Origin of the sequence: Stutzerimonas stutzeri, assembly GCF_051028275.1 — a bacterium.
Classification (GTDB): Bacteria; Pseudomonadota; Gammaproteobacteria; order Pseudomonadales; family Pseudomonadaceae; genus Stutzerimonas; species Stutzerimonas stutzeri_AS.
The window spans coordinates 862,535-975,825 of record NZ_CP069269.1 but is presented as its reverse complement, the minus strand read 5'-3'; the positions used below and the strand labels follow the sequence as shown (position 1 = coordinate 975,825).

The window sequence follows — 113,291 nt, the reverse complement described above, 5'->3', positions numbered from 1 at the left end:
CGCCTTGGCCTGCTCGCGGCCTTCGGCATCGGGCGCGACGAAGGCTGCCAGAGTGATCAGGCCGGCTTCGTTAAACTGACGAGCCACATGCGCGGCACGGCGCCAGTTCTCGGTACGCCCTGCGCGATCTTGCGGTAGGCCCTTGTTGAGGTCGTGGCGCAGGTTCTGGCCATCCAGCACGTAAACAGCCCGGCCCATGTCGAAGAGCTTGCGCTCGACTGCGTATGCCAATGTGCTTTTGCCAGCACCTGACAGGCCCGTGAAGAGCACCGTAGCGGGCTGCTGACCGAAACGGCTGGCGCGTTCTTCAGTAGAGACATGAGCCAGCGCACCGTGATGCCCGGTCGAACCATGGGCGACCGGGTCGGCGATGATCATGCCCGCGCCGACGGTACCGTTGGTGAGGCGGTCGATAATGATGAACGAGCCGGTCGCCGGGTTCGTCGCATAACCATCTAGCGCAATCGGCGCGTCGAGACTGACCTTGACTCGCCCAATCTCGTTGAGTTGCAAGCTGCTCGCCGGGCCGTGCTCCAGGGTATTCACATCGACCCGATGGGTGATGCTGGCAATGGAGCCTGGCACATAGCTCGTGGCGCGTTTGATATCGTATTTCTTACCCGGCAGCATCGGTTCTTCAGCCATCCATACAAGCATGGCGTCGAACGCATCGGCAATACGCGGCTGGTTGTCGGCATGGACCAGCATGTCGCCGCGGGACACGTCGATCTCGTCTTCCAGCGTTAAGGTGATCGCCTCGCCTGGCGTAGCCTGCTCCAACTCACCGTCATAGGTGACGATAGACTTGACGGTGCTGCGCTTACCGGACGGTAACACCAGCACCTCATCGCCCTTGCGCACAATGCCGCTGGCCAGAGTGCCAGCGAAGCCGCGGAAATTGAGGTTCGGGCGATTGACGTACTGCACTGGGAAACGCAGGTCATCGAAGTTGCGGTCGCCAGCGATCTCGACGCTTTCAAGAATCTCCATGAGCGACTGGCCTTCGTACCACGGTGCACGCTCTGAGCGATTGACCACATTGTCGCCCTTGAGCGCGGACATCGGCACAAAGTGCAGCGACGTCGGCTGGAGCTCGATGCGCTCGGCGAACGCCAAGTAATCGGCCTTGATGCGCTCGAAGACCTGCTGATCGAAGTCCATCAGGTCCATCTTGTTGATGGCGACAACGATGTGCTTGATGCCCAGCAAGGAGGTGATGAAGCTGTGACGCTTGGTCTGGGTCTGCACGCCATAGCGGGCATCGACCAGAATGATCGCCAGGTCACAAGTGGAGGCGCCGGTGGCCATGTTGCGCGTGTACTGCTCATGACCGGGGGTGTCGGCAATGATGAACTTGCGTTTGGCGGTGGAGAAATAGCGGTAGGCGACATCGATGGTGATGCCCTGCTCGCGCTCGGCCTGCAAGCCGTCGACCAGCAACGCCAGATCGACGTCATCGCCCGTGGTGCCGGATTTCTTAGAGTCGCGGGTAATGGCTTCGAGGTGATCTTCATAGATCATCTTCGAGTCGTGCAGCAAACGCCCAATCAGGGTGCTCTTGCCGTCGTCGACGTTGCCGCAGGTCAGAAAGCGCAGCAGTTCTTTGCGTTCGTGCTGGGCCAGGTACGCGAGGATATCCTCGCTGATCAAATCGGACTGATGGGACATGGTGCGGAATCCTTAGAAGTAGCCCTGACGTTTCTTTTCTTCCATCGAACCTGCGCCGTCGTGATCGATGACACGACCCTGGCGTTCGGACGTACGCGTCAGGAGCATTTCCTGGATGATCTCCGGAAGGCTCGAGGCCGTGGATTCCACCGCGCCGGTCAACGGGTAGCAACCGAGGGTACGGAAACGGACCATGCGCTTCTCGATGCGTGCCTTTTCGTCATCGGTGAGATGCTCGAGGATGCGCTCGTCGTCGATCATGATCAGGGTGCCGTTCTTCTCGATAACCTCGCGTTCGGCGGCGAAGTACAGCGGCACGATCGGGATCTGTTCCAGATAGATGTATTGCCAAATGTCCAGCTCGGTCCAGTTCGACAGCGGGAAGACACGAATGGACTCGCCTTTCTTCACGTTGCCGTTGTACACGTTCCAGAGCTCCGGTCGCTGGTTCTTGGGGTCCCAACGATGCTTGCTATCCCGGAAGGAGTAGACGCGCTCTTTGGCGCGGGATTTCTCTTCGTCCCGCCGGGCACCCCCGAATGCAGCGTCAAAGCCGTGCTTATCGAGCGCTTGCTTGAGACCCTCGGTCTTCATGATGTCGGTGTGCTTGGCGCTGCCATGGGTGAACGGATTGATGTTCTGCGCCACGCCGTCGGGGTTGATGTGCGTGATCAGGTCCAGGTCCATTTCACTGACCATCTTCTCGCGGAAGCGGTACATCTCCTGAAACTTCCAGCGCGTGTCGACGTGCATCACAGGGAAAGGCAGGCGGCCAGGGAAAAACGCCTTGCGCGCCAGGTGCAGCATCACGGCAGAATCCTTGCCGATGGAATAGAGCATCACCGGGTTGTCGAACTCGGCGGCCACCTCACGAATGATGTGGATGCTTTCCGCCTCCAGCTGTTTCAGATGCGTCAGTTTGTCGACCATGGCTACTCACGATTTTTGCAGATGGAAGGCCGGCACGGCCTGGAGAGCGGCAACTTTAGCACGGCATTAAATTCTAATCAGGCCGCTGCTTAGACCTAAATGCTATAGCTTTATATCAGCCGAAACCCTGCATCGTCTGCGCCGGATAACGCTGCGTTCGGTGCCAAGACCGCGTCAGGCGGGATTCGGACAATCTATAAAAAGATGTTCGATGTCATAGCGCTTCGCCAGATATTCGCCCAGTGCTTTTACGCCATAGCGTTCAGTGGCGTGATGGCCCGCGGCAAAAAAGCTCAGCTGATTTTCCCGAGCAATATGGGCGGTCGGTTCGGATATTTCACCGGTCAGATAGGCATCGACACCCGCATCCACTGCCTTTTCGATATAGCCCTGAGCACCGCCGGTGCACCACGCGATGCGCCTGATTAATCCAGGGCCTTCGACCATCACGGGCTCCCGGCCTAGCGCGCTTTGCACCCGGAGCATGAAGTCTGCAGGCGAGAGTGGCGTATCGAGCGAACCGACAAGGCCAACCGACCGCGGATTGCCCGGATCCAACGGCCCCTCAACCGTCAGCCCTAGCATATGGGCCAGCTGCACGTTGTTACCCACCTCCGGATGCACGTCGAGTGGCAGATGGTAGGCCAGAAGACTGATGTCGTTGCAAAGTAACGTTTTCAGCCGTCGTTGCTTCATACCCACTAACCGGGAATCTTCGTTTTTCCAGAAATAGCCGTGGTGCACCAGTACGACATCCGCCTTCGCTTCAACTGCCAGATCGAGTAACGCCTGGCTGGCCGTTACTCCACTAACGATCCGTTGTACCTGCGAGCGCCCTTGTACCTGCAGCCCGTTGGGGCAGTAGTCTTGAAAACCAGTGGTGTTCAAGTAGCGATCGGTCTCCTCGACCAGAGTGGTCAGCGCAACGGCCATAAAGTGTCCTCTCAGAGATCATGCGTATCAAAACGACTTGCAGCGGATGTCAGCAGAACAGTATGCCTAGCGAAAGAGGCTACGCATCTAGGCGGTGTTCTGCAGTTTCGCCAGGGTAAGGCTGCATTTCGCGGCCAGCTTCGTATAATGCCGTCACCTTAAGAGGCGCTCTTGCCCTCCGCAACCTGTCCGGACCTCCAATCGCGATGATCAATGCCCTGCGTTTTCTTGGCTGGCCGTTGCTGGTTGGCCTGTTGCTGGCCCTACTGATCATTCAGCGCTATCCGCATCTGGTAGGTCTAAGTGACGAGCCAGAATATAGCCTGCAGCAAGCCCCCCTGATCGCCCTACCGCAGCAAGGCCCCTACTCTTATGCCAACGCCGTCAGCAGCGCGGCGCCCGCAGTAGCCAACCTCTATACCACCAAGGTGATAGACAGCTCCAGCCAGCCCCCCATGCTCAAGGACGATCCGCTGTTCCGGCGGTTCTATGGCGACAACCTGCCTCGTCAACGTCGGATGGAGTCGAGCCTGGGCTCAGCGGTGATCATGAGTCCGGAAGGCTACCTACTGACCAATAACCACGTGACCGCGAACGCCGAACAGATTGTCGTGGCATTGCGAGATGGCCGAGAAACGCTTGCACGGGTGATCGGCAGCGATCCTGAGACTGACCTGGCAGTGCTCAAGATCGATCTGGCCGACCTGCCTGCCATTACCATTGGCCGCTCGGATGGGATCCGCATCGGCGACGTTACACTGGCAATTGGAAATCCGTTCGGGGTGGGTCAGACCGTCACGATGGGCATCATCAGTGCAACCGGCCGCAACCAGCTGGGCCTTAACACCTACGAGGACTTCATCCAGACTGACGCGGCGATCAACCGTGGCAACTCTGGCGGCGCACTGGTTGACACAGCAGGTCACCTCATTGGCATCAATACGGCAATCATTTCCGAATCCGGCGGCTCACAGGGCATTGGTTTCGCCATCCCCGTGAAGCTTGCGCTGGATGTGATGAGATCAATCATCGAGCACGGTCAGGTCATTCGCGGCTGGCTCGGTGTGGAGGTGCAATCCCTCACACCGGAATTGGCCGAGTCTTTTGGCCAGGCGGGCCGGCCAGGTATCGTTGTTGCTGGCGTGTACCGCGACGGCCCAGCTGAGCGCGCCGGCCTGCTGCCCGGCGACCTGATTCTCAGCATTGATGGTGAACCCGCGAGCGATGGTCGCAATTCGATGAATCAAATTGCCCGCGTGCGTCCAGGAGACAAGATAGACATTGATATCCTGCGCAACGGCAAACCGATGACAATGACCGCTGAAATCGGAATGCGATCGCTGGTGGAAAAGCCTCCGCAGTAGAGGCGAAGGGCCTGGCGATAGGACGTTGAGCGACGTTCGCGTACTGCTCCCGCATATGCACTCGCTACAACGCCCGCCTCGACCCTGTCCACAGTGGTGATCGTAAACCGCATACGACTGTGCCGCACGCGGTCTGGCCGGGGCTCACCCAATACGCTTCAGCGCATCGAGCAAGGCCTGGTTCTGCTCCGGCGCGCCAATGGTGATGCGCAGGAACTGATCAATGCGCGGCAGTTTAAAGTGCCGAACAATGACGCCTTGCTCGCGCAGCCCAGCAGCCACGCCGGCAGCGTCACGCTGCGGATGGCGGGCAAAGATGAAGTTGGCTGCGGAGGGCAGCACCTCGAACCCCAGATCCTCAAGCGCGACCGTCAGGCCGTTGCGGCTAGCGATCACCTGCTCGCAGCACTGACTGAAATAGGCACGATCCTCGAACGCAGCTGCGGCGCCAGCGATAGCGATACGGTCCAGCGGGTAGGAGTTGAAACTGTTCTTGATACGCTCCAGCGCCTCGATCAGATCGGGATGCCCTACAGCGAGACCGACACGCAGGCCAGCCAACGAACGCGACTTGGACAACGTCTGGGTGACAAGCAGGTTCGGGTAGCGATCGACCAGGGCAACCGCTGATACGCCGCCAAAATCGATGTAGGCCTCGTCGACTACTACGACCGAATCAGGGTTCGCGCTCAACAGCCGCTCAATCGCGTCTAGCGCCAGCAAGCAGCCGGTCGGCGCGTTGGGATTGGGGAAGATGATCCCGCCATTGGGCTTGGCGTAATCGGCCACATCTATCTGGAAGCGGTCGTCCAACGCAACGGATTCATAAGTAATGCCGTAGAGGCCGCAATAGACGGGATAAAAGCTGTACGTCACATCCGGGAAGAGCAACGGTTTCCCGTGCTGGAAAAGCCCGTGAAAGATGTGCGCCAGCACCTCGTCCGAGCCATTGCCGACGAACACCTGCTCGGGACGAACCGCGTAATAGGCAGCAACTGCCTGCTTGAGGCGCTCGCCGTTCGGGTCTGGATACAACCGCAGGTTGTCATTCAGTTCAGCCTGCATCGCCGCGATCGCTTTGGGCGATGGGCCATAGGGGTTCTCATTGGTATTGAGCTTGACTAGATTGGTCAGCTTCGGCTGCTCGCCCGGCACATAGGGCACCAGCTCTTTGACGAAGGGGCTCCAGAATTTGCTCATTCGCCCTTCTCTCCTCAGGCAATAATCGATTTGCCGCCAGGTGGAATCGGCAAGGCGTTTCTACCGGTCGGGTTGGCATGGCTAGCAAGCGAAGCCTCAACCACTCCGCTTGGCCGCCATATGCAGCTACGGCTTGATTCGGTATTCGGCGCTGCGTGCGTGCGCCGTGAGCGACTCGCCGCGCGCCAGCACAGATGCAACTTTACCCAACGTGGACGCGCCGTCCGCCGAACAGTTGATAATCGACGACCGCTTCTGGAAATCGTACACACCCAATGGTGACGAAAACCGTGCGGTTCCTGACGTGGGCAATACGTGATTCGGGCCAGCGCAATAATCGCCCAGCGCCTCTGCGGTGTAGCGCCCCATGAAGATGGCGCCGGCGTGGCGAATCTGCGGTAGCCAATGATCCGGATCTTCGACAGACAGCTCGAGGTGTTCGGGTGCGATGCGATTGGCAACATCGATGGCCTGCTGCATATCAGCAACCTGGATCAACGCCCCGCGCCCCTGCAGCGAAGCACGAGCGATTTCGCTGCGCTCCAGGCTCGGCAGCAAGCGACCAATGCTCTCAGCTACCTGCTCAAGAAACTTCGCGTCCGGGCTGACGAGAATCGATTGGGCGTCCTCGTCATGCTCAGCCTGAGAGAACAGGTCCATGGCGATCCAATCCGGATCGGTTTGGCCGTCGCATACGACGAGGATTTCGGAGGGACCAGCAATCATGTCGATGCCGACCTTGCCGAATACGTGTCGCTTGGCCGTCGCAACATAGATATTGCCCGGCCCCACGATCTTGTCGACGGGCGGCACACTTTCAGTGCCGTAGGCCAGCGCAGCGACCGCCTGGGCGCCACCGATGGTGAAAACCTGGTCGACGCCGGCTATGCAGGCCGCGGCCAAAACGAGCTCATTGACCTCACCACGCGGAGTGGGCACAACCATGACAACTTCCGGTACGCCCGCAACCTTTGCCGGGATAGCGTTCATCAGCACAGACGACGGATACGATGCCTTGCCGCCCGGTACATAAAGCCCCGCGCGATCGAGCGGTGTGACTTTCTGGCCAAGCACGGTGCCGTCAGCTTCGGTGTAGGTCCAGGAGTCTTGCTTCTGCTTTTCATGGTAGGTGCGGACGCGTTCAGCCGCAGCCTCCAACGCTTGACGCTGAGCCGGACTGATTCGTGTAAGCGCCAACTCAAGCCGCTCACGCGGCAGAATCAGATCATCCATTGAAGCGACGTTCAGGCCGTCGAAGCGCTGAGTCAGCTCCACCAGCGCAGCATCACCGCGCTCACGCACAGCCCGGATGATCTCCAGCACGCGCTCGTTAACCCCATCGTCGGACACGCTTTCCCAGCTCAGCAGATGGTCCAGATGTCGGGCGAAATCGGGATCAGCGGCATTGAGTCGGCGAATGTCGATGGGAGCAGTCATAACGGGCCTCATGAAGAAATGAGTACAGCGGTGATCAGGCGCCCTAGACTAACAAGCCGACCGCGCGGGCACCTGGATATTTAGGCTATGACACGGATAGGCAGGCGGGCCGCGATGCGACCGGCAGCGTTGCTCAACCTTGATGTTCAATGGCGCTCTGGAGCGCCTCGATCAGTGCCTGGATGCGCGCATGCTGCATCTTCATAGAAGCTTTATTGACGACCAGCCGGGAGCTGATCATGGCAATCAGCTCCTGAGGTTCAAGACCGTTGGCACGCAAGGTATTACCGGTGTCGACGACATCGATGATCTTGTCCGCCAGCCCCACCAGCGGGGCGAGCTCCATCGAGCCGTAGAGTTTGATGATGTCGACCTGTCTGCCTTGTTCGGCGTAATAGCGTTTGGCGACGTTGACGAACTTGGTCGCGACCCGCAGTCGCCCCTTAGGTTCTGCCGCCCCGACCTTACCAGCCGTCATCAGCTTGCAATTGGCGATCTTCAGGTCCAACGGCTCGTACAGCCCTTGTCCGCCGTACTCCATCAACACATCTTTACCCGCCACGCCGAGATCCGCCGCTCCGTGCTCCACGTACGTCGGGACGTCGGTGGCTCGCACGATCAGCAAACGCACATCGTCTTGTGAAGTCGGGATGATCAGCTTGCGGCTTTTGTCGGGATTTTCGGTCGGCACGATACCGGCGGCTGCTAGCAACGGCAGCGTATCGTCGAGGATGCGTCCTTTGGAAAGGGCGATGGTGAGCATTGCGTTAATCCTTGGGTTCCGCTCTACGGCCGCCTGCGTCTAGTGCCTGCTGGCGACACACGACGGCTCGAACTGTTTTGATCGCCAGCACGCTGGCCCCTGCAAACAGCGATATCGCCTCAACCCGGTACGCGGCGAATCTTAGCGCCCAGCAGTTGCAGCTTTTCCTCGATGCATTCGTATCCGCGGTCGATGTGATAGATACGGTCGATCAGCGTGTCGCCTTCTGCAACCAGACCAGCGATCACCAGGCTCGCCGACGCGCGCAGATCGGTGGCCATGACAGGTGCGCCTTTGAGCTTCGGTACGCCGGTCACGATAGCGGTATTGCCTTCGACCAGAATCTGCGAACCCATGCGATTCATTTCGTAAACATGCATGAAACGATTTTCGAAAACCGTCTCGATGACCGTCCCGGTGCCCTCGGCTACAGCGTTCATGGATATGAACTGTGCCTGCATGTCGGTGGGGAACGCCGGGTATGGTGCGGTACGGATATTCACGGCTTTCGGCCGGTTACCCTTCATGTCGAGTTCGATCCAGTTGCTACCGGTATCGATATGGGCTCCCGCCTCCTCAAGCTTGTGCAGTACGGCTTCAAGCAGCGTGGCGTCGGTGTCCTTGAGACGAACGCGCCCCCCTGTTGCAGCAGCGGCGACGAGGTAGGTGCCGGTTTCGATACGGTCGGGCATCACACTGAAGCGCCCACCGCCGAGGCGTTTGACCCCATCAATCACAATGGTGTCAGTGCCTGCACCGGAGATCTGCGCACCCATGGCGTTGAGGAAGTTGGCCAGATCGACCACTTCAGGCTCGCGTGCGGCATTTTCCAGAACCGAACGACCGTTGGCCAATGCCGCAGCCATCATGATGTTCTCTGTACCGGTAACACTGACAATGTCGAAGAAGAAATGCGCACCACGCAGGCCACCAGCTGGCGCCTTGGCCTTAATGTAGCCACCTTCGACATCGATCTGCGCGCCCATCGCCTCCAGGCCGCGTATGTGCAGGTCTACCGGACGTGAGCCAATGGCACACCCGCCAGGCAATGCCACCTCGGCTTCGCCGAAGCGAGCCACCATCGGACCCAGCACAAGAATCGAGGCCCGCATGGTTTTGACCAATTCATAGGGCGCAACCAGTGTCTGGATGCTACTGGCATCTACTTCGACACTGAGTTTTTCATCAATGACTGGCTGCACACCCATACGACCGAACAGTTCGATCATGGTGGTGATGTCATGCAGGTGCGGCAGGTTGCAGACGGTGACCGGGGTATCGGCCAGCAAGGTAGCAGCGAGGATCGGCAAGGCCGAGTTTTTGGCGCCGGAGATGCGAATCTCGCCGTTGAGGCGGGCACCGCCGGTGATGATCAATTTATCCATGGTTGTTCCCGTAACCGGCAGGCTCGAAGCACTGGCGAAGAGAAGCTGTGCGGAACTTCAGCAGCTGCGCACGAGCGGAGAATGTCTGTTTCGATCAGCGATCAGCCGCGAGCAAGCCAGTCGGCACGACTGAAGAATTTCATCGTAACGGCGTGAATGCTGCCGTCGGCAATCCACGGGTTCAGATGAGCATAAATCTGCTGCTGGCGTTTGACCGGACTCAAGCCCGCCAATTCGTCGCTGATTACATTCAGCTGGAAGTTACAGCCCTCGCCTTCCACTTCCACCTGAGCGCCTGAAAGTTTCTCTTCCAGAAAATTCTTAACTTCTACGGCCTGCATGTTCAACCTCGATCGGCGCCAGACGCGCACGGTCGGCCATCATACAAAAAAGCCTGGAAACTGCGAACCCCGAACAGATGCCGACTGACGAATCCACCTTTAGTCGAGCGTTTCGGCATCGGCTCCCCGCCACTGTGGATGCCGGCTGGGGGGCGCCGCAGCCGGGAATCGGGACGATGCAAAGCGCACAACCAGGATAGCGAACGCCAGCAGCAGAATCGCCCCAGAAATATAAACGACCCCCATATCCGGCCGGTGATGATGAGAGACGTCGGAGATCAGTAGTCGCGTCAGTGCAGTTATCGCCACATAGATCAAAAAGCGCACCGGCATATGGTTGGTTTTGAAATAGATGCCAACCATGGCACCGAGCTCGAGGTAGATGAACAGCAGCAAGATATCATCGACGCTAATGCTGCCCTTTTCGACCATCCCCAGGAACGCGTCCAGCCCAGCCCAGGCCGTCACTGCACCGATCGCAAACAACGACAGGTAGTGAAACGTCTCTACAAACAGGTTTCCCAGTGATTCGGCGGCCAAGTGGACCTTGGCACGTGTCGACTCCGCCCAGCGCAGCAACATCAGACAGCTCCTTCTGCTTCATCTGCCAGCACGAGCACGTCCAGCAAACCGGACACGCGGGCAAGCTCGCGCATCTCGGCCGGTAGTCCCGTGATAACGACGTCATCCCCCTGTTTTTGCGCATCGCGAGAAAATGCCAACAGCAGTGACAAACCGACACTGCTGGACTTTTCCACCGAGGAGCAATCGACCCGCACACACTCGCCCTTATTTTGCTGGATCAGTGCCTGTCCTTGCTTCCGCAGAGCCGGGCCGGACTCGTAATCAAGCACGCCGGCCAAGCGAAGCTCACCGCCAGCGCCCCGCTCAACCCGCCCTTTAGTCATCGCCTGTCGCCTGTTGGCCCGCTCCGGTGTCCTTGGCCCGAGCCACCACTTCGGCCCAGCCGTTGATGGTTTTATCAAGGTCGCCGTTGTTTTTCTGCATGGCATCGGCGAACTGGTCGCGAAACAACTTGCCGATGTTGATGCCATTGATAATCACGTTACGCACCATCCAGTCGCCGTCATGATTGACCATGGTGTAGGACACAGGATAGATCTCGCCCTGGCGACCCGTTACCTCCATGCCAACGCTGGTGCGCTTGGGGTCCTGCTTGCCACTGGCAGGCAACACTCTGATCTGTTGATTGTTGTATTCAAGCAACGCATTGCCATAGAACTGCATCAGGCTGCGCTTGAAGTTTTCCTGGAAGCGGGACATCTGCTCGGGCGAGGCATTGCGTGAATATTTCACGGTCATGATGCTTCGCGAAATTCCCTCGGCATCCACCACCGGGCCAAGGATAGAGTTCAGTGACTCGTAAAAGGCGCTCGGATCCTGTCGATACTGCTCTTTATTTGCCTTGAGATCGGCAAGCAGTTCGTCCGTGGTCTGCTGGATCACTTCGTGAGCGCTAGGCGCTGCCTGAACTAACAAGGGAAAGGCAGCCAGCAGAACCAGCAAGCCGTGACGCAGGACAGTCATCATGGGGTTGTACCTCACTCTTTATTGACCGAATTGAGTAGAAACTTGCCTATCAGATCTTCCAGCACCAATGACGACTGGGTATCGCGGATGGTGTCACCATCACCCAGCGTTTCCTCTTCGCCACCGACGCTGATACCAACGTATTTCTCACCGAGCAGGCCAGCCGTCAGAATCGAAGCGGTAGAGTCGATGGGCAGGATATCGACATCCTTCTGCACTTCGAGCGTCACTCGGCCCGTGTAGCTCTCGCGATCCAGATCGATCGCCGTCACCTTACCAATGGTCACGCCCGCCATCGTGACCTTGGATCGGACACTGAGACCGGCGATATTGTCGAAGTAAGCGTAAAGCTTGTAGGTGTCGGCGCTGTTCACACTCAGTCCGCTAACCCGCAACGACAGCAGCAGCAAGGCCAGAACGCCCGCGAGCAGGAACAAACCAACACCAATCTCCAGGGTGCGGATACGCATCAAAAATCTCCAAACATCAACGCGGTCAAAATGAAGTCGAGGCCGAGCACCGCCAGCGAGGCGTAGACAACGGTCCGGGTAGTGGCACGACTGATCCCTTCGGACGTCGGTTCGCAATCGTAGCCCTGGAATACCGCGATCCAGGTCACCACGACGGCAAACACCATACTTTTGATGACGCCGTTCAACACATCGGAAGTGAAGGTGACGCTGTTCTGCATGTTGGCCCAGAACGAACCTTCATAAACGCCAAGCCAGTCCACAGCAACCATCGCGCCGCCCCAGATACCGACAACGTTGAAAATCACTGTAAGCAATGGCAGGGATATGAAGCCGGCCCAAAGCCGCGGCGCCACGATATACTTCAACGGATCGACGCCAATCACTTCAAGACTGGACAGTTGTTCGGTCGATTTCATGTTGCCGATTTCGGCTGCCAACGCCGAACCGGCGCGACCTGCGAACAATAGCGCCGTCACAACCGGACCCAACTCTCGCAACAGCGTCAGGGCAACCATCTGCCCGACGGCCTCTTCGGAACCATAGCTGCTGAGGATGCTGTAGCCCTGAAGGGCAAGCACCATGCCGATGAATGCTCCTGATACCAGGACGATTGCAAGGGACAACACGCCAACCGAATACAACTGCCTGATCAGCAGGGACAAACGGCCGTCCAGACCGCTGGGGCCAAATAAAGCGTGAAACAGGAACAAGGTCGCGCGCCCCTGAGCCGCGAGCACATTCATTCCCGATTCGCCAATACGGCGGACACGCTCGACCATAGAACGCTTACGCATCGGGGCCTCGCAGCAAATCTTCGGCATAAGCCGGGGCTGGATAATGGAAAGGCACTGGACCGTCCGCGGCCCCTTTCATGAATTGGCGAATCCGCAGGTTGGTCGACTCGTGAAGCTCAGCCGGCGTCCCCTGCCCCAGCACCTGACCATCACCCACTACGTAGATGTAGTCAGCAATACTCGCCGTTTCGGCCAGATCATGGGACACCACGATACTGGTGATGCCCAACGCATCCGTGAGCAGCCTGATCAGCTGCACCAGAACGCCCATGGCGATCGGGTCTTGGCCAGCAAAAGGTTCGTCATACATCAATATCTGCGGGTCCAATGCGATCGCCCGAGCCAGTGCCACCCGACGCTTCATCCCGCCGGACAGCTCCTCCGGCATCAGCTCGACCGCACCGCGAAGCCCTACCGCCTGCAGCTTCATCAGCACGATGTCCCGGATCATCTCTTCGGGCAGCTTGGTATGCACGCGCAAGGGAAAGGCGACGTTTTCGAACACGTCCAGGTCCGTGAACAACGCGCCACTCTGGAACAGCACCCCCATCTGCTTGCGCATGTCAAACAGCTCGCGCCGCGACAGGGTTGGAAGGTTGGTCCCGGCAACCCAGACTTCGCCTTGAGTTGGCTTGAGCTGGGCGGCCATTAAACGCAGCAGCGTGGTCTTGCCGCAGCCGGAAGGGCCCATGATGGCCGTCACCTTGCCGCGGGGAATGACAATGTCGACATTATTGAAAATGCTCCGCTCACCGCGCTTGAAGGTGACTCCCTTCAGCTCGACGGCGTTGGCGTTGGCGGCGCTCATCGGATCTCCTCGGATACAGCCTGCGGAATCAGACGCCCTCCGTGCTTTCGGAGATACTTCGCAGAGCCGTTTTGGCGCCGCGAACTATAGCACCGCGCCACGAGCGCCCCAAGCCAGTCTCTGTGTCCGTACATGAGCGAGCGCATGTTCGTTCAGCTTGAGTTCAGTTTTGGGCGCAACGATCAGCGAGGAGCCTTTTTAGTGAGCGGCAATCGGTTTGCAGCTATAATCCCGCGTTTTTGGTCCAGGCGATGAATACATGAGCCAGAGCAGCCAGCTGATCGAGACTGCCCAGCGCACCATCCGCATGGAAATCGAAGCAGTCGAGCAGCTCAGGACACGCATCGATGACCATTTCGTAAAAGCCTGTGAGCTCATCCTTGAGTGCAAGGGTCGAGTTGTCGTCGTCGGCATGGGCAAATCCGGACATATCGGCAACAAGATCGCAGCCACGCTTGCGAGCACCGGTACTACGGCTTTCTTTGTCCACCCTGCCGAAGCCAGCCATGGCGACATGGGCATGATCACACGTGACGATGTCGTTCTGGCTCTGTCCAACTCTGGCAGCACCAGCGAAATCGTGACATTGCTCCCGTTGATCAAGCGTCTCGGCATCACCCTCATCAGCATGACAGGTAACCCCGAGTCAGTCCTTGCCAAGGCGGCGTCAGTCAATATCGACGCAAGCGTCGCCATCGAGGCCTGCCCTTTGAACCTGGCGCCAACGTCGTCGACAACCGTCAGTCTGGTTCTGGGTGATGCGCTGGCAATTGCCCTACTGGAAGCTCGCGGCTTTACCGCTGAGGACTTTGCCTTCTCGCATCCAGGCGGCGCACTGGGCAGGCGTCTGCTACTGAAAGTCGAGCACGTGATGCACGCCGGCGATCGCCTGCCACTGGTTACCCGTGGCACATCGCTGCGCGAGGCACTGCTGGAGATGACCCAGAAGGGTCTTGGCATGACTGCAGTGATCGAGGAAGACGGCAGCTTGGCAGGAATCTTCACTGACGGTGATTTGCGCCGCACGCTGGACAAAGGCGTCGACGTGCGCCAGGCCAGCATTGATCAGGTCATGACGCCCCACGGCAAGACCGCCTGCGCAGACATGCTTGCCGCCGAGGCGTTGAAGATCATGGAAGACAACAAGATCAACGCCCTGGTGGTTGTGGATGAGCAAGACCGCCCCATAGGCGCGTTGAACATGCACGATCTGTTGCGTGCAGGAGTTATGTAAATGAACGACCTACTGCGTCGCGCGCGCAATATCCGCCTGGCAATCTTCGATGTGGACGGCGTGCTCACGGACGGAAAACTGTACTTCCTGGTCGACGGCACCGAGTTCAAGACCTTCAATACGCTGGACGGACACGGCATCAAGATGCTGATCAATTCTGGCGTACGCACCGCAATCATCAGCGGTCGAAAAACACCAGTGGTTGAGCGTCGGGCGCAAAATCTGGGTATTCAGCATCTGTATCAAGGCCGGGAAGACAAGCTTGCGGTGCTCGATGAGCTGCTCGGCGAGCTGGGGCTCGACTGCTCCGAAGTGGCCTATCTAGGCGATGATCTGCCCGACCTGCCCGTCATTCGCCGCGTCGGGCTGGGCATGGCAGTTGCCAGTGCCGACTCCTTCGTTCGCCAGCATGCCCACGGGGTCACCAGCGCCCGGGGTGGTGAAGGTGCGGCACGCGAATTCTGTGAATTGATTCTGCGCGCTCAAGGCAACCTCGATGCCGCGCAGGCTGCCTATCTTTAGAGGTTCCGATGCTCAGCAGAATCCGCTTTCCCGCAACGCTCCTGTTAGTCGCCCTGCTGCTGATCGCGATCGGCTACTGGAACATCCGCCCGGAAAGCTTCATGCAGGAAACGCCGGAAACCCCAGGCGAACAATCGCCGATCGATTTTTATGTGGTCAACTCCCGTACCGTGCAGTACCAGCCCGACGGCAAGCGCAGCTACGAGTTATCGGCGGAAAAGGTAGAGCACATCAAGGCCAGCGACGTCAGCCTGCTGACCCGCCCCGACCTGCGATCCTATAGAGGGACCGAGCTGCCATGGCATGTGACCAGCGAGCGCGGCGAAGTCGGCCCGCAAGGCGAAGAAGTCGAGCTGATCGATAACGTTAAAATTGAACGCAACGACGCCAAAGGGCGCCCAACGATCATCACCACCAGCAGGATGACAGTACTGCCGGATAAGGAATATGCCGAGACGCGCCAACCCGTTAGAATCGTCGCCGCAAATGGCGTGACGACCGCTACGGGCATGAAAGCGTATCTAGACGAAGGCAGGATGCTCCTGCTATCCAACGTAAGAGGCCAGCATGAGCTGCGTTAAGACCCTTCCCCTCCTGATTGGCTTGAGCATTTTCCTGCTTGGCTCGAACGCCCATGCGCTGCCAGAAGACCGCAATCAGCCCATACGGATCCAAGCCGACACTGCGGAACTGGACGACAGACAAGGCGTTGCCGTGTATCGGGGCGACGTGGTCATCACCCAAGGCACCATGAAGATCACGGGCGATACTGTAACCATTACGCAGAACGAGAACGGTGACGTCGAGGTTTTCACCTCCATCGGCAAGCCTGCGTACTACGAACAGAAACCGGCCGCAGACAAGGAAATTGTCAAAGCTTACGGTTTGACGATTCAGTACTTCGCTGCAAACGAACGCATCGTTCTGATCGACCAGGCAAAGGTCGTTCAAGAGGGCAACACCTTCGAGGGTGAGAAGATCGTCTATGACACCCAGCGACAGATCGTCAACGCTGGCCGCGCCACCAATACTGATGTCACTACACCGCGCCCTCGCGTAGACATGGTCATACAGCCGCGCAACAAGGAACAGTCGGCAACGGAGCAGGCCGAGTAATGGCGATTCTCAAAGCCCAGCATCTAGCGAAGAGCTACAAGAGCCGCCAGGTTGTTCGTGACGTAAGCTTATCCATTGAGAGCGGGCAAATAGTGGGGTTGCTGGGGCCTAACGGCGCCGGCAAAACCACCTGCTTTTACATGATTGTGGGATTGGTCAAAGCCGATCAGGGCCGGGTGCTGATCGACGATCAGGATGTAACCCACCTTCCGATGCATGGCCGCGCCCGAGCCGGCATTGGTTATCTGCCCCAAGAAGCCTCTATCTTTCGCAAGCTCACTGTTGCCGACAATATCATGGCGATCCTTCAAACACGCAGGGATCTTGATCGCAGCGGTCGGCAACAGGCTCTGGAAGGGCTGCTACAGGAGTTTCACATTCACCACATCCGCGACAGTCTCGGCATGAGTCTTTCCGGTGGCGAACGACGGCGTGTCGAGATTGCCCGCGCATTGGCTACGGCTCCCAAGTTCATTCTTCTCGATGAGCCCTTTGCTGGCGTCGATCCAATTTCGGTCGGCGACATCAAGCAGATCATCCACCACTTGAAAGCCAAAGGCATCGGCGTACTTATTACCGATCACAACGTCCGCGAAACGTTGGATATCTGCGAAACCGCCTATATCGTCAACGACGGACAGCTGATAGCCGAAGGCGATGCAGAGACGATCCTGGCCAACCAGCTGGTTAAGGAAGTCTATCTGGGGCACGAATTCCGACTTTGAAAAGTTTTCGGCCCCTGAGAGCTCCAAAGGGCTAGGCAAAGGCTTCGTTAGCAGGCATATAATTTGCTTACACAGGCGCTCGGCGTCAGCGAAATCGGAACAGGCGCGGTTGCGCCGGCAAACAAGGTTCGAAGTCCTCTGCCATGAAACCATCGCTAGTCCTGAAGATGGGCCAGCAGCTGACGATGACACCGCAGCTGCAACAAGCCATACGACTGCTCCAGTTGTCCACGCTCGACCTCCAACAGGAGATCCAGGAAGCGCTGGACTCCAACCCAATGCTCGAGCGGGAAGAAGACGGAGATGACTTCGACACCTCCGATCCGATGGCCGAGTCGGTCGAAAAGAAAACCGAAAGCGCCGCTACCGAGCAGACCGAACCAGACAACCACTACGAGGAGCCCACCCATACTGTCGAGAACCTTGAAGACAGCGATTGGGGTGACCGCATACCCGATGAGCTGCCCGTGGACACCGCCTGGGAAGACATCTATCAAACCAGCGCAAGCAGCTTGCCCAGCAATGATGACGATGAGTGGGACTTCACGACCCGCACATCATCAGGAGAAAGTCTGCAAAGCCATCTGCTCTGGCAGCTGAATCTTGCTCCAATGAGCGATACCGACCGCCTGATCGCGGTCACACTGATCGACTGCATTAATCCGCAAGGGTATCTGGACGAAACACTTGAAGAAGTCCTCGACTCGTTCGACCCGGAACTGGACATCGAACTCGACGAGATTGAAGTGGTGCTTCGTCGCATCCAGCAGTTCGAACCGGCGGGTGTTGGGGCCCGCAACCTTCGCGAGTGTCTACTCCTACAGCTTCGCCAACTACCCGAACGCACGCCATGGCTGAGCGAAGCCCTGCGGTTGGTAAGCGACCATCTGGATATTCTCGGCTCGCGCGATTACAGCCTGCTCATGCGCCGGATGAAGCTCAAGGAAGACGAGCTTCGCCAGGTAATCGACCTCATCCAGACACTTAATCCGCGACCCGGCTCGCAGATCGAAGCGGGCGAGCCGGAGTATGTCGTTCCCGACGTGATAGTACGCAAGCACAACGGCCGTTGGCTGGTTGAGCTCAATCAGGAAGCGATGCCGCGCCTGCGGGTAAACGCGCAATACGCAGGCTTCGTCAAACGTGCTGACTCCAGTGCGGATAACACCTTCATGCGCAACCAGCTTCAAGAGGCTCGCTGGTTCATCAAAAGCCTGCTCAGCCGCAACGAAACACTGATGAAGGTGGCTACACAGATCGTCGAGCACCAGCGCGGCTTCTTCGAGCACGGCGACGAGGCTATGAAGCCACTGGTCCTGCATGACATTGCCGAGGCAGTAGGCATGCACGAATCAACCATCTCTCGTGTCACCACGCAGAAGTTCATGCACACGCCGCGTGGCATCTACGAGCTCAAATATTTCTTCTCGAGCCATGTCAGTACAGCCGAAGGCGGCGAGTGCTCGTCAACCGCCATTCGCGCGATCATCAAAAAACTGGTGGCCGCGGAAAACCAGAAAAAGCCGTTGAGCGACAGCAAGATCGCTGGTTTACTGGAAGAACAAGGCATTCAGGTTGCACGCCGCACCGTCGCCAAGTATCGCGAATCGCTTGGGATCGCACCGTCCAGCGAGCGCAAGCGGTTGATGTAACGCCAGGCGACCCAGTGGACTTGTTCCGGCGACGGGTGTTCGGCCCGTTACCTCGCACGTGGCAAAAGGAGATGCAGTATGCAAATCAACATCACTGGCCTTCACCTCGAGATCACTGAACCCCTGCGTGACTATGTGGAAGAGAAGTTCGAGCGGCTAGAACGCCATTTCGACCGCATCATTGCCGTTCAGGTGGTCCTTCAGGTTGAAAAGCTCAAGCAAAAAGCTGAAGCCACACTCCACGTAGCGGGGCGCGAAGTTGTCGCCAATGCCGAGCATGGCGACATGTATGCCGCGATTGATCTGCTTGCAGACAAGCTCGACCGGCAGCTCATCAAACACAAAGAAAAACAGCTCGAACTCACTCAGGGCGCCCTGGCACGCTGACCCATTATGATCCGAATCGAAAATATCCTAACCCCCGGACGCGCCCTCGTGGGCGTTCCGGGCGGCAGCAAGAAGCGCGTCCTGGAACAGATCGCGAGAATACTTGGCCGGGATCTCCCAGACCTGGACGCTCAGGCCATTTTTGAAAGCTTTATCGCTCGCGAGAAGCTTGGTTCTACCGGCTTCGGTAATGGTATTGCGATCCCGCACTGCCGAATGCCTGGCTGTACATCACCGCTGAGTGCGGTTCTGCGGCTCGATGCGCCCGTTGACTTCGATGCGATCGATGGCGCACCCGTTGACCTGCTGTTCGTACTGCTTGTACCCGAAGCGGCCACGGATGAACATCTGGAGCTGCTACGCCAGATTGCAAGCATGCTGGACCGGGACGAGGTTCGCGAACGACTGCGTCAGGCCACTTCCGGGCAGGAGCTATACCAGGCAGTGGTCGATATACAAAGCGGCCGATAGGGCGCAACGCCAACCCAGCGCCCTACGCCGACGGAGGAACAGACGTGCCCTGCATCTTCACATACCTCCTCTATAAGGAGCACGCGCTACGAGCCCGGCATGCTTCGACCCTTTACGGCGCAGCGCGATGCGCCTGATCATCGTTAGCGGCCGCTCTGGCTCCGGCAAGAGTACAGCTCTGGATGTCCTCGAGGACAACGGCTTCTATTGCATCGATAATCTGCCCGCCGGGCTTCTTCCAGAGTTGGCGGAGCGAGCCCTCCTGCACACAGAGCTGCTTCAACCTCAGGTAGCCGTTTCCATCGATGCGCGCAATCTGCCCAGTCAGCTCCAGCGCTTCCCTGAGCTGCTCAAGGACGTCCGTGCGCGCTACATTCAATGCGATGTTATCTATCTCGACGCTGCGGACGAAACACTCCTAAAACGCTTCTCTGAAACACGTCGGCGACATCCGCTAACCAATCAGAACCGTTCGTTGGCAGAAGCCATCCGTGACGAGGAGCTGCTTTTAGCGCCCATCATCGATAACGCTGACCTGAAGATCGACACCACGCACCTGAATCTTTATCAGCTGCGGGACACACTCAAGCTGCGCCTGCTGAACAAGCCGGAGCCAGGCACGGCTTTTCTCTTTGAGTCCTTTGGCTTTAAAAGGGGGATGCCTGTAGATGCAGATCTGGTATTTGATGTTCGCTGTCTACCCAACCCGTACTGGAAAGCGGATCTGCGCGACTTTTCCGGGCTGGATCAGCCCGTTATCGACTATCTTGCTGGCCAGGCGGATGTCGAAGAAATGTATCAGGATATCCTTGCCTATCTAAGCAAGTGGTTGCCACGCTTCGCCGCCAGCAACCGTGCCTATGTCACGGTCGCTGTTGGTTGTACTGGCGGCCATCATCGCTCGGTCTACCTAGCCGAGCGGCTCGGTCAGGCGCTGCGTGCCCCTTTGAAAAACGTCCAGGTACGCCACCGCGACCTGGCTTAGGACCATCAATGCCTTCGTGTGAAATCACCATCATCAACAAGCTGGGGTTACATGCCCGTGCGGCTGCCAAATTCGTCGGTGTTGCGAACCGGTTTCCCTGTGATGTCAGGGTCGGGCGCAGCATAGCAAGTCTGGTAGACGGTAAAAGCATCATGGCTGTCATGATGCTTGCCGCGAGCAAGGACACGAACCTGCACGTGCACACTGAGGGGGAACAGGAGCAGGAGGCACTTGAAGCCCTTATCGCCTTGATCGAAGATTATTTCGAGGAAGGCGAATAAGCAGTCCCAGCCCGCGTTAGCGTTGCGCCAGGTACGGCACCATCAAGAATAGAGCTGCGCCGTCTATCTCAATATCTAAGCCTGGTACTTTTACTGACCCGCAACCTTCATCCGCTCGATCAGTACTGAACCGGTATGAACGCTGCTTCGAGTTTCCAGATCGTTCCCCACGGCAACAATCTGGCTAAACATGTCGCGCAGGTTGCCCGCAATGGTGACTTCCTGGACTGGAAACTGGATTTCACCGTTTTCGACCCAAAAGCCACCAGCCCCGCGAGAGTAGTCGCCGGTAACAAGGTTCAGGCCCTGCCCCATCAGTTCGGTGACCAACAATCCACGGCCCATACGACGGATCAGTGCAGCTTGATCCTCATTTCCGTGGGTGACGAAAAGGTTGTGAACACCCCCGGCGTTGGCAGTGCTGGGCATGCCTAACTTGCGCCCTGAGTAGGTACTGAGCACGTAGGAAACCAGTTTGCCTTTTTCAACGAACGGCTTGGCGTAGGTCGCGAGCCCGTCACTGTCGTAGCCTGAACTGGCGAGCCCTCGGGGCAGATGCGGGCGCTCATCGAGACCGAGCCACTCGGGAAACAGCGTCTGGCCCAGCGCACCCTCCAGGTAGGAGGATTTGCGGTATAGATTGCCGCCTGAGATCGCAGAGAGAAAATGCCCGAATAGCCCGGTGGCCAGCTCTGATGAAAACAGTACCGGCACGTCGCACGTTGGAATGGGACGCGCGCCCAGGCGCCGAACGGCACGCTCAGCGGCGCGTCGCCCTATCGATTCGGCAGAAGCCAGGTTGGCCGCAACACGCGAAACGTCGTAGTGATAGTCTCGCTGCATCTGTCCGTCGGCCTCGGCAATCATGACACTGCTAAGGCTGTGGCGCGTGCTGCAATAAGCCCCTATAAAACCATTGCTGTTGCCATACCCCCGGCAGCCCCGGTGGGTGCTCAGGCTGGTGCCGTCAGCATTGCGAATACGTTGGTCGGCAGCGAACGCCGCAGCCTCGCAGCTGAGTGCAAGCTCGATAGCTTCATCCGGAGAGATACCCCAGGGATGGTACAGATCGAGGTCGGGCACGTTCCTCGCCATCAGGGATGGATCGGCGAGGCCGGCAAACTCGTCTTCCGAGGCATGCTTGGCAATCGCAAGCGCAGCCGCTACGGTCTCGCGAACCGCTTCTTCACCGCTGCCAGTGGTACTCGCCGAACCTTTGCGCTGGCCGACATAGAGTGTGATGCCAAAGCCCTGGTCGCGGTTGAATTCGACCGTTTCCACTTCACGTTGCCGAACCGTCGTCGACAGCCCCTGCTCCATCGAGACGGAGACTTCACACGCACTGGCACCCTGGCGGCTTGCCTCCTCCAAGATCATTTCGACCTTCTCACGCAAGCCTGGCAGTGCGTGTGGACCGATCCCCTCGACTTCACTCATAAGTTCTCCAACAACTGATGCGATCAAGATGCTGCTAACGGCGCTCGGCTGAGCTGCGTCGAAAGCCTGCTGTTATCATGGCGACATTCTCTAATGGACCAGCCCCATGTCTGATATCTCCGATCTCGACGGTTTCGAGGAAAAAAGCAAAACCCAGGTCAAGCGTGAGCTGCATGCTCTCCAGGACCTGGGCGAACGTCTCACCACCCTCAAACCCGATGTGCAAGATCGCTTGCCGCTCACCGATGCGCTGCGTAAGGCGCTGGCCGACGCGCCAAAACACACCGCCCATATCGCTCGCAAACGACACTTGCAGTACATCGGCAAGCTGATGCGTGACCAGGATACCGACGCCATCCTGGCCTTGGTCGATCAACTCGATGCGTCTACCCGTCAATATAACGAACGCTTTCATGCGCTAGAACGCTGGCGCGATCGTCTGATCTCCGGCAATGACGAAACCCTGGAGGCCTTCATCGTTGAGTATCCCGAAACTGACCGGCAGCATTTGCGCGGTCTGATCCGTCATGCCCAACACGAAGCGGCACGGAACAAGCCGCCAGCGGCCAGTCGCAAGATTTTCAAATACATCCGCCAGCTGGACGAAACCCAGCGCGGGTTGCGTTAACAGCAGCAGATTGCCAAAACCAGCAAGCGCTGGGACTGAAGCAGAACGTTCCGTCTGCTCCGGCTTTCAGCGCGACGGTTGCGATCCGCTGCTGACTCAAGCGCCCGTGCCTCCTACAGTGATCCCGTCTATTTTCAAGGTCGGCTGGCCTACGCCGACCGGTACAGACTGACCGTCCTTCCCGCAGGTCCCGACACCGCTATCCAGAGCCAGATCGGTGCCGACCATCGAAACTCGGTTCATCACTTCCGGTCCGTTTCCGATCAGGGTTGCCCCCTTCACGGGCGCAGTGATCTGGCCGTCTTCGATCAGATAGGCCTCACTGGTGCTAAACACGAATTTGCCACTCGTGATGTCCACCTGCCCGCCTCCGAGGCTTGCGCAATAGATGCCCTTCTTCACCGAACGGATGATTTCCTCCGGATCGCTTTCCCCCGCCAGCATATAGGTATTGGTCATCCGCGGCATCGGCAGGTGCGCATAGGATTCACGACGGCCATTGCCTGTCGGTGCGACGCCCATCAATCGAGCGTTCAGCTTGTCCTGGATGTAGCCTTTAAGGATGCCGTTCTCGATCAGGGTGGTGCACTGGGTTGGCGTCCCCTCGTCGTCGACGCTAAGCGAGCCACGACGATTAGCCAGCGTGCCGTCATCGACGATGGTGCACAGCTTGGAGGCGACCTGCTGGCCAATCCGCCCGCTGTAGGCCGAACTGCCCTTGCGATTGAAGTCGCCTTCAAGTCCGTGGCCGACTGCTTCGTGCAGCAGAACGCCAGACCATCCGGGCCCTAACACAACCGGCAGCGTCCCGGCCGGTGCAGCGACAGCCTCCAGATTAACCAGCGCCTGTCGTAGGGCTTCTCGGGCATACCCCATGGCCCGATCTTCGCTCAGGAAATAATCGTAACCGGTGCGTCCGCCACCACCGTGCCCACCGCGCTCCCGACGGCCATTCTGCTCGACAATGACGCTGACGTTGAAGCGCACCAAGGGGCGTATGTCAGCCGCCATGCCACCATCCAGAGCAGCGACCAGAATGTGCTCCCATACGCCTGCCAGGCTCACCGTGACTTGTTTGATCCGAGGATCCAATGCCCGCGTCGCGACATCGATACGTTTGAGCAGATCGACTTTCTCTGCCCGACCGAGCCCGTCCATGGGATTGTCCCGACCGTAAAGGGAAGCGAACACAGGCTTCGCCAACACCTGAACCCTGCCCTTCTGGCCCCCGCGAGCAATCGAGCGGGCAGCTTCGGCGGCCTGCCGAAGGGCATCGGGGGTAATCGCGTTGCTATAGGCAAAACCGGTCTTTTCACCCGACAGCGCGCGAACGCCCACGCCCTGTTCAAGATGAAAAGCACCCTCCTTGACGATGCCGTCTTCCAGAACCCAGGACTCGGTTACCTGATCCTGGAAATACAGATCTGCCGCGTCGATGCCCGGGCCCGCCAAGTCGCCGAGCAACTCTGGCAGGTCGTCTAGACCCAGCCCGCCTGGGGTCAGCAAACGCTCGGTGACAGGTAACAACAATTCGCTCATAACTACTCCAAAGTGCCCGAGACGAGACGGGGCGCAGGAAATCGACGGTGACTCAGCACCGGCATGCGTTGGCGTGTCGCCGCCTGGTCTGCTGTGCTTCGATCGGCTACCAGGACCGCTTCGCCAGTGGGTTGCTCTCGCAGCACACGTCCCCAGTAATCCACAATAGACGAATGACCGTAGGTCAACCGTCCGCCAGCATGCTGTCCGCCTTGTGCTGCCGCTAGCATATAGCACTGAGTCTCGATGGCCCGAGCACGAATCAAAATCTCCCAGTGCGCCTGCCCGGTCGCAGCCGTGAAAGCCGACGGGACACTGATCAGCTCCGCCCCGGCCAGACGCAGCGCCGAATACAATTCGGCGAAGCGCAAGTCGTAACAAACGGTCATGCCCAACCGTCCCACCGGCGTATCGACAACCACCAACCCATCGCCAGGCGCGCAGTCGTCAGACTCCCTATAGCGACCGCGCGCGTCGTCGATGTCCGCATCGAAAAGATGCAACTTGTCATAGCGCGCAACCCGGCTACCCTGATCATCGAAAAGCAAGGAGCAGGCCCTGACCTTGGCCTGCGGCTGGTCATCTGGCGGCAAGGGCAGCGTACCGGCGACAATCCATAACTTGAGGTCGATCGCAGCCTGTTTCAACCAAGGGAGTATCGGTCCGACGCCCTCGGCTTCAGCTCGGCCGATAGAGGAAAGATCGGTTCGACCCAGGGCTGCGAAGTTTTCCGGCAGCACTGCAAGCCGTGCGCCCGCCTCGGCGGCTTGCTCCAGGAGCTGCCTGGCGCTGACGAGATTTGCCTGAATCTCGCATTGGCTGACCATCTGGATAACCGCTAGGGTCATATTCGGCCTCTAGGCGTAGCGACCTGCAGTAGTCGGAACGAGGGTTAATTTGGATCTTCGAAGGGCTTGTCGAAGCTGATTTCAGGCGCTCGCCAGGGCCCCTCGACGTTGTATTGAACAGTCGCAAATCGCGCAACCCTGTCGCCTAACAGTTTGTCGGCGACGAACAGCGCGCCACCAATGGCTGGCGCACCCACGATAAGCGCAGCCAGCGGAAGATTGTTGCTCAGCGGAAGCGTTACCAAAAGCTTGGCGTCGATCCGATCATCGACCAGGTCCAGCTGACCGTCCAGCTCCAGATTGCTGGACGGTCCCGCGACCGTCAGCGGTTCAGTGGTGACGTAGACGCCATTGGTCGCTTGCAACTTGGCCTTGATGCGGTCGTAGCTCAGCCCTTTGCTGAACAGGTCCGAAAAATCCAGCCTTAGCCGCCTTCCAATTGAATCGAAATTCAGCAGACCGAACACTCGCAGCGCCTGTGCACCGCCATCCACCTCGCGGAGCTGACCTTTACGAAGCCGAGCATCGAGCCCGCCCGAGAACCGATTCAAGGCGAAGAATGCCGGTGAGCCCGGCCAGTCACCATCCACATCCAGCCGAAAGCTTTCACTCGTGGTGGACGGCGCGTAACCCCAGGCCTGCAATACATCCGCGAGATTGTCGCCCTGTAGTCGACCCTTGTACCACGTGCGCACGCCGTCCCAGCCACCGGCACCGCCGAATTTGAGCCCCTTGAGATTCAGATCGAGATCCAGAAAGGCGACCCCATAATCGGCCGGTCTGATCTTCAACGTCCCAGCTCCGAGTAATTCTTCTCCTCGTAGCAACTGGGCGACCGAAACATCCACTGCGGGCAACCCATGTGGATCGACATCAGCCAGAAGGTCTTCAGGCGTGACTGATGCCTCGCCTGGCTCTGCCCTTGGAAAGCGTAGGCGTGACAGGTCGACCGCAATCGGCTTGCCAGCGTCGTCCGGCACGCTAACCGTTCCTGCCACTGTCTCACTCTGTAGCCCCAGCAGCCAACCTGTGGGCTGCCACTTCAGGTCAATGTGAAGCTCGTCGATTTGTGTCCCGAAGCCTGTAAAGGCGCTTATATCCAGCTGAGCACGACGCAGCAGAGTGCCGTTGCCCGTTGCTGCCGGTGCCCCACGGTACTGATTAACAAACGCCTGCCACTGACCTAGATCTAACTGGGGCACGCTGCCGCGCACGTACAACCCCTGATCGTTGCGCAAATTTGCCGAGGCGCCGCCCAGCACCAGTTCGCCGCCGCCCTCTGCCCAGTTGCCACTGGGCGCGGTGAATGCCAGGGCAGCCAACCCGTCGTAACGGAGCGTGTAGCGTTGCCGCTCGCCACCCAGCGTCATCCGCAGTGTCGTGTCGCGCCGTTGCTCGGCGGTTTTGCCAAAGGGCAAGGGGAGCGCCAACTCGGTACCCAACAAAGAAGAGTCGAACTGCAGACGAGCGTCAGTGCTACTTACAGAGAGCGTCATCTTGAGGGGCAACTCGCCCGAGGCGGGAACGGGCTGAGTGATTTTCTGCCACTTGAGCAAAGAGGCAACCCCGACAGTGCCGGTTGCCTCGATCCGCGTGGCTGGCATTCCCGGCTCGCCGGTCGCGAATGCCCGGCCTTTCAGCACGCTGTCCAACGTGCGGCCTTTGAAAGCAGTAGCGCTAAAGCCCCGCTCACTGTCGTAGCGAAAATTGCCACCTAACGAGCTGATCTGCAGATCCGCCTGCCTGATGAAAAGCGCCGCGTCAGATGTTGAAAATTCGGCATCGACATGTGGAGATTGACCTTTGGTCAGTGGAATGGCCAGCCGCAGCCTTCCGCTCAGCGGTCCCTCTCCTCGCCAGCCAGCAAACAATGCGCCTGTGCCAATCGGCGCCACCTGCATCACCGTCAGCGCATCGCGGAGATGACCCTCTACCTGCCCGTCGATGCTTAGCTGCGGCGCCTGGCCGCCTGATTGGCGGGCAACCGCAGCCGTGGCGTCGTGCACCCTGCTGTCGAGCAAGCGGGCCTCGGCGAGGCGGACCTGCACACCCGTGTTTTCGATGAGCACCTCTCCGCTGCCGTCACGTAGCATCGGCCAGCCGGGCTGGAACGCAAGCTCAGCCTCTTTCACCTTGAAGTACAGGCTCAGGCTTCGTGCGGTTTCGGCTGCGTCGCCGGCAAGGGCGCCCTGATATTGGAAATAGCCCTGCTCGACAGTGCCCCCACGAATGGCTGTGGTTAGCCATTCGGTCAATGCGGGACTCAACGCTGGCGAGCGGGTCGGCAGGTATTTTTCGGTAAAGCGAGCGTCCCCGTCAGACAAGCCGACACGCAGGTCCATGTAGTCCTCCGCTGCCGGATCTCGCATCAGGCGGATAAGGAAGTCACCAGCGATATGGCCCTCTTCGCCTTCTACCTGCAGGTACGGCGCTGACAGAGTGAATGCCTGATCGTTGAGCGACCAATGGAGACGTCCACGTGCACGGTGATAGTCCCAGGGGCGGGGGAAGAGCTGGGCCAGGTGAAGTGAGAAATCATCGTTATCAAAACGCAGTTCCCCCCCGCCTAGATTGCCCTTTATCGCACCACTGACATTGCGCACGGCTGGTATCCATCGATGCGCGTCAATGGATACTGCGTCCAGGTTGCTGGAAAACGCCAACTTGTCGTCGCCAGGCACAGCAGGCCGGTAGTCCACGCTCAGGTTGCGCAGCGTTCCGCTGGGCGCGAGACCAAGCACATATCCACTGGCCAGCTCGGGCAATGGCAGCAGCGCCTTGACCAATTCAGCCACCGGGGCGACAGCGATGCGATCAGCCTGCAAGTGCCAGCTACCTTCTGCCATGTTCTGATTAACGACCAGCGTCGATTCCCGCCAACGGTCATCATCGAAGGTAAAGGCCAGCCCATCGAATTGAAGTCGGTAGCCCTCGCTTGCCCGATCAAGGTAAGCGTTCACCACCACATCCTTGACCGTTATCGGGTCTTCGGTCTGCTGGCCCAACTGCACCGAGGGCGCGTTCAGCCGAGCAACCGCTCTAAACAATCCGTGCTGGCGCCAGTCGAGCCACACCTCGCCGCCTGCCTGGAGCTGCGCGAGATTCCAGCTTCCGCTCAAACTCGAAGGCAACCACGCCGCCCAGTCACTTTGCGGCAGGCTCAGATACAGCTCAGCCTCACTGGCCAACCAGTCGTTGGGCATCACCTGCGCTTCGGCATGCAATTTCAGCGGCTGCCCATCTGGGAGCAACAGCCGACCATCGAGCCCCAGGCGCTGCCCCGTACTTCGCAGTTCGAAATTAGCGTAGGTCAATGTCAGGGGCGCTTCTTCGCGGGCCTCAACGGTGATCTGGCTGTCGAGCAGCCGAAGGCGTCCGATACGCTGCAATTGCGTGATCAGCTTCGACATGTCCGCTGGCGACTGGTCGTCACGTTCGGGCAGCCCATCGACACGCCATTCGCCTTCGGCAGTCTGCACCAGCCCAAGCTGAAGCCCCGAAAGCTCAATGCTGTCCAGTTTCAACTGTCGCGCCAGAAGGCTGCCAGATACATCAGGGACCAGCGCTAAACGATCCAGGCGAACAGCCCCGTCGCCTTCACCGAGAATCACGTTGTGGGCTACTAGCTGCGGAGAGAGCCCTTCCCAACGCCCTTCAAGCTGGCCGAGCGCGACCGGCATATTGAGCATGTCGCGTGCCTTGCCTTGAACTTCTTGGCGGTACTCAGCTGCCAGCGGCACCAGCTGGCGACCAAGGCTCACATAGAGCGCGAGGCCTATCAGGCCCATCGCACCCAGCCAGAGACTTCGGCGCAATGCGGCCAGTACGAATGCCAGGAGTCGACTCATAGGGAGAAGCTCCGTAGCCCCGGGCCGGGGCGGCGGGACGGGTATCTAGTCAGAGCAACACCACATCGTACTGCTCCTGGGAATACATGGTTTCTACCTGGAACTTGATCGATCGTCCGATAAAGCTTTCGAGGTCGGCAACGTTTCCGGACTCTTCGTCCAACAGGCGGTCGATGACCTTCTGGTTCGCCAATACGCGATAGCCTTCGGCCTGGTACGCCCGCGCCTCACGAAGAATTTCACGGAAGATTTCGTAGCAGACGGTTTCAGGCGTTTTCAGTTTGCCGCGACCCTGGCAACACATGCACGGCTCGCATAGCACCTGCTCAAGGCTTTCACGGGTGCGCTTGCGCGTCATCTGTACGAGGCCGAGTTCGGTGATACCGATGATGTTGGTCTTGGCGTGGTCACGTTCGAGTTGTTTCTCCAGCGTGCGCAAGACCTGGCGCCGGTGCTCTTCGTCCTCCATGTCGATGAAGTCGATGATGATGATGCCGCCGATATTGCGCAGCCGCAGCTGGCGAGCAATGGCCGTGGCTGACTCGAGGTTGGTCTTGAAGATGGTTTCCTCGAGTGTCCGGTGACCGACGAATGCGCCGGTGTTGACGTCGATGGTGGTCATCGCCTCGGCGGGGTCGATGATCAGGTAACCACCCGATTTCAGCATGACCTTGCGATCGAGGGCTTTCTGGATCTCATCCTCAACGCTGTAAAGATCAAAAATTGGACGTTCGCCTGGGTAATGCTCAAGCTGCTCACTCAGCTCAGGCATCAACTCGCCGACGAACTGGCTGACCTTCTGGAAGTTCTCCCGTGAGTCGATACGGATCTTTTCGATACGCGGATTAACCAGATCCCGCAGGGTACGCATGGCCAGCGACAGGTCTTCATAAATGACCGACGGCGCACCTGCAGTTTTGATCTGGCCATCGATCTGTTCCCATAGGCGGCGCAGGTAGCGGATGTCCATGAGGATTTCATCACTGCCAGCCCCTTCGGCCGCAGTGCGGAGAATGAATCCGCCGGCTTCCTTGATACCTTCAGCTGCGATGCACTCAGCCACCACTTGTTTGAGCCTATCGCGCTCGCCTTCATCCTCGATCCGCAGGGAAATCCCCACATGGCTGGTCCTTGGCATGTACACAAGGTAGCGCGAGGGTATCGAAAGCTGAGTCGTCAGCCGGGCCCCCTTTGTGCCGATCGGGTCTTTGGTGACTTGCACGACCAGCGCCTGCCCGTCATGCACCAATGCGCTGATGGGCTCGACGGCATTGCCCTCGCGGCTGGATATCTCAGAGGCGTGAATGAAGGCGGCACGCTCAAGCCCGATATCGACAAACGCTGCCTGCATGCCGGGAAGTACCCTTACTACCTTGCCTTTGTAAATGTTGCCGACGATCCCCCGGCGCTGGGTGCGTTCGACATGCACTTCCTGCAGGACCCCGTTCTCCACCACCGCCACCCGTGACTCCATAGGCGTGATGTTCATCAATATCTCTTCGCTCATTATTGTTCTCGGCCGATGGTGGTAGGTAAGCAGCCGAAGCTGATGAATTGGCCCGATTCTAACGGCATAAGCCGCCGATCCCCAGGCTCTATACCGAGCCTTTACACCAGTAACGGAGCCCATACGCGTCGAGTAGCTGCGCTGTCTCGCACAACGGCAGCCCGACCACCGCGGAATAGCTGCCTTCAAGCGCGCTGACGAAGACCGCACCCCAGCCCTGAATAGCGTAACTGCCGGCTTTGTCCTGCGGTTCGCCGCTGTCCCAGTAGGCCTCCGCCTCATCGACGCTGATCGAGCGAAAACGCACCCGGCTGACGACCAGACGTACCTGGCAACCGGAGGTGCTGGCCAGAGCAACGGCCGTCATCACCTGGTGCTCGCGCCCGGATAGCGCCTGCAACGTTGCCACCGCATCATTTTTGCCGGTTGGTTTGCCAAGAATGTGTTGATCCAGCACGACGGTGGTGTCCGCGCCCATTACGCAAGCCGAGGCATCGTCCACGACGGACAGGCCCGCCAAAGCCTTCTCGCGCGCCAATCGTTGCACATAGGCGCCAGGCGCCTCCGCGACGCCGGGCGTTTCGTCGATGGTAACGGCAAGAAGAGAGAACGGAACACCGATTTGAGTCAGTAGTTCGCGACGTCGTGGCGACGCGGAGGCGAGATACAGCCTGGACATGCCGGCTCCTTAGAGGGTCGAGCGCAGCAGATTTACACATTCGGACAATGATCGAAAGCTGCCCGGCGTTACCCGCCGAACGCTCAATAAACGTTAAAGCGCCGCCTCGCCCATTCCAGCCCAACAAAAACCCAAGGCCAGAAGAGTGCGCTGACCGGTACAGGGACGAGAAACAACAGCGTTGGTGGACGGTTGCCGGTCAGCGTATTGAGCCACAACTGCACCAGCTGCCCGATCCCCAGAATGACCAACAACACCAGACTTTGCTGGAGCAACGGAAACATACGCAGGCGCTGCTGCAAACTTAGCACTAGAAAAGTAATCAAGAGCAGCGGCAGCCCATTCTGCCCAAGCAAGGTACCGGACAGCACATCGAGCATCAGCCCAAAGAAGAAAGCCGCCGCCATTCCGCCGCGATGAGGCAAGACGATTGCCCAGTAGGCAATAAACATCCCAAGCCAGAGCGGACGTGCCAGCCCGAAGCTCTGCGGCATCGGCGCTACGCTGAGCAGCAGCGCCACCAACAGCGACAACCAGATTACCCAGCCATTATTGGAACGGCCATGCATCATGGCCTTTCCTCAGGTTGCGGCGATTGAGCAGCGGGCTCCGCGGGCGCTGGCGGCTCGGCGAGGGTACTGCCGCCGGCTGCCGCATCCTCCGCCCCCTCGCGGTCGGCGGACTCTTGTGCCTGGGCAGCAGCAGTGGCTCGCTCTTCCGGTGTTCGTGAGTCGCTGAACACCAGCAGCAGGTAACGACTGCGGTTGAGCATGGCGGTTGGAATGGCCCGGACGATCAAGAAAGGCTGACCGGAGCCCCGTATTACCTCGGTAACCTGGGCAACCGGATAGCCACTGGGGAAACGCTGCCCCAAGCCGGAACTGACCAACAGATCACCTTCCTTGATGTCAGCCGTCTCGGCGACGTGTCGCAACTCCAGATAGTCGGGGCTGCCCGTACCGACCGCGATGGCGCGTAATCCGTTGCGATTGACCTGCACAGGGATGCTGTGGGTCACATCGGTCAATAGCAGCACACGTGCCGCGTACGGCATGACTTCGACGACCTGACCCATCAAGCCGCTGGCATCGAGCACCGGCTGACCAAGGAACACGCCGTCTCGCTCGCCCTTATCGATCAGGATACGGTGGGTGAAGGGGTTCGGGTCCAGTCCGATCAACTCACTGACGATGACCTTGTCATCAACCAGCGCCGCTGAGTTGAGCAACTCCCGCAGCCGCACGTTCTGCTCGGTGAGCATCGCCAGCTTCTGCAGACGCCGCTGCATGAGCAGCGCTTCAGCCTTCAGCTTCTCGTTCTCGGCCGCCAGACTTGTACTGCTGCTGATCTGTTCGGTGGCGCGTTGCCAGGTTCGCACCGGCAGATCAGCCAGCCAGTAGAACGGCGTCAGCACTAGCCCCATCTGGCTACGCAGAGGCTTCAGCGTATCGAAACGCGAATCGACCACCATCAGCGCGACGCAAAGCACAGCGAGCACCAGCAGGCGCACACCGAGCAAAGGTCCTTTGGCGAATAGTGGTTTGATTGAAAGATCCTCGCCGCTGCAGGCTTCAAACTAAACGCGACAAGCCGAGAGCAGCGGCCTGCTATCGGCTTGTCGCTTGGAGCTTACCGCTTCTGGCTCACTCAGTGGACAGCAGGTCCATGGCATGACGGTCCATCATTTCCAGCGCACGACCGCCACCACGGGCTACGCAGGTCAGCGGCTCTTCGGCGACGATGACCGGCAAGCCGGTTTCCTGCGCAAGGAGCTTGTCCAGGTCACGCAGCAGCGCGCCGCCGCCAGTCAGCACCAGCCCACGCTCGGCGATATCGGAAGCGAGCTCTGGTGGAGACTGCTCCAGAGCGCTTTTGACTGCCTGGACGATCGTGGCAAGCGACTCTTGCAGCGCTTCCAGGACTTCGTTGGAATTAAGAGTGAAACTGCGCGGTACGCCTTCGGCCAGGTTGCGGCCACGGACATCGACTTCACGGATGTCGTTGCTTGGAAATGCGGTACCGATTTCCTGCTTGATGCGCTCGGCAGTGGACTCGCCAATCAGGCTGCCGTAGTTGCGGCGCACGTAGGTCACGATGGACTCGTCAAACCGGTCACCACCAACGCGGACGGATTCGGCGTAAACCACGCCATTCAACGAGATCAGAGCGATTTCGGTGGTCCCACCACCAATATCCACGACCATGGAACCGCGTGCTTCATCCACTGGCAGACCGGCGCCAATGGCGGCTGCCATGGGCTCTTCGATCAGGAACACTTCGCGTGCGCCCGCACCCAGGGCGGACTCGCGAATCGCACGACGCTCTACCTGAGTGGATTTGCAGGGAACGCAGATCAACACCCGAGGACTGGGCTGAAGAAAGCTGTTTTCGTGAACTTTGTTGATGAAGTACTGCAGCATTTTTTCGCAAACGCTGAAGTCGGCGATAACACCATCTTTCATTGGACGGATGGCGTTGATGTTACCGGGGGTGCGACCAAGCATGCGTTTGGCGTCGGTGCCCACGGCGACAACGCTTTTCTGGTTGCCATGGGTACGGATGGCGACGACCGAGGGCTCGTTCAGGACGATGCCGCGATCGCGCACATAAATAAGGGTATTGGCAGTGCCCAGATCGATCGACAAATCGCTGGAAAACATGCCACGCAGTTTTTTGAACATGGGAAAAGGGCCCTGGGGCAAACGCGTGGGGAAAAAAGTGCCGCAAACTCTAACAATGGTGCGAAGTTAGGGCAAGGCGAGAGTCCCGGGTTATAGGGCCATACGTGAGCCATTGCGCGAATTGCACGCTTGCCCGGGAAAAACCCGCAACCCGCAGCCGTGCTACCGAGAAGCCCCCCAGGCATGTAAGATTGATGGCTTTTCCGGGCTCGAATGCCCACCGCTGCGGCTCGTATATGCCGTTACTCGTCGAGCTTTGCCGACGAAAGGCGTTTCGACCCGCTTCCCGCTGGAGAATCCCGATGGCGCTTGAACGCTCCGAGGTGGAAAAGATCGCTCATTTGGCCCGCTTGGGTCTGAATGAAGACGATCTGCCCCGCACCACCGAGACCCTTAACAACATCCTCGGCCTGATTGATCGCATGCAAGCCGTGGACACCGCAGGCATTGAGCCCCTGGCCCATCCATTGGAGACCAGCCAGCGCCTGCGTGCCGACACCGTCACCGAAACCAACCAGCGCGACACTTACCAGGCCATCGCACCGGCCGTGGAAGACGGCTTGTATCTGGTACCGAGGGTGATCGAGTAATGAAGGACGCTGACATGCATCAACTGACCCTCGCCGAGGTTGCCCGCGCTCTGGATAGCAAGCAATTCTCCGCAGAAGAGCTGACCCGCTCGCTACTGATTCGAATCCAGCAGCTCGATCCACAGCTAAACAGTTTCATTACCGTCACCGAAGAGCAAGCCGTTGCACAGGCCAAAGCCGCCGATGCGCGCCGCGCCAAGGGCGAACGTGGTGCGCTGCTCGGTGCGCCAATCGGTCACAAGGATCTGTTCTGCACCCAGGGCATTCGCACAAGCTGCGGCTCGAAGATGCTCGACAGCTTCCAAGCGCCGTACGATGCCACCGTCGTCGAACGGCTCTCTGCCGCTGGCGCAGTCTCGCTGGGCAAGCTGAACATGGATGAATTCGCCATGGGTTCGGCCAACGAGTCGAGCTACTACGGCGCCGTTAAGAACCCCTGGGACACCAGCCGCGTACCGGGCGGCTCATCGGGTGGTTCGGCCGCCGCCGTTGCGGCACGTCTGCTGCCTGCAGCGACGGGTAGCGACACTGGCGGCTCGATCCGCCAGCCGGCTGCGCTGACCAATCTCACTGGCCTCAAGCCCACCTACGGCCGTGTTTCACGGTGGGGCATGATCGCCTACGCTTCCAGCCTCGACCAGGGCGGCCCCATTGCCCGCACCGCGGAAGACTGTGCGTTGATGCTCGGCGCCATGGCCGGCTTCGATCCGAAGGATTCAACCAGCGTCGACCATCCGCTCGATGACTACCTGGCTGCGCTCGACAAGCCACTGGCTGGCCTGCGCGTCGGCCTGCCAAAGGAGTACTTTGGCGACGGACTTGACACCAAGATCGCCGACGCTGTGATGGTAGCCGTCGAAGAGCTGAAAAAACTCGGCGCCACGGTAAAGGAGATCAGCCTGCCGAATATGCAGCATGCGATCCCTTCCTACTATGTGATTGCTCCCGCCGAGGCCAGCTCCAACCTGTCGCGCTTCGACGGTGTGCGCTTTGGCTATCGCTGCGAAAACCCGGTCGATCTGACCGACCTCTACAAGCGTTCCCGCGCAGAGGGATTCGGTGATGAAGTCCGTCGCCGCATCATGGTCGGCACCTATGCGTTGTCCGCTGGTTACTACGACGCTTACTACCTGAAAGCGCAAAGGATTCGCCGGCTGATCAAGAACGATTTCGTCAGCGCCTTTGACGAAGTCGACGTGATCCTCGGCCCGACCACACCGAATCTGGCGTGGAAGCTTGGCGAGAAGAACAATGACCCGGTTTCGGCCTATCTCGAAGACATCTACACCATCACCGCCAACCTGGCCGGCATTCCGGGCATCTCCATGCCAGCCGGTTTCATTGACGGCCTACCAGTAGGGGTACAGTTGCTGGCACCGTATTTCCAAGAAGGTCGCCTGCTCAACGTTGCTCACCAGTACCAGCAGGTCACCGAGTGGCACACACAAGCACCGAGCGGATTCTGAGGACGAACACATGCAATGGGAAACCGTGATCGGGCTGGAAATCCACGCACAGCTCGCCACCCAATCGAAGATTTTCTCCGGCAGCGCCACCACCTTTGGTGCCGAGCCCAACACCCAGGCCAGCCTGGTCGACCTAGGCATGCCCGGCACCCTGCCGGTGCTCAACGCCGAAGCGGTGCGCATGGCCTGCAAGTTCGGCCTGGCGATTGATGCCGAGATCGCTGGGAAGAATGTCTTCGCGCGCAAGAACTACTTCTACCCGGACCTCCCCAAGGGCTACCAGACCAGCCAGATGGACCACCCCATCGTTGGCAAGGGCCACCTGGACATCACCCTGGAAGACGGCACTACGCGCCGCATCGGCATCACCCGCGCGCACCTGGAAGAGGACGCCGGCAAGAGCCTGCACGAAGACTTCCAGGGCATGAGTGGGATTGACCTCAACCGCGCCGGCACGCCGCTGCTGGAGATCGTCTCCGAACCGGACATTCGCTCGGCGAAGGAAGCGGTCGCCTATGTAAAAGCCATCCATGCGTTGGTGCGCTACCTCGGCATCTGTGACGGCAACATGGCCGAAGGTTCGCTGCGTTGCGACTGCAACGTCTCGGTGCGCCCGAAGGGTCAAGCCGAGTTCGGCACGCGCGCCGAGATCAAGAACGTCAACTCCTTCCGTTTCATCGAAAAGGCGATCAACCACGAAGTGCAGCGCCAGATCGAGCTGATCGAGGACGGCGGCAAGGTGGTGCAGGAAACCCGCCTGTACGACCCGAACAAGGACGAGACGCGTTCCATGCGCAGCAAGGAGGAAGCCAACGACTACCGTTACTTCCCCTGCCCCGACCTGCTGCCGGTCGTGATCGAGCAGAGCTTTCTCGACGAGGTGCGTGCCAGCCTGCCGGAACTGCCGGTGCAGAAGCGCGAGCGTTTCGAGCGCGAGTTCGGCCTGTCCGCCTATGACGCCAATGTCCTGGCCGCAAGCCGTGAGATGGCCGATTACTTCGAAGCGGTGCAGCAGGTCTGCGGTGACGCCAAGCTGGCCGCTAACTGGGTGATGGGCGACCTCTCCAGTCTCCTCAACAAGGACAACCTGGAAATCGACCAGTCACCGGTATCGGCCGAGCAGCTGGGCGGCATGATCCTGCGCATCAAGGACAACACCATCAGTGGCAAGATCGCCAAGATGGTCTTCGAGGCCATGACCGCTGGCGAAGGCGGCGCCGACGAAATCATCGAGAAGAAGGGGCTCAAGCAAGTCACTGATTCCGGTGCGATCGAGAAGATGCTGGACGAAGTACTGGCCGCCAATGCCGAGCAAGTCGAGCAATATCGGGCCAGCGACGAAGCCAAGCGCGGCAAGATGTTCGGCTTCTTTGTCGGCCAGGCCATGAAAGCATCCAAGGGCAAGGCCAACCCCGCCCAGGTCAACCAGCTGCTCAAGAGCAAGTTGGAAAGCTGACCAGCCGAGGCGGGCCGCAAGCCCGCCTCGGTCCGCACGCCCGCGTTGAACGGCTCAACCGGTTGACGCTCAAAACCTCTTGAAGCCGGCTTGCAACCTTGCCGCCGGCTGATACCTGAATCAATTCAGGAAGGAGGTGGGCTCATGCAAGCCAGAATGCTGGTTATACCTATTACGCTGACGCTGACCCTCGGCTGTGCGGAGCAGGATAGCGAAGCCGCGGACCAAAGCACCTTTACCCAACAAGGCAAGGCGTCTTACTACGCCCGCAGTTTTCACGGAGAAGAGACCGCTAACGGGGAGACCTTCAACCAGAACGCGCTCGTCGCAGCCCATAAGACGTTGCCGTTCGGCACCGAGGTGCAGGTAACCAACCTGGACAATGGCAAGCAAGTCACTGTCCGTATCAACGACCGCGGCCCGTTCAAACCCGGCCGCATTATCGACTTGTCGCGGGTGGCCGCCGGCAAGATCGATCTGCTTGAAGAGGGCCTGGCCCCGGTCGAGATCGAAACGATAGATTGACCGGGCACCGCCCGGCTGAAATGGAGCAGCAATGACACTGATGACGTTCGCCTATCTGATAGCAGGCCTGGTGTTGCTGGTGGCGGGTGCCGAAGCGCTGGTCCGTGGCGCCTCGAAGCTGGCCGCACGGTTCGGTATTTCGCCATTGATCATCGGCCTTACGGTCGTTGCTTTTGGCACTAGCGCGCCCGAGACAGCCGTCAGCATCCAGGCCTCGCTCAATGGCAGCGGCGATATCGCCGTAGGCAACGTAATCGGTAGCAACATTGCCAACATACTGCTGATCCTCGGTCTTTCGGCGCTCGTCGCACCGCTGGTGGTGTCGCGCCAGCTGGTCCGGTTGGATGTTCCGGTGATGATCGGCGCCGGGCTACTGACCTTTGCCCTGGCCTGGAACGGCAATATCAGCCGCCTCGACGGAATCGTCCTGCTGGTGATGCTGGTGCTTTACACCGCGTTCCTGGTAGTGGCCAGCAAGAACGAGAAGAAGCGAGCACAAGACGACGAGTTCGCCGATGCGTACGGCTTGGAGGGCGCTGACAAACCCTTCGGCTGGGTCATCCAGCTGCTGCTGGTGGCGATCGGGTTAGGCCTACTGATCTTTGGCTCGAACCTGCTGATCGAAGGCGCTGTTTCGCTAGCGCGTGCTTTGGGCCTGTCGGAACTGGTGATTGGGCTGACCGTGATCGCCGTGGGTACCTCGATGCCAGAGCTGGCCACATCCCTGCTTGCGGTGTACCGCGGCGAGCGCGATATTGCGGTAGGCAACGTCGTGGGCAGCTGCATCTTCAATCTGTTGCTGGTGCTTGGTGCCGGCGCGGTGGTGTCTTCCGAGGGGCTTTCGATTTCGCCCAACGCCCTGTCCTTCGATATCCCCGTGATGCTCGCGGTCTTTGCGGCCTGCCTGCCTATCTTCTTCTCCGGCTATCGCATCAACCGCTGGGAAGGACTGCTGTTTTTCGGCTACTACATCGCTTACACGCTCTACCTGGTGATGTTCTCCACCGGCCTGCCCGCTATCAGCTTGCTTCGCCATGCAATGGCTTGGTACGTATTGCCCTTGACGGCCATCACACTTTTGGTGATCTTCCTGCGCGCCTGGAAACACCAGCGCTGAGTGACCTTTCCGCCACTTCTGGAGCTACTTTCGTGTCCGCGATGACCTTTGTTTATCTGATAGCCGGCTTGGTACTTCTCGTTGCAGGTGCTGAGGTGCTGGTACGTGGCGCCGCCAAGCTGGCCGCTCAGTTCGGTATTCCGCCGTTGATCATCGGCCTCACCGTGGTGGCCTTTGGCACCAGCGCACCGGAAACCGCGGTGAGCGTACAGGCCGCTCTTAATGGCAGCGGTGACATTGCCATCGGCAACGTGCTCGGCAGCAATATCGCCAACGTTCTGCTGATCCTTGGCGTAACGTCGCTGGTCGCTCCGTTGATCGTCTCTCGCCAATTGATCAGACTCGACGTACCCATCATGATCGGGGCCAGTCTGATTACCTACGCCCTGGCATGGGATGGCTCACTCAGTCGGATTGACGGAGCACTGCTGTTCTTGGCGGTAGTCGGTTACACACTGTTCCTGATTGTCAGCAGCCGCCGCGCTAACGCAACGGCCACGGCTGACGACGAGTTTGCCAAGGAGTTCGGCCTCGACGAAACGCCCAAACCCTATGCCTCTTTGATCAATGCCGGCCTGGTCGTTGCCGGCCTCGTTCTGCTGGTGACGGGCTCGAACTTTCTGGTGGAAGGTGCGGTGTCCCTGGCGCGCGCGCTGGGCCTCTCGGAATTGGTCATCGGTTTGACGGTGATCGCCGTGGGTACGTCGCTGCCTGAGCTGGCCACCTCGATTCTGGCTGCCATACGCGGCGAAAGGGATATCGCGGTCGGCAACATTGTCGGCAGCAACATCTTCAACTTGCTATGCGTGCTGGGGCTGGCCTCGCTGGTATCACCCGAAGCGATCACTGTGGCTGCTAACGCACTGGCTTTCGACTTCCCGGTCATGATCGCTGTCGCCCTGGCCTGTCTGCCGATCTTCTTTACCGGTTACACCATCAATCGCTGGGAAGGACTGCTGTTCCTGGCGTATTACGTGGCCTATACGGTCTATCTTGTGCTCGTCAGCACTGGCCGCCCAGCGGCGGAGGTGTTCGGCGATGCCATGATCGGCTATGTGCTGCCGCTGACGGCCGTGACGCTGGTGGTGATTGCCGGTCGAGCCTGGAAATCCCAGCGCGCATGACGCTTGCGGCCGGCTGGTCAGATCCAGCCGGCCCAGCCCAGCAGAAACAACCCGATATTGATCGTCAGCGCCGCGCCTAGCGTGGTAATGACGATGATCGTTGCGGCCAGTTGATGATTGGAATTGACCGCACGGGCCATGACGAAGCTGGACGACGCCGTCGGGCAACCGAAGTAAAGAAACAGGATTGCCAGCTCGGCGCCGCGAAAGCCGCACAACCAGGCACCCAGCGTTGCCAATGCGGGAAACCAGACCATCTTCATCAAACTCGAGCTCATCGCGACGCTGCTGCTCTCACGCAAGACTGAGATCGAAAGCGTGCCGCCAATGCAGATCAGCGCCAGCGGCAAGGTCAACTGAGCAAAGTACTGCCCAGACGTCATCAGCGATTCGGGCAACGCGATCTGCCAGTAGGCGAAGGGGATCGCTGCGGTCACGCCGATGATCAACGGGTTGCGAATGATGCTGCGAATGATCGCCCCGGCATCGGCTTGGCCATCAGGGCTGTAGATCGCAAGTACGATTGCGGAGAGGCTGTTGTACAAAAGAATCACAAGCCCCGCTAGCACACCGCCCAGTGAAAGTCCGTAATCTCCATAGAGGCTCGTCGCCAAGGCCAGCCCCACAACACCGTTGTTGCCGCGAAATGCGCCCTGAACGTAAACGCCGCGGTCGGCGGTTGGACAGCGCCAAAGGGCCCAGGCCCACGCCAGCAGAAATCCCCCCACCGTGGCGGCGATGTAATAAACGAGCAGTGTCGGCTGCAACGCAGCGTTCAGGTCAGCCTTGATGACCGAGAGAAACAGCAGCGTCGGCATCGTCGCCCTGAACACCAGTGTCGATGCGGTGTGGATGAATGCGCCGTCGATCAAGCGCAGGCGCATCAAGGCGACACCGATGAACAGCATGACGAATACCGGAGCGGTGACGCTCAGGGTCTGCAGAACCATGGGCAGCATGGCGAGGCTCGAAAAGAAATCAGAAAGTCAAAATACGATAATCGGTTCTCTGTCGGATCGATTGGAGATCGATCTGACAGAGAACGAGTGGCAACGACCAGAGCCGTTGCTGGCCCAGGTGGGCAGCCATCAGCGGCGGACGGGGCGCTTCTGTAGTTTGCGTTGAAGGGTGCGGCGGTGCATACCGAGCGCGCGGGCGGTAGCGGAAATGTTGCCGTCATGCTCGGCAAGCACGCGTTGGATATGCTCCCACTGCAGGCGATCCACCGACATCGGGTTTTCCGGCACCAGCGTGTCGAGATCGGCATGATTGGAGAGCAATGCCGCCAGTACATCGTCCGCATCGGCAGGCTTGCACAGGTAATTGCAGGCGCCCCGCTTGATGGCCTCGACAGCCGTGGCGATGCTCGAATAGCCCGTGAGGATCAGCACCTTCATCTCAGGATCCAGTTCGAGCAGCTTGGGCAACAGCACCAGACCGGAATCGCCTTCCATCTTGAGGTCCAGCACGGCGTAGTCCGGCAGATCCTGTTTCGCCATCTCCAGGCCTTCTTCGGCCGACCCGGCGATGCTGACATGCAGACCGCGGCGGCTCATGGCACGTGCCATGACGCGAGTAAAGGTCGGGTCATCGTCCACCAGCAGCAGATGAGGCTGTTCTTCGCCTTCGTGCGGCAACTCTTCGGTCATGTTTGCATTCCTCGCATGATGATCGCGTCTGGTCAGGTCCGTACCGAGCCATGCGGCAGGCGCAGCTCGGTCAGGGTGCCACCCTCTTCGTGATTGTAAAGCTTCACCGTACCACCGGCGCGAGTGACGCTCGCCTGGCTCAGGAAAAGCCCCAGGCCAAATCCCTTACCCTTGGTCGTGATAAAGGGCCTGCCGATCTGTTCGGCGATGGCCAGCGGCACGCCCGCACCGTGGTCGCGAATGGTCAGGGTGATCCACTGTGCGTCCCAATCCAGGCGGATATCGAGGTTGTCCGGGCTGGCGTCGGTGGCGTTATTCAAGAGATTGAGCAGAGACTGGCCCAGATCGGCCGGTGGCATGATCCGTGGCGGGCTGCCCTTGCCCAGGCATTGAAACCGATAGGTCGCCTCCGGGCGCATCAGGTGCCAGCGCTGCAGAACCGACTCGACCCACTCCCGTACGGTCTGCTCGAGAATCGACTGGCGACGGTCCGCTTCGGCCGCACGGACCAACTGGCGCAGACTGTCCTTGCAAAGCTGAACCTGCGACTGCAGCAGGGCCAGATCTTCTCCGAGCTGTTCGGACTCCTTGTACTCCTGGCGTAACTCCTTGAGCAGCACACTCATGGTCGCGAGTGGCGTACCTAACTCATGGGCGGCGCCCGCGGCCTGTGTCGCTACCGCCAGCAACTGCTGGTCGCGCATGCTCTCTTCACGGCGCTGCGCCTGGTATTGCTCTTGGCGTCGCAGTTGTTCTGCCATCCGCGCGACGAAAAACGTGATCAGTGCTGCGGCCAGGGCGAAACTCAGCCACATGCCATACACCAACATCGTGGTGCGATCGACAGGCGACACGATGACCGGGTCGTACCACACCAGCATCAAGGTATAACCGGCCAGAGCCAGACCTGACAGCACCATGGTATAGAGCCACGGCAACGTCGCAGCGGCGATGGTCAAGGGCACGAGATAGTAGGAAACGAACGGGTTGGTCGAGCCGCCCGAGTAGTACAGCAAGGCACTATGGATCAGAAGGTCGGCACCGAGATGTACTGCGTATTCCTGTTCGGTCACCGGCCAGGGTCCACGCAGCCGCAGCGCTGTACCGAGGCAGATGAACGCCGATACGACCAGCGTGATGCCCAGGTGCAACCAGGGCAGCTCGACCAGTTGGGTTGCATAGGCAAGCCCCACCGCGCCCGACTGAGCCGCAAGCACCAGGATGCGAATGAGCGTGAGCAGACGAAGATTTTGACGACTGGCAGACAGCAGCTGAACGGATGCTTGCATGGGGTCTCCAAAGGAGCGGCGAGTATAACCAAGCCGCCCGATTCACTGCTTGTCTGCGGCAACGCGACGCATGGATCACAGCGCGGTAATCTTCAAACAGCTAAAGTCTCTGCACCGCACCGCTGGTGCGAACAATCTGGAGCCTTCATGTACAACACCATCCCTCGCAGCCTTGCGCTGCTGGTCTGCTTCGCTTGCCTTCCCGCTGTTGCTGGGGAGCAACACTACAATCAGATTGCCCTGCGCGCCGAGGCCAATAGCGAAGTGGCCCGTGACCGCATGCACGTCACCCTCTATACCGAGTCGCAGCACAAGGAGCCTGCCCAGTTGGCAGCCCATACCACCCAGACCATCAACAAGGCGTTGAAGCAAGCGCGCCAGGTCAAAGGCGTGAGTGTCAGCCAGGGCAGCCGCAGCAGCTATCCGGTTTACGAAGAGAAAGGCCAGCAAATCACAGCATGGCGCGAGCGCGCCGAACTGCGGCTGGAAAGCGGAGATTTCGCTGCGCTGTCAAAGCTGACCGCTGAGCTGATGCAGGACCTCAAGATGGGCGGCATGTATTTCAGCGTGTCCGACTCGATCCGCCAGCAGAACGAAGATGCGTTGCTCAAGGACGCGGTAGCGGCATTCCGTGCTCGTGCGCAACTGGCCACCGAAGCCCTGGGCGGTAGCGACTACAAGATCGTCAGCCTCAACCTGAACAGCGGTGGCAACTTCCAGCCCGAAATGTTGCGCAGCGTGTCGATGAAAAGCATGGACGCCATGCCAACCCCGGATGTGGAAGCCGGTACCCGACAGATCAGCATCAGCGCCGATGGCGTGATCGAAGTTCAGATGCCCTGACAAGACCAGCCGCGACAGACCACGAGGTCCAGCGGCGGGTAGATCCTGCAACCCGATCCGATCAGCTTGATGCTCGAAGCTCGAGTTAGGCAAGTGGGAGACACAAAAACGCCGCGAATTTCGCGGCGTTTTTCGTAGCAGCTCGGCTTAGAGGTAGTACGCCTTCAACGGCGGGAAGCCGTTGAACTCCACAGCACTGTAGCTGGTGGTGTAGGCGCCGGTGGAGAACCAGTAGAGACGGTCGCCGCTCGAGAGGTTCAGCGGCAAGCCGTACTTGTAGTGCTCGTACATGATGTCAGCGCTGTCGCAGGTCGGGCCGGCGATGACCACTTCTTCCATCTCGCCCTTCTTTTCGGTCCAGATCGGGAACTTGATGGACTCATCCATGGTTTCGATCAGGCCACTGAACTTGCCGACGTCGGTGAAGACCCAGCGCTCGACCGCAGTGCGCGACTTGCGCGACACCAGCACCACTTCCGAAACCAGCACGCCGGCGTTGGCAATCAGAGAGCGGCCCGGCTCGAGGATAATCTCCGGCAAGTCGTCACCGAAGTCGTCCTTGAGGAAGCGAATGATCTCGTCGGCGTAGGTGGTCAGGTCGTTGGTTTTGGCGATGTAGTTCGCCGGGAAGCCACCGCCCATGTTGATCATTTTGAGGACGATGCCGTCCTCTTCCCTGAGACGCTCGAAGATCACCTTGACCTTGGCAATGGCGGCGTCCCATACGTCGATGTCGCGCTGCTGCGAACCGACGTGGAAGGACACGCCATAAGGGTCAAGACCCAGCTGCTTGGCGAGGATCAGCAAATCCAACGCCATGTCGGTCTGGCAGCCGAACTTGCGCGACAGCGGCCAGTCGGCGGTGTTGGAGCCTTCGGTGAGAATCCGCACGTAAACCTTGGAACCGGGCGCAGCCTTGGCAATGTTGCGCAAGTCGGCTTCCGAGTCGGTGGCGAACATGCGCACACCCTTCTCGAAGAAGTAGCGGATGTCCTTGGCTTTCTTGATGGTGTTGCCGTAGCTGATGCGCTCCGGGCCGACACCGCTGGCCATCACCTTGTCCAGCTCGTAGATGGAGGCGATGTCGAAGTTCGAGCCCTTGTCACGCAACAGCTCGGTGATTTCGGTGGCCGGGTTGGCTTTTACCGCGTAGTAGATCTTGGCGAACGGAAAGTTGCTGACCAGCTGATCGTACGAATCGCTGATGATCTTGGTATCGATCACAACGAATGGCGTTTCGCGCTCATCAGCGAAAGCCTTCATCTTCTGGAAGGTTTCGCGCGGATAGTAGTCTTCGATCTTGATCGACATGCAAGGCTCCAGTTGGCGGAACGGAAGAGTGAGCAGGGGTTGGCATGAGGCCGCGAACGTCTGACAGTTTCCCCATTTTGGTTCGCCTACTTCCCAAGGCATGTCGCCGAGCATCACCGGCCCCGGTAAACCCTCGAGCTATGCTCGTCGGGTTCGAAAACCGGCAACCTCTCGTCGTCAGTACTTGAGCCGGATGGATCGTTTCCAGCATGGACGTTCGGGCGCGAACTTTAGAACCACAGCTGTTCGAGATCAACGAAAAATCCGTTCTCACTTCCTTTTTTGAATATCGTGGCAAACCTTCTCTATTTAAACGGACCGAGATGACGCGGTGATGTTCCTCAACCGACGCGGCACGCGTCGCCTGACAGGGAGCTATCGTCCCCTGCTGCTTGACCGAACGAGGATGCGCGTATCGTCTCAGCGAGCACCGACACCCACTTGATCGGCGATGGACCCTGTGTCACCTGCCGAGTCGATCACCCCTACGCTCGGCACCCGTAGCCACCCACGCCGAAACGATACGGCACGATAGAACACGAGCGAACCAACGGTCAGCGAAACGAACGGTGGTGACCAGGCGAACGCCATCGAACCCCAGTCATTGCGCTATAATCGCCGGCTTTTTCCGACACGCTTTCTATACCGGGACCGCCATGACCTCTCAGGCCGCCGAAGTCGCGAAGCGCCGCACCTTCGCAATCATTTCCCACCCCGACGCGGGCAAGACCACCATCACCGAGAAGTTGCTGCTGATGGGCAAGGCCATCGCCGTGGCCGGCACTGTGAAGTCGCGTAAATCCGACCGTCACGCGACCTCCGACTGGATGGAAATGGAAAAGCAGCGCGGCATTTCCATTACCACCTCGGTCATGCAGTTCCCCTACCGCGAGCACATGATCAACCTGCTCGACACCCCCGGCCACGAAGATTTCTCGGAAGACACCTACCGCACCCTGACCGCGGTGGACTCGGCGCTGATGGTCCTTGACGGCGGTAAGGGCGTCGAGCCGCGTACCATTGCCTTGATGGACGTCTGCCGGCTGCGCGACACGCCCATCGTCAGTTTCATCAACAAGCTCGACCGCGACATCCGCGACCCCATCGAGCTGCTCGACGAGATCGAGGCGGTGCTGAAGATCAAGGCCGCGCCAATCACCTGGCCGATCGGCTGCTACCGCGATTTCAAAGGCGTATATCACCTCAAGGACGACTACATCATCGTCTACACGCCGGGCCACGGGCATGAGCGCACCGACGTCAAAATCATCCAGAAGCTCGATTCAGACGAGGCACGCAAGCACATCGGCGACGAGTATGACCGCTTCGTCGAACAGCTAGAGCTGGTGCAGGGTGCCTGCCACGAGTTCGATCAGGACGAATTCATCAAGGGCCAGCTGACGCCTGTGTTCTTCGGCACCGCGCTGGGCAACTTCGGTGTGGACCACGTGCTCGATGCAGTGGTTGACTGGGCGCCGCGCCCGCTGCCGCGTGAAGCCAACGAGCGCGTGGTCGAGCCGGTCGAGGACAAGTTCACCGGCTTCGTCTTCAAGATCCAGGCGAACATGGACCCGAAGCACCGCGACCGCATCGCCTTTATGCGCATCTGCTCGGGCAGGTACGAAAAGGGCATGAAGCTGCGCCATGCGCGCATCGGCAAGGACATCCGCATCGCAGACGCCCTGACCTTCTTCTCCAGCGAACGTGAGCAACTGGAGGAAGCCTGGGCCGGCGACATCATCGGCCTGCACAACCACGGCACCATCCAGATCGGCGACACCTTCACCGAAGGCGAGAACCTGGGCTTCACCGGCATCCCGCACTTCGCCCCGGAACTGTTCCGCCGCGTACGCCTGAAGGACCCGCTCAAATCCAAGCAGCTGCGTCAGGGCCTGCAGGAACTGGCAGAAGAAGGCGCCACACAGGTGTTCTTCCCCGAGCGCAACAACGACATCATCCTCGGCGCAGTCGGCGTGCTGCAGTTCGACGTCGTTGCCAGTCGCCTGAAGGAGGAATACAAGGTCGAGTGTGCCTACGAGGCGATCAACGTATGGTCGGCGCGCTGGATCGAGTGCGACAACGAAAAGAAACTCAAGGAATTCTCCGACAAGGCTTACGAGAACCTGGCGGTCGACGGAGGTGGTCACCTCACCTACCTGGCCCCTACGCGGGTGAACCTGAGCCTGATGGAAGAGCGCTGGCCCGAGGTGAAGTTCAGGGCGACGCGGGAGCATCATTAATAGAGATATTTTGGCCAGGGCCGATTCGTCCAGGATCTTGGGTGGCCAGCAAGCCCATGAGCGCCAGCAAGTAGGCTCCTGCAAAATGAGGCCGCGCTGGCTTTTGTAGGAGCCAGCTTGCTGGCGATCCGGCCCCGCTACGCGGGGAAGAACAGAAAGTCTGTTAATCCACACGGAGGTGGATATGCCGAGCCAGTTCAGCCACCTCGGCCATGCATTGCGTCGCGGCAGACACTCACAACCGGGTCAGGTCTACCTGATAACAGCTGTTACAGAGCGACGTGAACCCGTCTTCGCCGATCTGTCACTGACCCGGACGCTAGTGCTGGAAATGCGCGGCTTACACGATGAAGGACACGTCAACTCGCTGGCATGGGTCGTCATGCCGGATCATCTGCACTGGCTCATTGGACTAGGCTCAGCTCCGTTGCCGAAGGTAATTCAGCGTTTGAAGTCCCGCAGTGCGATAGCCATTAATCGTATTACAGGCCGAACAGGCACAAGGATCTGGCAGCGAGGCTTCCATGATCGTGCGTTGCGCCAGGAAGACGACCTGCTCGCTACGGCTCGGTATATCGTTGCCAACCCGTTGCGGGCGGGCCTGGTGAACCGGATTGGCGACTATCCGTGGTGGGATGCCGTTTGGTTGTAAGGCGCAGCTTTGTACAGGCCATGATCGCCAGCAAGCTGGCTCCTACGAAAAGCTGAGGCGACAGCGCTGACATTGTAGGAGTCAGCTTGCTGGCGATCCTCAACGTCCCTTACAGCCGAGACGTCAAGGATGATTAGCCTATGAAGCGGCTACCTACCGCCCCAAACTCACCCCGATCACCAACGGATCATGATCCGATGCCCGATAGGGCTCTGCGCTGTACAGCAAGCTCTGCTGGCGTGGCGTTTTGAACTCCAGGTTGTAGTCCAGCACGCGCGGCTCGTCGGCGTTGATGTGCCATTCGGTGGCGCCCTTCACCTGCGGGGTCAGGCTGGCGCTGGCGAGGCCATGATCGAGGTAGCCGGACTGCCCGGAGAACACGTAGGAGTACGCATCAGGCCCTACGAAGCGCGCCAGCAGGTCGGTGTAACCCGCCGCGCGGATCACATTGATCGGGTCTTCCTTCGCATAAGCGTTGAGGTCGCCGATGATCAAGCGGTCCGGATCATACGATTGGGTTGGGTCACGACCCAGCCAATCGACCAGTGCCTGAGCGGCACGCACGCGGGTCAGGTTGCAATTGCCCTGGCCGTCGCCCATATCCTTGTCGCCGATGTCGTCGCAGCTCGACCCCTTGGACTTGAGATGGTTGACCGCTACGGTCAGCCGCTCGCCGGTGCGGCGCTCGCGGAAAGTCTGGGCCAGTGCAGGGCGGTTGCGGGTGTCGTTGAAACGCGGGTCGACCGAACCGTCCAGCACAGCGGCGTTCTTGTGCGGGCTCACCATGTCCTTACGGTAAATCAATCCTACGGCAATCTCGTCGGTGCCCAACCGGCTGCGGCGTGGGTCGATGAAAGCGTAACGATCGCCATCGGGCGATGCAGCGTTCAAACCGGCCACAAGATCGGCGATGGCGCTGTTCTCGTCGTAACCGTCATTTTCGATTTCCATCAGGCCGATGATGTGCGCGTCGGCACCCAGGATCGCGGCGATGATCTTGTCGCGCTGGCGGTTGAATTCCGCCAGTGAGTCAGCGCCGCGGGAGGTTGGAAAACCGGCACCGCGCCCGTCGCCATTGAAGTAATTGAGCACATTGAAACTGGCGATCCGCAGACGCCCGTCGACGGCTTGCGGTTGAGCTGGCCTTGGGTTCTTGGCGATGAATTGCGGTTGCTGTGTCGGCTGAACCCGATAACTGCCGGCTTGATAGTGAAGCACCCCGCGCACATCGCTGACTTCGTAGCCGACCCGCAGGGTACGGTAGGCGTCGAGCTCAGGTGATGGATAGCGGACAGGGTCAGGGTTCTGACCGCTGCGTCCGTCATCCAGCACGATTCGATTGAGGTCGTTCTGCGCCTGCAGCCGCTGAGCCGGCTCGCCAGGCGATACCTTGTTCGTCGGAATCCACAGTCGTCCGCCGGATGAGAGCACCACCTCGCCGTAGCGGCCGAGGTTGTATACCTCGCTGACAGTGAGCGTCTGGGCGAGGCGGACCTGCATGCCCTCGTAACGCTCAAGCGCATCCTGCGAGGCGAGCGGAAGGCTGATCTGTGCCACACTGGGCAGCGGCTGCGACTTGGCCAGCACGGTGATCTGCGGCGTGGTCAGTTCGGTGAGTCCGTTGTATTCGGCGACCAGCCCGCGTACCTGCACACGGTCGCCCACCTGCACGTCCACCCCGTTGCCCTTCCCATAAACATAAAGGCCTTCGGATGTCAGCGGGTCATTGTCGGTTTCGCTATCAGGCGCCTGGATGAAGAAGCCGCCCAACTCGCCTTCAGCTTGGAAGTCCGCCACGACGATGCCTTCAACGGTGACCGACTGATTCACCAGCGGGCTGCTGTCCCCGGAACCCTGCACCTCGGCAATGGCTCGCCGACCTGCGTCACCACCACCGGGTTCGCCTTCACCGTACTCGCCGAGGTACGCAAAGGTGTTGACAGCGTAGCCTTGCCACTCCGACGCAGGCTCGTAGGCGTCGCCTGGGTTGCGATCCCCAATCGATACCGACGCCTTGCGCGTCAGGGTGCGATCAGCCGTTTGCGTCTGTCCCGATCCCCAAGCGCTGCCAGGATCGACACCGACCTGGCCGATGCTGTCCAGAATTTCACCGGAAGGCCCGCGCAACACGATGGCGTCATCGCCGTTGTACCAGCCGCCGCTGCCGCGCTGGTTCGCCGTGGCCTGCAACGCCGGATCGCCGCTTTCATGCGCCAGCACGTGCACGCCACCCGGCGCGACCTCGCCTTCCAGGCTTATGCTGCGGCCGCTGCTGGTCGATCCATTGAAATAGAAGTCGACCCGGTACCCCTCCAAGGAGAGAGCAGTCTCGCCTGAGTTGTAGAACTCCAGCGCCTTGTTATTGCCGCTGCCCTCCACATACTCGGAAATCAGCAGGTCGGCCGAAGCCATCGAGTGCGCGCCCAGCGTGGCGATTGCCAACAGGGCGGCAGACAGAGGATGAGGCATGAAACGGTGGTTGCGGCGCATGGGGGTGTCGCTCCGTAGGCTCAGGCATGTTGGGGTTCGAGGGTTTTGGAAAAGACCGAGGCGCCGTCGATGTCTCGCAGGGTGACGCTCAAGGTGTCATTGCGCGAATCGATCTCAACCTCGCCGAAGAATTGAAAGCCGGCGTAGGGCGATGCGTTGGCAATGGGCGGTGCCTTCTGGAACACCAGCTCTGGACCAAAGGTGGCATCCAGCTGATTGGGCCCGAAACTGCCTGCGTTGAGCGGCCCGGCAACAAACTCCCAGAACGGATCGAAATCCTGGAACGACGCACGGTTGGGGTGATAGTGATGCGCTGCGCAGTAATGCACGTCGGCTGTCAGCCAGACGGTATTACGAACGCGGTAACGACGCAGATAACCCAGCAGATCGGCTATCTCAAGTTCGCGCCCCAGGGCCGGGCCATCCTGGCCGTTGGCAATCGCCTCCCAGCGCGCCCTACCTGTTGCATCCTTGCCATCCGGCACGTGCAGACCGATGGGCATGTCGGCCGCAATGACCTTCCAGGTCGCGCGCGAGCGGCGCAATTCACGCTTGAGCCAAGCCAACTGCTCGGCGCCCAAGAATGCAGTCTCGCCACTCTGCTCCGGCTGCAGGTTATGGGTGTTGGGGCCGCGGTAGCTGCGCATATCCAGCACGAACACATCCAGCTGTGGACCATAGGCGATCTTGCGGTAGACACGGCCCGACGCATCCCGCCCAGCCAAGCGCATCGGTGCGTATTCGAGGAATGCCTGCCGACCGCGACGGGCCAGTAGCTCGATATCCCTGACCTGGTAACGCTCGTCCAGCTCCTTGCCGGGCGACCAGTTGTTGGTCACCTCGTGATCGTCCCATTGCCAGATCTGTGGCACTTCGGCGTTGAACTGCCGCAGATTGTGGTCCAGCAGGTTATACCGGTAGTTGCCGCGGAATTCGTCCAGCGTCTCAGCCACCTTGGTCTTGGCCTCGGTGACTACGTTGCGCCAGAGGCGACCGTCTTCGGCCGTCACTTCGGCCTGGATCGGGCCATCAGCGTAGATGGCATCGCCGCTCTGAATGAAGAAGTCGGGATGTCGCTGACGCATCGCTTCGTAGATGCGCATGCCGCCGAAGTCGGGGTTGATACCCCAGCCCTGCCCGCAGGTATCGCCGCCCCAGACAAAACGGATGTCCCGTGCGCGCCGCGGTGCGGTGCGCAGGTGGCCCATCCAGGGTTGGCTGCGCACATGGTCCCGTGCGTCTTCGAAATAAGCGCGGTAGAAGATTGACTGATCCGAGGGCAGACCTCGCAAGTCGAGCCGCGCGGTGAAGTCGAGACGCTCGTCCGTGACCGGCGAAATCATCCGTCGAGCGTTGCCGAAACCGCTATTGGTATCCCATTCGACGACCAACCGTGCCGGTCGATCGCAACGGCTCCAAACCACCGCACGGTTGGCCAGCACGTCGCCGGACTGAACACCATCGGTAATCCAGGGCCGAGCAGTGGGTGCGGCAATGATGGCCGGCGATACGCCCAGCGCCGGCAGCGCGAGGCCGGCGCCGATCCCCTGGACAAGGCGGCGACGTGTGGAGTCCAGTTCAGGTTTGGTCGATTCAGTCATGGTCGTTCCCTTCAACTGTGGCTGGAAGAAGGGTTTAAGCGACACGCTTGACGGAACCATGACACCCCGACGAGCGGTCGTCAAAAAGTTGCCTGACTCCACTGGTGTGAAGGTGAATCTCGAGATTTCCGGCGCCGCTGACAGTGGCGCCGGGATAGTTCAGGTGGTCTTGAGGCCCGCGCTACTGATCTTCATCGAGCGTCCAGGCGATGACGGAATCTCCGATTTCCGTTCCGAACGAGCCGTGTCCGCCTGCCACTTGGACCACGTACTGCTTGCCGGTCTGCTCCGAGACGTAGGTCATTGGCGTAGCCTGCCCGCCGGCAGGCAACCGCCCTTTCCACAGCTCTTCACCGGTCTGCAGGTCATAGGCACGCAGGTAGTAATCCAGCGTGCCACTCATGAAGGCCACACCGCCGGCGGTGACAATCGGGCCGCCCAAGGCTGGCGTACCCACTGGGAAGGGAATGCCCAGCGGCGCGCTGTCGCGGCTGGTGCCGTTTTTGTGCATCCAGACTTTGTTCATGGTGCGCAGGTCGACTGCGGTCACATAACCCCAAGGCGGGCTCTGGCACGGCAAACCCAGAACCGATAACAAAGGCTTCAGGCTCACCATGTACGGCGCGCCCAGGTTGGGCTGCAAGCCTGTCTCACCGCCCCCGGTGCGTTCATTGGGGTCGACCTCGCTGCGCTTGTGCATCTTCGACACGAAGGCCAGATAGTTCGGCGCACCGAACAGCAACTGGCGGTTGGGGTCCACCGCGATCGACGGCCAGTTAAAGGTGCCGACATTACCCGGATAGATCAGCGAGCCCTTTTCGGAGGGCGGCGTGAAGTCGCCCTCATAGCGCAACTTGCGGAACTGAATCCGACACATCATCTGGTCCAGCGGCGTACCGCCCCACATGTCGCGCTCGTGCAGCGGCGCTTGCGGCGCATAGGTCAGCGCCGAGACCGGCTGAGTAGGGGCGGTGTAGTCACCATAATCAGTGCCTTGTGGAACAGGCACTTCTGTTACCGGCACGATGGGCTCGCCCGTACGGCGATCGAGCACATAGAGATCGCCACGTTTGGTGGCCTGGATGATGGCCGGCACCTTGCCCTCGGGACGGTCGAGGTCGACCAGTGTCGGCTGGGAAGGCAGGTCGCGGTCCCAGAGGTCGTGATGCACGGTCTGGAACTCCCAGCGCACCTTGCCGGTTGCCAGGTCCAGCGCGACCAACGTGTCGGTAAAACGCTCAGCCTGTGCCGTGCGATCGATAGCCCACTGATCCGGCGTCTGATTGCCGGACGGGATATAGACCAGGCCCAGCGCCTCGTCAGCCGTGGCCACCGTCCAGGCGTTCGGTGTGCTGCGCACATAGGTTTCACCTGGCGGCAGCGGCTCGGTGGCGTCCGGATTGCCGGGATCGAAATTCCAGACAAGGCGACCACTCTTCACATCGTAAGCGCGAATCACCCCGCCGGGGGAATCAACCGAACCGTTATCCGTAATGGCACCGCCGATGATCACCAGCTTTTCAGTGACCACTGGCGGAGAAGTTGGCAGGTAGACGCCTAACGCACCCTCACCCAGGCGCAGCTTCAGGTCGACGACACCGGCGTTGCCGAAGTCCTCGCAGGGCTCACCGTCTTCCACGTCGAGTGCAATCAGCGTGGCGTCGTTGGTAGGCAGGAACAACCGACGTTCGCAACGGGCCGCAGCCTGGTTCGGCTGGCCCCCCGTCGTACCGGAAGATGGGTAGCGCGTGCCGTCGTGATAGGCCAAGCCGCGGCAGGTCATGTGCTGGTAATAACCCGCATCGCGGTTGATGTTCGGGTCATAGCGCCAGCGCTCTTCGCCGGTATCGGCATCCAGCGCAATGGCGATGCTGTGGGGCGTACAGATGAACAGGCTGTTACCGACCTTGAGCGGTGTGACCTCGTATGTGAATTCGCCAGGATCGTTCGGTCCCGGCAGATCACCCGTGTGGTACTCCCAGGCTTTGCTGAGCTTGCCTACGTTCTCAGGGGTGATCTGACTGGCGGTGGAATAGCGATCGCCTTGTTCCGAACCGCCGTAGGACGGCCACTCGCTGTTCGAACGTCCAGCTTGCCCCTGCGGATCAAAACCCTGCATCTGCGCATCGCTGAACGAACCATCGATGGAGTGATAATCCTGCGTCAGCGAGTAGCCCGCCATCAGCGCCCCGGCCAGCAGACCGAGGCCGAGCAATCCACTCGCTCCGTCGCGCCAGGCCAGTCGGCTACCCACGTAGCGGTTGACGAAGGGTAGGATCAGCCAAAGGCCAAGGATGCACCAGAGATCGATCCGCGGCGCCAGCTGCCACCAGTCGAAACGGACCTCGTAAATCGTCCAGGCCAGTGTCGCCAGCAGCAGCACGGCGTACAGCCAGATCGCCGCACGCCGACGCGCGAACAGCAGCCCGGCCACCCCCAGCAGACCGATGCCAGCCAGCAGGTAATACCAGGACCCGCCGAGAACGGCCAAATAACCGCCTCCACCGGTCATCAGCACGCCCAGCACCAGGACGACCATGGCGGTCAGAGTGATCCGCAGGGGCCGCGGCCCGTATTCGTTGCTCATGTAGCACGCTCCAGCCGGTTGGCGCTGAACCAAACAGAAAGCCGCTGAAACGTTCTGATACAAAGTTCAGCGACTTCTAGATGGATGCGGCGGCGAGAGCTTAGTTCAGCACTGTTTTGGCAAATCAGCTCGTCGCGCCAACGGCAAGCGGCTGCGCTTCGGGCTGTTTGATAATTGCGTAGATCGTGCCCGTCACCAGGCTGCCCGCGAGAATGGCGAACAGGTATAACAGCGCATGGTTAATGGCGTTGGGGATCAGCAACACGAACAGTCCACCGTGGGGTGCCAGCAGCTTCGCGCCGACCGCCATGGACAACGCGCCGGTCAGAGCCCCGCCGGCGATGCTGGCGGGGATGACCCGCAGCGGGTCCTTGGCCGCAAAAGGGATCGCGCCTTCGGAGATGAAGCAGCAGCCCAGCACCAGCGCCGCCTTACCAGCTTCGCGTTCGGTCTGGGCAAACTTGCGTCGGGCGATCAACGTGGCGATGCCCATGCCGATGGGCGGCACCATACCGGCGGCCATCGTGGCGGCCATCGGCGCGTAGCTTTGCGAGGCGAGCAGCCCAACCGAAAAGGCGTACGCCGCTTTGTTGACCGGCCCACCGAGATCGACGCACATCATGGTGCCGAGCAGCAGCCCGAGCAGGACGGCGTTGGAGGTGCCCATGGTGTCGAGGAACTCGGTGAGCCCGGCAAGCATCTTCGCCACCGGTGTGCCGACGACATAGATCATCACCAGCCCGGTCACCAGACTCGCCAATAGCGGGATGATCAGGATCGGCTTGAGCGATTCGATGCTCGCGGGGAGCGGAATCCAGCGGCTCACCGCCTTGGCCGCGTAACCGGCGACGAAACCGGCAATAATTCCGCCAATGAAGCCCGCGCCGAGGGTGCCTGCCAGCAGGCCACCGATCATGCCGGGCGCAAGGCCAGGCCGGTCGGCAATGGAATAGGCGATGTAGCCGGCCAGGAGCGGCACCATCAATTGAAACGCCGTTTCGCCACCGATCTTCATGAGCGCCGCGGCCAGCGTGCCCTCCTCCTTGAAGGCCTCGATACCAAAGACGAACGACAGCGCGATCAGCAAGCCGCCGGCCACCACCATCGGCAGCATGTAGGACACGCCAGTCAGCAGGTGCTTGTAGACACCGGTCTTTTCGCCCTTCTGCTCCCCAGCACCGGCACTGGCCGGAGCGCCACCGCTGAGCACCGCGCCGTCCTCCAGCGCGCGGTCAAGCGTCGCCTCGGGCTGTTTCAGCGCAACGCCCGTGCCGCAGCGATACACCCGTTTGCCGGCGAAGCGGGCCACGTCGACCTCGATATCGGCGGCGAGCAGCACCACATCGGCCTCTTCGATGTCCTGGGGTTCGAGCACGTTGCGTGCGCCAACCGAACCACGCGTCTCCACCTGCAGGTCGTAGCCCTTGCGGATGGCGGCCTGCTGCAGCGCTTCGGCCGCCATGAAGGTGTGCGCGACCCCCGTCGGGCAGGCGGTGATCGCGACCAGCTTGGGTTTGCCGCTGGCGGGAGCGGCGTCAGCCTCATTGCTTTGTTGCAGCTCAGTTGCCGTCTCGGCGGCACTGCGCAGAAATCCTTCCGGATCGAGCAGGGCTTCGGAGGGCGTCGACTGAGCGACGCGCTTGCCAACGAAGCGCTGCAGCGACAGCGGGCCGGTTTTCACCACCACGACCAGGTCCGCGTTGGCGATCTGAGCCGGGGTGAGCGGCGAGCCGATGGCCTTGGGGTCGTGGACCTCCACGGCGGTTGACCAGCCCAGGCGATGGGCGGCCGCCTCGAGCAGGCGTGACGTGAGCACGCTGGTGACCATTCCGTTGGGGCAGGCCGTGATGATGAGAAGATTCATTCCTTCACCTCTTATTGGAATTGGACGGCGTGTTTACTGACTCAGCGGCTGGAGCCGGATGGCGGCCTCCAGCTGTGCAAGTCCATCCGTGTCGGTGATGCCAAAGCCGACCTGGCCAACCGCCTGCGCGGCGATTGCGGTGGCATGCGTAAGGGTGCGTTCGGCAGGCCAGCCTTCGAGCAGGCCGTGGAGCATCCCGGCCAGCAGCGAATCGCCCGCACCAACGGTGCTGACGACCCGTACCCGCGGAGGCTGGGCATGCCAGGCAGCATCCGGCGAAAACCAGCTGACCCCCTCGGCTCCCTGAGAAATCACCACCTGCTCGATGCCTTCGCTCTGGAGCCTCCGGGCCTCGGTGGCCAGCGCTTGCGGTGCAGAAAAGTCGATTCCGCGCGCCTCGGCCAGCTCTTCTTCGTTGGGTTTGATCAGCCAGGGGATTGCGGACAGGCCTTCACGCAGCGCGGCGCCGCTGGTATCCAATGCAACGCGCGCACCGAGGCGCTTGAGCCGCTGCAAAAGCTCGACGAACCACTGCACCTCGATACCGCGCGGCAGGCTGCCGGCCACCACCACCAGATCATGGCCCGGCACCAGCCGTTCGAGCCGCGCCATCAACTCCTCGCGCTGCGCGTCGTTGACCTGAAGGCCGGGGCCGTTGATATCGGTGACCTGCCCGTCGGCTTCGGCGAGCTTGAGGTTGCTGCGGGTCTCACCCCTCACGCGAACGAACTCGTCGGTAAAGCCCCGTGCGGCGAACAGCTGCTCGAAGGCCTGCGGATTGCCCTCGCCAAGAAAGCCTGTAACGGTCAGCCTGTGGCCAAGATCGGCCAACACCTGAGCGACGTTCAGGCCTTTGCCGGCAGCATGCACCTGCAGGCTGTCGCTGCGATTGACCTCACCCAGGCGCAGCGACGGCAGCTGTACGGTCAGGTCCAGCGCCGGGTTCAGGGTAATGGTCAGGATGCGGGCCATCAGCAGTGCTCCCCGACGAAAGCGCGAACTTCATGGGCACCTGGCAGCATCAGTGCCTGTTGTGCCAATCGCTGGCAGGCGGCGAAATCCAGCTCACGCACGCGCGCTTTTACTAGCGCAATACTGCGGGCCGAGACGCTCAACTCGTCGACCCCCAGTCCCACCAGCATGGGCACCGCCAACGCATCGGCCGCCAGCTCACCGCACACACCGACCCACTTGCCGTTTGCATGCGCGGCCTGAACGGTCATGTCGATCAGCCGGAGCACCGCTGGATGCAAGCCGTCCGCTTGCCCGGACAAGCTCGGATGGCCGCGGTCGATGGCGAGGGTGTACTGCGTAAGGTCGTTGGTGCCGATGCTGAAGAAGTCAACTTCCTGCGCCAGCACCGGTGCGATCAGCGCGGCAGAGGGTATTTCGATCATGATGCCGACTTGCAGGTCAGCCACCGGCAGCTCTACACGCAGGCGTTCGACCATGGCCTTGGCGGTGCGCCATTCCTCGATGTTGCCAACCATGGGAAACATGATCCGAAGCGGGCGGCCACCGGACGAGGCGAGCAAAGCGCGCAGCTGCATTTCGAGAATGTCCGGCCGTTGCAGGCTCAGCCGAATGCCGCGTACGCCGAGAAAGGGATTCTCCTCGGCCGGCATCGGCCAGTACGGCAACGGCTTGTCACCGCCGACATCCAGGGTGCGCACCACCAGCGGACGGCCTTCGAGGGCATCCAGCACGCGACGGTACTCAGCTTCCTGAGTCGCCTGATCCGGCGCCTGGGAATGGTTCATGAACACCAGTTCGGTGCGTAGCAGGCCGATGCCTTCGGCGCCCATCGCCACGGCTTCCGGGGTTTCGTCGGACGCGCCGATGTTGGCGGCGATTTCCACTGGATGGCCGTCACGGGTGACTGCCGGCTCCAGCCGACGCTCATCAGCCAGGCGCTTGCGTTCTTCGCGGGTAGCGCGCTCGCTTCGGGCCTGATCGAGCTGTGCATCTGTCGGCGAAACCAGCAGCTCGCCGCGTTCGCCGTCGAGCAACAACAGCGTGTTGGGTGCCAGCCCGAGCACACCCGGCCCGGCGCCGACAATCGCTGGAATGCCCAACGCCCGTGCGATGATCGCACTGTGCGAGGTCGCACCGCCGCCCGCCGTAAGGATGCCCGCAACCCGCTGGGCATTGAGCGTCGCGACGTCCGAAGGCGCCACCTCATCCATCACCAGGATGTAGGGCTCGTCTGGCGCCTGCTCGGCCTCGACGCCTGTCAGACAGGCCAGCACCCGGCGGCCGACATCACGCAAGTCAGCCGCCCGCTCGGCCAGCAGCTTGTCATGCAGCGCTTCCTGCTGCTGCGCCGCGCTTTCGATTTCATCGACCCAGGCTGCCTCAGCGCTGAGCCCTTTTTGCAGGCGGCCCCGCACCTCCTCGCGAAGCGCCGGATCGCGCAGCATGGCTTGGTGCGTAGTGAAGATGTCGCGAATGCTGGCGACCTGGCTCTCCCCGATCAGCGTGCCGATCTCGCCGTGAACCTTGTCCAGCGCAGCGTCCAGCCGCTGCAGTTCGGCAGCGGGCGACCCACCGCGCTTGGGATAGTCGATTACCTGCGGTTTTCGCACCAGCACTGGCCCAATGGCGATGCCCGGCGATGCGGCGATACCGTTTACCTGTTCACCGGCGTGCAGTACGGCCTGCTCGATGGCCGACTCAGCAGGCCCGTCCGCGATGACTAAGGGTTCACTCGCCTCGCCCGGCGCCGGCAGCGGCTCAACTTCTTCGCCCAGGCCATCTTCAACCGCGCGCACCAGCGCAGGCAGCGCATCGCCAGCAATCGCCGGCTCGGCCATGAACTCCAGCAGCTGTCCGCGCTGCGCGCCCATCGCCAGCAGCTTGCTCAGGCTCTTGGCCGACACGCCGGCGCTCTCGCTGCCGGCCGGGCGCACGCGAATCTCTCCGTCGAATGCCTGGGCAATTTCGGTCAAGGTCTTGGCTGGCCGCGCATGCAGACCATGGGCATTGGCCAGCGGCACCTGAGCGCTCGGCCAATCAGCCGGCACCTCACCGCCGAGTGCTTCGAGCACCGTGCGGCTCGAAGTCGCCTCGCTCAATTCCTGCCCGCGCCCTTCGATCAGCAGGTTGCACAGCCGCTCAAGCATGGCCTGATGCGCTTCGCCGAGGCTCGCCAGTACGAACAGGCCTTTGAGTGGCTGATCATGATGCTGAAGATCAGAAGCCGGCGTGACGAATGCCAGCCCTGGACGCTGCACCGACTGTTCACTGCTCAGCCACCACAAGCCGTCGCCCAGCGGCAGCGCTTGATTCAGCGGCAAGCTGGCGTTAAAGCCAGGCTCAACGCATTTCGCACGCTTCAGCAGCTTGACGCCCTGCCACGCCAGCTCATCGAAGTCATCGGCGGCGGCACCCAGCCCGACCAGTTCGCCATCAAGTGCCAGCGCCTGCGGGGCGCCCTGCAACAGATCGATGATTGCTTCGGGGCTGTCGGCCTTCTGCAGCGCCTCACTGAGGTCGCCTTCACCCAGCGCCCGGGTCAAAAGCTGCAGCAACCGCAGGTGCTCATCCGAACGCGCGGCAATGCCGATGGCGAGGTAGACCTGCTGCCCGTTGCCCCAGTCCACGCCGGCTGGAAAGTGCAGCAGTCGCACACCTGTGGTGAAAACCTGATCGCGCGTGTCCGGCGTGCCATGGGGGATGGCGATGCCCTGCCCGAGAAAGGTCGAGCCCTGGGCTTCTCGCGCGCGCAAGCCGTCGAGGTAACCGGGCGCCACCAGCCCGTCGGCAACCAGCACCTCGCCCAGCAGCGCCAGTGCGGCCTGTTTGTCGGCTGCCGTCTGCTGCATGTGGATGTGCTGTGCATTCAACTCAAGCATGGATAACTCCTTGCGGGCTCGCGCTTGTTTTTAGGACGACCGTTATGCCGGCAGAGACGCCGGCATCGCCCGAATCCTGGGCTGGCCCTTATGACCGGGCACTTGCTGAAACGTTTCACCAAAGGTTGGCACATTACGCACTATTGGGTAATTCTAGAAGCCCGAGTTCAAACCACCCGTCTCAGGACTGCTCGTTGAAACTGACCGACATCGCCCGCCTCGCCAACGTTTCGGTGACTACCGCCAGCTATGTGCTCAATGGCAAAGCCGCACAGCGCCGCATCAGCCCAGCCACGGTCGAGCGGGTGATGGCAGTGGCCGAACAACAGGGTTTTCAGCTCGATCAGCAGGCTGCCGGTCTGCGTCGGGGGCAGTCGCGAACCCTGGGCTTCATCGTTCCTGACCTGGAAAACCCCAGCTATGCGCGCCTGGCCAAGCTACTCGAACAGCGTGCGCGCTCTCGTGGCTATCAGTTGCTGATCGCGGGCTCCGATGACGAGCCGGACACAGAGCGCCAGGTCATTCAGGTGCTGCGCTCGCGCCGCTGCGATGCGCTGATTGTCGCCAGCTGCCTACCTCAGGACGATGACAGCTATCGCAGACTGCTCGCCGCTGGCACGCCGGTGATTGCCCTCGACCGAGCATTGGATGCCGAGCACTTCTGCTCGGTGGTCAGCGACGACCATGAAGCGGCGGCGCAGCTGACCCGCTCGCTGGATGCTCCGACGGACGCGCACATGGCGTTGATCAGTGCACGACCGGCACTGCGCATCAGCCAGCAACGCGAGGAGGGCTTCCGGCAGGCGCTTTGTGCGCATAGGGGCAGGGTCAGCATCCTGCAGGCCGAGCAATTCAGCCGCGCCTGCGGCCGCGAGCAAATGCTCGCCCTGCTCGACAACGGTCCGCTACCCGATGCCTTGATTACCACGGCCTACGTGCTGCTTGAAGGCGTCTTCGATGCGCTGCGCGAGCGCGGCCTGCTCTGGCCGGAACAGCTTCGACTGGCCACGTTTGGCGATGCGCAGTTGCTCGACTTTTTGCCGATTCGGGTCAACGCGATTTCCCAGCAGCACGGACGGATCGCCGACTGTGCGCTGGAGCAGGCCATTGGCGCTATCGAGCAAGGCGACTATCGCCCCGGCGTGATTGCCATCGAGCGCGAACTGATGATTCGACGCCTCTGATCGATCCGCCCCTTGCGGGCATCGTTTGGCTGACGGAAGCTGGCGATCGAAGCCGCACGTCGACCAGATGCAGCCGTAGCCTGGAGAAGCTGATCCGCAAGCAAGCTCGCCCCTACGAGACCCTGCCGCGCAGGGCGCGAGCGAGCCCTGTTGCACCCGCCTCCGGCACACGCCCAACACAACGAGCCCGCGTTTCAATGAACATCGAACAGATCACCCAACGCCTACACGCCATCCGCGACCAGAACGACTGGCAACGCTTCCACAGCCCGAAAAACCTCGCGATGGCAGCCAGTGTTGAAATGGCCGAGCTGGTGGAAATTTTCCAGTGGCAAACCGAGGCCGAGTCGCGCCGCCTGCCTGCCGACAAGCTCGAACATGCGGGCCAGGAAGTCGGCGACATCCTGATGTACCTGCTTCTAATGTGCAGCGAGCTGGGCATCGACATGGAGCAGGCGCTACTGGCGAAGCTCGCCGACAACGAGCGGCGGTTCGCCCGATGAGCGATCGCCATTTCGACGCGATGGCGACGCGCTTCGCCAATAAGATCTACGGCGGCGCCAAGGGTGCGATCCGGCTCGCCGTTCTGCAGGCCGATCTCACCGAGATACTGCCAAGGCGCCCGCTGCGGGTGCTGGACATCGGCGCGGGCCTCGGTCACATGAGCCTGTGGCTGGCGCAGCAGGGCCATCAGGTGACGCTCGCCGAACCCGCCGAACCCATGCTCGACGGCGCTCGCAAACAGTTCGCCGACGCAGGCCAAAACGCGACCTTCATCCAGGCCCCCTGGCAGGATGTGGAGAACCATGTCGACGGGCGTTTCGATCTGGTCGTTTGCCATGCGGTGCTGGAATGGCTGGCCGAACCGCACGCGATCCTGCCGGTGCTGCATCGCCTGGTCGCAGAGGACGGCTGGCTGTCGCTGGCGTTTTACAACCGCGACGCGCTGATCTACCGCAACCTGCTCAAAGGCAGCTTCAAGAAGCTGCGCAGGGGGACCTACGCTGGGGAGCGCCAGAGCCTGACACCGCAGCAGCCACTCGACCCCCGGGAGCTGGCCGCGCAACTCGCGCCGCACTGGCGGGTCGAATCAACCAGTGGCGTGCGTGTATTCCATGACTACATGCCCGCCGAATTCCAGGCCCGCACCGAGCCTGCCGATCTGATCGAGATGGAACTGGCCTACCGCCGCCATCCCCAATTCGCCGGCCTTGGGCGTTACCTGCACTGGCTGTGTCGGCCACGCTGAGCTGACCGGGAGGTACCGATGTCGATCCGCCCTGCACTGCCGCTTCTCTTCCCACTGCTCGGTTTAAGCCTCGCGGCGTGCCAGAGCAGTAACCCCTACACCAACGAGTCTGCGCCGATCCCACCGGCGCCGCCCATCGAGCAGATCCAGTCGCCGACCTACCCGGCGGCGCCGCAAGATTTTTCCAGCTACCAGAACTGGAGCTGGCGTAAACCACCGGCCGGAACGGCTTCACTCGGGTCCGACGAACTGCAGGACATGATTTCCGGCGCGCTCGACCAGCGCGGCTTGCGCCCCGCTCCCGCTGGAAGTAAGGGGGACGTGCAAATCAGCGCCAGCGCGCAGATGGAGACGCGCGTGCGGCAGGTCTACGATGATTATGGCCCCAGGATCGGTGTCGGCGCCGGTCGCTATGGCGGCTATGGTCCGGGCTTCAATTCCGGTTACGGCTTCGGCGGCAGCGCCCCGGTGGTGCGCAACTACGAAGAGGAAGTGGTTACGGTACGCATCGAGATGATCGACAGCGCCTCCGGTCAGACCGTCTGGAGCAATCGCGCCGAAGCCCGCAGCGGCGGTAGCCAGGCCGAGCGCAAGGACGCCGTGCGAGACGCCGTGAACCGTGCGCTTGCCGATTATCCGCCGCGCTGACAGTGCGTACTCAAACGCTAGGAGATTCGAGATGTTCCGCTCATTGCTGATGCTTCCCCTGCTCCTGATGCTGGCTGCCTGCCAGAGCACACAGGTGCAACGAGACTTCGATCCGCAGCGCGATTTTTCAGCCTACCGGACCTGGAGCTGGAAAGAACCGGCGCTGCAGTACCGCCCGGATGATCCGCGTATAAAGAGCGACCTGACCGAGCAACGCATCCGCAGTGCCGTCAGCGAGCAGCTGGATCAGCGCGGCTTGCGCCAGGCACAGCCCGACGCCCAACCGGATCTGCGGGTGCAGGCCTGGTTTCTCGTCGACGAGCGCAGCCAGCAGTTCACTACTTCGTCCATCAGCGGCTGGGGCGGACCGTGGCACGGCTTCTGGGGCGGCCCTATGATCACCGACACCCGTACCTTCCACTATCAGGTGGGCACCTTGCAGTTGGACATGTACGACGCTGACGACGGCAAGCTGGTCTGGCGCGGCAGCGCCGAACAGGTTCTGCGCGACGACCCGGGAAGCCCTCAAGAGCGGGCCGGAATGTTCCGCGAGACCGTCAACAAGGTGTTATCGCAGTACCCGCCGCGCTAGCATTGCCGGCTCGTTCCCATTCAACCCGCCCTTCTGGCGGGTTTTTGTTTTACTTTCAGGAGACTTCGCATGCCTGCCGTAGCCTGGTGGCTTCTCGTTTTGCCGTTTATTGCCGGAGCTTTTCTGCCGTTACAGGCCGGTATCAACGGACAGGTAGCGAAGCATTTCGGTAGCGTCATGAGCGCGGCGATGCTGTCGTTTGCTGTGGGTACCGTGGCGCTGATCTGTGTGGTGTTGTTCCAGCGAGACATGCCCGGCATCCAGGCACTGCGAGGGCTGAACGGGTATCACTGGTGCGCCGGCCTGCTGGGCATGTTCTTCATCGCAACCGCCGCCTTCGCCGGCCCACGCATCGGAGCGCTGCTGTTCATGGCGTTGGTACTGGCCGGCCAGCTGGGCATGGCGATGGTGCTGGATCATTTCGGCTGGGTGGGCTTTCGTCAGTCTTCGATCAGCCTCGGCAAGCTAGGCGGTTTGGTGTTGATTTTCGCGGGCGTCTGGATGATCCGCCGTGGCTGAGCACGGCGGTGAGCACGGCAGGATTGCTAGTTGCGCTTGAAGGCGTAGAACAGGTTGGGCTCACTGACCAGATAGAGGTCGCCGCTATCGTCGAACGTCATGCCCTCACCTTGCGGCACACTGCTCTTGAGCCCAGCGAAACCACTCCAGAGTGAGCGGAAGCTGACCAGCTCGCCCTCTCCGTCGAGCTCGAGCATCATCTTTGCTTCGTCGCTGAGCAACACCAGGTGGCCGGTGCGTTCGTCGTAGTGAACGGAAGACAGATCGCTGGCCATGTTCTTGTCTTCGATCCACGCCTCGCGGTCGATGATATGGAGGTTCAACTGACCGTTGAAGCTGGCCTTGATGCCCTGGATTTCATAAAGCTTTCGTGGAGAATGCTCCTTCACCACAAACAGCCGGTCGCCGGCACGGTCATAGCCCAGCCCCTCGAACCCCGAGTTATCAGAAGCGCCCGTCGCCAGTGATACCGCTGCATAGTCCTCACGCAACAGCTCACCGGGTTGTGTTGGGACGGGCAGAATCACGATCGACTGGCTGCGCTCCTCGGCAACCGCCAGCAGGTTGTCGCCCAGGTAAGTGACAGCCTCGACATCGACGAACCCCGTCAGCGGATAACGGGCGATGAACTCGCCGTTGAGGTCCAGCGCGATGAGCTCTTCCGGGTTATTCACCACAGCCCAAAGGTGGTTGCGCTGCTCGTCGAAGGTCAAGCCGGACAGGTTATCCGAAACAGTCGCCACGGGCTTTGCCTCGACACGCACCTGATACTCCGGCAACCAGAGACTGCGCGTCTGGACACTGCTCTCCTGCCAAGCCGATTGCATCGAATAGAACAATCGCTCATGGAGGTGAAAGGTCGCAGCCGTGTGCAACAGACCGGCAGCCAGCATTCCCAGCGCCCATACCTGCGGGCGGACCTGGGGCAACCAACGCGGGCGAACACGGATATCGATTGGCATCGTCATTTTCTCGTAGGAACGCTAGCGCGATAGCCTGATCGCAAAGGGTTGCAATTGCATGACGGTACTAGCGAGCGTCACGATCAGCCTGCAAATGACCGCTCAACAGGGTTGCGGTTCAACCGCAACGCCGGGAACTGCCAGACGGTTTGACAGCCCAATGGACCAGGAAACGGTTGCGCTTGCGGCCGCGAATCGAATGACAGGAGTGCAGCATGCAGGTGGAAAGCTTTTTCGAATGGTTGGGCCAGGCGCTCGGTACGATCATCCGCTACATCGTCGATGCGCTCAGCGGCTTCTTTGGGCTATTCGCCGATGCCGGGGCCAACTTCCTCGAAGGGCTTTCGCGGACCCTCGGCATGGACCGCTCACTCATCAGCCTCGTTGCCCTCGCCATTGGCCTGATGCTGCTGGTCGGCGCATTTCGCGCCTTCTTTCGCCGCTCGTTCATCGCTGGGGTCATCTACCTGTTCCTTGGGCTCTGGCTGTTGAGCTGGCTGATTCATTGAGCGAGCCATAACGGCCTGCTCCAACTTCCAGGTCGAGCAAGACACCCATCCATCGTTGAGCTGCGCTCAGGACAGAGGCGACGTATCATGCCCGGCTGTTCTGGAGCCCTTCATGTCACGGTTACTGACCGCCTGGCGGCACGCTCCCACCCATAAACGGGTCTGGGCACTTGCCGCGCCAATGATTCTGTCGAACCTCTCCGTGCCACTGGTGGCATTGGTTGACAGCGCCGTAATCGGCCATCTCCCGCATGCACATCAGCTGGCGGCGGTGGCGGTGGGCGGTAGCCTTTACAGCCTGCTCGTCTGGGTGATGGGCTTCCTGCGCATGGGCACGACTGGCTTCGCTGCTCAAGCCGCCGGGCGTGAAGACGGCGGTGCGCTGCGTCAGGTGCTACTGCAGGGCTTGGCGCTGGCGCTGGGCTTCGCTCTGCTGCTAAGCCTGATCGCGTTGCCACTTAAAGGCTATGCGCTCCAACTGATGCAGCCTTCGGCAGAGATGGACAACCTGACCCAGGCGTATTTTCACACCCGCCTGTTCGGCCTGCCGGCTGCGCTGGCAAGCCTGGCATTGATCGGCTGGTTTCTTGGCACCCAGAACGCTCGCGCGCCGCTGGCGATCCTGCTAACAACGAACCTGATCAACGTCGCGCTGGACCTCTGGTTTGTCATCGGTCTGGAGTGGGGCGTGGCCGGTGCCGCGCGCGCCTCGGTGATTGCCGAATGGAGCGGTGTGCTGGTCGGTCTGGCGCTGACCCGAGGCGCGCTGTTGCGCTACGCCGGACGCCTAGACCGGCACGCGCTGCGCCTGTGGGCCAGCTGGCGGCCGCTCATGTCGGTTAACCGCGACATCTTCCTGCGCTCGTTGGCGCTGCAACTGGTGTTCTTTCTGGTCACCGTACAGGGGACGCGGCTGGGCGATGCCACCGTGGCGGCCAATGCGCTGTTGCTGAACGGCTTGATGCTCACCGCTCACGCACTGGACGGTCTGGCCCATGCAGTCGAAGCGCTGAGTGGACATGCGATCGGTGCGCAAAGCCGCACCGAGCTGCGGCGGATCCTCACGGTTGCCGGTGGCTGGTCGTTACTGGCGAGCCTGGCCTTCGGGCTGTTCTTCCTGCTCGGCGGCGAGCTGTTCATCAGCCTGCAAACGGACATCACATCGGTTCGCGAAACGGCCACCACCTACTTGCCCTATCTCGCCGCCCTGCCCCTGGTCGCCGTCTGGAGTTATCTGCTGGACGGCCTGTTCATCGGCGCAACACGGGCACGGGAAATGCGAAACGCCATGCTGCTTGCCGTCCTGATTTCGCTACCATTGGGCTGGCTGCTGCGTGGGCTGGGTAATCATGGATTATGGTTGGCCTTCCTCGCCTTCATGCTTTTGCGTGGCCTATGCCTAGGCACCATCGCCAGACGCCTGCAACGCCAGCAGCAATGGTTCGGCTCCGGTCACACGGCACCGGCTGCAGTGACCACGCCGCAACAACCCTAACCAAAGGACCCTGAGAAATGGCCTACGCCGTCGCCGCCTACCTGCACTTCGTGGCGATCTTCCTGCTGTTTTCATTGCTTGTGCTTGAGCACCAGCTGTTCCGCCTGCCACTGAACTTCAAGCGTGCACGCAGCCTGTTTCGCGTCGATCTGGCCTTCGGCATCGCGGCCGGGCTGGTGCTGGTGACGGGTGCCGCACGGGCGATGCGCTACGGCAAGGGGTTGGACTATTACCTGAGCAACAGCTTTTTCCACGCCAAGGTCGGCCTGTTTGTGGCCGTTGCGCTGCTGTCGATCTACCCCACCGTCACCTTTCTCAAATGGCGCCCGGCGCTGAAGGCCGGTCAGGTCCCGTCGATCAGTCCTGTAGCCGCACGCTGGGTAAAAACGGTGATTCGCATCGAGCTGTTAGCGCTACTACTGATTCCTTTATTGGCTGCGCTCATGGCGCGCGGGCTTGGCGTAAACCCCCACTAGGCCTGCCAAACGCCTAGCTGCCAGATGAATGCAGGTGCTGACCATCCGTCGCCGCCCCCGCCACACCCGCAACCTGTCCAAAGCCCTTGTTTCTCCAAAACCATTCATCACCTCCGCTGTCGACTACGGACTGCAGTTCACACGTCCACAAGCCCGCACCATCAGTCGGAGCCGATGATGACCAATGACCTGAACATAACGCCCCTTCCTTTTGATCCCGCGTTCGAGCAAGTACCAGACGATGAGGCCGAAACCATTGCCGGCCTGATTCAGGCGATGCGTGAAATTGCCGAGACGACATTCGCCGATGGTGGCCACGCCATTCGCAGCGTGCACGCCAAAAGCCACGGCCTGTTGCTAGGTGAAATAGAAGTGCTGCCAGACCTGCCACCCGAACTGGCCCAGGGCGCTTTTGCCAAGCCACGGAAGATGCCGGTGGTGATGCGTTACTCGACCAACCCCGGCGACATTCTCGACGACAAGGTTTCGACCCCACGCGGATTAGCGCTCAAGCTTATCGGTGTCGAAGGCGAGCGGCTGACCAACAGCGAAGGGGACGTCACCCAGGATTTCGTCATGGTCAACTCGCCGGCCTTCATGGCACCCACGCCCAAGGACTTTCTCAAGTCATTGAAGCTGATCGCCAAAACCACTGACAAGGCGCCCCGCGCCAAGCAGGCGCTGTCTGCCGCTTTGCGCGGTGCCGAGAGCCTGGTGGAAAAAGCCGGCGGCGAGAGCGCGACGCTCAAAGGGATGGGCGGCCATCCGACCACGCACCTGCTCGGGGAAACCTATTACAGCGTGGTCCCGGTGCTCTACGGTCGCTATTTCGCCAAGCTCTCGGTGGTGCCCGTATCGCCGGAATTGAAGGCGTTCACCGACCAGAACGTTGAGCTGAAAGACAAGCCGAACGGCCTGCGTGAGGCTATCAACGAGCACTTCGCGCAGCACGGCGGCACCTGGGAGATGCGCGTTCAGCTGGCCACTGACATCGAGAAGATGCCCATCGAGGACGCCAGCGTGGCCTGGCCGGAAGACGCCAGCCCTTACGTCACCGTTGCGCGGATCGAGGTGAAGCCGCAGTCAGCCTGGAGCGATGCCCGCGCGGCAGTCGTGGATGATCAGATGGCGTTCAGCCCCTGGCATGGCCTCGCTGCGCACCGCCCACTCGGCGGCATCATGCGCTCGCGCAAGCCGGCGTATGAAATGTCGTCGGTGTTCCGAGCGCGTCACAACGGCTGCCCGATGCATGAGCCGAAAACACTGGATCAGCTGCCGAGCTGACCCACTGAGCGGCAGGCAACAAACGCGCCGACAGGCTTGCCGGGGCGTACTCACATCAGCGCCAGATATCGTTGTTGATCTTGGCTTTCAGCTCCGGATAGTCCGCGGCCTTGAACCTCGGAACCCCTCCCGCCTTGATTTGGCCCATGTAATCCTTGGTCAGCTTCACGACCGTCCCGGAGAGCAAGGTGATGGCGATCAGGTTGATTGTCGCCATCAGGCCCATTGAGGCATCTGCGGCATTGAATACCGTAGTGACCGCCTCATAAGCCCCCCAGATCACCATGCCCAACGCGGCCAGCCGCAGCAGGGTCAGCCCCAGCTTGTTGCCCCCGCCCAGGAAGATCAGTGCATTCTCCGCGTAGGAGTAGTTGGCCACGATCGAGGTGAAGGCGAAAAACAGGATGGCGATGGCGATGAAGTAAGTCCCGAACACCCCAATGTGGCTTTCCATCGCCTGCTGGGTGAGCTGAGTGCCAGTCACACCCGAACCGGGTTCCAGTACGCCCGACAGCAGAATCATCACCGCAGTCGCCGTACAGACGACAATGGTGTCAATGAACACGCCCATTGCCTGCACCAGCCCCTGCGACGAGGGGTGATGCGGCATCGGAGTTGCCGTTGCCGCCACATTGGGCGCAGAGCCCATACCCGCCTCGTTGGAGAACAGGCCGCGCTTGATGCCGTTGAGCATCGCCGCCGTCACCGAGCCGGCGACACCGCCCGCCGCTTCCTCAAGGCCGAAGGCGCTGCGAACGATGGTCATCAACACGTCTGGCACCTCAGTGATGCTTATCGCCAGCACGATAAATGCCATCAGCACATAGAGGCCTGCCATCAGCGGCACCACCAGTTCGGCGAAGCGTGCGATGGAGCGTAGCCCGCCAAAGATCACCAGCCCGGCGAGAAAAGCGATGGCGATGCCAACCCACAGTTTCGGAATTCCAAACGCGCCCTGCATCGCATCAGCGATCGAGTTGGCCTGCACCGCGTTGAACACCAGCCCGAACGAGATGATCAGCGCCACGGAGAACACACCGCCAGCCCAGGGTGCCTTCAGACCTCTGGCAATGTAGAACGCCGGGCCGCCACGGTACTGGCCCTCGCCGTCTCGCACCTTGTACAACTGTGCAAGCGAACTCTCAGCATAGGCCGTGGCCATGCCCACCAGTGCCACCATCCACATCCAGAAGATCGCCCCGGCGCCGCCCAGGTAGAGCGCAACCGCGACCCCGGCCAGATTCCCAGTGCCGACCCGCGACGCGAGGCTGGTACACAACGCCTGGAACGGCGAGATACCAGACGCATCGCTCTTCCGCGCACCCCGGATCGCTCTGACCATCTCCCCGAAATGCACAAACTGCAGGAAGCCCAGGCGGATGGTGAAGAACACACCAACTGCGAGCAGCCCGTAGATAAGGATATAGCCCCAGAAAATGGTGTTGAGGAAATCGACAATGGGTGTCATGGAGGCGCCTTTTTGTGGAAAACGTAAGGTACGGCTTACTCTAGTCTCTGCGCTGGGCGGCATCAGGCGGAGCGCTTCGAGCAGCCTGCACGAAAGGTCGGAACCGACTCGGCCGTGAGGGTTCAATCGGAACGGGGGCTCACAGTGATGACGAATTGAGCGCATCGATACCCATCAGCACGCTTCTCAACCGTCAGCCCTTCTGAAACCAATTGGCACAGGGCAGACCGAACCCTCACCCATCGAACCCTTCTAAGCAGACATCGACTTCAAGGAGGTTTCCATGACCAAGGCATTGCTCACCACCCTAGGCTTAGCGCTCTGCGCACCCGTTGCGTTTGCCCAGACACCCAAGCCCGACGTGATCACTCACCTCAACGGGCTGGATATCGAGGTCAGCGCCATGGGCGTGCCGACTTCCACCACTGAGGCGGGCGGTGAGTTGGTGGGGATCCGCGCGGTGAAGGTCATGAACAAGACGGGCGACACCGTAACCTGCGAATTCCACGTACCAGACGATGCGCGTGCTGATACGTCCGCGCCGCCCGTTTTCACCGTCAGCCCCAACACCCAGCGGGTTGAGCGGGTGCCAGGCGAATATTCGCCAGATCAGCCATTTGCTGAGCTGACCTGCCGCGGCGCCGCGCAAAGCGTCGGCACGCCGACCGTCGTGCCGTCCAGCGAGCCGGAAGCCGAGCCCGCTCGCGACACCCAGCCCCCTACCGAGCCGTCGACCATGACCGGCACCGGTATGCCTGCCGACCCGACTCGGTCCCGCGAGGGTGCCGGCCGGGATCGCTGACCGACACATGCCTCTATGGTGCGCCGGCCCTAGATCATCGCACCATAGAGGCAACCCCCCGGCTACCTAGCAGCTAACGTACACCGCTGGCCTAATCGGTCTGGCCCCCGCTTAGCCCTTTTCGAGACGGTTCACCGAGGCGTCATACCACCGAGACCGGGACCGCGCTTACCCAGAAGCATCGCGAACCTTCTGCCGTCATCACCCGGTGATGGCAGCGCCCATCGCCCCCACCCAACTCTTGACCTTCGATTCGACTCCAGCGGCCCGGCAGTGGCGCAGCTCGACGCAGGGTCGGCTAAAGCCCACCGTAATTACACACCGACACGTCAGTGATCTATTCGGGCTCGCCCAATTGATAATAGTTATCAACATCTATAGCATTCACCGCCCTCCGCTTGAAGCCTCCAAAGGAAATACCTGAATGCGTCGACTCCTCGTGCCTGTGCTGTCATTACAGGCGCTCACCGCCACCGCTTACGCGGCCGAACGTCCGGAATCGGACAGCGACCCCATCGCGCTTGAACAGATGGAAGTCACCGCCACTCAAGCCGAGCGCGGCGACGGGCCGGTAGACGGCTACCGCGCCACTCGCTCGGTCAGCGCGACGCGTACCGACACGCCTATTCACGAGATTCCGCAATCGATCAGCGTCGTGCCCGGACAGGTAGTGGAAGACATTGGCGCCACCCGGCTCGAGGACGCGCTGGACTATGCCGGCGGCGTCGAGCGCGGCAACAACTTTGGCGGCCAGGGCCTGACCGAATTCCTGGTACGCGGCTTCAGCTCGCAGGAGTTCTACCGCAACGGCTTCGCCATTAACCGCGGCTATCCCAACATGCCGGACGCTGCCACCGTCGAACGGATCGAAGTGCTGCGCGGCCCGGCCTCGATGCTGTACGGCCGTGGCGACCCAGGCGGCACCTTCAATATCGTGAGCAAGCAACCGCAGGCCGAACGCCGCACCGTACTGGGCACCCAGTTCAATACCGAAGGGCTGCGCCGCGGCACGCTGGACACCACCGGCGCGCTGGATGAGCAGGCCGAATTCACCTACCGCCTCAATCTAGTCGCCGAAGGCGCCGACAGTTTTCGTGACCATGTGGAAAGCGAGCGCTACAACGTGGCCCCGGTGCTGCGCTGGGAGCTGAGCGACGTCACGGCAATCATTCTGGAAGGTGATTACCTGCATAACCGTCACCCGCTCGACCGGGGCGTGACCCGTTACGCCAACCAGCAAGGCGAACTGCCGCGCGACCGCTTCCTCGGGGAAGAAAGCGCCGGCAAGTTCACGAACGAAAACGCCATGACCCAACTGCGCGTCGAGCACCTGCTGGATGACCAGTGGACCTTGCGCGGCGGCGTGCAATACCTCGATGGCAGCCTGGAAGGTGGGGCCGTGGAAAGCAACGGCTTGGCCACGGACGGCCGTACTATCGGGCGCAACTACAGCGAGCGCAGGCTGGAGTGGAACGACTTCGCTGCACAGGCCAACCTCGAAGGCCGCTTCAGCGCGTTGGGCTTCATGCATACGCTGCTGACCGGCATCGAATACGACGACTTCAACTACAACTCGCGCATCGACCGCTCCGCAGGTGGTGTAGGCGCCTTCCCGATCGACATCTACGAGCCGGTCTATGGCCAGCCGCTGCCACCCATTCTTGGCCCCAACTACTGGGACGACGAAGACCTGAAGTCCTATGCCTTCTATATGCAGGATCAGGTCGAGCTGACCGATCGTTTCACCCTGCAACTGGGTGCCCGATTGGAGCGCTTCGAGCAGAATTACACCAACAAGTTGGTAGCTGCCGGCAGCTGGGACCAGGCGCATAACGCCGTGTCGCCGCGCATTGGTGCGATCTACGACCTGACCGAAGCGCTGGCGGTGTACGCCAACGCCTCCCGCTCGTTCAAGCCCAACCGTGGCGCCGACCGCAGCAGCCAGGCGTTCGACCCCGAAGAAGGCACCGCCTACGAAACCGGCATCAAGTACGACCTGCCTGAACACAACCTGAGCGTGACGGCCGCGCTGTTCCACATCACCAAGGAAAACGTGCTGACGGCTGATCCGCTGGACAGCAACTTCCAGGTGGCCGCCGGCGAAGTCCGCAGCCGCGGCTTCGACCTCAGCGTTGCCGGCAACATCACCCCGCAATGGCGCGTGATCGGCGGCTACGCCTACGTTGACGCTGAAGTCACCGAGAGCAACAGCGCCGCCATGCCGGTGGGCAGCCGACTGGGCAACGTACCGGAGCACAGCTTCAACCTGCTCGACACCTACGAGTTCGACAACGGTGCGCTGGACGGACTGGGCCTCGGGGTCGGCGTGAAGTACGTCAGTTCGCGCAAGGGCAGCACGTCGAGCACCGCCTACGACATGGGTGCCTACACCGTGGTCGATCTGCTGGCCTACTACCCGCTCACCGACCGCGTCCGCCTTAACCTCAACCTCGACAACGTCTTCGACGAGGAATACGAAGAGCGTGCCTGGAATATCTGGGCTTACCCAGGCGCCCCGCGCACCTTGCAGGCTGGCATCTCCATCGAGCTTTGATCCGTTAGCTCAACGCCCTGGGATGATGCGCCTGTCATCGTCTCAGGGTGTGGACTCATACACCGATACGCGCTCTTCTGATGAACCTTGCTGTTCTACGGAAGAATGCGTCTTGCAGATACGATATTTGGGCTCAACCAAGCCCCGGCGCAGCGAACGAACAAGCCCCTCCGCTTAGAGCAAAATCACAATCGATCTAACGGGCTCAATACGGCCAAGCCGCCCCGGTTCAGCACGTGGGTGTAGATCATTGTTGTCTTCACATCAGCATGACCCAACAGCTCCTGCACGGTGCGAATATCCTGTCCGCTTTCCAGCAAATGAGTCGCAAAGCTATGGCGCAACGTATGCGGAGTCGCCAACTTGGCTATACCCGATATCGCTACCGCGCGTTTGAAGGCCCGTTGCACACGCTTCTCATCCAGATGATGACGACGCACTGATCCACTGCGTGGGTCCACCGACAGTCCCCGCGCTGGAAACACATATTGCCAAGCCCACTCCCAGGGGGCGTTCGGGTATTTGCGCGCCAGCGCGTCAGGCAGGTACACATCACCCCGGCCTGCGGCGAGTTCGCTTTGATGAATAACCCGTACAAGCGATAGGTGTTGCTTAAGCGGTAGCACAAGGCTTGCCGGCATGACAGTGACCCGATCCTTCTGGCCCTTTCCGTCGCGGATGATGATTTCGTTGCGCGAGAAATCGACATCCTTGATCCTGAGCCGCAGGCCTTCCATCAAACGAAGCCCGCCACCGTATAGCAGCCGAGCAACGAGCCCTACGTCCCCTTCCAGCTGATTGAGCAACCGCTGCACCTCATCGATAGAGAGTACAACCGGCAGCCGCGCGGGCTTCTTAGCGCGCACCACCTCGCCCAGCCAGGGTAGCTCCTGCTTGAGCACCTGCTTATACAGAAACAGTAACGCGGCCAGCGCCTGATTCTGCGTCGAAGCGGACACATCACGGCGCACAGCCAAATCCGAAAGAAACGCTTCGAGTTCAGCTGCGCCCATTTCAAGCGGATGTCGATATTCGTGAAATCGGATATAACGCTTAACCCACTCGCAATAGACACGCTCAGTTCTGATCGAGTAGTGTTTGAGCCGAATCTGGTCCCTGACCTGATCAAGCAATCGCGGCTTTCCATCCATGGTGTATAACTCCCTTATGCAGTCACCGTCCCTCGGAAATGCCCAGCCTAGACAAGGAGAGCAATGATGACAAGGAATGTTATACACCACGCCCGTCCGGCGTCTTATACACCACTTGGTGTCTAATTATAGTTAGGTACTTGAATGGAATCACTGAACCTCCCAAGACTGAAGTACTTCATGTCTTGCTACTATCATCAAGACTGGGCTCTTGACGCAGGCAGCGACAACGAATGCGACCTCTGGAGCCATTACTTCACGTCTGAGAACTTAACCTCCGACGAGGAACTTATATCTAACGTCCGGGCGCTGCTCGAGGAGCCCAGCGATCAAATTCTAAAGACACTATCTGAGTTTCAGTCTTCAGGGAAATATTGGAATTCGTCAAGCACAGCAAAACAGTGGTTAATCGATTTCGAGCAATATTTAAACACACGCCCTCAAAACGCTGCCCACCGCACGAGCACCTAACTAGTGGTTCAAATCGCTTGCTTCGCTCACTGGGACGGGCTAAAAGCCCGCCCCTTAACCAAACGTTAGAGGCAACAATGAGTTTGCGCGGCTACATCCACGAAGTCTGGCTATGCCCGAGTGACGATGGGGAGTTACTTCCATCTTGTATTGCCTTTGGGCCCGCAGGTAATTCCGCACGCGAGCTAAATGAACCTGGCAGCGTCTGCATCTGGCTATTCTTTGCAAACTCTCATTTCGAAGCTATGCAAATTTACTATCAGTTCAGCGATTTAGGTGAATACACAACGTCAGAGCAACAAGATCATCAGCCATATCCTGAGTCTTGGCACATTGAACAACAGAACTACTTGTGTAGCCTCTAACTAGTGGTTCAAATCGTTCGCTTCGCTCACTGGGACGGGCTAAAGCCCGCCCCTTAACCAAACGTTATGCCTAGGTGCAACATGGAAGAAAAGCTGAGCACGCTAGAAGAAATTAGCAAAAAATTTGAAACCATTGGGCAAGAACTATTTGAGGCATGCAAAGGCCACCTTTTCCCAGCTGACGCTATTCTTCTTGCCAGCTGTAATAGAGCGCTGCAAGTGCTGCATGGCTTTACGCTAATCGTAAAAAATGGTGGCTATTCTTGCGGTGTAGCTTTACTTCGCCTTCAGCTTGACTCTGTTCTTCGCTTATACGGAATTACAATAACTAAAGACCCTCATGAGACCGCAAACAAAATAATATCCGGTGAAAAGCTATCAAAAATAAAAGACAAAAATGGAGAAAGACTTTCTGATGGTTATCTTGTCAGCCTGCTGGCAAAGCAAAATCCTTGGTTAAAACACGTTTACTCGCTTTGCTCTGGGTATATCCATCTATCGGATGCTAGTTTTCATCACTTATTAAGAAAGTCCGAACCAGTCCCAGAGTCAACCGAAAGAGGTTTTTACATAGGCTCTGATGAATCCGAAATTGAGATGAAACAAAAAATAGAACTAATACAGGCATTCATTGTTGCCACAAAGGGTATTCAAGAAATCACGACACAATGGACGGCAAGCAGAGATCAATTTGGCTTAGCTAAGAATCTTAAAAAGAAGTACACACAAATAGCATAACAACTGGTTCAAATCGCTCGCTGCGCTCACTGGGCCGGCTAAAGCCGGCCCCTTAACCAAACGTTAGGTAGCAATGGTAGATATCAGTGTGAGCCAATCAAAGCCACTCCCAACATTTCCATATCACCGCGATCCGATTGCCTCAGGCTCCATTGAACCTTCTGACGTTCCTTGCGCCTGTTGCAGTCAATTAAGTGGCTTTCGGTACACTGGCAACGTATATGCGCCACAAGAAGGTAGAGCATCTTTGTCCGTGGTGTATTGCTGATGGTTCAGCGGCAAAAAAATTCAACGCTACCTTCATTGATGGTCACTTTTGCGATGGCCAATTCAACTACATTGAGCTTTCAACAGAGTTGTATAACGCTGTTTTTTCTCGCACCATCGGCTTCGCTACATACAACCCCATTGCTTGGTGGAGCCACTGTGGTCAGCCGGCGGAGTACATAACCAGGCACGAACCTTACGATCTGGTGTTCCAGTGTCGAGTATGTGGTCGTGAGCATGTAGTACCGGACTATGATTGAGTTGCCACCTAACTAGTGGTTCAAATCGCTCGCTTCGCTCACTGGGTCGGGCTAAAGCCCGCCCCTTAACCAAACGTTAGGGCAACCTGTAGATGGAATCACAAGAAGTCATAGAATCCTTTAGAAAACAACTCGACCAAGTCGAGGGACAGGGCGGTCAGCAGGTTCAGGTGTCGGCTCTCCGTGCATACCTGGATGCTTAAGGATGCTGACGCATCCCAAGAGTACCGCAGACAAAAACACGAAGGGATGCTTGCCCATTACACTGCGCAGACTCAGCACAGCATTGAAATGCTGAAGGCAGTTCTGGAGGCAGGCAAGAGCGCATTACAGTCTTTACTAATTATCAACGGTGGCGCAGTCGTTGCGCTACTCGGCGTTCTAAGCAACCTCGTTGGTAAGACTAATGGTTCCGAATTTGCGATTAGATTGGCGCTTCCACTGCTCCTATTCGGAATCGGAGTACTGGCTGGCGCAGTCGGTTTTGCGCTCCGCTATTTTAGCCAGGCATGCTACTCCGAAAGCGATGACGACAAAGATAATTATGAGAAATGGGGAGATCGCTTTCGGTATTCAACTATTGCGGCTGCACTCACAGGATATGCTTTGTTCGGTACAGCTATAGTATTCTCCTATAAAGCAGTGCTTTTGGCGTACACGCCCTAACAAGACCAGCTACAGCGGCGGGCCTAACAATAGGTTCAAACCGTTTGCTGCGATCACCGGAGCCGGCTAAAGCCGGCCCCTTCACCAAACGTTAGGCACAGAACATGATCCTTGCATTACTTGACTATTGGAAATATCGCAAACGGAAAGGAAGATATTCTCACCAAGCGCTAACTAAGCAAGGCTTGCAGTTGGCCACATTATCTAATTTTCAAAATTATCAATCATATCCACTAGGCCATCTCTTATTTGCCAGCACTGCTGGCTCTGCTTTGAGTTGGGCCGTGATGTACTGTACTAACAGCACCTTGAGCCATACGGCGATGTTTTATGGCAACGGCATACTTCAAGACTGCACAACATCAGGTGTTGTCAGGCATTCCTTTGAGAACTACCTAGATGGAGAGTCTTACTTACGAGTGATCCCTCCACCGAAGGGCACTGATCTTGCGCACACTCTGAAACTCATGAACGAAAGCCTTGGTGCTCGCTATAATTGGTCGGGAGTATTTCGACTTTTTTCACACATACTTATTGGTAACCATCCTGATTTTTCTTGGCGCATTTATTTTGATGTTCTGTTAACGTTAATTGTTACGTCCTGGCTAACCGGTCTAGCCATGCCTCTCGCCAGCAATTTTATATACCTAGCCGCAGTCATATACTCAGTTGCTGTGGTGATTAACAGAACATTTCGCAGAAAAGTACTGCTACCTCGCGCCTAACAAGTGATTCAAATCGTTCGCTTCGCTCACTGGGACGGGCTAAAGCCCGCCCCTTAACCAAACGTTATATGCACTCATGAACCAATTCATCGGTCAAAAATGTAGTGAAGCAATCGCTAGAGAGTTCTGGCTTCACGGCGAGCTTGTATCGAACTGCTGCTGCATCTTCTTACGCTTCGAAAAAGGTACGCTTAGAAAAATTTTTTACAACGACGAGAGTCATTGCTGGGAAGCTGAAGAGAGTGATGAAAAAATCTCTCTAAATAATCCATTAGGTGACGCTGAGTTTTTCTATCCGCACAAGTCAATTTCCGGCTTGGGCAAGGCAGGGTTAATTTTCAATGGTTACACCGAAGATCACTTAAGAAATTGGAACCTTAAATTCTTAGGCGGGCTTTCTCTTCATATAATTCACAAGCAAAGGACTGACGAAACCCTCTACGAGGTACGCATATAACAATGCGCTCAAATCGTTCGCTCCGCTCACTGGGACCGGCTAAAGCCGGCCCCTTAGCTTAATCGTTAGAGCCACGGAAGGAATACTGTGTGATCGACAAAGCTTCAGAAGTTGCGCCAACGGTCCAAACATATGAAGAATTCCAGAATTTTCTAGCTCTTCTTGCTGAGGACTATAAGGCCAATGGTAAAGAGTGGGAGAATGCAGACGCTGGCTCATTTCTAGAAGCGCTGGCCGCTTACAGCAAAGACATTGGCGCATATTATAAAAATACAAATCAGCAAGTCGATGCATCAGTGCCCAGCTGGCGAGTATTTGCCGAGATGCTGTGCGGGGCTCGCGTCTATGAGTAACCTTCAGAAATTGCACCGTGCCGCAGCTCTAACAACTGTATATGGACTCTCCCCACAAGCGATGAGGATAGCTTTTTCGATCCAGTCGTCAGCGCGGTTGCATTCGTATATCCGGCCTGTTCTGGGCACTGCCCTGGCCATTCTGTAGTTCGCGCAGCAGGGGCCAAGCGTTCAAGCGATCACTAAGATCATCATTGTTATCGGCCTTGCTCTGCTGCAGGACTCGCCTGTTCCGACAGTCTCGCTTCTCACCACAACCACTAGAATTCACTTCATCGTTAACCCCGCCGTCAGGCGGGCTTTGTGCTTTGCCAGTTGCCGCTGAACCGACGCTCATGGCACCACACCGCCCAACAGATCCGTACCAGCTTGTTTGCCAGCGCCACGGCGGCTTTGTTGTGGCCGATGCGGTCGGCTGTGTCCAAGGCCCAACGCTGTAGTTGAGTCAGCCTTTCAGGCGTTTTTGATTGGCAGCGTTTAGCGGCCAACAGCGCGGCTCGCGCGCCATGGATGAATAAAGTGCGCACGTAGACGTTGCCCTTGCAGCTGATCCGCCCAAGCCTGCGGCGCTCCCCACTGCTGTATTCGTTCGGCGTCATGCCCAGCCAGGCGCTCAGATGTCGGCCACTGGCGAAGCGCTCGGGTTTACCGACCGCAGTCTTCAAGGCACTTGCCGTCAGCAGCCCAATGCCGCTGACCTCGTCGAGCTTGTGCACGATTTCATCGTCGGCATGCCAGCGAGCCAGTTGCTCTTCGCTCTCGCGCATCGACTGCTCATATAAATTGATCTCAGCCAGCACGACTTGCAGCGCACCGCGCAAGGCACGAACTTCGGGCTGCTCGATCAGCTCGCATGCCTGGCGCAGAAAGGACTTGATGCCGTTCGGAGCTTCAACCCCCGCTTCACGCTGGATGCCGCGCAGCAAGTTGATGCGTTGTACGCGGGACTTCTTCCAGCCCTCACGCAGCTTGTGCAGCTGCTGGACTTGCTGCTGTTGCACACTCTTGACCGGAACCGGCCGGATCTCCTGGCAGCGCGCGGCTTCCAGGATCGCGTCGCAGTCGTTGCGATCGGTCTTGTTCCGTCGCCGATACGGGCGCACGTAGCGGGGATGCAAGAGCACGACGCGATGCCCACTGTCCTGCATCAACCGCCCCCAATGGTGAGCCGTGCCACAGGCTTCCATCACCCACTCGACAGGCTCGAGCTGCTCCTGTACATATCGCGCAAACGCCCCGGAATCGAGCCGCTTGCGCCGATCCACCCGGCCGACCTGGACACTCTCGGCAACCTGGTAAACGGACTTGGCCAAATCAACCGCTATGCGTTTCATCGCACCTCTCCCAGCGAATAGTCACCACGGTGTTATAGAAGAAACGTGGTGCGGGGAGAGTCCATTACAGCCTTCAAGCCGTTCGCTCCGCTCACAGGGACGGGCTAAAGCCCGCCCCGTAACCAAACCTTATGAATCAAGGTAGATCTCAGTGAAAAACCACATTGCTCTAGGGCTAGCTATATTGCTTGCTGGATGCGCGCAGATGTTCCCAGCTCGATATGTCGAACTAGCACCTGGCAAATACAAATTAGAAGCCTCTGGAAACATGCTTGCATCCGTGCCCTCTCTGCTTGAGAAGATTGATTCAAAGGCTGAGAAGCTATGCGGCGCCGGAAAGTTCTTCTATAAGGACGATGGTGACTTTTCCACGCCGCGCTCTCCTGCATATATCAACGGCGTGGATATTGGCGCATCGTATCAAGTTGTCACAAGGGAAGTTGTGTGCCATTGAACCATAACTATAGGTTCAAATCGCTCGCTCCGCTCACTGGGACGGGCTAAAGCCCGCCCCTTAACCAAACGTTATGCAGCAGGAGGTATCGATGAAGGCACGCATCTCTGTAATCACGCTTGGCGTCGATGATTTGGAGAGCGCTGTTCGCTTTTACCGTGACGGTCTGGGCTTCAAAAGCGAAGGCATTATCGGAAATGAGTTCGAACATGGTGCTGTTGCTTTTTTTGATTTACAGGCGGGTTTGAAACTAGCGCTTTGGCCGCGCAAAAGTCTTGCGCATGATTCTGGTATGTCGCTAGCAAATCCAAGCGCTACAGAAGTAAGCCTCGGACACAACACTTCTTCCAAATCCGAGGTTGATGAAGTTATGGCTCAGGCGGAAGATGCAGGCGCTATCATCGTCAAGCCAGCACAGGATACTTGTTGGGGTGGCTATGCGGGTTACTTCCAGGATCCAGATCAGCACTTGTGGGAGGTCGTATGGAACCCACATTTATTACCGTAAAATTGAACCATAACAACAGTTCAAAGCCGTTTGCTTCGCTCACTCGGGACTGGCTCAAGCCCTCCCTTTAACCAAACGTCCTGCATCAGGCGTATCGAGTCCGAATGGAAAACTGGGATTTCTACCAAGCAAATATAAATGATCGCGTGGCTTCTATCTATTTGGATTTATCGTTCGCGGTTACGGCGCCCGATTCCCATCTACCCAAGCTGGCTTGGTATTGGATAAAGATGGATCATCCTCGATCCGATGGGCTTAGCAGCGACGAGGAGTTGGACAGGCTGAACGAGCATGAGGATGAGTTGATATCGCATCTATCTAACACCCGCACCAAATATGTGGGTCGAATTACCACGCAAGGCAGACGAGAATTCTACTTCTACATTTCCGAGGAAAGCTCTGTTCAAGACGTTCTTCGGGCGCTCATTGGAGAGAACCCCAGATATTTGTACCAGATTGGGGAAAAAGCAGACCCTAGCTGGCATCACTATTTTGATGTGCTTTATCCAGGTCCAAATGGGTTGAGTCAGATAAAGAGTCGTAACGCTTAACAAGCGGCTTAAGTTGGCCGTAATGCTTCAGCTGGTTCGGCCCACGGCAGATAAGGTTTGGCCTGGGGCTTGTGGAAAAATTGTTCTATACATGGGCGCAACCGATCCTCGATAAGGATGGTGTACTAAGGAAGAGTTCCCGGTTCAATTCGCTCGCTTCGTTCACCGGGACGCGGTTAAGCCCGTCCGTTAACCAACGTTTGGCGCTATTACGGCAGGCTTTCGACATGGATTGGACATACAACACTATCTGGACTGATGAGCTTCTGCCCACTGAGCTCCGCATAGCTGATCTCAGCCAGAACCCCTCCCTTGAAGATCCCCTGGTGGGTGGCAGCTATCTGTTCGTAAGAGGATTCAAGTCAGCTCACAATAATCTGGAGGATTTCCCCGTAAAAGAAAGCGTTAAATACCTTCAGCTTACGATGGCCAACATTACTTCATTTAAAGGCCTATCCGCTCTGGGAAAGGTAAAGAGGCTGGAGCTTGAGTACTGTCTCAAGCTTCAAGGCGATGGTGGCCTTTCTGAGGCCGCAGATTCATTGGAGTGGCTGCATATCACCCAGGCGAAAAAATTTACGCTGGGCCAAGAGCTTAGGGGACTCTCCCAGCTTAAGGTTTTAAGCTTGAATAGTTGTGCCCCCTTGCAAGACCTTGAATTCCTTGATGATTTTCCGAATCTCTTGGATTTCAGATTCGTAGACACAAATGTCCTCAGCGGCGACCTTTCTCCACTGCTTCGACACCCGACGTTATGCTCCGTAGGCTTCCTTGATAAACGTCATTACAACCTGCGCTCCAAAGAGGTAACGGAAAAACTGCAGGAGCGCCGTACTGCATCAGTTACGATTGCGCGCAACGGCCCGTATGAAACCTTCAGATATAACGCTCTTATCGCCTAACCAATTCCATATGGTCTCTCTACAACCGCGCTAAGGAAGAGCTCTTTGATTCTGTCGTCAGCGCGGCTGCACCACTCCTCATCAGCAAAACAGGGTCAGTTATGACTAGGGACGATCTGAAGCACGCACGGCAACAGTGGTATGCAGCCTATTTCGCTGGGGACGTGGAGCACCTCGCCCGGGTTCAAGCAGATAATTTCTCGGTTACTACGGACCGCGGTGTGCAATCCAAGCAATCCCAGATCGCCGCCATCTCTTCGGCCAAGGTAAACGGGAGCTGGTTTCCCGAAGGCGGGGAAATCCATGATGCTGAACTGACTTTCGAGGAAACGGGTGGCAGCACCACCCTAACAGGCCGGGGTTATACCGTTGCAGGTCAGCGCAAGGGCCCGGCGATGGCGTTTTCAGAAACCTGGGAGTGGGATGGCATCGCTTGGCGGGTAGTCAATCTGAGCTATAGCGTAGTGGGTGATCAAGGGTAACCCTTACGAGACTTGGCTTTGGACGCTGATCGCCGCCCAATAAAGGCATGGACCTATCAAAGTAGTGACAAGGCATCTATTAGGCGCATGCGTCTGTTGGCTGTCATCCAGATCTGCTCTTGGCCGGCTCTCCGTCTCCGCAAGGGAATGAAGAAATGCTAGCAAAGTGGGAAAGCTCCTTTGCGGCTACTCGCCCAGAGCCCGCCTGAGAGCCGGCTGACTCCCAGGCTGGCTGGTGCGGCGAGATCAACTGTTTTGCTTTTGCTGCATCTGTTTATTTTGCTGTTTTTGCTGGCCCTGTTGCATTTGACCCTGCTGACTCTGGTCCCGAAGAACGATGATTGATTCAGCATTGAGCTTGCGATCGCCGATCGCTGCGCTCCCAAGGTTACCGGCAACGGAGACGATGTCCCCTTTCCCTACCTTCTGACGGCCTTCGTTATCGAGCGGATTGTTCTGCAGGCCGCTGGTATCGACGGTGAACTCGAGGTCGCCGGTGTTTACGGTGAACTGTCGGTCTTTCACGCTTTGCACGGTGCCGGTAAGGATCAGGTCACCTACCACGACAGGCGTTACCGGCGCCACATCCATGACGGCAAAGGTCGTCCTGTCGTTGGTGGGCGATGAGTAGAAGTAGGTGGCCGGGTCTTCAATGAAAATGCTGTCCGCTTCGATGGAAGCATCGACAAAGAAGTGTTTTTCAACACGTCCGTATACCGTTACCTCATCGCCTGGAATTAGCTCGGGCTGGTTGCCCGCCCAGCCCATATCGTCCATCTCCACGCTGATCTTCCCTTGACCATAATCGAGGGAGAACTCGTCATCTTCGGCTGCCAGTACGGAACCGCTGATTGAAACGTAACTGTCTTCTGGTTGAAGTTTCGGCATTTGCGCCATTGCTGGTGCCGCGATGAGCGTCGAGGCCAATAAGCTCAGAGCGAATGCTGATTTCTTCACGATGCTTCCTCCGTTTGAGTGGGGATTCATAAGGAGCCAATTACGGCCCTCATAACTCCCGACCGGAGTGATTTTTCAGAGTTCAGCGGCCTCGCTTCCTCATTTACACCACAAGCGAAGCCTTGTCCGGCGCAACGGTTTGATAACCGGATGGGGTCAGCCAACCCGTGATGATCTGCTGACACTGGCGGAGCAAACTAGCGAAACGTCTGCATGCCCGTGCTGATGCGGCCCCCGCCCCCTCTGGAACAAGCGCCTCGTCGATACGAGTGAACTTCCCCCCCAACGGCATGATCCCCTTTATGCACAGTCAGAGCGATTCGGGTAGCCAGCGCATTCGCGCAGCGCATCAGGCCTGGGTCGCCCAGCGATGAGGACGCCTCCGTGACCGTTATCACCCACAGCACACACCACACGACACACAGTGTTTCGCGCCACGTACCCAATCCGTTTCACGCAACGTTTCTCGCCGGGACGGTACCGCTGTTTCTGGGCGGCCTACTCAGTGATATCACGTACTTCCGAACCTACGAGATCCAGTGGACCAACTTCGCGTCCTGGCTGATCGCGGGGGGGCTGGTTTTCTGTGGGCTGGCCATCCTGTTCGCGCTGGTCAATCTGGTCAAAGCCACCCATAAGAAAGGCCGGCCTTTGATTTATCTGGTGCTACTGGTCGCAACCTGGGTGCTGGGCTTTTTCAACTCTCTCGAGCATGCCAAGGACGCCTGGGCGACCATGCCATCAGGCCTGATTCTTTCGGTGATAGTCACCATCCTTGCCTGCGCGGCGACATGGATCGGCTTTACCAATCTGCGTTCGGGAGGTGAAGCATGAAATACACGAGCCCGTTAAGTGCCCTAACCGTGGCGCTGTTATTGAGCGCATGCGGCGGAGCGGATGAGGACATTGCGTTGGTGAAAGGGGAAAACCCCAAGATTGTCGATCCTGAGCGTGGACTACTGCCCAGCATGACGATTGCCGACCCGGTGGAATGGGGCGACAAGAAGCCGACCGTCCCTGAGGGCTACACCGTCAGTGCGATCGCGACCGACCTGCAGATCCCGCGACAAACCCTGGTGCTGCCGAACGGGGACATCATCGTCGCCGAAGGCAAAGGCGGCAACGCACCCAAACTCAGGCCGAAGGATGTGATTGCCGGCTATATCAAATCCAAGGGCACCTCCTCAGTCAAAAGCGGCAACCGTCTGACGTTGCTACGCGATGCCGATGGTGACGGTGTCTACGAACTGCAGAAAGTCTTCGCTGACAACCTCAACGCGCCGTATGGCCTGGCCTTCCACGATGGCAATCTCTATGTGGCCAATCAGGATGCGCTGGTGCGTTTCGATTACCAGGAGGGCCAGACCGAGGCCAGTGGTGAGCCGGTCAAGGTCACGGACCTGCCGCGCGAGATCAATCATCACTGGACCAAGGCGCTGACTGTCAGCCCCGATGGGCAGTATCTTTATGTCGGCATTGGCTCCAACAGCAACATCACCGAGCGCGGAATGGAGGCTGAAGTCGACCGCGCCGTGATCTGGCAGGTCAATGCTGAAACGGGCGCTCACAAGCCCTACGCGACAGGCGTGCGTAACCCGACGGCACTGACGATACGGCCCGGTACGGACCAGCTGTGGGCCGTGGTGAACGAACGTGACGAACTCGGTCCGAACCTGGTCCCTGACTACCTGACTTCGATACAAGAAGGTGGCTTCTACGGCTGGCCTTACAGCTACTGGGGACAGCACGTCGATGATCGTGTGCGGCCACAGAAACCCGATCTGGTCGCCACCGCGATCAAGCCGGACTACGCGCTTGGCCCGCACGTCGCCGCCCTCGGTGTGGACTTCTCGTCACCGGTCATGGGTGAGAGGTTCGCCGAGGGTGTGTTCGTTGGTGAGCACGGCAGCTGGAATCGCGAGCAGCCGTCCGGCTATCAGGTCATCTTCGTGCCGTTCACTAACGGTCGCCCATCGGGCGAGCCGATCGATTTCATGACGGACTTTCGCACAGCCGAAGGGACACATGGTCGGCCAGTGGGGGTAACGGTCGACCCAAGGGGCGCGCTGATCGTTGCTGACGACTTGGCTAATATCGTGTGGCGCGTGGCTCCGACGCAGTAAAACGGATGTTCGACCACGCGGGCTGTTGCGCTTGGAACAGCTTCAGCCCTAACCGCAGGGCCCCACCGCAGTAGCGCTGGGGCCTGACTTTTGGAGAAAAGATGGTTATGAAGCGACTTTCATTGCATATCGTTAGCGCCATGGCTATTAGCACCACATCGCTCGCTGGTGCCGCGCCCGCTGCCGTTGAACAGGGCCAATGGCCGTTCAGCGCCACGCCACGCGGCAGCTTTTCCGAACCCTGGGCCATGACTTTTCTGCCAGACGGCACTGCGCTCGTCACCGAAAAAGGCGGCGCACTCAAGCGCGTCGATGTGAAGAGCGGCAAGGTCCAGACGATCGCTGGCGTACCAGAGGTGGCCTACGGCGGCCAGGGCGGGCTCGGCGATGTCATCCTCCATCCGGATTTTGCACAGAACAACATCATCTACCTCAGCTACGCCGAGCCTGGCGACGGTGACAACCGGGGCGCTGCGGTCGCCCGGGCTACGCTCGAGCTAAGCGCCGATGGCGGCTCACTGTCCGATACAGAGGTGATCTGGCAACAAACGCCAAAGGTTTCTGGCAAAGGGCATTACGGGCACCGTCTCGCATTCGGCCCGGACGGCAAGCTTTGGATCGCCTCCGGCGAGCGCCAGAAATTCAAGCCCGCGCAGGACATGGAAAGCACCATGGGCAAGATCCTGCGCCTGAACGACGACGGCAGCGTGCCGGATGACAATCCGTTTGCCGACAAGGGAGGCGTAACGGCTCAGATCTGGTCGCTGGGCCACCGTAACCCGCTGGGGATCGCCTTCGACGACCAGGGTCGACTGTGGGAACACGAAATGGGCCCGGAAGGAGGTGACGAGTTCAACCTGATCCAGAAAGGCGGCAACTACGGTTATCCGGTGGTCTCGAACGGCGATCATTACGGTGGCCGTCCGATTCCCGATCACGACACGCGCCCCGAATTCATAGCGCCCAAGATTTCCTGGACGCCGGTGATCTCGCCTGCCGGCATGATCATTTATGACGGCGACCGGTTTGCTGACTGGAAAGGTGATGCGTTAATCGGTGGCCTGTCGGCTGAGGCGTTGGTCCGTGTCACCATGAATGGAGAAGAAGCCAGCGAGGCCGCACGTTACGACATGAACGCGCGCATCCGCGAAGTCGAACAAGGCCCGGATGGCAGCATCTGGCTGCTGGAAGACGGGGACGGCGGACGACTGCTGGAGCTACAGCCTAAGTAGGCCTCATGTTGCGCCCTGCGGGGCGCAGCTTCGAATCATGGACCTGAAAAAACCAGACCCGGCCGGGATTCCACCCCAGCCGACGGCTCCCCGCCCGCCACCCCACCTTCTCTATCCATCGAACGGTCTAATCGCATCCCCCAGCGAAGCCTCGTCACAACCTGGTAACACACCCTGCCTAGCGTGAATTGGCTAACCCCAATCACAAGAACGCCGAGGCTCGCATGAACACACCGACCCGTCTGACCCGCACCGCGCTTTCCACTGCGTTGACACTGTCCCTGCTGCCACTGGCCTCAGAGGCCGCTTCTGCACGCGCCGCGGAGTATTTCGAGCGGGTCGCGACGTTTTCGGTGTACCGGAACCTCTCTGCTGGCGAAGACGCCACGCGCGAAACCGTCGCGGAAATCACCGCGGTCAGCCGGGACGGCCGCACGCTGATCTACACTGACAGCCCCGGTGAGCGAATCGGCCTGGTTGACATCCGCGACCCGAAATTCCCGAAGCCTGCAGGCTTCGTGCAGCTTGAGGGCGAGCCGACCTCGGTTGCCGTGCATCATCACTTTGCACTCGTTGCGGTGAACACCTCGCTCAGCTTCACCCAGCCCGACGGCGTGCTGGCGGTATTCGACATCCGCAACCCCGCTCAACCGAAACGTGTCGCCACGCTGCCCATGGGCGGCCAGCCGGATTCCATCGCCATCAGCCCACGGGGCCGGTATGCCGCAATAGCGATCGAGAACGAGCGTGACGAGGACCTGAACGACGGTCTGCTCCCACAACTGCCGGCGGGCTATCTGCGCATCGTCGACCTCAAGGGCCAGCCGTCGCGCTGGCGTACACGGGACGTGGACCTCACCGGCCTGGCTGAGGTGGCGCCGAACGATCCTGAGCCTGAGTATGTGAGCATCAATGATCAGGACATCGCTGCCGTCACCCTGCAGGAGAACAACCACATCGTGCTCGTCGACCTGCGCCGCGGTCGCGTTCTGCGTCACTTCAGTGCCGGCCAGGTTGATCTCGAAGGCGTCGATGTCGAGGAAAACGACCGTATCCAGCCAGTCGGTGTGCTCAAGGGCAAGCGCCGCGAACCGGACTCCATCGCCTGGGTGGGCCCGTTGTTGGCGACCGCCAACGAGGGCGACTATGAGGACGCGAACGGTGAGGAAGGCGGCAGTCGCGGCTTTACCCTGTTCGATTACACCGGCAGCGTCTGGTATGACGCCGGCGCCTCGCTCGAGCACGCGTTCATCCGCGCCGGTCACTACCCGGAAAACCGCTCGGAAAACAAAGGTATCGAGCCGGAAGGCATCGCCTCGGCGAGCTTCCGCAAGCAGGACTTCCTGTTCGTCGGTAGCGAGCGCGGCAACGCCGTGGCCGTCTACAACGTCGCCCAGCCCTGGGCGCCGACGATGCATCAATTGTTGCCGGCAGGCATGGGACCGGAAGGTATTCTGCCGATCCCGAATCGCAACCTGCTGGTGGTCAGTAGCGAGGAGGACTCGGCCGAGGACGGCTATCGCTCGACGATTTCGATCTACCAGTACGGCGCGAAAAGCGCTTCCTATCCAGAGATACGTTCGACGGACAGCCAACTGATTCCCTGGGGCGCGCTTAGCGGCATGGTCGCGGACCGTACGCAGGACAACCGCCTCTACGCCGTCCCGGACAGCTATTACAAGGCCTCACGCATCTTCAGCGTCGATACCAGCAAAACGCCTGCGGTTATCGACGGGCAGACCGAGCTGCGCAAGGACGGCGAGACCGTCAACTATGATCTGGAAGGCATCGCACAAGCCAACAATGGCGACTTCTGGCTGGCCTCGGAAGGCAACGGCAACGACAAACCGAACCTGCTGATACGCGCCAACGCCCAAGGCGAGGTGCTGAACGAATATGCGCTGCCTGCAGACGTAGCGGCTCAGCGGACCAAGAGCGGTTTCGAGGGCATTGCGGTAGTCGGTGAAGGCACCAGCACGCGTGTATACGTGGCCTTCCAGCGCGAATGGAAGAGTGACCCGGCCGGCCGGGTGCGTATCGGCGTGTTCAATCCAGACAGCGGCGAATGGGGCTTCATTTACTATCCGCTCGATACCGCACCTGAAGGTGCCTGGGTTGGGCTGTCCGAGCTCACCTCGATCGGCAATGGCCAGTTCCTGGTCATCGAGCGCGACAACCAGCAGGGGCCAGCAGCCGAGGTCAAGCGCCTGTACCGCATCGACCTGAACGGCGTGAAACCCGCTGCCGAAGGGCAGCGCTTCGCGCTTGTGAACAAACAGCTGGAGCGCGACCTTCTGCCCGACCTGAAGAGCACCGGCGGCTGGGTGCTGGACAAAGTCGAAGGTGCTGCGGTGGATAAGCAGGGCCGCCTGTTCGTCGTCACCGATAACGATGGTGTCGAGGACGCCAGCGGGGAAACACGCTTCATGCGGCTTGGAATGATCAAGCGCTAAGGGCGGCACCAGCGGGGTGTCACAGCACCCGCTGGGGGCGAACCTGCTCGCCCCCAGCCGTACCGCCGGATGAACTGGCCGCAGCACTACGTTGCTGGCCGTTGCACTCAGCTTTCGCGGGACCGCTTGATGCGATGATCCCAGCGTCGCTTGGCGAAGCGGCGCATGTTCGGGATGTCGTCCGTTTCGTCCATGATCGGCTGGCCGATGATGGTTTCCATGACGTCTTCCAGCGTGACCAGGCCGCGCCAGCTGCCGAACTCGTCGTAGACCAGGCACATATGCTGACGCTCGTTCAGCAGTTGGGTCATGAGGCTCTCGACGCTGGTCAGCTCCGGCGACACCTTTACCGGCTTCATGATTGAAGAGACCGGCGCCTGGTCGTCGGTCGCTAACAGCGCGTCATAGCGGAACACGACACCCAGCGGGCTCTCGTTGTCGCCGATCACCGGGTAGCGCGAATACTGGCTGTCGGCGACCTGCTCCTTGAATGCGCCAATCGTCGTGTCCGGCGAGGTGTAGTCGCACACCGTGCGCGGCGTCATGACGTCCCGCACCTTGATTTCGTGCAGGTCGAGGATGTTCCTGATGACCCGCTGTTCATCCTCGTCGAGGCTTTTGTTTTCGCGACCCAGCACCGTCAGCGCCTTGATCTCCTGGCGGATGTCATGCTCCGGCTCCTTACCGCCAACCAGCCGCATGATCATGTCTGACAGGTAAATGAACGGTTTCAGTATCAAGATCATGCCGTTCAGCAATGGCGGCAGGTATGGCGCCAGTGTCCGCCAATAACGGGCACCGATTGTTTTGGGCAGGATTTCAGAGAGCACCAGGATAAGCACTGTCATCACTGCCGATGCGATGCCAACGTAGCCGTTGCCGAACACCACGGTAACCTGCGCGCCGACGCCGGTCGCACCGACCGTGTGGGCGACAGTGTTCAAGGTCAGGATCGCCGCGAGTGGCTGGTCGACCTTGTCTTTCAGTTCTTTCAGGCGCTCGTACAGCTTCGGGCGGGAGGTCTTCTGGTGCGCAATGAAGCTTGGTGTCAGCGACAATAGAGCAGCTTCGAGGATCGAACAGATGAATGAAACGAGGATGGATAAGACAGCGAATGCTATCAGGAGGGTCATGTAGGGAGTTTCGTTGCCAATGGCAGGCTAATTTATAGCAAAACCGGGGCACATGAGCCGGACATGCCAATGGGCTTGCAACAATACATTTCCTATTTATCGCTCGCGCCTGAGCGGTGGATTTACGGCACGGGACAAAGAACATGCCCGTGAGCCGCTCGACCCTCAGGCCGAGCGGCGGTGTATCGGCTCTATTTTGGCTGGTAGCTACCCGGTACCGGCGCGAAGGACACCCCGAAGCGATTCCAGGCATTGATGGTCGCGATGATCAGGGTCAGGTTGGTGAGCTGGGCCTCGGTAAAATACTTGCGCACTTCGTCGAACAGGGCCTGCTCGATACCCTTTGGAAGCTGCGTATTAGCCTCGGCCCAGGCCAGCGCGGCCCGTTCGCGCTCAGTGAAAAACGGCGTTTCGCGCCAGGCACTGAGCGCATAGATACGCTGCTCGGTTTCGCCGTTTGCTCGGGCATCCTTGGTATGCATGTCGATGCAGAACGCGCAGCGATTGATCTGCGAGACGCGAATTTTCACAAGCTCCATCAACGATTTGTCGATCCCATCTTCACTGCGGCTCTGGTTCGCCAGATAGCTTTCCAGCCCTATCATGGCCTTGACCGCATCTGGCGCGGCGGCTTGGTAGTTCATGCGCATGGTGTGTCTCCTCGGTTTGGATAGGTCTAGCCTACGCAGCCGCCGAGACGCGCTATTGTAGAAATTCGACATCTTGAGCGCAGGCCACCATGTCCTCACTGCACGAGCGCCAGCCAAACATCTCCGGCTTCTTCGCCCGGCCGCCCTGCCCGGCGCTGGCCGCTTACGTGCAGCGCTTCTGGTGGCTGGAGGGAGACACGGACGCTGCATACGAGGCGCAGTTGCTGCATCCCGATGGCGGCAGCGGCCTTATCTTCAACTTCGCCGAGCCTCTGCAATTCGATGGCATCACCAACGGTGCTGCGGCACTGATCGCTGGCCCGCAACTGACGACGTGCCGCCTGCAACTCGCCGCTCGGGTAAAGCTGATGGGGGTGCGTTTTCGTCCCGGCATGGGGTCAGCCTTTTTGGGCGTGGGGTTGGATGAGCTCTCCGGTTTTCATCTCAATGACGGGCCCGCGCTGGGGCTGACGGGCTTGGGCGATGCCCTGGCAGAACTGGACCGGGACGCGCAGCAGATGTTGGTGGAGCGCGAATTGCTGGCACGTCTGAACGATGCGCAGATGCGTCGATCCCCTGTGCTCCAGTTGCTCACCCAAATCGCGGCCAACCAGGGCCGCGCGCGCCTGTCCGATCTGATACAGGCGGTCCCGCTAGGCCAACGGCAACTGGAACGTCTCTTCCGTCATCAGGTAGGGCTGACGCCCAAGCAGTTCGGCCGTATTCAGCGCGTGGCGCTGGTGCGCTGTCAATTACGGATCGGTGGGTCGCTATTGGATACGGCGCTGGCCTGCGGTTACGCCGACCAGGCTCATTTCATCCATGATTTCAAAGCAGTAGTCGGCATGACGCCGGGCCAGTATAAAAGGCGGGCCATGGCAACGGCTGAGCACCGGTGACCTGAGGTTGTGCCTGTCACCGGCCGGCAAGCAATTCATGACAATCCGACCGACACGCAGCCAGGATCTCTTCCGACAGTTCGGGTTCATCAACAGCACGAGCCAGAACCAGACCACCGATAAGCGCAACGGCCATCTGTAACGCCTGCTGTCTGTTGCTGGCTGGCGATGCTTCTTGGAGTCGAGTTACGAAACGCTGAAAAACGCTACTGTATATTTGGCGGACCTCGGGCTCCTGCCGCGTCACATCCGCAGCCATGAAAGCCAAGGGGCATGTCATGGACTGTCCGGTCGCGTGCGAAACCTGTAGGTAGCCATCCACCAGCTCGACCATGCCGCCTTCACCCAGCTCGCTGAGCCGCTCTGCTCCGGCCTTGGCTGCGTGTTGAATTGATTCGCTATAGAGCTCGGCCTTGGTTCGGAAGTAGCTATAAAACGCTCCACGCGTAAGCCCTGCATCGGCCATCAAGTCGTTGATCCCGACCTGTTCGAATCCTTCCTGAGCGAACAGTCGGGCTGCGCTTTGCAGTATTCGTTCGCGGGTTTGATCTCGCTGATCAATCGGCCATGGCATGTGGGTAGCCCATCAATATATGTTCTTGAACATAGGGTGGTTGCAAGCAGAATCCTAGCTTTCTTACCGAGAACGGTCACATGGAACTGCATATATTTGGCCCTGGTTTTAGCACGCTAGTCCGCAGCGTCAGGTTGCATTGCGAAGAGAAGGAGCTTTTTTATACCTACGGAATGGAAATCGAAGGCGTTCCTGTGAGTTGGTACAGCGAGTCGCACCTTGCGCAACACCCATTCGCAAAGGTCCCGGTGCTGCTACACGAAGAAAAGCGTGTTTTCGAAACGATCGCTATTTGCCGATACCTCGATGCTCTATTTCCTGAGCGGTGTTCAGCTGAAGACCTGAACACCCGAACTCTCATCGATCAATGGGCCAGTGCACTGGTAACTACCGTCGATGCGGCCCTTGTCAGAAACTACCTTCTGCCCATCGCTGGACCGAACCGATCTGCATTTATAGAACCCCCGATGCTGGCCAAAATGCGGATCGAGGCGGAGTCAATATTGGCAGTGCTCGAAGCGCAGCTTGGCAATCAGCCCTTCCTTTGTGGCAACCGCTTCAGCATGGCCGATGCGCTGTTGATTCCAATGCTTGATTACTTGGAGCCGATCGCTGAGCCGACGCCGTTACTAGACAGTCGACCACGCCTGTCGGACTACCTTGTCCGCATGCGAGAGCGGCCGTCCAGCGCGGTACTCCGAGGAGACTAGATCAACGCGCAAGGATGGCAGGATTCGTGGGTAGCTTGTCATTGTGACAAGCAGGGGGCCGCTGCACACTGCACCTATCTCCCCGAAGAGGTGCACCATGGACGCCACTCGCACCATTGCCTGTCTGGTTTACCCGAATGTGATGAGCCTGGATGTCACCGGCCCGATGCAGGTATTCGCGTCGGCTAACGTCGAACGCAAGCGTCAGGGCCTGCCGGCTCATTACGAGCTTCTGTTGATCGCCGAACAGCCTGGACCGTTGGCAACATCCGCAGGCATCAAGCTGGTCGCCGACGCACAGTGGTCCGGCATGGAGCCAGCCACCCTGGACACGCTACTGGTGCCGGGAGGAAGCGGCGTAGAGCTGCAGCGATGCAACGAGCCACTGCTCGACTGGCTGCGACACGCCGAACCACAGGTGCGACGCCTGGGATCAGTCTGCTCCGGCGCCCTGATTCTGGCTGCAGCCGGGTTATTCGACGGGCGCAAGGCAACCACCCACTGGGCCGATCTGCAGGCGTTGAGCGGATACCCGGATGTGGACGTACAAGGGGATCGCCTCCACACCTATGACCCAGCGGACCCAGACGCCGCACACCTGTTCAGCTCAGCCGGTGTGACGGCCGGCATCGACCTGGCCCTCGCCCTGGTGGAGACCGATCTGGGCCGGGCGCTCGCGCTATCGGTCGCTCAACGGCTTGTGATGTTTCTCCGCCGTCCCGGTGGCCAGACCCAATTCAGCCCCATGCTCGCCGCCCCTACCGGTGCCATTGCGCGCCTCGCCGCGCTGCTCGAATGGATTCCCGGTCATCTGGGTGATGACCTCTCCATCGAAGGTCTGGCCAGGCAGGCCCACATGACACCGCGCACGCTGTGCCGCCTGTTCAGCCAGGAAGTGGGCATGGGGCCGGGTCAGTACATTGAACGGGTGCGGCTCGAAGCCGCTCGCAGCCTGTTGCTGAGCGCGGAAACCTCGATCGCAACGGTGTCGCGGTTGACCGGATTCGGTCACCCCGAAAATCTCCGACGCAGCTTCCAGAAGCACCTGTCGGTGAGCCCGCGGGAGTTCTTTCAGCGTTTCGGCTGATCAGCGATTCCAGCCAAGCCCCACCTTTTCGATAACTGCAACGCTTGGTAACTGCACGCCGCGCCGAGTCAGGTAGGGCTGTGCCTGTTTTTCTCAAGAACGGAACTGCACCATGCCTCTTTTGTTCAGCAACGCTCAGGTTTTCCGCTTATTCATCGCTCAGGCGCTGTTCTGGTCATGCGCGATGACGGGCATCATCCTCACCTCTATCGTTGGCCTGCGCCTGGCGCCGTCGGCCGGACTGGCGACTTTGCCGCTCGCACTGCTGATGCTGGGCGGGCTGCTGGCCTTGCAGCCCATTGCCTGGCTCATGCAGCGGCGCGGTCGCAAGGCAGGATTCCTGTGTGGTGCCGCTGCCGGGGTTCTTGGCGGGTTGGTGAGTGCACTATCGCTCTGGCTCGACAGCTTCACCCTGCTCTGCCTCGGCGCGCTGCCCATCGGTGCCTATCAGGCATCGGCCATGTATTACCGCTTTGCCGCGCTGGAAGCTGTCAGCGACGTCTTCAAGGGCCGGGCCACGGCCTGCGTGATAGGCGGCGGCGTGGTCGCCGCGCTGATAGCGCCTTCGCTCGGCAGCGCAGCGCGCGGACTGGTCAGCACTCCCTTCACCGGGGCCTACCTGCTGATCGCCGCACTGGCAGCGCTCGGATTCATAGTGCTGGCAGGGCTGAAAACGGCTAGCGGCCCGACCACCTTGTCGTCCAGCCCATCGGCCGTGTCCTGGCTAGCGCTTCTCGCCAGGCCCACCGTCAGAGCCGCGGTACTCACCACCGCAGCCGGGCACGGACTGATGGTGCTGGTGATGAACGCAACCCCGCTGGCAATGCATGGCGAAGGCCTGGGTCTGCATGCCAGCGGCCAAGTGATCCAGTGGCACATGCTCGGCATGTTTCTGCCCGCGTTCATTGCCGGGCCGCTGGTGGACAAGCTGGGCAGTCGACTGGTCGCCTGTAGCGGCGGTGGGCTATTGATCACCAGCGCCATGGTCGCACTGCTCGGCGTCAGTCACTGGCACTTCATGATCAGCAGCTGCCTGCTCGGTATCGGCTGGAACCTGATGCTGGTCGCCGGCACCGCTCAGCTCGGCCAGGGACATGCGCCGGATGAGCGAGCACAGGCGCAGAGTCTGATGGAGCTGAGTAATGGCAGTGTCGCTGCGGTGATGTCCTTCGCATCCGGCGCGCTGATCGCCCAGGCGGGATGGAATGCCGTGAATATCGGGTTGTTGCCGATCGTGACGCTAGTGGTATTGGTGCAGATCAGCGAGGGCTATCGGCAGCGGCAGCCAGCTGAAAGGAGCCAGTAGCTGCACAATTCCGAAGCCCAGGAATCGGGCCACTTAGCTATCGCCGATATCTTCACCGAACATGATCCGATGCCCCTCGGGCGTCGAAACACCAAACTCGCGAATGCCCCATGGCTTGTCGGATAAAGGCTGGAAAATGATCGCTCCGCGCTGCTGGTAGCGCGCGTAGAGATCATCGATGCCAGTGCAATTAACATAGGCGAAGTAGGAATGCCCCTGGGTATCGCGTGCCGGCATTTCATCGGGACAATCGCCCAGCATCACATGAAATTCCCCCAGGCTGAGGAACGACCATCCGTCCACACGAAACCGGACGGTAAAGCCAAGCACATCGAGAAAGTACTGTTCTGCTAACGCCATGTCCGTGACCGCTAGGACATGCTGAGTCGCTTTCACTGTGAACATAGCCGTCTCCCCATCGTGATCTCCACAGTCGTATCGACGTCAGCCGGCGTCGATCATGGTTGAGCCTCCCTAGTGGGGGCGCGGCGGTTTGCTCAGGCCCGGTCTCGATGATGCCTGGCCCCGGTGCCATGCAGCTACCGAGCCTGAGTACATCCCTCGCCATACCGAGGCCGGTGCAGCGAATCGTTATGAACGCACGCTTTGCGGGCACTAAACCCAAGCAGTGTTGCGCCTTGCCTTAGATGTTATGTTATAACACTATAACCTAGCTCACTGCGTACCGCCCCATGACCGAAGCCGAACTACTGGCACAACCTGCCGACGCCTACATGAACGAGGCGCAACAATCCTTCTTTCGCGAATTGCTTCTCCGCCAGCGCGCCGAGCTACAGGCACGCATCGCTGAGGAACTTCAGCAGTTGCGGGAGCAGGAGCCCAGCAGCGATCCCTCCGATGTTGGCACTGCCGAAGAGCAGCGCCAGTGGCAGCTACGTCTGCTGGAGCGGGAAAAGAAGCTGCTCGACAAGATCGACGACTCGCTCGACAGCCTCGCTCACGGTGAATACGGCTGGTGTGCCGAAACCGGCGAGCCAATCGGGCTGAAGCGCTTGCTGCTGCGGCCCACGACCACGCTAAGCATCGAAGCCAAAGAGCGCCAGGAACAGCGCGAAAAACATCAACGAACTGCCTGAGAGACCGCCATGAACCGCCTCCCCGTTACCGTGCTGTCCGGCTTTCTTGGTGCCGGCAAGAGCACGCTGCTCAACCACATCCTGAAGAATCGCGAAGGCCGCCGAGTCGCAGTGATCGTCAACGACATGAGCGAAATCAACATCGATGGCGGTGAGGTTCAGCGCGATGTGACCCTCAAACGCGCCGAAGAGAAACTCGTCGAGTTGAGCAACGGCTGTATCTGTTGCACCTTGCGTGAGGACCTGCTCGATGAGGTCGGCAAGCTGGCTAAAGAAAACCGATTCGATTACCTGCTGATCGAATCCACTGGTATCTCCGAGCCACTACCTGTCGCCGAAACCTTCACCTTTCGCGACGAAAACGGCCAGAGTCTCGCCGATTTGGCGCGGCTGGACACCATGGTCACGGTGGTCGATGGAGTGAATTTCCTGCGCGACTTTCATGAGGCGGACAGCCTGGCGAGCCGTGGCGAAACCCTGGGTGAAGAGGACGAGCGCTCCATCACCGAGTTGTTGATCGAGCAGGTGGAGTTCGCTGACGTCATCCTCATCAGCAAGATCGACTTGATTTCGACTGCCGAGCGCGAAGAACTCATCGCCATTCTGGGTCGCTTGAATACCCATGCGGATATCCTGCCGATGAGCATGGGAGATGTGCCATTGGCGAAGATCCTCGATACGGGTCGCTTCGATTTTGCGCGCGCTGCCCAGGCACCGGGTTGGCTCAAGGAGATGCGCGGCGAACACGTACCTGAAACCGAGGAATACGGCATTGCGTCCATGGCCTACCAGGCCCGTCGGCCATTCCACCCGCAACGGTTTCACGACTTCCTCAATCGCGAATGGACCAATGGACGCCTGCTGCGCTCCAAGGGCTACTTCTGGCTGGCGAGCCGCCCGCAGGAAGCCGGTAGCTGGTCACAGGCGGGCGGGTTGATGCGCTACGACTACGCCGGCCGCTGGTGGCGCTTCACCCCCGATTCGCAATGGCCAGAGGACGAGGCGTCGCGCATTGCGATCCGCCAGAAGTGGGACGAGGACTGTGGCGACTGTCGGCAGGAACTGGTTTTCATCGGCCAGAACATCGACTTCGCCCAGCTGCGCGCCGATCTGAACAGCTGCCTGCTCAGTGATCCGGAGTGGAATCTCGGCCCGGCGCATTGGTTGCGCATGCCGGACCCTTTTGGCCCCTGGCATCAGGACGTCGCATGAGATTGGCGTTCCCAGCGGTCACGGCCACCCCACGACAGGCACTCGGCACAACACCAGCGGTGTTGAGCGACGCGCTCAGGTACGGCGTCAACCTGTCAGTCTGGCAGCGCCAACTGTCGCCTTTTATAGCCGGCTTCGCCCAGTCGCTTCTGGCGCTGGGCCAGCCCTTGGCGGAATCACTGACCATCGAGCCCGACGCTGACGGGGAGATACAACCGCTTGCCCTGGCAACCGCCTACCGGCACATCGACGGTCATGCCGACTTCATGGTCGACGTCGCCTGGCTGGTACGTGCGTTTAGCTGTCTTCTCGAAGCGCGCCGCATCGGTCTACGTTTACGCATCCTGGACAAGGCCATGTGCCCACGCTTCCACGTCGATCATGTGCCACTGCGGCTGATCACCACCTATGCCGGGGCCGGTAGCGAGTGGCTGAGCGAAGACGTGATGCCTCGCCATCGCCTGGGTGATCCGGCCTACGAGCCAACGAATTCATCGGACATCGAGCAGCTCATGGCTGGAGAGGTCGCGCTGTTCAAAGGAGAAAAGTGGCCGGGGAACGAGGGAACCGGAATCATTCACCGTTCACCGCAAGTGGCACCCGGCGAGCGCAGACTGATCCTGACGCTGGATTGGCTGGCCTGAAAAGGGCCGACAGCGGTAGCTATCAGACCCTTTGGGTCTTGCGAAACGCCGATCACGCAGCCATCTTCTCGCATTCTTCGGCGCACGTGCGGCACGCTTCGGCACAGGCCTGGCAGTGGTCCATCTGGTGCTTGGCACATTCTTCGGCGCATTCGCGGCAGACCTGAGCACAGATACGGCACATCTCCTTGGCCAGTTTGCTGTCGCGAGTCATCAGCGTGGCGGCAAGGGCACACAGGTCGGCGCAATCGCGGTCGAGTTCGATGCAGCGGGCCATCATTTTCACGTCATCTTCGCGCAGGCAGGACGCCGCACAGGTTTCGCATACGATCGCGCAGTTGGAGCAGGCCTGGATGCATGCCTCGTATTTGGAATTGAGCATTTGTTTCCTCCAGTTCGATGTTCGTGAATGGGACGTACCTACCGACCCTTCTTGAAGTTCGTGCCATGCACGTGCGTCAAAGTTCAGCCTGACCGCTAAATGGTCTTGTCACTTCTGTCGCGTGCGGCAGCTTGCGCCCCCGCCGGCTTCCGTCCCGTTACAATCCCGTTCCTTCCCTTTTCAGCCCTTTGTTCTGATGACCTTTACCCTTGCCGCCCCTTGCGACCACCAGGAAATCATCCGCAAGAGCCGCTTCCTGGCCAAGGCTGCGCCAGCGTCCAGCCCTGAAGAGGCTCAGACGTTCATCCAGGCAGTGAGCGATCCAAGCGCCACGCACAACTGCTGGGCCTGGAAGATCGGCACTCACTATCGATTCAGCGACGACGGCGAACCCGGCGGGACAGCCGGCCGACCTATGCTGACCGCAATCGAAGGCCAGGACTGCGATCAAGTCGTCGTAGTGGTGATTCGTTGGTTCGGCGGCATCCAGCTGGGCACGGGCGGCCTGGCGCGTGCCTATGGCGGCTCGGCGGCCAAGTGCTTGCAAGCCGGCCAGCGCGTCGAACTGGTCTCCAGGGTTCGTTGCCGTTGCCATTGCCGCTTCGCCGAACTGGCACTGCTTAAGGCACGACTGAACGAGTACGAGGCGTTCATCGAGCGCGAAACCTTCGATGCGGAGGGTGCCGAGCTGCTGCTCGCTTTGCCCGCAGCGCACCAGTCGCGCTTGCAGCAACTGCTGGCTGACATCAGCCGCGGCCGCTCCGAACTTCGTCCTCTCGACGCCTGAGCGCTTCCCTGGTTGAACTGCACGTTGCCAACGAAGTCCCTATTACAGCGGCACTTGCCGTTGGGTAAGCGCGCTTGCCGCGCAACATGCCCCAACACATATGAGTGGAAGTGCCGAGACATGCATTCCGCTGCGAAAGAGGAGTCTGATGAATGAAAAGCAAATATAAGTGGCTGATCCCCGGCGCCGTGCTGCTCACAACCTTAGGAATGGCCGGTTGCGATGTTGAGAAAACCGAAGAAGGCTCGCTCCCTGACGTAGAAGTCGAAGGCGGCAACATGCCCGAATACGACGTTGATTCGCCAGAAGTGGATGTAGGCACCAAGGAAAAAACCGTCACCGTGCCTGACGTCGACGTGACCATGCCTGACGACGATGAGACAGAGGTCGTCGAACCAGTAGAGCCGCGCGCACCGGCGCCTGCTCAGCAAAACTGATTGGTCGACAATCAAGGCGCGCACCATACCGGCGCGCCTATGCTCAAAGCCGCGCTTGCTTCAGCCAAACGCGGCTTTTTTGTGCCGCCAGGTTTTCCACCGTTCGTGTGCATTAAGCTGTGGATAACAACGGGAATAAATCGGCAACGTCACTGCTGGCGCGGCCTTTCAGGAGTCGCTCAGTTTTTAACCGAATCGCCGTAATGCGCGACAAGCGCAGCTGAAAGCATTGATTTTCAAACGATTTTCTTCTCGCGAAGCCTACCTCGAGCGCGATTCCAAATAGCCATCACCTGGCCCTTAGTTTATCCGCGTATGACGTGGACAAGATTGTGGATAACCTTTGGGCTGTCGGCGCTCGACCGCGCCTGGCCTCGCTTGCGCTAAGTTGCCTGTTTTTTGCACAACCGGTCAGCCTATTGACTGCTAGGAGACGCTCAGCCCTGTGCTCGGTGCGCTCGACTTATCTGACCTTGGGGTCAAGTCACCCATCATGATTAAATGTGCTTTTTCTGGACGGGGGTTTCTTATGTACGACTGGCTCAACGCCTTGCCTAAAGCCGAGCTTCACCTGCATCTCGAAGGCTCCCTCGAACCTGAACTGATGTTCCGCCTGGCTGAACGCAACAAGATCGCTCTCCCCTGGGATGACGTCGACGCGCTGCGCAGCGCCTACAACTTCGGCAACCTCCAGGAGTTTCTCGACCTTTATTACGCCGGTGCCGACGTGCTGCGCACCGAGCAGGACTTTTACGATCTCACCTGGGCGTACCTGCAGAAGTGCGAAGCGCAGAACGTCGTACACACCGAACCCTTCTACGATCCACAGACCCACACTGATCGCGGCATCCCGTTCGAGGTCGCCATGCGTGGCATCAGCGGTGCGCTGGCTGACGGCCGCGAGCTGCTCGGCATCAGTAGCGGGCTGATTCTCAGCTTTCTGCGGCACTTGCCCGAAGAAGCAGCCTTCAAGACGCTGGAACAGGCGATGCCGTTCCGCGACGCTTTCTTTGCAGTCGGCCTGGACAGTTCCGAAATGGGTCACCCACCGAGCAAGTTCGAGCGTGTGTTCGCCAAGGCGCGAGCTGAGGGCTTCCTCGCCGTGGCGCATGCCGGTGAAGAGGGTCCGCCGGAGTACATCTGGGAAGCGCTGGACCTGCTCAAGGTCAGCCGCATCGACCACGGCGTGCGCGCGTCCGAAGACCCCAAGCTGATCGAGCGGCTGATGGACGAGCAGATTCCGCTCACCGTCTGCCCTCTGTCCAACACCAAGCTCTGCGTGTTCGATGACATGAGCCAGCACAACATCCTGCAGATGCTCGAACAGGGCGTGAAGGTTACGGTGAATTCTGACGACCCAGCCTATTTCGGCGGCTATGTGACCGAGAATTTCATGGCACTGCATGAAAGCCTGGGTATGACCGAGGATCAGGCGCGACGCCTGGCACAGAACAGCCTTGACGCCCGTCTAGCCAAGTGAGGGATGAGCCGGGCCGCCAATTACGGCCCGGCTCAGTGCTCATAGCCATGCCGATAAAAAGGCGCCTGCTCGAGCAACACGCGGCACCGCTCGCTCAAATGCTCACGCAGCAAACGCAGGGTATCGCCCAGGTGAGCCCGGTGCGCGCAGATCAGGTTCAGCGGTGCCGCTTCGCCCAGTAACTCTGGCAGCAGTACGACCAACCGCTCGGCCTGCACGTCATGCGCGACGTCCAGCCAAGACTTGTACACCACTCCTCGCCCCGCCAACGCCCAGCGACGCACCACGTCAGCGTCGTCACTGATGCGATCACCCTTGACCATCTGTTCCAGCACGCGTCTCCCATCATGGAAGCACCAACGCTCGTGCACCCGTCCCGCGAGCATGTAGCGCAGACAGTTGTGCCCCGCGAGTTCGGCCAGCGAGGCCGGTGCCCCATGCGTCGCGATGTAGCTTGGCGCCGCGCACAGCACGCGTCGATTGGCAGCGGCGACGGGCAGCGCCACCAGGCTCGAATCCTCCGGTTGGCCGTAGCGCAGGGCGATGTCCACCGGTTGCCTGAACAGATCGGCGTTGCGGTCTGCCAATAGCAGTCGAAGGCTCAACAACGGGTGCTGTAGCTGGAACTCGTCGAGCCAGGGCAGCAGAACGTTGCGGCCAAAGTCCGATGGAACCGACAGCTGTAACGGACCGCTTATGGTCGCTTTACCGCCGGCAAGCAGTTGCTGGCCCTCGAGCAGGCTTTGCAGGGCAGATCGCGCATGTGGGAGATACTGCTCGCCCTCGCCTGTCAGCCGCAGGCTGCGTGTGGAGCGCACCAGCAGCCGACAACCCAGACCCGCCTCCAGTCGCTTTAACGCCGCGCTTGCCACGGCGGGTGATAGCTCCAACTGCCGGGCCGCGGCGGACAAGCTGCCTAATTCTGCGGTCAGAACAAACACCTGCAGATCATCTGTGCGCAGCATTTTCAATAATCCGTTGAAATAGCCTCCGCGCAATATGCGGTTTTTCTTCAGGAAGTGAAAGCCGAACATGGTCGCCACCCACTTATCCCTATTAAGGAGAACTTCATGAAAGCCATCGGCTACCAAGAGTCGCTATCCGTAGATGATCCAGATTCGCTACTCGACATCGACCTGCCTGATCCGACGCCCGGTCCGCACGATTTGCTGGTTGAGGTGCGCGCCATTTCGGTGAACCCGGTCGACACCAAGATTCGCATGCGTGTACAGCCTGAGGCCGGCCAGTATCAGGTGCTCGGCTGGGATGCCGCCGGTGTGGTTCGCTCGGTGGGCAGAGACGTCACCTTGTTCAAGCCCGGCGATGAAGTGTTCTATGCCGGGGCGCTGAACCGGCCCGGTGCCAACAGCGAATTGCATCTGGTCGATGAGCGCATCGTGGGTCGCAAGCCAGCCACACTCGGCTTTGCGGACGCCGCGGCCTTGCCCCTGACCTCGATCACAGCGTGGGAGCTGTTGTTCGAGCGCCTACAGATCAATGAAGGACCGGAAGACCGGGACCAGCGACTGCTGATTGTCGGCGCAGCAGGCGGCGTCGGCTCGATCCTGACCCAACTGGCGCGACAGCTCACCGGACTCAAGGTCATCGGTACCGCCTCCCGCAGCGGCACCCAGGCCTGGGTAAGTGAGCTGGGCGCTCACGTGGTGATCGATCACAGCCAGCCACTGGCCGCCGAGCTGCAACGTCAGGGCATCGCCGACGTCACGCACGTCGCCAGCCTGACCCACACCGACGCGCATTTGCCGCAAATTGTCGAAGCGCTGCAGCCGCAGGGTCGCCTGGCGCTGATCGACGACCCGGCGAGCCTCGATATCAGCCTGCTCAAGCGCAAAAGCCTGTCGCTGCACTGGGAGTTCATGTACACCCGCTCGCTGTTCCAGACGCCGGACATGATTGAACAACACAGGTTGCTCAACCGTGTAGCGGAGCTGATCGACAGCGGCGTGCTCAAGACCACCCTGGGCGAGCACTACGGCACCATCAACGCCGAAAACCTGCGCCGCGCGCATGCCTTCATCGAAAGCGGCAGAGCCAAAGGAAAGATCGTTCTCGAAGGATTCTGATACGCAACGCGCCGCCTCAGGACGAGGCGGTACCGTCGCTACGCTCAGACACAGCGCGCTGGCCTGTGTACCAGGCCAGGCATGCTGCCAAACCTGCACAAACGGTAATGGCCAAGGCCATCGGCACCGCTGTGCCATTGTGCATCCAACCCACCGCTGCCGATGCAAAGGCAGCGACACAGAATTGCATGCTGCCCATCAATGCTGACGCCAGCCCTGCCTGTTTGCCCTGCTTCGCCATGGCACAGGCAGTCGCATTGGGAATGATGCTGCCAAGGCTCGCCAGACCGGCAAACAACGGAATCAGCAACGGCCACAGCGCATCTGGCTTGCTCAACGCGATCAAGAGCAACGCCGCGCCGCAAGCGAAATAGAACCAGACAACGCGACGCAACCAGAAACCCGGACCGCGCAGACGCAACAGCCGCGTATTGATTTGCGAAACGAGGATGAACCCAGCCGCATTGCTGCCGAACAGCCAGCCATAGTGTTCGGCCGGTACGCCGTAGAGCTCGATGAAGACGAAAGGCGAGCCGGCGATATAGGCGAACATACCGGCCATCGCCACGCCGCCGGCAAGTGCGAAGGCGATGAATTCGCCATCACGAAACAAGGCGACGTAGCGGCCGAAGGTTCCGCTCAGCGCATGTTTTGGCGCATCGGCAGGAAGGGTCTCCGGCAGCCGCAGCGCGACCGCAATGCCGCACAGTGCGCTGAAGATCGTCAACGAGACGAAGATCGATTGCCAGCCGAAGGCGCTCATCAGCAACCCACCGGCCAGCGGCGCGAGAATTGGCGCCAGCCCCATGACCAGCATCAACTGAGAAAAGACTTTTGCCCCCTGTACCGGATCACAGCTGTCACGCACCACCGCACGCGTCAGCACGATCCCTGCGCAGCCCCCCAGCGCCTGGACGAAACGTGCCGCAATCAGCCAATCCAGCGACGGCGCGAACGCGCACGCCAGCGATGCCAGGGTAAACAGCGCTACGCCCGCCAGCAGCGGCCCGCGTCGCCCATACCGATCCGCCAGGGGCCCGTAGACCAGCTGACCGAGGGCCAGACCAATAAAGTAAACAGCCAGTGACAGTTGAACGTGTTCCACATCTGTGGCAAAAGCGCGCGCCATTGTCGGGAATGCAGGCAGATAAAAATCAATGGCCAAGGGGCCGAAGGCGCTAAGAGCGCCCAGGATGAGCACAATCTGAAGGGGCATGAGCAGAACTCGCGAGGCGGACAAAGCCGATGCGTCGATCCGCAGCGAAGCCGCGGCCGAGATCGATCATTTACATAGTAGGTGAGATGCTGTTACATACACAGACGATTGTAAATGACCAAGTTGTAGAAGTTGAAGGACGAATTCCGCAAAGCCCGCCGCCAAGGCCTTATCCAATGCAGCGTACGGCTGCCGTAGCTCTCACATGCGAAGAACCAAAGAAGACGCCGAAAAGACCCGTGTAGCGCTGCTCGCTTCAGCCGAACGACTGTTTCTGGACAAGGGTGTCGCGCATACCAGCCTGGATCAGATTGCTCGCGACGCTGGCGTGACCCGCGGTGCCGTTTACTGGCACTTTCAGAACAAGGCACATCTGTTTCATGAAATGCTCAACCAGGTTCGCCTGCCGCCGGAGCAAATGGCCGAGCGCCTCTGCAGCTCCACCCAGCAACAGCCCTTGAAGGCCCTGCATGATTTATGTATCGAGGGCATCAGTGCGCTGGGCCGGGACGAGCAGAAGCGCCGTGTTATGACGATCCTTCTCCATCGTTGCGAATTCACTGACGAACTGCGCGAAGCGGAAGAACGTCACCAGACGTTCATCAATCTGTTCATCGAGCTGTGCGAAAAACTGCTGGAACGTGCCGCCGATAGCCTTTATCCAGGCATCACCCCGCGGCTGGCCGCGCGCACCTTGCACGCCCTGATCGTCGGCCTGTTCAGCGACTGGACCCGCGACCCCACGCTGTTCGATCCGGAACAGGACTGCGCCGCCCTGATCGAGCCGGTGTTCCGTGGCCTGGTCAGGGACTGGGATCGTTCCGTCGCACTCTGACACCTGCATAGCGCGCGGCAGCGCTCGCTGCCGCCTGCTGCCTCACTGAACCTGATAGCCCTCTTCCTCGATTGCCTCGCGGACCGTTGCTTCGTCTAGCTTGCTCTCCACTTGCACCACACCTGACTCAAGATCGATATCAACTTTGGCATCGCCGTCCTTCGACTGGATAGCCTGGGTCACGGCGCGCTCGCAATGGCCGCACGTCATACCTGTCACATTGAAAGTCTGCATTGAAAGTCTCCTCTGGGTTTGAACCTCGGACATCATGCTCAACCTTGCCACACAGGAAAGGTCAACAGTCTGACTGCGACACTCTGTTGCTCGACTTGACCTTGCCATGAGGTGAAGGTCGAACATCAGCGTATCTGCCATTTAGGGAGCGAAACATGTCCAGCGCAACCTACACCCTGCCGATTACCGGCATGACCTGCGCCAGCTGCGCCGGGCGGGTCGAACGCGCCTTGTTGAAAGTCCCGGGGGTCGATACCGCTGCGGTGAACCTCGCCGCCGAGCAGGTGCGAGTGGACGCCAGCGGTGCCGATCTGGCCGGGTTGGTACAGGCCGTCGAGAGAGCCGGTTATGGCGTGCCGGTACAGACGCTGGAATTGAGCATCGAAGGCATGACCTGCGCCAGCTGCGTCGGCCGTGTCGAGCGAGCGCTGTTGAAGGTGCCGGGCGTACGCAGCGCGTCGGTGAATTTGGCCAACGAACGCGCCCGTATCGAGGTGCTCGGCGCGGTCGATTCGTCGGTACTGGTCGCAGCAGTGCAAGCCGCTGGTTACCAAGCCCAAGCCAGCAGCGACGCAGATCCCTCCGTTGACCGCAGCGAGCGCCGCCTTCGCCATGAGCGCTGGGCGGTGATGGCTGCGTTGTTGCTGGCTGCGCCGCTGGTGATGCCAATGGTTGGCGATCTGCTTGGCCAGCACTGGATGCTTCCGCCATGGATGCAGTTCCTGCTCGCCACGCCTGTGCAGTTCATTCTGGGTGCGCGCTTTTACGTGGCCGGCTGGAAGGCCGTGCGTGCCGGCGCCGGCAATATGGACCTGCTGGTGGCGATCGGCACGAGCGCCGGTTATGGCCTGAGCCTTTATCAATGGTGGATTGCAGCGCCGGGAACCATGCCGCATTTGTATTTCGAAGCGTCCGCCGTGGTGATCGCCCTCGTCCTCTTGGGCAAATACCTGGAAAGCCGTGCCAAGCGGCAGACCAGCGCCGCAATCCGCGCCCTCGAAGCGCTCCGGCCGGATCGGGCCGTGCGCGTTGTCGACGGCCAGGAAGAGGATGTCGCCATCGCTGCGCTGCGGCTGGGCGACCTGGTGCTGGTCAAGCCCGGCGAACGCTTTCCGGTGGATGGCGAAGTGGTAGAAGGCGAGAGCCAGGCCGACGAAGCCCTGATCAGTGGCGAGAGCCTGCCGGTCGCCAAAGCGCCCGGAGACCGTATCACCGGCGGTGCCATCAACGGCGAAGGCCGATTGCTGGTGCGGACCACTGCACTGGGTGGCGAAACGGTGCTGGCGCGCATCATTCGTTTGGTCGAAGACGCCCAGGCCGCCAAGGCTCCCATTCAGAAACTGGTGGACAGGGTCAGCCAGATATTCGTCCCGGCGGTGCTGGTCATCGCCCTGCTGACCCTCGCAGGTTGGCTGTTTGCGGGCGCCCCGGTCGAGGTTGCACTAATAAACGCGGTTGCTGTGCTGGTCATCGCCTGCCCCTGTGCGTTGGGTCTTGCAACCCCTGCTGCGATCATGGCCGGCACCGGCGTGGCCGCACGTCACGGCATCCTGATCAAGGACGCCGAGGCGCTGGAAGTGGCCCATGCCGTGACCGCAGTCGCATTCGACAAGACCGGCACCCTGACTTCGGGCCAGCCGCGTATCGTCCACCTCCACGCAATCGACGGAGACGAAGCGACGCTGCTGCGTCAGGCCGGCGCATTGCAGCGCGGCAGCGAGCACCCGCTCGCGCGTGCCGTGCTACAGCACTGCGAAGAGCTGAACCTCACCATCACAGACGTGACACGCAGCCAATCGTTGACCGGGCGCGGCATCGCCGGCGACATCGAAGACCGTTCGCTCGCATTGGGCAACCGTCGGCTACTGGATGACAGCGGACTGCAACCGGGTGACCTGGCGGAAAAAGCCGAAGCCTGGGAACACGAAGGCCGCACCCTCTCCTGGCTGATCGAGACCTCGCCCCAGCCTCGCGTGCTCGGCCTGTTCGCCTTTGGTGACAGCCTCAAGGATGGTGCAGCCGAAGCCGTTGCAGACTTGAACGCACGACATATCCGCAGCCACCTGATCACGGGCGACAACCGCGGCAGTGCCCGCGTGGTCGCCAAAGCGCTGCACATCGACAGCGTGCATGCCGAAGTGCTGCCCGCGGACAAGGCCGCCACCGTTGCCGAACTGAAAAAGAACGGTGCGGTGGTGGCCATGGTCGGCGACGGCATCAACGATGCGCCAGCGCTCGCCGCTGCTGATGTAGGCATCGCAATGGGCGGTGGCACCGACGTGGCGATGCACGCCGCAGGTATTACGCTGATGCGCGGCGACCCGCGCCTGGTGCCCGCAGCGCTGGAAATCAGCCGCCGCACCTATCGCAAGATCCAGCAGAACCTGTTCTGGGCATTCATTTACAACCTCGTAGGCATCCCGCTGGCGGCCTTGGGCTTTCTCAGCCCGGTCGTTGCCGGTGCGGCAATGGCGCTGTCGAGCGTCAGCGTGGTCAGCAACGCGCTGTTGCTCAAGCGTTGGAAACCACACGAATGACCAGTGCACCCTGCGACTGAGCAAAGCGGCGCTCGCAACCGCTGGGCACAAGACTTCAACCCGATACCTAGGGGACTTAGCATGAACATTGGCCAAGCAGCAAAGAAAAGCGGGCTCTCGGCAAAGATGATTCGCTACTACGAGTCCATCGACCTGATCTCGCCAGCAGGGCGCAGCGCCAATGGTTACCGGCACTACGGCGAGGAAGACCTCCACCGCCTCTCCTTCATCAAACGCTCACGGGACATGGGGTTTTCACTGGAGGAAGTGAGCAAACTGCTCACACTCTGGCAAGACCGGCAACGTGCCAGCGCCAGCGTAAAAGCGCTGGCCGGCGCGCATATCGACGCGCTCAACCAAAAGATTGCTGAACTGGTCGGGCTGCGTGACACGCTTCAGGAGCTGGTCGATACCTGCCACGGCGATGACAGGCCGGACTGCCCTATCCTGAGGGACCTTGAGTCTGGCGGCTGCAGCGCCACATCCAAGCCAGCCAGCATCAATCACTGAGTAACCTTCGAGGCGTCAAGCACAACGCATCATGCATTTCGCGTTGCCAAATGCTTAGCTCCCTAATAGACTCCGCGCCCCTCGCAACGGCGGGCTTGGCCGCCCCTGCTCTGGTCAGTTGTCGCGCTTAAGAACGACATCGACACGGTCGCTTTGCTATCTGGCCCCCGGCCCTCCCGAACGCCTTCCTCCCCGACATGCTTGGCAGCCCCAGGTTGCCATCGATCCGTTGGGCTGGCGTTCATTACGCTTTTTTTATAACCAGGCAAACAGAACCACCAATGAAGAATTTGATTTTGGCGTTCATGTGCTTAGCACTGATCGCTTGCTCCAAACCCAACGAACCAGAAAAAACAGTCGATGTCCTGCTGATCGGCGGCGGCATCATGAGCGCAACCTTGGCGACCTACCTGCACGAACTGGAGCCGGACTGGACCATCGAAGTCCACGAGCGGCTGCCAAGTGTTGCTGATGAAAGCTCCAACGCCTGGAACAACGCCGGCACTGGGCACTCCGCTTTTTGCGAATTGAACTACACGCCGCAGAAAGCTGACGGCAGCATCGACATCAGCAAGGCCGTGACCATCGCCGAGTCGTTCGAAGTCTCGAAACAATTCTGGGCTCATCAAGTCGAGCGCGGCGTGTTGCAGGAGCCGCGTCGGTTTATCAACGCCGTTCCGCACATGAGCTTCGTCTGGGGGGCGGACAACATTGAATTCCTGCGCAAGCGCCACGCCGCCCTGCAGCAGAGCCCGCTTTTCCAAGGTATGGAATATTCCGAGCAGCCGCAGCAAATCGGCCAATGGGTGCCGCTGATCATGAACGGCCGCAGCGCGGAGCAACCGGTTGCTGCAACTCGGATGCCCATCGGCACCGACGTCAACTTCGGAGAGATAACCCGCCAACTGTTTGCAGCTCTCGGCAAGACCGAACAGGTCACCCTGCAGCTGCAGCATGAAGTCCGCGACATCTCCCGCAACGAAGACGGCAGCTGGACGGTGGTCTCGGCTGACTTGGCGAACGGAGAAGCGGAGGCCAGCGTGAACGCTCGCTTCGTCTTCATCGGCGCTGGCGGCGGCGCGTTGAAGCTGCTGCAGATGGCGGACATCCCGGAAGCCAAGGGATATGCTGGCTTCCCGGTGGGTGGCCAGTTCCTGATGACAAGCAACCCGGACGTCGTCGCGCAGCACCAGGCCAAGGTTTACGGCCTGGCGTCGGTCGGCTCGCCACCCATGTCAGTCCCGCATCTGGATACCCGCGTGATCGACGGTAAGAAAGTCCTGTTGTTTGGTCCTTTTGCCACCTTCTCGAGCAAGTTCTTGAAGAACGGCTCGCTGATGGACCTGCCCGGTTCCATGAGCACTGACAACGCGTTGCCCATGGTGCAGGCCGGTCTGGATAACCTAGACCTGAGCCAATATCTGGTCGGCCAGTTGCTGCTGAGCCAGGAAGACCGCATCGCCGAGCTGAAGGAGTATTTCCCCGAAGCCAACGCCAACGATTGGGAACTGATCACTGCCGGACAGCGCGTCCAGATCATCAAGAACGACCCGGTGAAAGGCGGCGTTCTGCAGTTCGGCACCGAGATTGTCAGCGCGGCGGACGGCTCCATCGCGGCCCTGCTCGGCGCCTCGCCTGGCGCGTCAACCGCTGCGCCGATCATGCTTAAGCTGCTGCAGACGACCTTCAAGCAACAGGTTGATTCGCCTGAGTGGCAGGCGAAGCTGAAGGTAATGTTTCCTTCTTACGGCCGTTCGTTGAACGAAGACGCTGCGCTGACGGAGCAGATACGCGCCATGACCAGTCAACGCCTGCAGCTCGACGCCCCCACCGTTGCAGTCACCAACGTCTCCCGGGACTGATACCGGCGGGCAGCTCAGGCCATATTCGGTCGTGCTGAACACTTTGTGAGCTGTTTCCGCATGATTGTCTGAGCAAATGTTTGTGACCCGGGGGTTATGTCCCGGCGTCGCAAACAGCTCAATACCATTCGTCGATCTTATGACGTCATATTGATGACGCACTTAAGTTCTTGGTTCTCCCGCCGATAGCGGGGCGCTCAGCTGACGACGGACCGTCGCAGCCTTCCTCTCGTCCTTCAAGTGGAACCTGAATGAATAACTGGTTTGGCAACATTGGCGTAAGCCGAAAGCTGTCCTTGGGCTTTGGCGCTGTTCTGATCCTCACCCTGATACTGGCTTGGAACGGCTGGGGTAGCCTGGGCAGCGTGATCCAGCGCAGCGGCTGGATGACCGAAATTTCACACCTCAACAACACCCTGACCGGGCTTCGCATTGCCCGCCTGCAATTCATGCTGGCGGACGGCGATACCGAGTCCACGGAACGGCTGGATAAGAACCTGGCGATTTACCTCGCCCAGCAGACCAAGCTGCTCAATACCTTCAAGAACCCCATTAACGTGGCGATGCTCAAGGAGCAGG

The 113,291-nt window shown here is 59.8% G+C and carries 111 protein-coding genes and 1 pseudogene (2 of these 112 running past the window's edge); 66 read left to right on the top strand and 46 right to left on the bottom strand.

All coding sequences use genetic code 11. The features are described 5' to 3' along the window. The 3 genes from cysN to JQR87_RS04430 form a co-directional block, all read right to left on the bottom strand. Positions 1–1,668, bottom strand: partial view of a sulfate adenylyltransferase subunit CysN gene (cysN, locus tag JQR87_RS04440; RefSeq protein ID WP_407292137.1) — the 5' portion only. It extends 231 nt beyond the left edge of the window; the window shows 1,668 of its 1,899 coding nt (coding positions 1–1,668); it begins with the start codon at positions 1,666–1,668; its stop codon lies beyond the left edge, outside the window. A 12-nt stretch (positions 1,669–1,680) separates the two neighbouring features. Then, positions 1,681–2,598, bottom strand: coding sequence for a sulfate adenylyltransferase subunit CysD (gene cysD, locus JQR87_RS04435; protein ID WP_407292138.1), 918 nt, complete (start codon positions 2,596–2,598; stop codon positions 1,681–1,683). Between the two features lie 174 nt (positions 2,599–2,772). After that, positions 2,773–3,531 (bottom strand): Nif3-like dinuclear metal center hexameric protein, encoded by a 759-nt coding sequence (locus JQR87_RS04430; protein WP_407292141.1) that lies wholly within the window; start codon positions 3,529–3,531, stop codon positions 2,773–2,775. A gap of 206 nt (positions 3,532–3,737) precedes the next feature. Here JQR87_RS04430 and algW point away from each other — a divergent pair, with 206 nt between their 5' ends. After that, positions 3,738–4,895 (top strand): Do family serine endopeptidase AlgW, encoded by a 1,158-nt coding sequence (gene algW, locus JQR87_RS04425; protein WP_407292143.1) that lies wholly within the window; start codon positions 3,738–3,740, stop codon positions 4,893–4,895. Between the two features lie 144 nt (positions 4,896–5,039). Here algW and hisC read toward each other — a convergent pair whose 3' ends face one another. The 11 genes from hisC to JQR87_RS04370 form a co-directional block, all read right to left on the bottom strand. Continuing rightward, entirely contained in the window at positions 5,040–6,095 is a 1,056-nt protein-coding gene (gene hisC / locus JQR87_RS04420) for a histidinol-phosphate transaminase (RefSeq protein WP_407292145.1), read from the bottom strand. A 126-nt stretch (positions 6,096–6,221) separates the two neighbouring features. Further along, positions 6,222–7,532, bottom strand: a complete 1,311-nt coding sequence (gene hisD, locus JQR87_RS04415) for a histidinol dehydrogenase (protein WP_407292147.1) — start codon at positions 7,530–7,532, stop codon at positions 6,222–6,224. Positions 7,533–7,665: 133 nt separating this feature from the next. Beyond that, complete coding sequence (gene hisG, locus JQR87_RS04410) at positions 7,666–8,295, bottom strand: ATP phosphoribosyltransferase (protein WP_407292148.1); 630 nt, start codon at positions 8,293–8,295, stop codon at positions 7,666–7,668. Positions 8,296–8,414: 119 nt separating this feature from the next. Next, positions 8,415–9,680 carry a UDP-N-acetylglucosamine 1-carboxyvinyltransferase gene (gene murA, locus JQR87_RS04405; protein WP_407292151.1) on the bottom strand — a complete coding sequence of 422 codons (1,266 nt, stop codon included), beginning with the start codon at positions 9,678–9,680 and terminating at the stop codon, positions 8,415–8,417. Between the two features lie 101 nt (positions 9,681–9,781). After that, positions 9,782–10,021 (bottom strand): BolA family protein, encoded by a 240-nt coding sequence (locus JQR87_RS04400; protein ID WP_407292155.1) that lies wholly within the window; start codon positions 10,019–10,021, stop codon positions 9,782–9,784. Between the two features lie 99 nt (positions 10,022–10,120). Continuing rightward, on the bottom strand, positions 10,121–10,603 hold the full coding sequence (locus JQR87_RS04395) for a phosphate-starvation-inducible protein PsiE (RefSeq protein WP_407292157.1): 483 nt from the start codon (positions 10,601–10,603) through the stop codon (positions 10,121–10,123). After that, positions 10,603–10,929: an STAS domain-containing protein gene (locus JQR87_RS04390; protein WP_407292160.1), complete on the bottom strand. Its 327-nt coding sequence runs from the start codon at positions 10,927–10,929 to the stop codon at positions 10,603–10,605. Before JQR87_RS04390 ends, JQR87_RS04395 begins: the two co-directional genes overlap by 1 nt. After that, positions 10,922–11,572, bottom strand: coding sequence for an MlaC/ttg2D family ABC transporter substrate-binding protein (locus JQR87_RS04385; protein ID WP_407292162.1), 651 nt, complete (start codon positions 11,570–11,572; stop codon positions 10,922–10,924). The genes JQR87_RS04390 and JQR87_RS04385 overlap by 8 nt, the downstream gene beginning before the upstream one ends. Positions 11,573–11,583: 11 nt before the next feature. Further along, positions 11,584–12,042, bottom strand: coding sequence for an outer membrane lipid asymmetry maintenance protein MlaD (mlaD, locus tag JQR87_RS04380; protein ID WP_407292164.1), 459 nt, complete (start codon positions 12,040–12,042; stop codon positions 11,584–11,586). After that, on the bottom strand, positions 12,042–12,839 hold the full coding sequence (gene mlaE / locus JQR87_RS04375) for a lipid asymmetry maintenance ABC transporter permease subunit MlaE (RefSeq protein WP_407292167.1): 798 nt from the start codon (positions 12,837–12,839) through the stop codon (positions 12,042–12,044). Before mlaE ends, mlaD begins: the two co-directional genes overlap by 1 nt. Then, positions 12,832–13,647 carry an ATP-binding cassette domain-containing protein gene (locus tag JQR87_RS04370; RefSeq protein WP_407292168.1) on the bottom strand — a complete coding sequence of 272 codons (816 nt, stop codon included), beginning with the start codon at positions 13,645–13,647 and terminating at the stop codon, positions 12,832–12,834. Before JQR87_RS04370 ends, mlaE begins: the two co-directional genes overlap by 8 nt. 259 nt (positions 13,648–13,906) lie before the next feature. Here JQR87_RS04370 and JQR87_RS04365 point away from each other — a divergent pair, with 259 nt between their 5' ends. The 10 genes from JQR87_RS04365 to JQR87_RS04320 all read left to right on the top strand — a co-directional run bounded on the left by JQR87_RS04365 (position 13,907) and on the right by JQR87_RS04320 (position 21,020). Continuing rightward, the gene (locus JQR87_RS04365; RefSeq protein WP_407292171.1) at positions 13,907–14,881 is read left to right on the top strand and encodes a KpsF/GutQ family sugar-phosphate isomerase; all 975 of its coding nucleotides are present in this window, start codon (positions 13,907–13,909) and stop codon (positions 14,879–14,881) included. Continuing rightward, a complete protein-coding gene (locus JQR87_RS04360; RefSeq protein WP_407292173.1) occupies positions 14,882–15,403 on the top strand; it encodes a KdsC family phosphatase in 522 nt (173 codons plus the stop codon). An 8-nt stretch (positions 15,404–15,411) separates the two neighbouring features. Next, complete coding sequence (lptC, locus tag JQR87_RS04355; protein WP_407292175.1) at positions 15,412–15,984, top strand: LPS export ABC transporter periplasmic protein LptC; 573 nt, start codon at positions 15,412–15,414, stop codon at positions 15,982–15,984. Beyond that, complete coding sequence (lptA, locus tag JQR87_RS04350; RefSeq protein ID WP_407292178.1) at positions 15,971–16,519, top strand: lipopolysaccharide transport periplasmic protein LptA; 549 nt, start codon at positions 15,971–15,973, stop codon at positions 16,517–16,519. Before lptC ends, lptA begins: the two co-directional genes overlap by 14 nt. Then, complete coding sequence (gene lptB, locus JQR87_RS04345; protein ID WP_407292181.1) at positions 16,519–17,244, top strand: LPS export ABC transporter ATP-binding protein; 726 nt, start codon at positions 16,519–16,521, stop codon at positions 17,242–17,244. Before lptA ends, lptB begins: the two co-directional genes overlap by 1 nt. Before the next feature lie 143 nt (positions 17,245–17,387). Next, a complete protein-coding gene (locus JQR87_RS04340; RefSeq protein WP_407292183.1) occupies positions 17,388–18,896 on the top strand; it encodes an RNA polymerase factor sigma-54 in 1,509 nt (502 codons plus the stop codon). Between the two features lie 78 nt (positions 18,897–18,974). Beyond that, positions 18,975–19,283: a ribosome hibernation-promoting factor, HPF/YfiA family gene (hpf, locus tag JQR87_RS04335; RefSeq protein ID WP_407292184.1), complete on the top strand. Its 309-nt coding sequence runs from the start codon at positions 18,975–18,977 to the stop codon at positions 19,281–19,283. Positions 19,284–19,289: 6 nt separating this feature from the next. Next, entirely contained in the window at positions 19,290–19,754 is a 465-nt protein-coding gene (gene ptsN, locus JQR87_RS04330) for a PTS IIA-like nitrogen regulatory protein PtsN (protein WP_407292187.1), read from the top strand. Between the two features lie 127 nt (positions 19,755–19,881). After that, complete coding sequence (gene rapZ / locus JQR87_RS04325) at positions 19,882–20,739, top strand: RNase adapter RapZ (RefSeq protein ID WP_407292190.1); 858 nt, start codon at positions 19,882–19,884, stop codon at positions 20,737–20,739. An 8-nt stretch (positions 20,740–20,747) separates the two neighbouring features. Further along, entirely contained in the window at positions 20,748–21,020 is a 273-nt protein-coding gene (locus JQR87_RS04320; protein WP_407292192.1) for an HPr family phosphocarrier protein, read from the top strand. A 90-nt stretch (positions 21,021–21,110) separates the two neighbouring features. On the opposite strand, the gene pmbA is transcribed toward JQR87_RS04320, so the two are convergent. Further along, positions 21,111–22,457, bottom strand: coding sequence for a metalloprotease PmbA (gene pmbA / locus JQR87_RS04315; protein ID WP_407292195.1), 1,347 nt, complete (start codon positions 22,455–22,457; stop codon positions 21,111–21,113). 106 nt (positions 22,458–22,563) lie between these two features. On the opposite strand from pmbA, the gene yjgA reads away from it, so the two are divergent. After that, positions 22,564–23,085: a ribosome biogenesis factor YjgA gene (gene yjgA, locus JQR87_RS04310; protein ID WP_407292198.1), complete on the top strand. Its 522-nt coding sequence runs from the start codon at positions 22,564–22,566 to the stop codon at positions 23,083–23,085. A 96-nt stretch (positions 23,086–23,181) separates the two neighbouring features. On the opposite strand, the gene tldD is transcribed toward yjgA, so the two are convergent. The 8 genes from tldD to mreB form a co-directional block, all read right to left on the bottom strand. Further along, positions 23,182–24,624: a metalloprotease TldD gene (gene tldD / locus JQR87_RS04305; RefSeq protein WP_407292201.1), complete on the bottom strand. Its 1,443-nt coding sequence runs from the start codon at positions 24,622–24,624 to the stop codon at positions 23,182–23,184. 2 nt (positions 24,625–24,626) lie between these two features. Then, positions 24,627–25,472, bottom strand: coding sequence for a carbon-nitrogen hydrolase family protein (locus tag JQR87_RS04300; RefSeq protein ID WP_407292204.1), 846 nt, complete (start codon positions 25,470–25,472; stop codon positions 24,627–24,629). A 44-nt stretch (positions 25,473–25,516) separates the two neighbouring features. After that, positions 25,517–29,320, bottom strand: a complete 3,804-nt coding sequence (locus tag JQR87_RS04295; protein ID WP_407292206.1) for a YhdP family protein — start codon at positions 29,318–29,320, stop codon at positions 25,517–25,519. A gap of 49 nt (positions 29,321–29,369) precedes the next feature. Further along, positions 29,370–30,827 (bottom strand): ribonuclease G, encoded by a 1,458-nt coding sequence (rng, locus tag JQR87_RS04290; RefSeq protein ID WP_407292208.1) that lies wholly within the window; start codon positions 30,825–30,827, stop codon positions 29,370–29,372. A gap of 88 nt (positions 30,828–30,915) precedes the next feature. After that, positions 30,916–31,506 carry a Maf family protein gene (locus JQR87_RS04285; RefSeq protein WP_407292210.1) on the bottom strand — a complete coding sequence of 197 codons (591 nt, stop codon included), beginning with the start codon at positions 31,504–31,506 and terminating at the stop codon, positions 30,916–30,918. Positions 31,507–31,589: 83 nt separating this feature from the next. Then, a complete protein-coding gene (gene mreD, locus JQR87_RS04280; RefSeq protein WP_407292212.1) occupies positions 31,590–32,078 on the bottom strand; it encodes a rod shape-determining protein MreD in 489 nt (162 codons plus the stop codon). Beyond that, positions 32,075–33,025: a rod shape-determining protein MreC gene (gene mreC / locus JQR87_RS04275; protein ID WP_407292215.1), complete on the bottom strand. Its 951-nt coding sequence runs from the start codon at positions 33,023–33,025 to the stop codon at positions 32,075–32,077. Before mreC ends, mreD begins: the two co-directional genes overlap by 4 nt. Positions 33,026–33,149: 124 nt before the next feature. Next, positions 33,150–34,187 (bottom strand): rod shape-determining protein MreB, encoded by a 1,038-nt coding sequence (mreB, locus tag JQR87_RS04270; protein WP_019342600.1) that lies wholly within the window; start codon positions 34,185–34,187, stop codon positions 33,150–33,152. Between the two features lie 302 nt (positions 34,188–34,489). Between mreB and gatC the strand changes: the two genes are divergently transcribed. The 6 genes from gatC to JQR87_RS04240 all read left to right on the top strand — a co-directional run bounded on the left by gatC (position 34,490) and on the right by JQR87_RS04240 (position 40,465). Then, positions 34,490–34,777: an Asp-tRNA(Asn)/Glu-tRNA(Gln) amidotransferase subunit GatC gene (gene gatC / locus JQR87_RS04265; protein ID WP_407292218.1), complete on the top strand. Its 288-nt coding sequence runs from the start codon at positions 34,490–34,492 to the stop codon at positions 34,775–34,777. Between the two features lie 14 nt (positions 34,778–34,791). Next, entirely contained in the window at positions 34,792–36,243 is a 1,452-nt protein-coding gene (gene gatA / locus JQR87_RS04260) for an Asp-tRNA(Asn)/Glu-tRNA(Gln) amidotransferase subunit GatA (protein ID WP_407292221.1), read from the top strand. Positions 36,244–36,253: 10 nt separating this feature from the next. Continuing rightward, the gene (gene gatB, locus JQR87_RS04255) at positions 36,254–37,699 is read left to right on the top strand and encodes an Asp-tRNA(Asn)/Glu-tRNA(Gln) amidotransferase subunit GatB (protein WP_407292223.1); all 1,446 of its coding nucleotides are present in this window, start codon (positions 36,254–36,256) and stop codon (positions 37,697–37,699) included. A gap of 144 nt (positions 37,700–37,843) precedes the next feature. After that, positions 37,844–38,224, top strand: coding sequence for a septal ring lytic transglycosylase RlpA family protein (locus JQR87_RS04250; protein ID WP_407292226.1), 381 nt, complete (start codon positions 37,844–37,846; stop codon positions 38,222–38,224). 31 nt (positions 38,225–38,255) lie between these two features. Continuing rightward, on the top strand, positions 38,256–39,341 hold the full coding sequence (locus JQR87_RS04245) for a calcium/sodium antiporter (RefSeq protein WP_407292228.1): 1,086 nt from the start codon (positions 38,256–38,258) through the stop codon (positions 39,339–39,341). Positions 39,342–39,373: 32 nt separating this feature from the next. Then, a complete protein-coding gene (locus tag JQR87_RS04240; RefSeq protein ID WP_407292230.1) occupies positions 39,374–40,465 on the top strand; it encodes a calcium/sodium antiporter in 1,092 nt (363 codons plus the stop codon). A gap of 17 nt (positions 40,466–40,482) precedes the next feature. Here JQR87_RS04240 and JQR87_RS04235 read toward each other — a convergent pair whose 3' ends face one another. The 3 genes from JQR87_RS04235 to JQR87_RS04225 form a co-directional block, all read right to left on the bottom strand. Beyond that, positions 40,483–41,424, bottom strand: a complete 942-nt coding sequence (locus JQR87_RS04235) for an AEC family transporter (RefSeq protein ID WP_407292232.1) — start codon at positions 41,422–41,424, stop codon at positions 40,483–40,485. Between the two features lie 129 nt (positions 41,425–41,553). Then, positions 41,554–42,114 carry a response regulator transcription factor gene (locus JQR87_RS04230; protein WP_407292233.1) on the bottom strand — a complete coding sequence of 187 codons (561 nt, stop codon included), beginning with the start codon at positions 42,112–42,114 and terminating at the stop codon, positions 41,554–41,556. Positions 42,115–42,146: 32 nt separating this feature from the next. Next, positions 42,147–43,403, bottom strand: a complete 1,257-nt coding sequence (locus JQR87_RS04225) for an ATP-binding protein (RefSeq protein ID WP_407292236.1) — start codon at positions 43,401–43,403, stop codon at positions 42,147–42,149. A 147-nt stretch (positions 43,404–43,550) separates the two neighbouring features. On the opposite strand from JQR87_RS04225, the gene JQR87_RS04220 reads away from it, so the two are divergent. Then, positions 43,551–44,246: an SIMPL domain-containing protein gene (locus JQR87_RS04220; protein ID WP_407292238.1), complete on the top strand. Its 696-nt coding sequence runs from the start codon at positions 43,551–43,553 to the stop codon at positions 44,244–44,246. Positions 44,247–44,393: 147 nt separating this feature from the next. Here the strand turns inward: JQR87_RS04220 and JQR87_RS04215 are convergent, their stop codons facing one another. Further along, positions 44,394–45,557: a type III PLP-dependent enzyme gene (locus tag JQR87_RS04215; RefSeq protein WP_407292240.1), complete on the bottom strand. Its 1,164-nt coding sequence runs from the start codon at positions 45,555–45,557 to the stop codon at positions 44,394–44,396. 656 nt (positions 45,558–46,213) lie between these two features. Here JQR87_RS04215 and JQR87_RS04210 point away from each other — a divergent pair. After that, positions 46,214–47,797 (top strand): peptide chain release factor 3, encoded by a 1,584-nt coding sequence (locus tag JQR87_RS04210; protein WP_407292242.1) that lies wholly within the window; start codon positions 46,214–46,216, stop codon positions 47,795–47,797. A 184-nt stretch (positions 47,798–47,981) separates the two neighbouring features. Further along, the gene (locus tag JQR87_RS04205) at positions 47,982–48,449 is read left to right on the top strand and encodes an REP-associated tyrosine transposase (protein WP_407292245.1); all 468 of its coding nucleotides are present in this window, start codon (positions 47,982–47,984) and stop codon (positions 48,447–48,449) included. 153 nt (positions 48,450–48,602) lie between these two features. Here JQR87_RS04205 and JQR87_RS04200 read toward each other — a convergent pair whose 3' ends face one another. The 6 genes from JQR87_RS04200 to ptsP all read right to left on the bottom strand — a co-directional run bounded on the left by JQR87_RS04200 (position 48,603) and on the right by ptsP (position 60,845). After that, positions 48,603–50,939 carry an ExeM/NucH family extracellular endonuclease gene (locus JQR87_RS04200; RefSeq protein ID WP_407292246.1) on the bottom strand — a complete coding sequence of 779 codons (2,337 nt, stop codon included), beginning with the start codon at positions 50,937–50,939 and terminating at the stop codon, positions 48,603–48,605. A 20-nt stretch (positions 50,940–50,959) separates the two neighbouring features. Further along, positions 50,960–52,540, bottom strand: coding sequence for an alkaline phosphatase D family protein (locus JQR87_RS04195; RefSeq protein ID WP_407292248.1), 1,581 nt, complete (start codon positions 52,538–52,540; stop codon positions 50,960–50,962). Positions 52,541–52,721: 181 nt separating this feature from the next. Beyond that, positions 52,722–55,127 (bottom strand): membrane-bound PQQ-dependent dehydrogenase, glucose/quinate/shikimate family, encoded by a 2,406-nt coding sequence (locus JQR87_RS04190; RefSeq protein ID WP_407292251.1) that lies wholly within the window; start codon positions 55,125–55,127, stop codon positions 52,722–52,724. 124 nt (positions 55,128–55,251) lie between these two features. Continuing rightward, positions 55,252–56,991, bottom strand: coding sequence for a PTS fructose-like transporter subunit IIB (locus tag JQR87_RS04185; protein ID WP_407292253.1), 1,740 nt, complete (start codon positions 56,989–56,991; stop codon positions 55,252–55,254). 33 nt (positions 56,992–57,024) lie between these two features. Beyond that, on the bottom strand, positions 57,025–57,963 hold the full coding sequence (pfkB, locus tag JQR87_RS04180; RefSeq protein WP_407292256.1) for a 1-phosphofructokinase: 939 nt from the start codon (positions 57,961–57,963) through the stop codon (positions 57,025–57,027). Then, positions 57,963–60,845 (bottom strand): phosphoenolpyruvate--protein phosphotransferase, encoded by a 2,883-nt coding sequence (gene ptsP / locus JQR87_RS04175; RefSeq protein ID WP_407292257.1) that lies wholly within the window; start codon positions 60,843–60,845, stop codon positions 57,963–57,965. The genes pfkB and ptsP overlap by 1 nt, the downstream gene beginning before the upstream one ends. Positions 60,846–61,039: 194 nt before the next feature. Here ptsP and cra point away from each other — a divergent pair, with 194 nt between their 5' ends. The 6 genes from cra (at position 61,040) to JQR87_RS04145 (ending at position 65,037) form a co-directional block, all read left to right on the top strand. Further along, entirely contained in the window at positions 61,040–62,029 is a 990-nt protein-coding gene (gene cra / locus JQR87_RS04170; protein ID WP_407292260.1) for a catabolite repressor/activator, read from the top strand. Between the two features lie 197 nt (positions 62,030–62,226). Next, positions 62,227–62,532 carry a nucleotide pyrophosphohydrolase gene (locus JQR87_RS04165; protein ID WP_407292263.1) on the top strand — a complete coding sequence of 102 codons (306 nt, stop codon included), beginning with the start codon at positions 62,227–62,229 and terminating at the stop codon, positions 62,530–62,532. Further along, a complete protein-coding gene (locus JQR87_RS04160) occupies positions 62,529–63,278 on the top strand; it encodes a methyltransferase domain-containing protein (protein ID WP_407292266.1) in 750 nt (249 codons plus the stop codon). Before JQR87_RS04165 ends, JQR87_RS04160 begins: the two co-directional genes overlap by 4 nt. An 18-nt stretch (positions 63,279–63,296) precedes the next feature. Continuing rightward, positions 63,297–63,926: a DUF4136 domain-containing protein gene (locus JQR87_RS04155; protein WP_407292268.1), complete on the top strand. Its 630-nt coding sequence runs from the start codon at positions 63,297–63,299 to the stop codon at positions 63,924–63,926. A gap of 31 nt (positions 63,927–63,957) precedes the next feature. Then, entirely contained in the window at positions 63,958–64,518 is a 561-nt protein-coding gene (locus JQR87_RS04150) for a DUF4136 domain-containing protein (RefSeq protein ID WP_407292270.1), read from the top strand. A gap of 69 nt (positions 64,519–64,587) precedes the next feature. Next, positions 64,588–65,037 (top strand): DMT family transporter, encoded by a 450-nt coding sequence (locus JQR87_RS04145; RefSeq protein ID WP_407292271.1) that lies wholly within the window; start codon positions 64,588–64,590, stop codon positions 65,035–65,037. 26 nt (positions 65,038–65,063) lie between these two features. On the opposite strand, the gene JQR87_RS04140 is transcribed toward JQR87_RS04145, so the two are convergent. Continuing rightward, complete coding sequence (locus tag JQR87_RS04140) at positions 65,064–65,999, bottom strand: SdiA-regulated domain-containing protein (protein WP_407292274.1); 936 nt, start codon at positions 65,997–65,999, stop codon at positions 65,064–65,066. Positions 66,000–66,214: 215 nt separating this feature from the next. Here JQR87_RS04140 and JQR87_RS04135 point away from each other — a divergent pair, with 215 nt between their 5' ends. The 4 genes from JQR87_RS04135 (at position 66,215) to JQR87_RS04120 (ending at position 69,763) form a co-directional block, all read left to right on the top strand. After that, positions 66,215–66,508, top strand: coding sequence for a hypothetical protein (locus tag JQR87_RS04135; RefSeq protein WP_407292275.1), 294 nt, complete (start codon positions 66,215–66,217; stop codon positions 66,506–66,508). A gap of 112 nt (positions 66,509–66,620) precedes the next feature. After that, complete coding sequence (locus JQR87_RS04130) at positions 66,621–68,003, top strand: MATE family efflux transporter (protein WP_407292278.1); 1,383 nt, start codon at positions 66,621–66,623, stop codon at positions 68,001–68,003. Positions 68,004–68,020: 17 nt separating this feature from the next. Beyond that, positions 68,021–68,479: a DUF2214 family protein gene (locus JQR87_RS04125; protein ID WP_407292281.1), complete on the top strand. Its 459-nt coding sequence runs from the start codon at positions 68,021–68,023 to the stop codon at positions 68,477–68,479. 177 nt (positions 68,480–68,656) lie between these two features. Then, positions 68,657–69,763 (top strand): catalase family protein, encoded by a 1,107-nt coding sequence (locus tag JQR87_RS04120; protein WP_407292283.1) that lies wholly within the window; start codon positions 68,657–68,659, stop codon positions 69,761–69,763. A 55-nt stretch (positions 69,764–69,818) separates the two neighbouring features. On the opposite strand, the gene JQR87_RS04115 is transcribed toward JQR87_RS04120, so the two are convergent. After that, on the bottom strand, positions 69,819–71,231 hold the full coding sequence (locus JQR87_RS04115) for an alanine/glycine:cation symporter family protein (protein ID WP_407292285.1): 1,413 nt from the start codon (positions 71,229–71,231) through the stop codon (positions 69,819–69,821). Between the two features lie 283 nt (positions 71,232–71,514). Between JQR87_RS04115 and JQR87_RS04110 the strand changes: the two are divergent. Then, positions 71,515–71,883: pseudogene (locus JQR87_RS04110) on the top strand (hypothetical protein); the annotation flags it as partial. Between the two features lie 574 nt (positions 71,884–72,457). After that, positions 72,458–74,587, top strand: a complete 2,130-nt coding sequence (locus JQR87_RS04105) for a TonB-dependent siderophore receptor (RefSeq protein ID WP_407292288.1) — start codon at positions 72,458–72,460, stop codon at positions 74,585–74,587. A gap of 185 nt (positions 74,588–74,772) precedes the next feature. Here the strand turns inward: JQR87_RS04105 and JQR87_RS04100 are convergent, their stop codons facing one another. Then, positions 74,773–75,738, bottom strand: coding sequence for an integron integrase (locus JQR87_RS04100; RefSeq protein WP_407292290.1), 966 nt, complete (start codon positions 75,736–75,738; stop codon positions 74,773–74,775). 144 nt (positions 75,739–75,882) lie between these two features. Between JQR87_RS04100 and JQR87_RS04095 the strand changes: the two genes are divergently transcribed. From JQR87_RS04095 to JQR87_RS04060, 8 genes are all read left to right on the top strand, one after another. Continuing rightward, positions 75,883–76,209 carry a contact-dependent growth inhibition system immunity protein gene (locus tag JQR87_RS04095; RefSeq protein ID WP_434157870.1) on the top strand — a complete coding sequence of 109 codons (327 nt, stop codon included), beginning with the start codon at positions 75,883–75,885 and terminating at the stop codon, positions 76,207–76,209. A gap of 446 nt (positions 76,210–76,655) precedes the next feature. Continuing rightward, positions 76,656–77,312 (top strand): hypothetical protein, encoded by a 657-nt coding sequence (locus JQR87_RS04090; RefSeq protein WP_407292293.1) that lies wholly within the window; start codon positions 76,656–76,658, stop codon positions 77,310–77,312. Positions 77,313–77,385: 73 nt separating this feature from the next. Then, positions 77,386–77,580, top strand: coding sequence for a CbrC family protein (locus JQR87_RS04085; protein WP_407292295.1), 195 nt, complete (start codon positions 77,386–77,388; stop codon positions 77,578–77,580). Beyond that, positions 77,534–77,839, top strand: a complete 306-nt coding sequence (locus tag JQR87_RS04080; protein ID WP_407292298.1) for a CbrC family protein — start codon at positions 77,534–77,536, stop codon at positions 77,837–77,839. The genes JQR87_RS04085 and JQR87_RS04080 overlap by 47 nt, the downstream gene beginning before the upstream one ends. Before the next feature lie 183 nt (positions 77,840–78,022). Next, positions 78,023–78,505, top strand: coding sequence for a hypothetical protein (locus JQR87_RS04075; protein WP_407292301.1), 483 nt, complete (start codon positions 78,023–78,025; stop codon positions 78,503–78,505). Between the two features lie 104 nt (positions 78,506–78,609). Further along, positions 78,610–79,230, top strand: a complete 621-nt coding sequence (locus JQR87_RS04070; RefSeq protein ID WP_407292303.1) for a hypothetical protein — start codon at positions 78,610–78,612, stop codon at positions 79,228–79,230. Positions 79,231–79,306: 76 nt separating this feature from the next. After that, complete coding sequence (locus JQR87_RS04065) at positions 79,307–79,687, top strand: hypothetical protein (RefSeq protein ID WP_407292306.1); 381 nt, start codon at positions 79,307–79,309, stop codon at positions 79,685–79,687. An 89-nt stretch (positions 79,688–79,776) separates the two neighbouring features. Beyond that, the gene (locus JQR87_RS04060; RefSeq protein ID WP_278325100.1) at positions 79,777–80,040 is read left to right on the top strand and encodes a DUF7660 family protein; all 264 of its coding nucleotides are present in this window, start codon (positions 79,777–79,779) and stop codon (positions 80,038–80,040) included. 290 nt (positions 80,041–80,330) lie between these two features. Here JQR87_RS04060 and JQR87_RS04055 read toward each other — a convergent pair whose 3' ends face one another. Beyond that, positions 80,331–81,374, bottom strand: coding sequence for an IS110 family transposase (locus tag JQR87_RS04055; RefSeq protein ID WP_407292309.1), 1,044 nt, complete (start codon positions 81,372–81,374; stop codon positions 80,331–80,333). 151 nt (positions 81,375–81,525) lie between these two features. Between JQR87_RS04055 and JQR87_RS04050 the strand changes: the two genes are divergently transcribed. The 5 genes from JQR87_RS04050 to JQR87_RS04030 all read left to right on the top strand — a co-directional run bounded on the left by JQR87_RS04050 (position 81,526) and on the right by JQR87_RS04030 (position 84,271). Further along, positions 81,526–81,828: a hypothetical protein gene (locus tag JQR87_RS04050; RefSeq protein WP_407292312.1), complete on the top strand. Its 303-nt coding sequence runs from the start codon at positions 81,526–81,528 to the stop codon at positions 81,826–81,828. A 91-nt stretch (positions 81,829–81,919) separates the two neighbouring features. After that, entirely contained in the window at positions 81,920–82,336 is a 417-nt protein-coding gene (locus tag JQR87_RS04045) for a VOC family protein (RefSeq protein WP_407292314.1), read from the top strand. 104 nt (positions 82,337–82,440) lie between these two features. Continuing rightward, positions 82,441–82,887, top strand: coding sequence for a DUF695 domain-containing protein (locus JQR87_RS04040; RefSeq protein ID WP_407292317.1), 447 nt, complete (start codon positions 82,441–82,443; stop codon positions 82,885–82,887). A gap of 227 nt (positions 82,888–83,114) precedes the next feature. Then, complete coding sequence (locus JQR87_RS04035; RefSeq protein ID WP_407292320.1) at positions 83,115–83,789, top strand: hypothetical protein; 675 nt, start codon at positions 83,115–83,117, stop codon at positions 83,787–83,789. Positions 83,790–83,890: 101 nt separating this feature from the next. Continuing rightward, a complete protein-coding gene (locus JQR87_RS04030; RefSeq protein WP_407292323.1) occupies positions 83,891–84,271 on the top strand; it encodes a nuclear transport factor 2 family protein in 381 nt (126 codons plus the stop codon). Positions 84,272–84,517: 246 nt separating this feature from the next. Here the strand turns inward: JQR87_RS04030 and JQR87_RS04025 are convergent, their stop codons facing one another. Continuing rightward, positions 84,518–85,258: a hypothetical protein gene (locus tag JQR87_RS04025; protein WP_407292325.1), complete on the bottom strand. Its 741-nt coding sequence runs from the start codon at positions 85,256–85,258 to the stop codon at positions 84,518–84,520. Positions 85,259–85,612: 354 nt separating this feature from the next. Here JQR87_RS04025 and JQR87_RS04020 point away from each other — a divergent pair, with 354 nt between their 5' ends. From JQR87_RS04020 to JQR87_RS04005, 4 genes are all read left to right on the top strand, one after another. Next, positions 85,613–86,062 (top strand): DUF2231 domain-containing protein, encoded by a 450-nt coding sequence (locus JQR87_RS04020; RefSeq protein ID WP_407292326.1) that lies wholly within the window; start codon positions 85,613–85,615, stop codon positions 86,060–86,062. Further along, on the top strand, positions 86,059–87,351 hold the full coding sequence (locus JQR87_RS04015; RefSeq protein ID WP_407292328.1) for a PQQ-dependent sugar dehydrogenase: 1,293 nt from the start codon (positions 86,059–86,061) through the stop codon (positions 87,349–87,351). Before JQR87_RS04020 ends, JQR87_RS04015 begins: the two co-directional genes overlap by 4 nt. Before the next feature lie 107 nt (positions 87,352–87,458). Next, positions 87,459–88,583 (top strand): PQQ-dependent sugar dehydrogenase, encoded by a 1,125-nt coding sequence (locus JQR87_RS04010; RefSeq protein ID WP_407292331.1) that lies wholly within the window; start codon positions 87,459–87,461, stop codon positions 88,581–88,583. Positions 88,584–88,807: 224 nt separating this feature from the next. After that, positions 88,808–91,036: an esterase-like activity of phytase family protein gene (locus JQR87_RS04005; protein WP_407292334.1), complete on the top strand. Its 2,229-nt coding sequence runs from the start codon at positions 88,808–88,810 to the stop codon at positions 91,034–91,036. 107 nt (positions 91,037–91,143) lie between these two features. Here JQR87_RS04005 and JQR87_RS04000 read toward each other — a convergent pair whose 3' ends face one another. Both JQR87_RS04000 and JQR87_RS03995 read right to left on the bottom strand, forming a co-directional pair. Continuing rightward, positions 91,144–92,169 (bottom strand): CNNM domain-containing protein, encoded by a 1,026-nt coding sequence (locus tag JQR87_RS04000; protein WP_407292337.1) that lies wholly within the window; start codon positions 92,167–92,169, stop codon positions 91,144–91,146. A 191-nt stretch (positions 92,170–92,360) separates the two neighbouring features. After that, positions 92,361–92,819 carry a carboxymuconolactone decarboxylase family protein gene (locus tag JQR87_RS03995; RefSeq protein ID WP_407292339.1) on the bottom strand — a complete coding sequence of 153 codons (459 nt, stop codon included), beginning with the start codon at positions 92,817–92,819 and terminating at the stop codon, positions 92,361–92,363. Positions 92,820–92,908: 89 nt separating this feature from the next. On the opposite strand from JQR87_RS03995, the gene JQR87_RS03990 reads away from it, so the two are divergent. After that, positions 92,909–93,718 carry a DUF6597 domain-containing transcriptional factor gene (locus tag JQR87_RS03990; RefSeq protein WP_407292341.1) on the top strand — a complete coding sequence of 270 codons (810 nt, stop codon included), beginning with the start codon at positions 92,909–92,911 and terminating at the stop codon, positions 93,716–93,718. A 16-nt stretch (positions 93,719–93,734) separates the two neighbouring features. Here JQR87_RS03990 and JQR87_RS03985 read toward each other — a convergent pair whose 3' ends face one another. Further along, on the bottom strand, positions 93,735–94,292 hold the full coding sequence (locus JQR87_RS03985; RefSeq protein WP_407292343.1) for a TetR/AcrR family transcriptional regulator: 558 nt from the start codon (positions 94,290–94,292) through the stop codon (positions 93,735–93,737). Between the two features lie 80 nt (positions 94,293–94,372). Here JQR87_RS03985 and JQR87_RS03980 point away from each other — a divergent pair, with 80 nt between their 5' ends. From JQR87_RS03980 to JQR87_RS03970, 3 genes are all read left to right on the top strand, one after another. Continuing rightward, positions 94,373–95,002 (top strand): glutathione S-transferase family protein, encoded by a 630-nt coding sequence (locus JQR87_RS03980; protein ID WP_407292346.1) that lies wholly within the window; start codon positions 94,373–94,375, stop codon positions 95,000–95,002. 97 nt (positions 95,003–95,099) lie between these two features. Next, a complete protein-coding gene (locus JQR87_RS03975; RefSeq protein ID WP_407292348.1) occupies positions 95,100–96,089 on the top strand; it encodes a GlxA family transcriptional regulator in 990 nt (329 codons plus the stop codon). A 112-nt stretch (positions 96,090–96,201) separates the two neighbouring features. After that, entirely contained in the window at positions 96,202–97,395 is a 1,194-nt protein-coding gene (locus JQR87_RS03970) for an MFS transporter (RefSeq protein WP_407292350.1), read from the top strand. Positions 97,396–97,428: 33 nt separating this feature from the next. Here the strand turns inward: JQR87_RS03970 and JQR87_RS03965 are convergent, their stop codons facing one another. Beyond that, a complete protein-coding gene (locus JQR87_RS03965; RefSeq protein ID WP_407292352.1) occupies positions 97,429–97,800 on the bottom strand; it encodes a VOC family protein in 372 nt (123 codons plus the stop codon). A 287-nt stretch (positions 97,801–98,087) separates the two neighbouring features. Between JQR87_RS03965 and dksA the strand changes: the two genes are divergently transcribed. The 3 genes from dksA to JQR87_RS03950 are packed head-to-tail and all read left to right on the top strand — an operon-like array spanning position 98,088 to position 100,348. After that, positions 98,088–98,492, top strand: coding sequence for an RNA polymerase-binding protein DksA (gene dksA / locus JQR87_RS03960; protein ID WP_407292354.1), 405 nt, complete (start codon positions 98,088–98,090; stop codon positions 98,490–98,492). Positions 98,493–98,501: 9 nt separating this feature from the next. Continuing rightward, entirely contained in the window at positions 98,502–99,704 is a 1,203-nt protein-coding gene (gene zigA / locus JQR87_RS03955) for a zinc metallochaperone GTPase ZigA (protein ID WP_407292357.1), read from the top strand. After that, the gene (locus tag JQR87_RS03950) at positions 99,701–100,348 is read left to right on the top strand and encodes a DUF1826 domain-containing protein (RefSeq protein ID WP_407292360.1); all 648 of its coding nucleotides are present in this window, start codon (positions 99,701–99,703) and stop codon (positions 100,346–100,348) included. The genes zigA and JQR87_RS03950 overlap by 4 nt, the downstream gene beginning before the upstream one ends. A 52-nt stretch (positions 100,349–100,400) precedes the next feature. On the opposite strand, the gene JQR87_RS03945 is transcribed toward JQR87_RS03950, so the two are convergent. Next, positions 100,401–100,730 carry a four-helix bundle copper-binding protein gene (locus JQR87_RS03945; RefSeq protein ID WP_407292363.1) on the bottom strand — a complete coding sequence of 110 codons (330 nt, stop codon included), beginning with the start codon at positions 100,728–100,730 and terminating at the stop codon, positions 100,401–100,403. Between the two features lie 196 nt (positions 100,731–100,926). On the opposite strand from JQR87_RS03945, the gene JQR87_RS03940 reads away from it, so the two are divergent. The 3 genes from JQR87_RS03940 (at position 100,927) to JQR87_RS03930 (ending at position 103,434) form a co-directional block, all read left to right on the top strand. Continuing rightward, a complete protein-coding gene (locus JQR87_RS03940) occupies positions 100,927–101,517 on the top strand; it encodes an IMPACT family protein (RefSeq protein WP_407292365.1) in 591 nt (196 codons plus the stop codon). 152 nt (positions 101,518–101,669) lie between these two features. Beyond that, complete coding sequence (locus tag JQR87_RS03935) at positions 101,670–101,954, top strand: hypothetical protein (protein ID WP_407292368.1); 285 nt, start codon at positions 101,670–101,672, stop codon at positions 101,952–101,954. A 529-nt stretch (positions 101,955–102,483) separates the two neighbouring features. Continuing rightward, the gene (locus JQR87_RS03930; protein WP_407292370.1) at positions 102,484–103,434 is read left to right on the top strand and encodes an adenosine deaminase; all 951 of its coding nucleotides are present in this window, start codon (positions 102,484–102,486) and stop codon (positions 103,432–103,434) included. A 32-nt stretch (positions 103,435–103,466) separates the two neighbouring features. On the opposite strand, the gene JQR87_RS03925 is transcribed toward JQR87_RS03930, so the two are convergent. After that, the gene (locus tag JQR87_RS03925) at positions 103,467–104,399 is read right to left on the bottom strand and encodes a LysR family transcriptional regulator (protein WP_407297827.1); all 933 of its coding nucleotides are present in this window, start codon (positions 104,397–104,399) and stop codon (positions 103,467–103,469) included. A 105-nt stretch (positions 104,400–104,504) separates the two neighbouring features. Here JQR87_RS03925 and JQR87_RS03920 point away from each other — a divergent pair, with 105 nt between their 5' ends. Continuing rightward, entirely contained in the window at positions 104,505–105,518 is a 1,014-nt protein-coding gene (locus JQR87_RS03920) for a zinc-binding alcohol dehydrogenase family protein (RefSeq protein WP_407292373.1), read from the top strand. Positions 105,519–105,534: 16 nt separating this feature from the next. Here JQR87_RS03920 and JQR87_RS03915 read toward each other — a convergent pair whose 3' ends face one another. Further along, entirely contained in the window at positions 105,535–106,734 is a 1,200-nt protein-coding gene (locus JQR87_RS03915; RefSeq protein WP_407292376.1) for a multidrug effflux MFS transporter, read from the bottom strand. 205 nt (positions 106,735–106,939) lie between these two features. Between JQR87_RS03915 and JQR87_RS03910 the strand changes: the two genes are divergently transcribed. Beyond that, a complete protein-coding gene (locus JQR87_RS03910; protein WP_407292379.1) occupies positions 106,940–107,569 on the top strand; it encodes a TetR family transcriptional regulator in 630 nt (209 codons plus the stop codon). A gap of 42 nt (positions 107,570–107,611) precedes the next feature. Here the strand turns inward: JQR87_RS03910 and JQR87_RS03905 are convergent, their stop codons facing one another. Then, complete coding sequence (locus JQR87_RS03905; RefSeq protein WP_407292381.1) at positions 107,612–107,803, bottom strand: heavy-metal-associated domain-containing protein; 192 nt, start codon at positions 107,801–107,803, stop codon at positions 107,612–107,614. Positions 107,804–107,958: 155 nt separating this feature from the next. Here JQR87_RS03905 and JQR87_RS03900 point away from each other — a divergent pair, with 155 nt between their 5' ends. The 4 genes from JQR87_RS03900 to JQR87_RS03885 all read left to right on the top strand — a co-directional run. After that, a complete protein-coding gene (locus JQR87_RS03900; protein WP_407292384.1) occupies positions 107,959–110,340 on the top strand; it encodes a heavy metal translocating P-type ATPase in 2,382 nt (793 codons plus the stop codon). An 81-nt stretch (positions 110,341–110,421) separates the two neighbouring features. Then, on the top strand, positions 110,422–110,850 hold the full coding sequence (gene cueR, locus JQR87_RS03895) for a Cu(I)-responsive transcriptional regulator (protein ID WP_407292387.1): 429 nt from the start codon (positions 110,422–110,424) through the stop codon (positions 110,848–110,850). Positions 110,851–111,131: 281 nt separating this feature from the next. Next, positions 111,132–112,712, top strand: coding sequence for a malate:quinone oxidoreductase (locus tag JQR87_RS03890; RefSeq protein WP_407292389.1), 1,581 nt, complete (start codon positions 111,132–111,134; stop codon positions 112,710–112,712). A gap of 251 nt (positions 112,713–112,963) precedes the next feature. Then, on the top strand, positions 112,964–113,291 hold the 5' portion of the coding sequence (locus JQR87_RS03885; RefSeq protein ID WP_407292392.1) for a methyl-accepting chemotaxis protein. It continues 1,595 nt past the right edge of the window; the window shows 328 of its 1,923 coding nt (coding positions 1–328); the start codon lies at positions 112,964–112,966; its stop codon lies beyond the right edge, outside the window.

Coding starts and splice junctions, on each gene's coding strand:
- cysD (WP_407292138.1), bottom strand. CDS start 2,598: ATGGTCGACAAACTGACGCATCTGAAACAGCTGGAGGCGGAAAGCATC.
- JQR87_RS04430 (WP_407292141.1), bottom strand. CDS start 3,531: ATGGCCGTTGCGCTGACCACTCTGGTCGAGGAGACCGATCGCTACTTG.
- algW (WP_407292143.1), top strand. CDS start 3,738: ATGATCAATGCCCTGCGTTTTCTTGGCTGGCCGTTGCTGGTTGGCCTG.
- hisC (WP_407292145.1), bottom strand. CDS start 6,095: ATGAGCAAATTCTGGAGCCCCTTCGTCAAAGAGCTGGTGCCCTATGTG.
- hisD (WP_407292147.1), bottom strand. CDS start 7,532: ATGACTGCTCCCATCGACATTCGCCGACTCAATGCCGCTGATCCCGAT.
- hisG (WP_407292148.1), bottom strand. CDS start 8,295: ATGCTCACCATCGCCCTTTCCAAAGGACGCATCCTCGACGATACGCTG.
- murA (WP_407292151.1), bottom strand. CDS start 9,680: ATGGATAAATTGATCATCACCGGCGGTGCCCGCCTCAACGGCGAGATT.
- JQR87_RS04400 (WP_407292155.1), bottom strand. CDS start 10,021: ATGCAGGCCGTAGAAGTTAAGAATTTTCTGGAAGAGAAACTTTCAGGC.
- JQR87_RS04395 (WP_407292157.1), bottom strand. CDS start 10,603: ATGTTGCTGCGCTGGGCGGAGTCGACACGTGCCAAGGTCCACTTGGCC.
- JQR87_RS04390 (WP_407292160.1), bottom strand. CDS start 10,929: ATGACTAAAGGGCGGGTTGAGCGGGGCGCTGGCGGTGAGCTTCGCTTG.
- JQR87_RS04385 (WP_407292162.1), bottom strand. CDS start 11,572: ATGATGACTGTCCTGCGTCACGGCTTGCTGGTTCTGCTGGCTGCCTTT.
- mlaD (WP_407292164.1), bottom strand. CDS start 12,042: ATGCGTATCCGCACCCTGGAGATTGGTGTTGGTTTGTTCCTGCTCGCG.
- mlaE (WP_407292167.1), bottom strand. CDS start 12,839: ATGCGTAAGCGTTCTATGGTCGAGCGTGTCCGCCGTATTGGCGAATCG.
- JQR87_RS04370 (WP_407292168.1), bottom strand. CDS start 13,647: ATGAGCGCCGCCAACGCCAACGCCGTCGAGCTGAAGGGAGTCACCTTC.
- JQR87_RS04365 (WP_407292171.1), top strand. CDS start 13,907: ATGAGCCAGAGCAGCCAGCTGATCGAGACTGCCCAGCGCACCATCCGC.
- JQR87_RS04360 (WP_407292173.1), top strand. CDS start 14,882: ATGAACGACCTACTGCGTCGCGCGCGCAATATCCGCCTGGCAATCTTC.
- lptC (WP_407292175.1), top strand. CDS start 15,412: ATGCTCAGCAGAATCCGCTTTCCCGCAACGCTCCTGTTAGTCGCCCTG.
- lptA (WP_407292178.1), top strand. CDS start 15,971: ATGAGCTGCGTTAAGACCCTTCCCCTCCTGATTGGCTTGAGCATTTTC.
- lptB (WP_407292181.1), top strand. CDS start 16,519: ATGGCGATTCTCAAAGCCCAGCATCTAGCGAAGAGCTACAAGAGCCGC.
- JQR87_RS04340 (WP_407292183.1), top strand. CDS start 17,388: ATGAAACCATCGCTAGTCCTGAAGATGGGCCAGCAGCTGACGATGACA.
- hpf (WP_407292184.1), top strand. CDS start 18,975: ATGCAAATCAACATCACTGGCCTTCACCTCGAGATCACTGAACCCCTG.
- ptsN (WP_407292187.1), top strand. CDS start 19,290: ATGATCCGAATCGAAAATATCCTAACCCCCGGACGCGCCCTCGTGGGC.
- rapZ (WP_407292190.1), top strand. CDS start 19,882: ATGCGCCTGATCATCGTTAGCGGCCGCTCTGGCTCCGGCAAGAGTACA.
- JQR87_RS04320 (WP_407292192.1), top strand. CDS start 20,748: ATGCCTTCGTGTGAAATCACCATCATCAACAAGCTGGGGTTACATGCC.
- pmbA (WP_407292195.1), bottom strand. CDS start 22,457: ATGAGTGAAGTCGAGGGGATCGGTCCACACGCACTGCCAGGCTTGCGT.
- yjgA (WP_407292198.1), top strand. CDS start 22,564: ATGTCTGATATCTCCGATCTCGACGGTTTCGAGGAAAAAAGCAAAACC.
- tldD (WP_407292201.1), bottom strand. CDS start 24,624: ATGAGCGAATTGTTGTTACCTGTCACCGAGCGTTTGCTGACCCCAGGC.
- JQR87_RS04300 (WP_407292204.1), bottom strand. CDS start 25,472: ATGACCCTAGCGGTTATCCAGATGGTCAGCCAATGCGAGATTCAGGCA.
- JQR87_RS04295 (WP_407292206.1), bottom strand. CDS start 29,320: ATGAGTCGACTCCTGGCATTCGTACTGGCCGCATTGCGCCGAAGTCTC.
- rng (WP_407292208.1), bottom strand. CDS start 30,827: ATGAGCGAAGAGATATTGATGAACATCACGCCTATGGAGTCACGGGTG.
- JQR87_RS04285 (WP_407292210.1), bottom strand. CDS start 31,506: ATGTCCAGGCTGTATCTCGCCTCCGCGTCGCCACGACGTCGCGAACTA.
- mreD (WP_407292212.1), bottom strand. CDS start 32,078: ATGATGCATGGCCGTTCCAATAATGGCTGGGTAATCTGGTTGTCGCTG.
- mreB (WP_019342600.1), bottom strand. CDS start 34,187: ATGTTCAAAAAACTGCGTGGCATGTTTTCCAGCGATTTGTCGATCGAT.
- gatC (WP_407292218.1), top strand. CDS start 34,490: ATGGCGCTTGAACGCTCCGAGGTGGAAAAGATCGCTCATTTGGCCCGC.
- gatA (WP_407292221.1), top strand. CDS start 34,792: ATGCATCAACTGACCCTCGCCGAGGTTGCCCGCGCTCTGGATAGCAAG.
- gatB (WP_407292223.1), top strand. CDS start 36,254: ATGCAATGGGAAACCGTGATCGGGCTGGAAATCCACGCACAGCTCGCC.
- JQR87_RS04250 (WP_407292226.1), top strand. CDS start 37,844: ATGCAAGCCAGAATGCTGGTTATACCTATTACGCTGACGCTGACCCTC.
- JQR87_RS04245 (WP_407292228.1), top strand. CDS start 38,256: ATGACACTGATGACGTTCGCCTATCTGATAGCAGGCCTGGTGTTGCTG.
- JQR87_RS04235 (WP_407292232.1), bottom strand. CDS start 41,424: ATGCTGCCCATGGTTCTGCAGACCCTGAGCGTCACCGCTCCGGTATTC.
- JQR87_RS04230 (WP_407292233.1), bottom strand. CDS start 42,114: ATGACCGAAGAGTTGCCGCACGAAGGCGAAGAACAGCCTCATCTGCTG.
- JQR87_RS04225 (WP_407292236.1), bottom strand. CDS start 43,403: ATGCAAGCATCCGTTCAGCTGCTGTCTGCCAGTCGTCAAAATCTTCGT.
- JQR87_RS04220 (WP_407292238.1), top strand. CDS start 43,551: ATGTACAACACCATCCCTCGCAGCCTTGCGCTGCTGGTCTGCTTCGCT.
- JQR87_RS04215 (WP_407292240.1), bottom strand. CDS start 45,557: ATGTCGATCAAGATCGAAGACTACTATCCGCGCGAAACCTTCCAGAAG.
- JQR87_RS04210 (WP_407292242.1), top strand. CDS start 46,214: ATGACCTCTCAGGCCGCCGAAGTCGCGAAGCGCCGCACCTTCGCAATC.
- JQR87_RS04205 (WP_407292245.1), top strand. CDS start 47,982: ATGCCGAGCCAGTTCAGCCACCTCGGCCATGCATTGCGTCGCGGCAGA.
- JQR87_RS04200 (WP_407292246.1), bottom strand. CDS start 50,939: ATGCGCCGCAACCACCGTTTCATGCCTCATCCTCTGTCTGCCGCCCTG.
- JQR87_RS04195 (WP_407292248.1), bottom strand. CDS start 52,540: ATGACTGAATCGACCAAACCTGAACTGGACTCCACACGTCGCCGCCTT.
- JQR87_RS04190 (WP_407292251.1), bottom strand. CDS start 55,127: ATGAGCAACGAATACGGGCCGCGGCCCCTGCGGATCACTCTGACCGCC.
- JQR87_RS04185 (WP_407292253.1), bottom strand. CDS start 56,991: ATGAATCTTCTCATCATCACGGCCTGCCCCAACGGAATGGTCACCAGC.
- pfkB (WP_407292256.1), bottom strand. CDS start 57,963: ATGGCCCGCATCCTGACCATTACCCTGAACCCGGCGCTGGACCTGACC.
- ptsP (WP_407292257.1), bottom strand. CDS start 60,845: ATGCTTGAGTTGAATGCACAGCACATCCACATGCAGCAGACGGCAGCC.
- JQR87_RS04165 (WP_407292263.1), top strand. CDS start 62,227: ATGAACATCGAACAGATCACCCAACGCCTACACGCCATCCGCGACCAG.
- JQR87_RS04160 (WP_407292266.1), top strand. CDS start 62,529: ATGAGCGATCGCCATTTCGACGCGATGGCGACGCGCTTCGCCAATAAG.
- JQR87_RS04155 (WP_407292268.1), top strand. CDS start 63,297: ATGTCGATCCGCCCTGCACTGCCGCTTCTCTTCCCACTGCTCGGTTTA.
- JQR87_RS04150 (WP_407292270.1), top strand. CDS start 63,958: ATGTTCCGCTCATTGCTGATGCTTCCCCTGCTCCTGATGCTGGCTGCC.
- JQR87_RS04145 (WP_407292271.1), top strand. CDS start 64,588: ATGCCTGCCGTAGCCTGGTGGCTTCTCGTTTTGCCGTTTATTGCCGGA.
- JQR87_RS04140 (WP_407292274.1), bottom strand. CDS start 65,999: ATGCCAATCGATATCCGTGTTCGCCCGCGTTGGTTGCCCCAGGTCCGC.
- JQR87_RS04135 (WP_407292275.1), top strand. CDS start 66,215: ATGCAGGTGGAAAGCTTTTTCGAATGGTTGGGCCAGGCGCTCGGTACG.
- JQR87_RS04130 (WP_407292278.1), top strand. CDS start 66,621: ATGTCACGGTTACTGACCGCCTGGCGGCACGCTCCCACCCATAAACGG.
- JQR87_RS04125 (WP_407292281.1), top strand. CDS start 68,021: ATGGCCTACGCCGTCGCCGCCTACCTGCACTTCGTGGCGATCTTCCTG.
- JQR87_RS04120 (WP_407292283.1), top strand. CDS start 68,657: ATGACCAATGACCTGAACATAACGCCCCTTCCTTTTGATCCCGCGTTC.
- JQR87_RS04115 (WP_407292285.1), bottom strand. CDS start 71,231: ATGACACCCATTGTCGATTTCCTCAACACCATTTTCTGGGGCTATATC.
- JQR87_RS04105 (WP_407292288.1), top strand. CDS start 72,458: ATGCGTCGACTCCTCGTGCCTGTGCTGTCATTACAGGCGCTCACCGCC.
- JQR87_RS04100 (WP_407292290.1), bottom strand. CDS start 75,738: ATGGATGGAAAGCCGCGATTGCTTGATCAGGTCAGGGACCAGATTCGG.
- JQR87_RS04095 (WP_434157870.1), top strand. CDS start 75,883: ATGGAATCACTGAACCTCCCAAGACTGAAGTACTTCATGTCTTGCTAC.
- JQR87_RS04090 (WP_407292293.1), top strand. CDS start 76,656: ATGGAAGAAAAGCTGAGCACGCTAGAAGAAATTAGCAAAAAATTTGAA.
- JQR87_RS04085 (WP_407292295.1), top strand. CDS start 77,386: ATGGTAGATATCAGTGTGAGCCAATCAAAGCCACTCCCAACATTTCCA.
- JQR87_RS04080 (WP_407292298.1), top strand. CDS start 77,534: ATGCGCCACAAGAAGGTAGAGCATCTTTGTCCGTGGTGTATTGCTGAT.
- JQR87_RS04070 (WP_407292303.1), top strand. CDS start 78,610: ATGATCCTTGCATTACTTGACTATTGGAAATATCGCAAACGGAAAGGA.
- JQR87_RS04065 (WP_407292306.1), top strand. CDS start 79,307: ATGAACCAATTCATCGGTCAAAAATGTAGTGAAGCAATCGCTAGAGAG.
- JQR87_RS04055 (WP_407292309.1), bottom strand. CDS start 81,374: ATGAAACGCATAGCGGTTGATTTGGCCAAGTCCGTTTACCAGGTTGCC.
- JQR87_RS04045 (WP_407292314.1), top strand. CDS start 81,920: ATGAAGGCACGCATCTCTGTAATCACGCTTGGCGTCGATGATTTGGAG.
- JQR87_RS04040 (WP_407292317.1), top strand. CDS start 82,441: ATGGAAAACTGGGATTTCTACCAAGCAAATATAAATGATCGCGTGGCT.
- JQR87_RS04035 (WP_407292320.1), top strand. CDS start 83,115: ATGGATTGGACATACAACACTATCTGGACTGATGAGCTTCTGCCCACT.
- JQR87_RS04030 (WP_407292323.1), top strand. CDS start 83,891: ATGACTAGGGACGATCTGAAGCACGCACGGCAACAGTGGTATGCAGCC.
- JQR87_RS04025 (WP_407292325.1), bottom strand. CDS start 85,258: ATGAATCCCCACTCAAACGGAGGAAGCATCGTGAAGAAATCAGCATTC.
- JQR87_RS04015 (WP_407292328.1), top strand. CDS start 86,059: ATGAAATACACGAGCCCGTTAAGTGCCCTAACCGTGGCGCTGTTATTG.
- JQR87_RS04010 (WP_407292331.1), top strand. CDS start 87,459: ATGAAGCGACTTTCATTGCATATCGTTAGCGCCATGGCTATTAGCACC.
- JQR87_RS04005 (WP_407292334.1), top strand. CDS start 88,808: ATGAACACACCGACCCGTCTGACCCGCACCGCGCTTTCCACTGCGTTG.
- JQR87_RS04000 (WP_407292337.1), bottom strand. CDS start 92,169: ATGACCCTCCTGATAGCATTCGCTGTCTTATCCATCCTCGTTTCATTC.
- JQR87_RS03995 (WP_407292339.1), bottom strand. CDS start 92,819: ATGCGCATGAACTACCAAGCCGCCGCGCCAGATGCGGTCAAGGCCATG.
- JQR87_RS03990 (WP_407292341.1), top strand. CDS start 92,909: ATGTCCTCACTGCACGAGCGCCAGCCAAACATCTCCGGCTTCTTCGCC.
- JQR87_RS03985 (WP_407292343.1), bottom strand. CDS start 94,292: ATGCCATGGCCGATTGATCAGCGAGATCAAACCCGCGAACGAATACTG.
- JQR87_RS03980 (WP_407292346.1), top strand. CDS start 94,373: ATGGAACTGCATATATTTGGCCCTGGTTTTAGCACGCTAGTCCGCAGC.
- JQR87_RS03975 (WP_407292348.1), top strand. CDS start 95,100: ATGGACGCCACTCGCACCATTGCCTGTCTGGTTTACCCGAATGTGATG.
- JQR87_RS03970 (WP_407292350.1), top strand. CDS start 96,202: ATGCCTCTTTTGTTCAGCAACGCTCAGGTTTTCCGCTTATTCATCGCT.
- JQR87_RS03965 (WP_407292352.1), bottom strand. CDS start 97,800: ATGTTCACAGTGAAAGCGACTCAGCATGTCCTAGCGGTCACGGACATG.
- dksA (WP_407292354.1), top strand. CDS start 98,088: ATGACCGAAGCCGAACTACTGGCACAACCTGCCGACGCCTACATGAAC.
- zigA (WP_407292357.1), top strand. CDS start 98,502: ATGAACCGCCTCCCCGTTACCGTGCTGTCCGGCTTTCTTGGTGCCGGC.
- JQR87_RS03950 (WP_407292360.1), top strand. CDS start 99,701: ATGAGATTGGCGTTCCCAGCGGTCACGGCCACCCCACGACAGGCACTC.
- JQR87_RS03945 (WP_407292363.1), bottom strand. CDS start 100,730: ATGCTCAATTCCAAATACGAGGCATGCATCCAGGCCTGCTCCAACTGC.
- JQR87_RS03940 (WP_407292365.1), top strand. CDS start 100,927: ATGACCTTTACCCTTGCCGCCCCTTGCGACCACCAGGAAATCATCCGC.
- JQR87_RS03935 (WP_407292368.1), top strand. CDS start 101,670: ATGAAAAGCAAATATAAGTGGCTGATCCCCGGCGCCGTGCTGCTCACA.
- JQR87_RS03930 (WP_407292370.1), top strand. CDS start 102,484: ATGTACGACTGGCTCAACGCCTTGCCTAAAGCCGAGCTTCACCTGCAT.
- JQR87_RS03925 (WP_407297827.1), bottom strand. CDS start 104,399: ATGCTGCGCACAGATGATCTGCAGGTGTTTGTTCTGACCGCAGAATTA.
- JQR87_RS03920 (WP_407292373.1), top strand. CDS start 104,505: ATGAAAGCCATCGGCTACCAAGAGTCGCTATCCGTAGATGATCCAGAT.
- JQR87_RS03915 (WP_407292376.1), bottom strand. CDS start 106,734: ATGCCCCTTCAGATTGTGCTCATCCTGGGCGCTCTTAGCGCCTTCGGC.
- JQR87_RS03910 (WP_407292379.1), top strand. CDS start 106,940: ATGCGAAGAACCAAAGAAGACGCCGAAAAGACCCGTGTAGCGCTGCTC.
- JQR87_RS03905 (WP_407292381.1), bottom strand. CDS start 107,803: ATGCAGACTTTCAATGTGACAGGTATGACGTGCGGCCATTGCGAGCGC.
- JQR87_RS03900 (WP_407292384.1), top strand. CDS start 107,959: ATGTCCAGCGCAACCTACACCCTGCCGATTACCGGCATGACCTGCGCC.
- cueR (WP_407292387.1), top strand. CDS start 110,422: ATGAACATTGGCCAAGCAGCAAAGAAAAGCGGGCTCTCGGCAAAGATG.
- JQR87_RS03890 (WP_407292389.1), top strand. CDS start 111,132: ATGAAGAATTTGATTTTGGCGTTCATGTGCTTAGCACTGATCGCTTGC.